Source organism: Paenibacillus tianjinensis (genome assembly GCF_017086365.1).
In the GTDB taxonomy this organism is placed as follows: Bacteria; Bacillota; Bacilli; order Paenibacillales; family Paenibacillaceae; genus Paenibacillus_AQ; species Paenibacillus_AQ tianjinensis.
In genome coordinates this window covers 3,916,590-4,031,932 of sequence record NZ_CP070969.1, presented here as the reverse complement: position 1 = coordinate 4,031,932, position 115,343 = coordinate 3,916,590, and the positions used below count along the sequence as shown (strand labels likewise).

At 50.6% G+C, this 115,343-nt stretch carries 120 protein-coding genes, 1 pseudogene, 1 riboswitch and 1 other annotated feature (2 of these 123 cut by a window edge); of the genes and pseudogenes, 103 read left to right on the top strand and 18 right to left on the bottom strand.

Annotation, left to right across the window (positions count from 1 at the left end):
- The 15 genes from scpB to glpK form a co-directional block, all read left to right on the top strand.
- Window positions 1-511 carry the 3' portion of an SMC-Scp complex subunit ScpB gene (gene scpB / locus JRJ22_RS18415; RefSeq protein ID WP_206100881.1) on the top strand. It extends 92 nt beyond the left edge of the window, so the window shows 511 of its 603 coding nt (coding positions 93-603); its start codon lies beyond the left edge, outside the window; it ends in the stop codon at window positions 509-511.
- 222 nt (window positions 512-733) lie between these two features.
- A complete protein-coding gene (locus JRJ22_RS18410; protein WP_206100880.1) occupies window positions 734-1,420 on the top strand; it encodes a DUF2953 domain-containing protein in 687 nt (228 codons plus the stop codon).
- A 118-nt stretch (window positions 1,421-1,538) separates the two neighbouring features.
- Complete coding sequence (ytfJ, locus tag JRJ22_RS18405) at window positions 1,539-2,027, top strand: GerW family sporulation protein (protein ID WP_206100879.1); 489 nt, start codon at window positions 1,539-1,541, stop codon at window positions 2,025-2,027.
- A 165-nt stretch (window positions 2,028-2,192) separates the two neighbouring features.
- Window positions 2,193-3,392: a D-alanyl-D-alanine carboxypeptidase family protein gene (locus tag JRJ22_RS18400; protein WP_206100878.1), complete on the top strand. Its 1,200-nt coding sequence runs from the start codon at window positions 2,193-2,195 to the stop codon at window positions 3,390-3,392.
- 33 nt (window positions 3,393-3,425) lie between these two features.
- Entirely contained in the window at window positions 3,426-4,091 is a 666-nt protein-coding gene (locus tag JRJ22_RS18395; protein WP_206100877.1) for a nucleoside recognition domain-containing protein, read from the top strand.
- Between the two features lie 52 nt (window positions 4,092-4,143).
- The gene (locus JRJ22_RS18390) at window positions 4,144-4,632 is read left to right on the top strand and encodes a spore maturation protein (RefSeq protein ID WP_054942137.1); all 489 of its coding nucleotides are present in this window, start codon (window positions 4,144-4,146) and stop codon (window positions 4,630-4,632) included.
- Window positions 4,633-4,883: 251 nt separating this feature from the next.
- The gene (locus tag JRJ22_RS18385; RefSeq protein WP_206100876.1) at window positions 4,884-5,375 is read left to right on the top strand and encodes a hypothetical protein; all 492 of its coding nucleotides are present in this window, start codon (window positions 4,884-4,886) and stop codon (window positions 5,373-5,375) included.
- A gap of 347 nt (window positions 5,376-5,722) precedes the next feature.
- Window positions 5,723-6,067 carry a peptidoglycan recognition protein family protein gene (locus JRJ22_RS18380; RefSeq protein ID WP_206100875.1) on the top strand — a complete coding sequence of 115 codons (345 nt, stop codon included), beginning with the start codon at window positions 5,723-5,725 and terminating at the stop codon, window positions 6,065-6,067.
- Between the two features lie 20 nt (window positions 6,068-6,087).
- Window positions 6,088-6,846: a pseudouridine synthase gene (locus JRJ22_RS18375; RefSeq protein ID WP_206100874.1), complete on the top strand. Its 759-nt coding sequence runs from the start codon at window positions 6,088-6,090 to the stop codon at window positions 6,844-6,846.
- A gap of 110 nt (window positions 6,847-6,956) precedes the next feature.
- A complete protein-coding gene (locus tag JRJ22_RS18370) occupies window positions 6,957-7,481 on the top strand; it encodes a redoxin domain-containing protein (RefSeq protein ID WP_206100873.1) in 525 nt (174 codons plus the stop codon).
- Window positions 7,478-9,166, top strand: a complete 1,689-nt coding sequence (gene resB / locus JRJ22_RS18365; protein ID WP_232380888.1) for a cytochrome c biogenesis protein ResB — start codon at window positions 7,478-7,480, stop codon at window positions 9,164-9,166. Before JRJ22_RS18370 ends, resB begins: the two co-directional genes overlap by 4 nt.
- Window positions 9,163-10,425 carry a cytochrome c biogenesis protein CcsA gene (gene ccsA, locus JRJ22_RS18360; protein ID WP_206100872.1) on the top strand — a complete coding sequence of 421 codons (1,263 nt, stop codon included), beginning with the start codon at window positions 9,163-9,165 and terminating at the stop codon, window positions 10,423-10,425. The genes resB and ccsA overlap by 4 nt, the downstream gene beginning before the upstream one ends.
- 85 nt (window positions 10,426-10,510) lie before the next feature.
- Window positions 10,511-11,227: a response regulator transcription factor gene (locus JRJ22_RS18355; protein ID WP_020427515.1), complete on the top strand. Its 717-nt coding sequence runs from the start codon at window positions 10,511-10,513 to the stop codon at window positions 11,225-11,227.
- Window positions 11,228-12,673 (top strand): ATP-binding protein, encoded by a 1,446-nt coding sequence (locus JRJ22_RS18350; RefSeq protein WP_206100871.1) that lies wholly within the window; start codon window positions 11,228-11,230, stop codon window positions 12,671-12,673. It abuts the gene before it with no gap.
- Between the two features lie 102 nt (window positions 12,674-12,775).
- Window positions 12,776-14,269, top strand: a complete 1,494-nt coding sequence (glpK, locus tag JRJ22_RS18345) for a glycerol kinase GlpK (protein ID WP_206100870.1) — start codon at window positions 12,776-12,778, stop codon at window positions 14,267-14,269.
- Window positions 14,270-14,388: 119 nt separating this feature from the next.
- Here the strand turns inward: glpK and JRJ22_RS18340 are convergent, their stop codons facing one another.
- From JRJ22_RS18340 to JRJ22_RS18315, 6 genes are all read right to left on the bottom strand, one after another.
- Complete coding sequence (locus tag JRJ22_RS18340; RefSeq protein ID WP_206100869.1) at window positions 14,389-15,381, bottom strand: 3-oxoacyl-[acyl-carrier-protein] synthase III C-terminal domain-containing protein; 993 nt, start codon at window positions 15,379-15,381, stop codon at window positions 14,389-14,391.
- A 35-nt stretch (window positions 15,382-15,416) separates the two neighbouring features.
- Complete coding sequence (locus JRJ22_RS18335) at window positions 15,417-15,761, bottom strand: hypothetical protein (protein WP_206100868.1); 345 nt, start codon at window positions 15,759-15,761, stop codon at window positions 15,417-15,419.
- A 215-nt stretch (window positions 15,762-15,976) separates the two neighbouring features.
- Complete coding sequence (locus tag JRJ22_RS18330; RefSeq protein ID WP_206100867.1) at window positions 15,977-16,345, bottom strand: carboxymuconolactone decarboxylase family protein; 369 nt, start codon at window positions 16,343-16,345, stop codon at window positions 15,977-15,979.
- Between the two features lie 72 nt (window positions 16,346-16,417).
- Window positions 16,418-18,061, bottom strand: a complete 1,644-nt coding sequence (locus JRJ22_RS18325) for a thiamine pyrophosphate-binding protein (RefSeq protein ID WP_206105201.1) — start codon at window positions 18,059-18,061, stop codon at window positions 16,418-16,420.
- Between the two features lie 110 nt (window positions 18,062-18,171).
- Window positions 18,172-18,265, bottom strand: a riboswitch (cyclic di-GMP riboswitch).
- Window positions 18,266-18,710: 445 nt separating this feature from the next.
- Complete coding sequence (locus JRJ22_RS18320; protein WP_206100866.1) at window positions 18,711-19,961, bottom strand: methyl-accepting chemotaxis protein; 1,251 nt, start codon at window positions 19,959-19,961, stop codon at window positions 18,711-18,713.
- A gap of 105 nt (window positions 19,962-20,066) precedes the next feature.
- Window positions 20,067-21,038 (bottom strand): helix-turn-helix transcriptional regulator, encoded by a 972-nt coding sequence (locus tag JRJ22_RS18315; protein WP_206100865.1) that lies wholly within the window; start codon window positions 21,036-21,038, stop codon window positions 20,067-20,069.
- A gap of 141 nt (window positions 21,039-21,179) precedes the next feature.
- Between JRJ22_RS18315 and JRJ22_RS18310 the strand changes: the two genes are divergently transcribed.
- Complete coding sequence (locus JRJ22_RS18310) at window positions 21,180-22,028, top strand: SDR family NAD(P)-dependent oxidoreductase (protein WP_232380887.1); 849 nt, start codon at window positions 21,180-21,182, stop codon at window positions 22,026-22,028.
- 76 nt (window positions 22,029-22,104) lie between these two features.
- On the opposite strand, the gene serA is transcribed toward JRJ22_RS18310, so the two are convergent.
- Complete coding sequence (gene serA / locus JRJ22_RS18305; RefSeq protein WP_206100864.1) at window positions 22,105-23,697, bottom strand: phosphoglycerate dehydrogenase; 1,593 nt, start codon at window positions 23,695-23,697, stop codon at window positions 22,105-22,107.
- 240 nt (window positions 23,698-23,937) lie between these two features.
- Window positions 23,938-24,164: a binding site (T-box leader), on the bottom strand.
- A gap of 110 nt (window positions 24,165-24,274) precedes the next feature.
- Window positions 24,275-25,183, bottom strand: coding sequence for a hypothetical protein (locus tag JRJ22_RS18300; protein WP_206100863.1), 909 nt, complete (start codon window positions 25,181-25,183; stop codon window positions 24,275-24,277).
- Between the two features lie 65 nt (window positions 25,184-25,248).
- Here JRJ22_RS18300 and JRJ22_RS18295 point away from each other — a divergent pair, with 65 nt between their 5' ends.
- From JRJ22_RS18295 to JRJ22_RS18285, 3 genes are read left to right on the top strand one after another with little or no spacing between them, the layout of a single operon-like run.
- A complete protein-coding gene (locus JRJ22_RS18295; protein ID WP_206100862.1) occupies window positions 25,249-25,842 on the top strand; it encodes a CPBP family intramembrane glutamic endopeptidase in 594 nt (197 codons plus the stop codon).
- The gene (locus tag JRJ22_RS18290) at window positions 25,839-26,210 is read left to right on the top strand and encodes a hypothetical protein (RefSeq protein ID WP_206100861.1); all 372 of its coding nucleotides are present in this window, start codon (window positions 25,839-25,841) and stop codon (window positions 26,208-26,210) included. The genes JRJ22_RS18295 and JRJ22_RS18290 overlap by 4 nt, the downstream gene beginning before the upstream one ends.
- Complete coding sequence (locus JRJ22_RS18285) at window positions 26,204-27,037, top strand: metallophosphoesterase (RefSeq protein ID WP_206100860.1); 834 nt, start codon at window positions 26,204-26,206, stop codon at window positions 27,035-27,037. The genes JRJ22_RS18290 and JRJ22_RS18285 overlap by 7 nt, the downstream gene beginning before the upstream one ends.
- A 66-nt stretch (window positions 27,038-27,103) precedes the next feature.
- Here the strand turns inward: JRJ22_RS18285 and JRJ22_RS18280 are convergent, their stop codons facing one another.
- The 3 genes from JRJ22_RS18280 to JRJ22_RS18270 all read right to left on the bottom strand — a co-directional run bounded on the left by JRJ22_RS18280 (window position 27,104) and on the right by JRJ22_RS18270 (window position 29,317).
- Window positions 27,104-27,970, bottom strand: a complete 867-nt coding sequence (locus tag JRJ22_RS18280; RefSeq protein WP_179088996.1) for an IS3 family transposase — start codon at window positions 27,968-27,970, stop codon at window positions 27,104-27,106.
- Window positions 27,967-28,269, bottom strand: a complete 303-nt coding sequence (locus JRJ22_RS18275) for a helix-turn-helix domain-containing protein (RefSeq protein ID WP_076139116.1) — start codon at window positions 28,267-28,269, stop codon at window positions 27,967-27,969. The genes JRJ22_RS18280 and JRJ22_RS18275 overlap by 4 nt, the downstream gene beginning before the upstream one ends.
- A gap of 118 nt (window positions 28,270-28,387) precedes the next feature.
- Entirely contained in the window at window positions 28,388-29,317 is a 930-nt protein-coding gene (locus JRJ22_RS18270) for a polysaccharide deacetylase family protein (RefSeq protein WP_408637840.1), read from the bottom strand.
- A gap of 85 nt (window positions 29,318-29,402) precedes the next feature.
- Between JRJ22_RS18270 and JRJ22_RS18265 the strand changes: the two genes are divergently transcribed.
- The 53 genes and pseudogenes from JRJ22_RS18265 to JRJ22_RS18010 all read left to right on the top strand — a co-directional run bounded on the left by JRJ22_RS18265 (window position 29,403) and on the right by JRJ22_RS18010 (window position 72,913).
- Complete coding sequence (locus JRJ22_RS18265) at window positions 29,403-29,771, top strand: hypothetical protein (RefSeq protein ID WP_054941381.1); 369 nt, start codon at window positions 29,403-29,405, stop codon at window positions 29,769-29,771.
- A 220-nt stretch (window positions 29,772-29,991) separates the two neighbouring features.
- Window positions 29,992-30,606, top strand: coding sequence for a genetic competence negative regulator (locus JRJ22_RS18260; protein WP_206100859.1), 615 nt, complete (start codon window positions 29,992-29,994; stop codon window positions 30,604-30,606).
- 123 nt (window positions 30,607-30,729) lie between these two features.
- Entirely contained in the window at window positions 30,730-31,425 is a 696-nt protein-coding gene (gene prsW / locus JRJ22_RS18255) for a glutamic-type intramembrane protease PrsW (RefSeq protein ID WP_206100858.1), read from the top strand.
- A 76-nt stretch (window positions 31,426-31,501) separates the two neighbouring features.
- A complete protein-coding gene (locus JRJ22_RS18250; protein WP_206100857.1) occupies window positions 31,502-31,648 on the top strand; it encodes a hypothetical protein in 147 nt (48 codons plus the stop codon).
- A gap of 112 nt (window positions 31,649-31,760) precedes the next feature.
- On the top strand, window positions 31,761-33,119 hold the full coding sequence (ypeB, locus tag JRJ22_RS18245; protein ID WP_206100856.1) for a germination protein YpeB: 1,359 nt from the start codon (window positions 31,761-31,763) through the stop codon (window positions 33,117-33,119).
- A gap of 148 nt (window positions 33,120-33,267) precedes the next feature.
- Complete coding sequence (locus JRJ22_RS18240) at window positions 33,268-33,921, top strand: flagellar brake protein (protein ID WP_187388791.1); 654 nt, start codon at window positions 33,268-33,270, stop codon at window positions 33,919-33,921.
- Window positions 33,922-34,107: 186 nt separating this feature from the next.
- Window positions 34,108-34,818, top strand: a complete 711-nt coding sequence (gene cmk / locus JRJ22_RS18235; RefSeq protein WP_206100855.1) for a (d)CMP kinase — start codon at window positions 34,108-34,110, stop codon at window positions 34,816-34,818.
- Window positions 34,815-35,402 (top strand): lysophospholipid acyltransferase family protein, encoded by a 588-nt coding sequence (locus JRJ22_RS18230; RefSeq protein WP_054941376.1) that lies wholly within the window; start codon window positions 34,815-34,817, stop codon window positions 35,400-35,402. The genes cmk and JRJ22_RS18230 overlap by 4 nt, the downstream gene beginning before the upstream one ends.
- A gap of 169 nt (window positions 35,403-35,571) precedes the next feature.
- Entirely contained in the window at window positions 35,572-36,885 is a 1,314-nt protein-coding gene (gene rpsA / locus JRJ22_RS18225) for a 30S ribosomal protein S1 (protein WP_232380886.1), read from the top strand.
- Window positions 36,886-37,069: 184 nt separating this feature from the next.
- Window positions 37,070-38,395 (top strand): ribosome biogenesis GTPase Der, encoded by a 1,326-nt coding sequence (der, locus tag JRJ22_RS18220; RefSeq protein WP_054941374.1) that lies wholly within the window; start codon window positions 37,070-37,072, stop codon window positions 38,393-38,395.
- A gap of 12 nt (window positions 38,396-38,407) precedes the next feature.
- Window positions 38,408-39,025 carry a glycerol-3-phosphate 1-O-acyltransferase PlsY gene (plsY, locus tag JRJ22_RS18215; protein WP_206100854.1) on the top strand — a complete coding sequence of 206 codons (618 nt, stop codon included), beginning with the start codon at window positions 38,408-38,410 and terminating at the stop codon, window positions 39,023-39,025.
- A complete protein-coding gene (locus JRJ22_RS18210; protein ID WP_206100853.1) occupies window positions 39,018-40,058 on the top strand; it encodes an NAD(P)H-dependent glycerol-3-phosphate dehydrogenase in 1,041 nt (346 codons plus the stop codon). The genes plsY and JRJ22_RS18210 overlap by 8 nt, the downstream gene beginning before the upstream one ends.
- 67 nt (window positions 40,059-40,125) lie before the next feature.
- Window positions 40,126-40,401, top strand: a complete 276-nt coding sequence (locus JRJ22_RS18205; RefSeq protein WP_206100852.1) for a stage VI sporulation protein F — start codon at window positions 40,126-40,128, stop codon at window positions 40,399-40,401.
- 161 nt (window positions 40,402-40,562) lie between these two features.
- Window positions 40,563-40,742 (top strand): DUF2768 family protein, encoded by a 180-nt coding sequence (locus tag JRJ22_RS18200; protein ID WP_054941370.1) that lies wholly within the window; start codon window positions 40,563-40,565, stop codon window positions 40,740-40,742.
- A gap of 54 nt (window positions 40,743-40,796) precedes the next feature.
- Window positions 40,797-41,165, top strand: coding sequence for a 2Fe-2S iron-sulfur cluster-binding protein (locus tag JRJ22_RS18195; protein WP_206105197.1), 369 nt, complete (start codon window positions 40,797-40,799; stop codon window positions 41,163-41,165).
- 78 nt (window positions 41,166-41,243) lie between these two features.
- Window positions 41,244-41,966: a DUF3939 domain-containing protein gene (locus JRJ22_RS18190; protein WP_232380885.1), complete on the top strand. Its 723-nt coding sequence runs from the start codon at window positions 41,244-41,246 to the stop codon at window positions 41,964-41,966.
- Between the two features lie 396 nt (window positions 41,967-42,362).
- Entirely contained in the window at window positions 42,363-43,841 is a 1,479-nt protein-coding gene (gene spoIVA, locus JRJ22_RS18185) for a stage IV sporulation protein A (RefSeq protein WP_206100850.1), read from the top strand.
- A 314-nt stretch (window positions 43,842-44,155) separates the two neighbouring features.
- Window positions 44,156-44,428, top strand: a complete 273-nt coding sequence (locus JRJ22_RS18180; RefSeq protein ID WP_019909963.1) for an HU family DNA-binding protein — start codon at window positions 44,156-44,158, stop codon at window positions 44,426-44,428.
- A 105-nt stretch (window positions 44,429-44,533) separates the two neighbouring features.
- Window positions 44,534-44,782, top strand: coding sequence for a trp RNA-binding attenuation protein MtrB (gene mtrB / locus JRJ22_RS18175; protein ID WP_206100849.1), 249 nt, complete (start codon window positions 44,534-44,536; stop codon window positions 44,780-44,782).
- Window positions 44,783-44,888: 106 nt separating this feature from the next.
- Complete coding sequence (locus JRJ22_RS18170; RefSeq protein ID WP_206100848.1) at window positions 44,889-45,425, top strand: hypothetical protein; 537 nt, start codon at window positions 44,889-44,891, stop codon at window positions 45,423-45,425.
- A gap of 114 nt (window positions 45,426-45,539) precedes the next feature.
- Window positions 45,540-46,406: a heptaprenyl diphosphate synthase component 1 gene (locus JRJ22_RS18165; RefSeq protein WP_206100847.1), complete on the top strand. Its 867-nt coding sequence runs from the start codon at window positions 45,540-45,542 to the stop codon at window positions 46,404-46,406.
- A 3-nt stretch (window positions 46,407-46,409) separates the two neighbouring features.
- Window positions 46,410-47,162 (top strand): demethylmenaquinone methyltransferase, encoded by a 753-nt coding sequence (locus JRJ22_RS18160; protein ID WP_206100846.1) that lies wholly within the window; start codon window positions 46,410-46,412, stop codon window positions 47,160-47,162.
- Complete coding sequence (locus JRJ22_RS18155) at window positions 47,155-48,027, top strand: UbiA-like polyprenyltransferase (protein WP_206100845.1); 873 nt, start codon at window positions 47,155-47,157, stop codon at window positions 48,025-48,027. The genes JRJ22_RS18160 and JRJ22_RS18155 overlap by 8 nt, the downstream gene beginning before the upstream one ends.
- Window positions 48,027-48,635, top strand: a complete 609-nt coding sequence (locus JRJ22_RS18150) for a UbiX family flavin prenyltransferase (RefSeq protein ID WP_206100844.1) — start codon at window positions 48,027-48,029, stop codon at window positions 48,633-48,635. The genes JRJ22_RS18155 and JRJ22_RS18150 overlap by 1 nt, the downstream gene beginning before the upstream one ends.
- Window positions 48,632-49,492, top strand: coding sequence for a menaquinone biosynthetic enzyme MqnA/MqnD family protein (locus JRJ22_RS18145; RefSeq protein WP_206100843.1), 861 nt, complete (start codon window positions 48,632-48,634; stop codon window positions 49,490-49,492). Before JRJ22_RS18150 ends, JRJ22_RS18145 begins: the two co-directional genes overlap by 4 nt.
- Window positions 49,489-50,457, top strand: coding sequence for a polyprenyl synthetase family protein (locus JRJ22_RS18140; RefSeq protein WP_206100842.1), 969 nt, complete (start codon window positions 49,489-49,491; stop codon window positions 50,455-50,457). Before JRJ22_RS18145 ends, JRJ22_RS18140 begins: the two co-directional genes overlap by 4 nt.
- A 141-nt stretch (window positions 50,458-50,598) precedes the next feature.
- Complete coding sequence (gene ndk, locus JRJ22_RS18135; RefSeq protein WP_054941360.1) at window positions 50,599-51,042, top strand: nucleoside-diphosphate kinase; 444 nt, start codon at window positions 50,599-50,601, stop codon at window positions 51,040-51,042.
- A 25-nt stretch (window positions 51,043-51,067) separates the two neighbouring features.
- Window positions 51,068-51,871, top strand: coding sequence for a CheR family methyltransferase (locus JRJ22_RS18130; protein ID WP_232380884.1), 804 nt, complete (start codon window positions 51,068-51,070; stop codon window positions 51,869-51,871).
- A 72-nt stretch (window positions 51,872-51,943) separates the two neighbouring features.
- Window positions 51,944-52,105 (top strand): hypothetical protein, encoded by a 162-nt coding sequence (locus JRJ22_RS18125; protein WP_206100841.1) that lies wholly within the window; start codon window positions 51,944-51,946, stop codon window positions 52,103-52,105.
- A 198-nt stretch (window positions 52,106-52,303) separates the two neighbouring features.
- On the top strand, window positions 52,304-53,473 hold the full coding sequence (aroC, locus tag JRJ22_RS18120) for a chorismate synthase (RefSeq protein ID WP_206100840.1): 1,170 nt from the start codon (window positions 52,304-52,306) through the stop codon (window positions 53,471-53,473).
- Between the two features lie 2 nt (window positions 53,474-53,475).
- On the top strand, window positions 53,476-54,579 hold the full coding sequence (aroB, locus tag JRJ22_RS18115) for a 3-dehydroquinate synthase (RefSeq protein WP_206100839.1): 1,104 nt from the start codon (window positions 53,476-53,478) through the stop codon (window positions 54,577-54,579).
- Complete coding sequence (gene aroH, locus JRJ22_RS18110) at window positions 54,573-54,944, top strand: chorismate mutase (RefSeq protein ID WP_206100838.1); 372 nt, start codon at window positions 54,573-54,575, stop codon at window positions 54,942-54,944. Before aroB ends, aroH begins: the two co-directional genes overlap by 7 nt.
- Before the next feature lie 343 nt (window positions 54,945-55,287).
- Complete coding sequence (trpE, locus tag JRJ22_RS18105; protein WP_206100837.1) at window positions 55,288-56,841, top strand: anthranilate synthase component I; 1,554 nt, start codon at window positions 55,288-55,290, stop codon at window positions 56,839-56,841.
- 129 nt (window positions 56,842-56,970) lie between these two features.
- Entirely contained in the window at window positions 56,971-58,011 is a 1,041-nt protein-coding gene (trpD, locus tag JRJ22_RS18100) for an anthranilate phosphoribosyltransferase (RefSeq protein WP_206100836.1), read from the top strand.
- Window positions 58,001-58,831, top strand: coding sequence for an indole-3-glycerol phosphate synthase TrpC (gene trpC, locus JRJ22_RS18095; protein ID WP_206100835.1), 831 nt, complete (start codon window positions 58,001-58,003; stop codon window positions 58,829-58,831). Before trpD ends, trpC begins: the two co-directional genes overlap by 11 nt.
- Window positions 58,824-59,504: a phosphoribosylanthranilate isomerase gene (locus JRJ22_RS18090; protein ID WP_206100834.1), complete on the top strand. Its 681-nt coding sequence runs from the start codon at window positions 58,824-58,826 to the stop codon at window positions 59,502-59,504. The genes trpC and JRJ22_RS18090 overlap by 8 nt, the downstream gene beginning before the upstream one ends.
- A complete protein-coding gene (gene trpB, locus JRJ22_RS18085) occupies window positions 59,501-60,697 on the top strand; it encodes a tryptophan synthase subunit beta (RefSeq protein WP_206100833.1) in 1,197 nt (398 codons plus the stop codon). The genes JRJ22_RS18090 and trpB overlap by 4 nt, the downstream gene beginning before the upstream one ends.
- Window positions 60,697-61,518 (top strand): tryptophan synthase subunit alpha, encoded by an 822-nt coding sequence (gene trpA / locus JRJ22_RS18080; RefSeq protein ID WP_206100832.1) that lies wholly within the window; start codon window positions 60,697-60,699, stop codon window positions 61,516-61,518. The genes trpB and trpA overlap by 1 nt, the downstream gene beginning before the upstream one ends.
- A gap of 54 nt (window positions 61,519-61,572) precedes the next feature.
- Window positions 61,573-62,670: a histidinol-phosphate transaminase gene (gene hisC, locus JRJ22_RS18075; RefSeq protein WP_206100831.1), complete on the top strand. Its 1,098-nt coding sequence runs from the start codon at window positions 61,573-61,575 to the stop codon at window positions 62,668-62,670.
- 48 nt (window positions 62,671-62,718) lie between these two features.
- Window positions 62,719-63,813 carry a prephenate dehydrogenase gene (locus JRJ22_RS18070; RefSeq protein WP_206100830.1) on the top strand — a complete coding sequence of 365 codons (1,095 nt, stop codon included), beginning with the start codon at window positions 62,719-62,721 and terminating at the stop codon, window positions 63,811-63,813.
- A 715-nt stretch (window positions 63,814-64,528) separates the two neighbouring features.
- Window positions 64,529-65,116 (top strand): RNA polymerase sigma factor, encoded by a 588-nt coding sequence (locus JRJ22_RS18065; protein ID WP_054941346.1) that lies wholly within the window; start codon window positions 64,529-64,531, stop codon window positions 65,114-65,116.
- 5 nt (window positions 65,117-65,121) lie between these two features.
- Window positions 65,122-65,217: pseudogene (locus JRJ22_RS29780) on the top strand (hypothetical protein); the annotation flags it as partial.
- Window positions 65,218-65,268: 51 nt separating this feature from the next.
- Window positions 65,269-65,715 (top strand): hypothetical protein, encoded by a 447-nt coding sequence (locus tag JRJ22_RS18060; RefSeq protein WP_232380883.1) that lies wholly within the window; start codon window positions 65,269-65,271, stop codon window positions 65,713-65,715.
- Window positions 65,716-65,869: 154 nt separating this feature from the next.
- On the top strand, window positions 65,870-66,457 hold the full coding sequence (locus JRJ22_RS18055; RefSeq protein ID WP_206100828.1) for a histidine phosphatase family protein: 588 nt from the start codon (window positions 65,870-65,872) through the stop codon (window positions 66,455-66,457).
- Window positions 66,458-66,548: 91 nt separating this feature from the next.
- Window positions 66,549-67,637 (top strand): hypothetical protein, encoded by a 1,089-nt coding sequence (locus tag JRJ22_RS18050; RefSeq protein ID WP_206105195.1) that lies wholly within the window; start codon window positions 66,549-66,551, stop codon window positions 67,635-67,637.
- Between the two features lie 11 nt (window positions 67,638-67,648).
- The gene (locus JRJ22_RS18045) at window positions 67,649-68,155 is read left to right on the top strand and encodes a gamma carbonic anhydrase family protein (RefSeq protein WP_206100827.1); all 507 of its coding nucleotides are present in this window, start codon (window positions 67,649-67,651) and stop codon (window positions 68,153-68,155) included.
- Window positions 68,156-68,173: 18 nt separating this feature from the next.
- Entirely contained in the window at window positions 68,174-68,353 is a 180-nt protein-coding gene (locus JRJ22_RS18040; protein ID WP_038594463.1) for an IDEAL domain-containing protein, read from the top strand.
- Window positions 68,354-68,444: 91 nt separating this feature from the next.
- Window positions 68,445-68,870 carry a DUF2487 family protein gene (locus JRJ22_RS18035; RefSeq protein ID WP_206100826.1) on the top strand — a complete coding sequence of 142 codons (426 nt, stop codon included), beginning with the start codon at window positions 68,445-68,447 and terminating at the stop codon, window positions 68,868-68,870.
- 217 nt (window positions 68,871-69,087) lie between these two features.
- A complete protein-coding gene (locus JRJ22_RS18030) occupies window positions 69,088-69,642 on the top strand; it encodes a QcrA and Rieske domain-containing protein (protein ID WP_206100825.1) in 555 nt (184 codons plus the stop codon).
- Window positions 69,643-69,647: 5 nt separating this feature from the next.
- Window positions 69,648-70,319 carry a menaquinol-cytochrome c reductase cytochrome b subunit gene (gene qcrB, locus JRJ22_RS18025; protein ID WP_020427667.1) on the top strand — a complete coding sequence of 224 codons (672 nt, stop codon included), beginning with the start codon at window positions 69,648-69,650 and terminating at the stop codon, window positions 70,317-70,319.
- A gap of 29 nt (window positions 70,320-70,348) precedes the next feature.
- A complete protein-coding gene (locus JRJ22_RS18020) occupies window positions 70,349-71,227 on the top strand; it encodes a menaquinol-cytochrome c reductase cytochrome b/c subunit (protein ID WP_206100824.1) in 879 nt (292 codons plus the stop codon).
- Window positions 71,228-71,318: 91 nt separating this feature from the next.
- A complete protein-coding gene (locus JRJ22_RS18015) occupies window positions 71,319-71,960 on the top strand; it encodes a DUF1405 domain-containing protein (RefSeq protein ID WP_206105194.1) in 642 nt (213 codons plus the stop codon).
- A gap of 77 nt (window positions 71,961-72,037) precedes the next feature.
- Window positions 72,038-72,913 (top strand): sporulation protein YpjB, encoded by an 876-nt coding sequence (locus JRJ22_RS18010; protein ID WP_206100823.1) that lies wholly within the window; start codon window positions 72,038-72,040, stop codon window positions 72,911-72,913.
- 722 nt (window positions 72,914-73,635) lie between these two features.
- On the opposite strand, the gene JRJ22_RS18005 is transcribed toward JRJ22_RS18010, so the two are convergent.
- Window positions 73,636-74,505 carry a YitT family protein gene (locus JRJ22_RS18005; protein ID WP_206100822.1) on the bottom strand — a complete coding sequence of 290 codons (870 nt, stop codon included), beginning with the start codon at window positions 74,503-74,505 and terminating at the stop codon, window positions 73,636-73,638.
- Between the two features lie 159 nt (window positions 74,506-74,664).
- Here JRJ22_RS18005 and JRJ22_RS18000 point away from each other — a divergent pair, with 159 nt between their 5' ends.
- The 22 genes from JRJ22_RS18000 to JRJ22_RS17895 all read left to right on the top strand — a co-directional run bounded on the left by JRJ22_RS18000 (window position 74,665) and on the right by JRJ22_RS17895 (window position 96,739).
- The gene (locus JRJ22_RS18000; protein WP_206100821.1) at window positions 74,665-74,994 is read left to right on the top strand and encodes a nucleotide pyrophosphohydrolase; all 330 of its coding nucleotides are present in this window, start codon (window positions 74,665-74,667) and stop codon (window positions 74,992-74,994) included.
- A 59-nt stretch (window positions 74,995-75,053) separates the two neighbouring features.
- Complete coding sequence (locus tag JRJ22_RS17995) at window positions 75,054-75,575, top strand: tetratricopeptide repeat protein (RefSeq protein ID WP_206100820.1); 522 nt, start codon at window positions 75,054-75,056, stop codon at window positions 75,573-75,575.
- 34 nt (window positions 75,576-75,609) lie between these two features.
- Entirely contained in the window at window positions 75,610-76,413 is an 804-nt protein-coding gene (gene dapB, locus JRJ22_RS17990) for a 4-hydroxy-tetrahydrodipicolinate reductase (protein WP_206100819.1), read from the top strand.
- A 17-nt stretch (window positions 76,414-76,430) separates the two neighbouring features.
- Window positions 76,431-76,853, top strand: coding sequence for a methylglyoxal synthase (gene mgsA / locus JRJ22_RS17985; RefSeq protein ID WP_054941333.1), 423 nt, complete (start codon window positions 76,431-76,433; stop codon window positions 76,851-76,853).
- Complete coding sequence (gene bshB1 / locus JRJ22_RS17980; protein ID WP_206100818.1) at window positions 76,853-77,557, top strand: bacillithiol biosynthesis deacetylase BshB1; 705 nt, start codon at window positions 76,853-76,855, stop codon at window positions 77,555-77,557. Before mgsA ends, bshB1 begins: the two co-directional genes overlap by 1 nt.
- A 90-nt stretch (window positions 77,558-77,647) precedes the next feature.
- Complete coding sequence (gene bshA / locus JRJ22_RS17975; protein ID WP_206100817.1) at window positions 77,648-78,805, top strand: N-acetyl-alpha-D-glucosaminyl L-malate synthase BshA; 1,158 nt, start codon at window positions 77,648-77,650, stop codon at window positions 78,803-78,805.
- 10 nt (window positions 78,806-78,815) lie between these two features.
- Window positions 78,816-80,282, top strand: a complete 1,467-nt coding sequence (locus JRJ22_RS17970) for a CCA tRNA nucleotidyltransferase (protein WP_206100816.1) — start codon at window positions 78,816-78,818, stop codon at window positions 80,280-80,282.
- A complete protein-coding gene (locus tag JRJ22_RS17965) occupies window positions 80,279-81,079 on the top strand; it encodes a biotin--[acetyl-CoA-carboxylase] ligase (protein WP_206100815.1) in 801 nt (266 codons plus the stop codon). Before JRJ22_RS17970 ends, JRJ22_RS17965 begins: the two co-directional genes overlap by 4 nt.
- Before the next feature lie 325 nt (window positions 81,080-81,404).
- Window positions 81,405-82,271, top strand: coding sequence for a 3-methyl-2-oxobutanoate hydroxymethyltransferase (gene panB, locus JRJ22_RS17960; RefSeq protein ID WP_206100814.1), 867 nt, complete (start codon window positions 81,405-81,407; stop codon window positions 82,269-82,271).
- 49 nt (window positions 82,272-82,320) lie between these two features.
- Window positions 82,321-83,163, top strand: coding sequence for a pantoate--beta-alanine ligase (panC, locus tag JRJ22_RS17955; RefSeq protein WP_408637905.1), 843 nt, complete (start codon window positions 82,321-82,323; stop codon window positions 83,161-83,163).
- On the top strand, window positions 83,156-83,539 hold the full coding sequence (panD, locus tag JRJ22_RS17950; protein ID WP_054941327.1) for an aspartate 1-decarboxylase: 384 nt from the start codon (window positions 83,156-83,158) through the stop codon (window positions 83,537-83,539). The genes panC and panD overlap by 8 nt, the downstream gene beginning before the upstream one ends.
- Window positions 83,540-83,653: 114 nt before the next feature.
- Complete coding sequence (locus JRJ22_RS17945; RefSeq protein WP_206100812.1) at window positions 83,654-84,292, top strand: tetratricopeptide repeat protein; 639 nt, start codon at window positions 83,654-83,656, stop codon at window positions 84,290-84,292.
- A 115-nt stretch (window positions 84,293-84,407) separates the two neighbouring features.
- On the top strand, window positions 84,408-87,278 hold the full coding sequence (gene dinG, locus JRJ22_RS17940) for an ATP-dependent DNA helicase DinG (protein WP_206100811.1): 2,871 nt from the start codon (window positions 84,408-84,410) through the stop codon (window positions 87,276-87,278).
- Window positions 87,279-87,446: 168 nt separating this feature from the next.
- Window positions 87,447-88,100, top strand: a complete 654-nt coding sequence (locus JRJ22_RS17935; protein WP_206100810.1) for a redox-sensing transcriptional repressor Rex — start codon at window positions 87,447-87,449, stop codon at window positions 88,098-88,100.
- Window positions 88,087-89,388, top strand: coding sequence for an amidohydrolase (locus JRJ22_RS17930; RefSeq protein ID WP_206100809.1), 1,302 nt, complete (start codon window positions 88,087-88,089; stop codon window positions 89,386-89,388). The genes JRJ22_RS17935 and JRJ22_RS17930 overlap by 14 nt, the downstream gene beginning before the upstream one ends.
- Before the next feature lie 36 nt (window positions 89,389-89,424).
- On the top strand, window positions 89,425-89,943 hold the full coding sequence (locus JRJ22_RS17925; RefSeq protein ID WP_206100808.1) for a cell wall elongation regulator TseB-like domain-containing protein: 519 nt from the start codon (window positions 89,425-89,427) through the stop codon (window positions 89,941-89,943).
- A 480-nt stretch (window positions 89,944-90,423) separates the two neighbouring features.
- Window positions 90,424-90,966 carry a hypothetical protein gene (locus JRJ22_RS17920; protein ID WP_206100807.1) on the top strand — a complete coding sequence of 181 codons (543 nt, stop codon included), beginning with the start codon at window positions 90,424-90,426 and terminating at the stop codon, window positions 90,964-90,966.
- A complete protein-coding gene (locus JRJ22_RS17915) occupies window positions 90,959-92,461 on the top strand; it encodes an AAA family ATPase (protein ID WP_206100806.1) in 1,503 nt (500 codons plus the stop codon). Before JRJ22_RS17920 ends, JRJ22_RS17915 begins: the two co-directional genes overlap by 8 nt.
- 132 nt (window positions 92,462-92,593) lie before the next feature.
- Window positions 92,594-93,466, top strand: coding sequence for a 3-hydroxyacyl-CoA dehydrogenase family protein (locus JRJ22_RS17910; protein ID WP_206100805.1), 873 nt, complete (start codon window positions 92,594-92,596; stop codon window positions 93,464-93,466).
- A complete protein-coding gene (locus tag JRJ22_RS17905) occupies window positions 93,463-94,671 on the top strand; it encodes an acetate/propionate family kinase (protein ID WP_206100804.1) in 1,209 nt (402 codons plus the stop codon). The genes JRJ22_RS17910 and JRJ22_RS17905 overlap by 4 nt, the downstream gene beginning before the upstream one ends.
- Before the next feature lie 21 nt (window positions 94,672-94,692).
- Window positions 94,693-95,988 (top strand): asparagine--tRNA ligase, encoded by a 1,296-nt coding sequence (asnS, locus tag JRJ22_RS17900; RefSeq protein ID WP_206100803.1) that lies wholly within the window; start codon window positions 94,693-94,695, stop codon window positions 95,986-95,988.
- Window positions 95,989-96,010: 22 nt separating this feature from the next.
- Window positions 96,011-96,739, top strand: coding sequence for a DnaD domain protein (locus tag JRJ22_RS17895; protein ID WP_206100802.1), 729 nt, complete (start codon window positions 96,011-96,013; stop codon window positions 96,737-96,739).
- 188 nt (window positions 96,740-96,927) lie between these two features.
- Here JRJ22_RS17895 and proC read toward each other — a convergent pair whose 3' ends face one another.
- The 4 genes from proC to JRJ22_RS17875 all read right to left on the bottom strand — a co-directional run bounded on the left by proC (window position 96,928) and on the right by JRJ22_RS17875 (window position 101,541).
- Complete coding sequence (gene proC, locus JRJ22_RS17890; protein WP_206100801.1) at window positions 96,928-97,794, bottom strand: pyrroline-5-carboxylate reductase; 867 nt, start codon at window positions 97,792-97,794, stop codon at window positions 96,928-96,930.
- A gap of 80 nt (window positions 97,795-97,874) precedes the next feature.
- Window positions 97,875-99,122, bottom strand: coding sequence for a glutamate-5-semialdehyde dehydrogenase (locus tag JRJ22_RS17885; RefSeq protein WP_206105193.1), 1,248 nt, complete (start codon window positions 99,120-99,122; stop codon window positions 97,875-97,877).
- A gap of 40 nt (window positions 99,123-99,162) precedes the next feature.
- Window positions 99,163-100,266 (bottom strand): glutamate 5-kinase, encoded by a 1,104-nt coding sequence (gene proB, locus JRJ22_RS17880; RefSeq protein WP_206100800.1) that lies wholly within the window; start codon window positions 100,264-100,266, stop codon window positions 99,163-99,165.
- 363 nt (window positions 100,267-100,629) lie between these two features.
- A complete protein-coding gene (locus JRJ22_RS17875) occupies window positions 100,630-101,541 on the bottom strand; it encodes a LysR family transcriptional regulator (protein WP_206100799.1) in 912 nt (303 codons plus the stop codon).
- Window positions 101,542-101,779: 238 nt separating this feature from the next.
- Here JRJ22_RS17875 and leuC point away from each other — a divergent pair, with 238 nt between their 5' ends.
- The 8 genes from leuC (at window position 101,780) to JRJ22_RS17835 (ending at window position 112,024) form a co-directional block, all read left to right on the top strand.
- Entirely contained in the window at window positions 101,780-103,204 is a 1,425-nt protein-coding gene (gene leuC / locus JRJ22_RS17870; RefSeq protein ID WP_206100798.1) for a 3-isopropylmalate dehydratase large subunit, read from the top strand.
- Between the two features lie 33 nt (window positions 103,205-103,237).
- Window positions 103,238-103,840 carry a 3-isopropylmalate dehydratase small subunit gene (gene leuD / locus JRJ22_RS17865; RefSeq protein ID WP_206100797.1) on the top strand — a complete coding sequence of 201 codons (603 nt, stop codon included), beginning with the start codon at window positions 103,238-103,240 and terminating at the stop codon, window positions 103,838-103,840.
- 190 nt (window positions 103,841-104,030) lie between these two features.
- The gene (locus JRJ22_RS17860; protein ID WP_206100796.1) at window positions 104,031-105,623 is read left to right on the top strand and encodes an N-acetylmuramoyl-L-alanine amidase family protein; all 1,593 of its coding nucleotides are present in this window, start codon (window positions 104,031-104,033) and stop codon (window positions 105,621-105,623) included.
- A gap of 165 nt (window positions 105,624-105,788) precedes the next feature.
- Window positions 105,789-107,231, top strand: coding sequence for an N-acetylmuramoyl-L-alanine amidase (locus JRJ22_RS17855; RefSeq protein ID WP_206100795.1), 1,443 nt, complete (start codon window positions 105,789-105,791; stop codon window positions 107,229-107,231).
- A gap of 107 nt (window positions 107,232-107,338) precedes the next feature.
- On the top strand, window positions 107,339-107,983 hold the full coding sequence (locus tag JRJ22_RS17850) for a GerMN domain-containing protein (protein ID WP_206100794.1): 645 nt from the start codon (window positions 107,339-107,341) through the stop codon (window positions 107,981-107,983).
- 80 nt (window positions 107,984-108,063) lie between these two features.
- Complete coding sequence (locus JRJ22_RS17845) at window positions 108,064-110,817, top strand: S-layer homology domain-containing protein (RefSeq protein ID WP_206100793.1); 2,754 nt, start codon at window positions 108,064-108,066, stop codon at window positions 110,815-110,817.
- 227 nt (window positions 110,818-111,044) lie between these two features.
- Window positions 111,045-111,755, top strand: a complete 711-nt coding sequence (nth, locus tag JRJ22_RS17840; protein WP_206100792.1) for an endonuclease III — start codon at window positions 111,045-111,047, stop codon at window positions 111,753-111,755.
- A gap of 2 nt (window positions 111,756-111,757) precedes the next feature.
- Complete coding sequence (locus tag JRJ22_RS17835; RefSeq protein WP_054941305.1) at window positions 111,758-112,024, top strand: hypothetical protein; 267 nt, start codon at window positions 111,758-111,760, stop codon at window positions 112,022-112,024.
- Between the two features lie 265 nt (window positions 112,025-112,289).
- Here JRJ22_RS17835 and JRJ22_RS29775 read toward each other — a convergent pair whose 3' ends face one another.
- The gene (locus tag JRJ22_RS29775; protein WP_206100791.1) at window positions 112,290-112,523 is read right to left on the bottom strand and encodes a DUF2812 domain-containing protein; all 234 of its coding nucleotides are present in this window, start codon (window positions 112,521-112,523) and stop codon (window positions 112,290-112,292) included.
- Window positions 112,474-112,767 (bottom strand): PadR family transcriptional regulator, encoded by a 294-nt coding sequence (locus JRJ22_RS17825; RefSeq protein ID WP_332461404.1) that lies wholly within the window; start codon window positions 112,765-112,767, stop codon window positions 112,474-112,476. The genes JRJ22_RS29775 and JRJ22_RS17825 overlap by 50 nt, the downstream gene beginning before the upstream one ends.
- A 250-nt stretch (window positions 112,768-113,017) precedes the next feature.
- Between JRJ22_RS17825 and JRJ22_RS17820 the strand changes: the two genes are divergently transcribed.
- Window positions 113,018-115,343: the 5' portion of a dynamin family protein gene (locus tag JRJ22_RS17820; protein WP_206100789.1), read on the top strand. It continues 1,334 nt past the right edge of the window; the window shows 2,326 of its 3,660 coding nt (coding positions 1-2,326); its start codon is at window positions 113,018-113,020; its stop codon lies beyond the right edge, outside the window.

Sequence of the window (115,343 nt, the reverse complement as noted above, 5' to 3'; positions counted from 1 at the left end):
CGAGCAGCGCCCGGATCTAGCAACGAGAGCGCTGGAAGAGCTGAAGGACGATTACATTTCACAGGAACGCGGCCTGCAGGTGGTGCAGATTGCCGGGAATTACCGGCTGGCTACATTGCCTGACCATGCGCCGTATTTTGAACGCCTGGCGTACTCACCTTCCAGATCTTCGTTGTCTCAAGCGGCACTGGAGACGCTGGCCATTGTGGCTTACCGTCAGCCGATTACCCGGGTGGAGATTGAGGAAATCCGCGGAGTGAAATCCGAACGGGCGATTCATACACTGAATAACAAGGATCTGATTCATGAGGTTGGACGGGCAGAGGCCGTTGGCCGCCCTATACTGTATGGTACAACCAAGTCATTCCTGGACAGCTTCGGCCTGGCCAGCCTGAAGGAACTGCCGGAGCCGTCGAGCTTCGATACTTCTGACAGCCTTGAGGAGGAGACACAGCTCCTGTTCAACAAGCTGGACAGCCAGTTAACCTTCGACGATGTCGAGCAGCCTTAGGCAGGCCAGCCGGAATACGAACTTATATATTATACTGCCGCTGTTCCTTTAGGGAGCAGCGTTTTTTTGTATTTGTTCCGGTTCCCGTAAAGTATCCGTATAACCTTTGAAGCCGGGGCTTCACTTTGTTTGGGAATTTTATGATCATCCCGAATTTTTTCCAGCCGACTTTGCCATACTAATCCAAGTGTTCCTATAAAAAGGCTGCTTGGAGGTTAATCCGTGACGTTATGGCTTGCTATACCCTTGGCCGTGCTGTTGTTTGTGATTGTACTCGCCCTGTCTTCCTCTATCCATTTTCACTTCCGCCTATGCAGACTTGGTAAGAATGATCGCGTGGAATTTGACATTAGAGCCTTGTTTGGGCTGGTTAAATTCCATTATGAGCTGCCAAAGCTAATTTTTGAAGGAATAGAACGCGGGGTGAAGGTGAAGCTCGAAAAGAGCGGGATTGCGCCAGTCCGTCAAGATTCCGACAAAGATGAACATATCAATAAAGAAACGGTGCTGAACTGGGCGGACGATGTGAAAGAGGCCATGCGGGCAACCCGGGGTTTAAAGAATTGGCTTAAGGGTCTCTTGTCCCATGTTAAGATTACCAAACTCGACTGGTCAACGGATTTTTCGCTGGGCGATGCAGCATACACGGCTACAGCAACGGGTGCACTCTGGGGGCTAAAGTGGAGTCTGGTGGGCTGGGTGTCACAGTTTGTCCGGCTGCAGCAGCGTCCGCGGATGTTTGTCGTGCCGGTTTTCCGGGATGAGCTGTGCTATTCTACAGAAGCCGTCTGTACCGGGAAGCTGTCAGTTGCGTATGTCTTATTTGCCGGGCTGCTGCTGCTGCGCCGTATCTCCGAGGTCAAGGGCGGTTTGTCCCATTGGATTAAGCTTTTGAAGCGTAACCACTGAACCCTCCGGCAGGACACTTCATCCGAAAGAATCCTCTTACATACAAATGGTGCCCATGGGGGATGATATCACCTGTGAAAGATTTAGAAGTCCCTAGAATTCAAAGGAGGCTAACAATATGAGTGACCATCCGATCCAAGGTCTGATGCAGACGGCGATGGAAAATATCAAAGGTATGGTGGATGTTAATACGATTGTCGGAGATCCTGTGGAAACACCGGATGGCAGTGTTATTCTGCCGATCAGTAAAGTGGCATTTGGATTTGCCGCAGGCGGCAGTGACTACCGGGTGGAAGATGATGCCCCTGGTGTGAACGGCAGCGGAAGCGGGGTCAAATTGCTTCCTTTCGGAGGAGGTAGCGGCGGCGGTGTTTCGATCCGTCCAATCGCGTTTCTCGTAGTGGGCAGAGAAGGGGTACATATTGTGCCTCTGGATAATCAGACCCATCTGTTCGAGAAAATTATTGACGCTACGCCAAACCTGATCGACAAAATCCAGAATATGTTTCAAAACGGTACACCTGTAGGGGCGGAAGTTGTGGGTGCTAAAGTAACCAAAACAGAGGTAAAAGCTGAACCGGTACCTTCGAATTCATCCACCCATTAGAAGTCCAAGCAGACATAAATCGGGATATCGCCTTTTGGGGCGGTGTCCCTTTTTGTATGTTAAGGTACAAGCGGAGGACATACCTTTTCCTCAAGCTGCATACACTTGTACAACATAGGATGATATTTCATTACGGAACCCAAAGATCTGATCAAAAGCCGGAGGATGAACATGAAGACATTAACCTTTAGGTCGTCGTTAATCTTGATATTGTGCACACTGCTGGCGGTTTGGGCTCCACCTTATCCGGTTCATGCGGAGAACATCTCTATCACAACTCATGCCAGGGCAGCGGCGCTGATTGATGTGGAATCCGGCAGGATTCTTTATAGCAGCCGGGGGGATGAACCCATGCTGATCGCCAGTCTGACCAAAATCATGACTGCCATAGTGGCTATAGAGAATGGCGATCTGGATTCCAAAGTTAAAGTTGGAAAGAATGCTTTTGCCAAAGAAGGCTCCTCATTGTATTTGAAGCAGGGGGAGGAAATGAAACTGGAGGATATGCTTTACGGTCTGATGCTTCGTTCAGGAAATGATGCGGCAACTGCGATTGCCGAACATGTCGGCGGATCAGAGGAGGGCTTCGTCTATTTGATGAATGCCAAGGCGGAGGAGCTTGGGCTCATCCATACGCATTTTGCCAATCCGCACGGGCTGGATGCTGAGGGCCATTATTCCAGTGCCAATGATCTGGCGGTGCTGACAGCATACGCGCTACATAATCCTGTTTTTAAGGAGATTGTAAAAACCCAGGAGAAGACAGCCGACAATCCGTATGAGAAATGGGATTACAAATGGGCTAACAAAAATAAAATGCTGCGCCTCTATGAGGGTGCAGATGGTGTGAAGACAGGCTATACCAAAAAGGCGCTGCGATGTCTGGTCAGCTCCGCCACCCGGAACGGGCAGCAGCTGGTGGCAGTGACGCTGAATGACGGCAATGACTGGAATGACCATGCTGCGCTGCTCAATTTCGGCTTTAACCATTATCCGCTGAAAACCTTAATAGAACGCGGGGAAAGCATCAGCGGATACAGCTTCGTAACGTCAAAGAAGTTTGCCTATCCGCTTGGACAAGGTGAAGAAGCCAGGATGATCACAAAGCTCGTATTGAATGGGCAGCCGGCCGCTTCTGGCGGGGCTGAAGCCCGCAGCAGCTTTGGACTGAAGGGGGCGCTGGTACTGCAGCTCGGCGGAAAGGAGATCGGCCGGGTGCCGGTTTATACACCGGAGCAGCTTCCGCCGGAGCAATCCTTATATATGAAGCGATACGCTCCGACAGGGGCCGCTGCATATCCTGCAGACACTTGGCTGCAGGCGCTGGGCAGTGCACTGCGCGCGCTGTTGCAAATGGGAAAATAGCAGGACGCGGATAGCGGAGGGGAGGGGAATGGCATGATTAATGGAATCTGGCTGGCGATGATCGTGATCGGCTTCGTCTTCGCTGCCGTAAACGGCCGGATGGATGAGTTCACGGCAGCTGTCTTTGACGGCGCCAAAAGCGGAGTTACCGTAAGCTTCGGGCTGATCAGCGTACTGGTATTCTGGATGGGGATGATGCGGGTGGCGGAGGATGCAGGACTGCTGCGTAAAATCGCCCGCCTGCTCGGCCCGGTCGTCGGCTTTTTGTTCCCGGATGTGCCGAAAGGCCATCCGGCTATCGGCTATATACTCTCAAACATGAGTGCAAATCTGCTTGGTCTAGGCAATGCAGCAACACCTATGGGCATCAAGGCGATGCAGGAGCTGCAGACGCTAAATCCTGATAAGGAGACTGCTACTCCGGCGATGTGCACCCTGCTTGCGCTGAACACAGCCAGCATTACCCTCATTCCGGCCACGCTGATTGCGATCAGGCTCAACTTCGGCTCGGCTGAACCGGCCGGTATCGTCGGCACAACGCTCGCTGCAACGGCGGTAGCAACGCTTGCAGCGATTGCTGCGGACAGGCTGTTCCGCCGCCTGACGCTGCTGCGCAGGCCTCCGAAGCCGCCAGCGATCAGGCCGGGGGATTCAGCCAGAGGGGGGCCGGCCCTCCCGCATTCCTCCATGAAAGGGTGAGCCGCGCTTGTTCCAGCTAATCAGCCTCATATCGGCCTGGGCAATTCCGGTCATGATCACATTCATTCCGCTTTATGCTTTTACCCGCAAGGTTCCTGTTTATGAGTCCTTCGTGGAAGGAGCCAAGGACGGCTTCGGGACCGCCATAGCCATTATTCCGCATCTTGTCGGCATGCTGGTGGCCATCAGCGTGTTCCGTGCATCCGGCGCACTGGATTTCCTGATGGGCTTCATCGCACCGGCGCTGCAGGGGCTTGGCGTGCCGCCTGAGGTGCTGCCGCTTGGCCTGCTCCGCCCGCTGACAGGCACTGGCTCGCTCGCCTATACGACAGATCTCATCCGCGTCCATGGGCCGGATTCGCTGATCGGCATGATTGCCTCCACCATCCAGGGCAGCACAGACACTACCCTGTACGTGCTAACCGTTTATTTCGGCGCCGTGGGCATCCGCAACGGGCGGTACGCGCTAAAGGTCGGCTTGTTCTCCGATATTGTCGGCTTTGTCGCAGCCATCGCCATATGCATGCTGGCGTTTGGGTAGAACATACAGCTGGCGTGTGAAAATAGTTACCGGCCGTGTCAGGTAAAACCTAAACTGATGGTAAATCATTTGACTTCTTCTTGTAGAGCTCGAATGGATTTCCCGACGGTTTGGGTTTTTCGTGTTTTTTTGGCCAGTTTATTGTGAAATACTTTATTTCCTTAAATTGGGGGATGTGTTAAGGTCATGGGGAATAAGTCATCATTAAATTACCTATTCCAGAGCACTGTTAAGAATAAGGGGATATAAGTATGCAGTTTATTCTTATCTTACTGGCCTGTTATGCAGGGGTCTTATATTATCTATTTAATTATGCTGCAGTTGTATTGCAGGAGGAATGGGATATTGACAGAAGATGGCTCCTCAAAAAAGCCGGCTGTATCCTAGGAGCATGGGTACTGCTTTCAGCACTGAATTATTTGTTACTATTATTGAACGCGGAATTTCTTGGCCGGAGTGAATTTATTTTCATAAATGTTTTTTGCGGAGCCGTGGGTTTCTCGGCAGGACTCGGCTTTTTCGCAGACAGACGGATATTCAGCGCGGTTATTTCTCTCCTTTACCTGTTTGACCTGTTTCAGTTCAATCGTTTTGCCGCAGCGGTGACTGGAGACTCTTTACAGGACAGCGGGATTGGCTGGGGCGGAATGTTCAGCCTGTTTATAAACTTTGCTGTGTTTGCTCTCACTTTGTTGGCTGATCATTTTATTAGCCTGGAAGAACCGGAGAATAAATTCTGGTAATTTCGTTTTTTTTGTTGCCCTCACCCTCACGGGGTGAGGGTTTGCTTTTGCCTTCAAGTGCAGCGGATGGGCGAAAGTAACGGAGGGAGTTTTGGAATTGGAGGAGCAATAGCGTCCGCCTGAAAGCTTTCCGTAGGAAAGCCCGCATCGTAAGCATGGGTTTAGGTTTGGATTTCCACCACTAACAGCGGTACAAATCAAGAAATCTGCAGACAACAGCGGCCGGAAATCCAAAAGTTCCCGCAGTTACGGCAGCAGCCCATCAGTTTGATTTTCAAGAAACACCCGTCACCCCGCCCTCTCCCTAATCATATGCTATTGCAGCAACACGGAGGGAGGCCCATGCGATGGAATATAAAGGGTTCATACTGCATCATTCCCGCTGTCCGTCTATTAATGGGAAAGGATTTGACTTTTGGGTGGCCAAGGATGGCGAAATCTACGCCGGCCCCCTGTTAACAGACCCGGATCATATCCATGTCTGTCTGGAGGGGAACTACGGGGAGCAAGAGGAAGCTTCGCAGCTGACTGGCCGTAAAAGACAGCTGTTTGCTGCAGGCAAGCTCATTTTGGAGCTGGCTGCACGTTATGAAATATCCCCTTTGCTCATCGAACCGCATAGCAATTCGTGCCCGGGAGGATTTTTTCCATGGAATGAACTTGTGATTTATCCCGCTGATGGTTATCATTAACCTGAGGTGAGTAGTCGAAAATGGAAAGATTACAGAAAATTTTGGCGCAAGCAGGTGTTGCGTCCAGACGCAAATGTGAAGAAATGATTTTGGCCGGTAAAGTGGAAGTCAACGGGGAACTCGTAACTACGCTTGGCACGAAGGTGGACCCCGAACAAGATATTATTAAAGTGGCCGGTAAGCTGATCCGGGGCGAGAATAAAATCTACATCATGTTCAACAAGCCCAAAGGCGTGATCACCAGCGCATCCGATGATAAGGGCCGCAAGGTAGTAACAGACTATCTGAAGGGCATCAAAGAGCGCGTATATCCTGTAGGCCGTTTGGATTATGACACGGAAGGGCTGCTGCTGCTGACGAATGACGGGGAGTTTGCTAATCTGCTTACCCATCCGAAGCATCACGTGCCGAAGACGTATCTGGCCACGGTCAAGGGTATACCGCACGGAACAGCCCTGGACAAGCTTAAGGCGGGCATCAAGCTGGAGGACGGTATGACCGCTCCGGCGGAAGTGGAATACAAGGATGTGGATGAAGTGAATAAGGAATCCGTCATCAGCATTACGATTCATGAAGGACGCAACCGTCAGGTACGCCGCATGTTCGAAGCGATTGCCCACCCTGTGATCCGTCTGAAACGGATTTCCTTCGGGGACATTTTGCTGCAGAATCTTAAGCGCGGCTCCTACCGCCATCTGACCAAGGATGAAATTAACCATCTGCAGCAAATTGCTAAGGCTGGTGCGCTAAAAGCAAATACGACACGCAAAGACACATAAAGTTCACAATTCCCTCTCCTAAAACTGTGACAATATTCGGTATAATGTTCATAGGATGTTCACACCTGACAACTAAAGTATGAGTTGCGTCACAGAAGGGGGCTTCGCGTGTGGGCAAAGCGAGAAAGCCGATTCAAATCGTAATTCTTTCAGTAATACTTTTGCTTGGAGGTTATGCAATCGGTTCCTCGGTGTTCGGGGGAGACGGAAAGCCCAGGGAAGGTGGTAAAGCGCCATCCTTTGAGCTGCTTGGCCTCGACGGCTTGACCCATACGCTTGAGGAGTACAAGGGCAAGTCGGTGGTGCTTAATTTCTGGGGTTCCTGGTGCGGCCCTTGCGTGAAGGAGATGCCTGCTCTGCAGGCACAATGGGAGAAGTGGAAGGATCAAGGAGTTGTAGTCATTGGAGTGAACGTCGGCGAAGACCAGATGACGGTGGAGAATTTCGTCAAGCTGGTTGACATCGATTTCCCGGTTGTCATGGACTCCGGGCGCAGCGCTGTCCGCAGTTATGGCGTTTCTCCTTTGCCTACTACTTTTTTCATTAATACTAAGGGCAAAGTGGACAGCATTCATATCGGGCAGCTCGATCTGGATTCACTTGACGGGCAAATCGGAAAGCTGGTGAACCCATGAACGGGCGGGAGCCGCTGATCAGCAATACCAAATGTGAATGCGGCCATCAGAATCCGGTAGGTACCGTACTCTGTGAAGCCTGCGGCAAGCCGCTGGACGAGAAGGACCGCGAGTCTGCGGACAATCTCGAAATGCGCTATGACGGTGTTGCCCGCCGTTCACAGCGTGTGAACCCGGGGATAATCGACCTGGTCTGGAACTTTTTCTCCTCTGTCAAAATAGCGATTTACCTGATTGTACTGACTCTGCTGGGTTCCATGCTGGGCACGATTTTTCCCCAGGAGAGCACCTTTCTTAATATTGATGCCTCAACCTATTACAAAGAAACGTACGGAACAGCCGGGAATATTTATTATAGACTCGGCCTTTCGCACACCTATGAATCCTGGTGGTTTGTAACACTGCTGGTGATGATTGGCGCTTCACTCGTCATCTGCAGTTTAGACCGTGTCCTTCCGCTGTATAAGGCGCTGACCCGGCAGAAGATCCGGAAGCACCGCCAATTCCTGACCCGCCAGAAGGTTGTGCTGGTAACGAAGGTGGAGGAGGAACCGGAAGTCTGGGTGGCCCGGCTAAGTGAACCGCTGAGGAAAAAGGGCTACCGCGTCAAGACGGACGGAGGCGCATTGCTGGCCGAGAAACACCGCTTTAGCCGCTGGGGACCGTATGTAATACATATTGGTCTAATTATATTTTTGCTCGCTGTATTGGCGAGAGGATTGCCGGGACTCAACATGGACCAGCATCTTGCCTTTCCGCAGGGTGAGGTTACGAAGATTCCGGATACGACGTATTATCTGAAAAACGAGAAGTTCACCGTTGAATTCTATACGGATGAGGAAATGCCTGAGGAGTTCCGCGGCAAAAAAGTTCTGCCCAAGCTGTACGAGACCAAGGCTGTGCTCTATGAATGTACTGCAGACTGTACCGACCCGTCCAAGGAGCCTAAGCTTTCAGAAGTTGCCGTTCATGACATCCAGGTGAACTCGCCGCTTAGCTACAAAGGTTTGAAAGCGTATCAGTTTGACTATGACCTGACCCCTGTGCTGCGTTCCGTGCAGCCGGAGCTCGTTAACAGCGCTACCGGAGAAGGGTATGGCAAATTCAAGCTTGATATGAAGAACCCGCAGCGCACATACCAGTCCGGGCCTTACACCCTTTCGCTCAAAGAAAAATATATGGATTTCGGCTTGAACGATGAGGGACAGCCGGTCTCCAAATCGCCTTATCCGAATGCGCCCGCATTCCTCTTCCTCATTACAGGGCCGGATCTGCCGGCGGAGGGGCAGCAATATTTTTATTTTCCGAAACAGGTGGATAAAGAGCAGTTCCAGCAGCAGGCCATCAATGACAAGCTGGGTGGCAGCGGACGTTTTCTGGAGCTTGAAGTGCAGGGCATGAGCGATGTTGATTTTGCTGAATCCACAACCTATCTCAACATCCGTGTAGACCGGGCGATGCCCTTTGTCTGGGTGGGTGCAGGGATCGTAATGCTTGGACTCGTGCTGGGCTTTTACTGGCAGCATAGACGCATTTGGTTAAATCTTGAGAACGGTGAGCTTGTCCTTGGAGGGCACACTAACAAGAATTGGTTCGGCTTCCGCCGTGAGATCGTTTCTATTCTGTACAAGGTAGACGTCATAGTCGATGAAAAATCATTGGACAACGGAGGAGGTCTGGCATGAGCCTGCTCGATTTCAGCAGTGATGTCTTTATAGCCGCATTCTTTTTATACAGCGGTGCATTTATGTTGTTCACGATCGCCATCATGGGCCGCCGGTGGTCCGGCAGAAAGCCCGAGGAGCATACCGCCCGCTGGGGAAGAATCGCTTTTATTGCCTCTTCCGTAGGGCTGCTCTGCCATATCGCTTATTTCATTACCCGCTGGATGGGCTCGGGGCATATTCCCGTCAGCAATATGTATGAATTCATGACCTTTTTATCGATGATGGTGATGGTGGCCTTTACGGTGATCTTTGCCATCTACCGCAAAATCATTCTAGGGGTATTCGCAGTTCCAATTTCTATTATAGTGATGGCGTATGCGGCGGTGTTTCCGCAGGAGGTTCAGCCGCTGATTCCATCATTGAAATCCATTTATCTGAATATCCACGTCACGCTTGCTGCGCTCGGGGAATCCTTTTTCGCCGTCGGTTTTGCCGCCGGACTGATGTACTTGCTGCGCACTGTTAATTTTGCGAGCAAGGAGCGGAGTGACCGCAAGCAGCAGAGGCTGGTTGAATTTACTCTCTTTTCAATCATTGTTATAATTGGATTTCTCGGGAGTGTATTTGCCTTCCGCAGTGCCGGATACGAATCTGTTTTTGTCCGCAGCAACGTTACGATTGACAGCTCCGGGCAGGAAGATAGTACAATAGAGAAAGTGAGTTATAAAATGCCGCCGATTGTGGCACCTTACCATAGCGAAACAGAGGTTTTCCAGTCGTTTCTTGGAATAAAACAGCCGCTGTTCGAAGCACCCTCATGGATGAATGGCGTTAATGCCGGACGAAAGTTCAATACCGTTATATGGTCGCTGCTTTCCGGTCTCATTTTATACGGAATTCTTCGTCTTGCTGTGCGCAAACCGCTGGGCAATGCAATTCATCCGGTACTGGACGGAATTGACGAGAATGATCTTGATGAAATTACGTACAGGGCGATTGCCATCGGCTTTCCGATTTTTACACTGGGGGCATTGATCTTTGCAATGATCTGGGCTCAGGTTGCCTGGGGCCGGTTTTGGGGCTGGGACCCCAAGGAGGTCTGGGCGCTTGTTACATGGCTGTTCTACAGTGCATATCTCCATTTGCGGCTGGCACGCGGGTGGCAGGGACGCAAGTCCGCATGGCTCGCCGTATTGGGTTTTTTGGTTGTAATGTTTACCCTTGTAGGTGTAAATCTGGTCATCGCCGGGCTTCATTCTTATGCGGGGACAGACTGAGTATACGGTATTCGCAGTTGCAGCACAGGAATCTAGTACGTACTAGGGTAACGTTCAACTGTATTTGATGAAGGGGTTGTTGTTAATGGCAGAGCATTTGAATAGAATTCTGGTGGTGGATGACGAAGAACGTATTCGCCGCCTGCTGAAAATGTATCTTGAAAAAGAAGGCTACGAAATTGACGAGGCGGAAGATGGCGAAATCGCTTTGCGCAAAGCAACGGCTAATGATTACGGCCTCATCCTGCTCGATGTTATGCTGCCGGGTATCGACGGGATCGAAGTGCTTACGAGACTCAGAGGCGTCAAATCGACTCCGGTCCTGATGCTGACTGCCAAGGGTGAAGAGATTAACCGGGTGCAGGGCTTTGAAATGGGTGCAGATGACTATGTCGTTAAGCCGTTCAGTCCGCGTGAAGTGATTTACCGGGTAAAGGCGATTATGCGCCGTTCTTCGGCAACAGCGTTTTTATCGAAAGAGAGCAATTCCAGCAACAACATTGTATTCCCTCATCTCATTATTGAGCATGATGCCCACCGCGTAACGGCAGGCGGGCAGGAAGTGAGTCTGACGCCGAAGGAATATGAGCTGCTTCATTATTTGGCAATCTCACCGGACAAAGTTTTCTCCCGTGAAGAACTGCTTAAGGATGTCTGGAATTATGAGTTTTTCGGAGATTTACGTACGGTGGACACGCATGTCAAACGGCTTCGTGAGAAACTGAATAAAGTATCACCGGAATCGGCAGCAATGATCACCACGGTATGGGGAGTAGGCTACAAGCTTGAGGTACCTAAATAGGTGAACTTCTGGAGAAGCCTTGTCGGCAAGCTGTGGGTCACGATCATCTGCCTTGTTGCCGTCGTACTCATTACGCTAGGGCTGTTCCTGCTGCCTTATATCGACAGCAATTTCGCCAATTCCGGGGCGATCAAACGTTTATTTATGTATACCTGTATGATTGGGTTTTCATTGACAACGTTTTTTGCGTTGTTCCTGTTTACGAAGATTACCCAGCCCATGCAGCAGGTGATTGAAGCGGCCAACAATATCCGCCGCGGCGAATACGGCACGAGGCTGAATCTCCGGACAAGCGACGAAATCGGCCAGCTCGCCACATCATTTAATCACATGGCTGAAGAGCTGGAGGAGAATATCCGCAGTCTAAATCACGAGAAGGGACATCTGTCCAGTGTTCTGCGCAGCATGACCGACGCCGTGATTACGTTTGATATTGATGGACAGATCATACTCACGAATCCGCATGGACAGAAGCTGCTGGAGGCCTGGGGGGATCTGGAGCCGGTCCTTGAGGAAGATAGCGATGCTGAGCAGGATCTGCATGGCGGAGCTGCTGGAGCAGTTCCTGTTCCGCTCCGGCCGGTCTTCTTCAGTACACTGAGCCAGGGAGGAGATCAGCGCTCCAATGTGCATGTCCGGCAAGGCGTGTGGTCTGTGCATATGGCTCCGCTGTATTCGGAGGGGAATCTCCGTGGTGCTGTAGCCGTGCTGCGCGATGTAACGGAAGAAGTAAGGCTTGAGAAAATGCTTCGTGATTTCGTAGCGAATGTCTCGCATGAAATCCGCACACCGCTTTCGATGATGCAGGGTTACAGTGAAGCACTCCTGGACGGTATGGCCTCCTCACCGGAAGAGAGCAGTGAGCTTGTGCAGGTTATTCATGATGAATCGCTACGGATGGGCCGGCTTGTTAAAGACCTGCTGGATCTTGCCCGGATGGAAGCGGGGCATACAGATATGAATAAAACACAGGTGGATATGGACGAACTGCTCGAGCGGATCTACCGCAAATTCTCCGTGCGGGCTAAGGAACGGGACATCATTCTTGAGCTCCATAAGACAGAAAGCGCTCTGCTGCTTAAATCGGCGGATGTAGATAAGCTGGAACAGGTTTTGACCAATCTGCTGGATAATGCCTTCAGGCATACCCCTGCTGATAAACATATCTCGATCATCACCGGCTCTGCGGTACTTGAAGGGCGCCGCTATCTGGAGATTGCGATCCGGGATGAAGGCGCAGGAATTCATCCGGAGGATTTGCCCTTTATCTTCGAACGTTTCTACAAAGCCGACAAGGCGCGGGTGCGCGGAGAATCCGGAGGCACCGGGCTGGGGCTGGCGATTGTTAAAAATATCGTCGAGTCGCATCACGGGCAGATTTTTGCCACAAGTAAACTTGGCGAAGGCACGACCTTTACGCTAAGACTTCCTGTCGAAAAACAGTAAATACAGACCAAGACTGACGGCGCCTCTGACTGCAGAGGTGCTTTTTGTTGAAAGGACAACTTTATTCTTGTTCATCGTGGAACGTATAGGAGGCATCTAGTCATGATTTTATCATTGGACCAAGGCACGACCAGCTCTCGGGCCATCCTTTTTAATCAGCAGGCGGGTATGGTTTCCCAGGGGCAATATGAGATTAAGCAGTCCTTTCCCCGCCCGGGGTGGGTGGAGCATGATCCCGAGCAGATCTGGGAGAGCCAGCTCTCAGCGGCCAGAGATGCGATTCAGGCCAGCGGAATAACGGCTGAGGAAATATCATGTATCGGCATCACAAATCAGCGCGAAACCGCACTGATTTGGGACAAAGCAACGGGAGAACCGATTTATCCGGCCATCGTGTGGCAGGACCGGCGTACGGCAGAACAGTGTGAGGAGATCAAACGTCAAGGCCTGGCTGCTGAAATCGCCCGCAAGACAGGTCTGGTGGTGGATGCCTATTTCTCGGCTACCAAGCTGGCCTGGATTCTAGATCATGTTACAGGTGCCAGGGAACGTGCTGAGCGGGGAGAGCTGCTTGCCGGGACAATTGACAGTTGGCTTATCTGGAAGCTCACAGGAGGCGCTGTGCACGCTACAGACGTGACGAATGCTTCACGGACCATGCTGTTCAATCTGCATGAACGCAGATGGGACGAGCAGCTCATCGAACAGCTGCGGATTCCCCGCCTCATGCTGCCTGAGGTACGGATGTCCGGCGGCGATTTCGGTACAGCTGAGGCCCGGTGGTTCGGTGCGGAGATTCCTATCTGTTCTGTGCTTGGTGATCAGCAGGCCGCATTATTCGGTCATACATGCCTTGAGGCAGGCAGTGCCAAAAACACATACGGAACAGGCTGCTTTATTCTGATGAACACAGGAACCGAGCCAGTTGCCTCCAAGCATGGTCTGCTGACGACTGTTGCCTGGGGGATGGGGGATGAACTGTATTATGCGCTGGAAGGCAGTGTGTTTGTAGCCGGAGCAGCCGTACAATGGCTTCATGAAGGCCTGGGATTAATCGAAGGGCCGTCTGATTCGGAGAACAAAGCTGCTGAAGTAGTGGACAGTGAAGGCGTTGTGGTCGTGCCTGCCTTTACCGGCCTTGGGGCCCCCTATTGGGATATGTATGCCCGCGGAGCTGTGTTTGGGCTAACCCGGGGCACAACGGCTGGACATCTGGTCCGGGCGACCCTGGAATCGCTGGCCTTCCAGTCACGCGATGTTATCGGCGCCATGGAGAAAGATGCCGGCATGCCGCTGACCGGACTGCGTGTAGACGGCGGTGCGGTACGCAACGACCTGCTGATGCAGTTTCAGGCCGATATTCTCGGCAGTGAGGTGACCCGCACGACCTACGCAGAGACGACAGCGCTCGGGGCTGCCCTGCTGGCAGGGCTAACCTCCGGGATATGGTCTAGGGAACAGCTGGAGAGCTTCAATAAGGCCGAGAAGGACTTCTTGCCCCAGATGGGTGAAGAGGAGCGGGAACGCCGCTATGACGCCTGGAAGGACGCTGTGTCACGGACGATGGGGTGGGAGAAGCATGAAAGCCGAGGTTAGCAGCATTGGATAGAAATACATTACGTTGGCTTTATAATCCTGACTTAATCAAAAAGCAACCTGAAGACTAGTATAGCTAGCCTTCAGGTTGCTTTTTGGTTAGTTCAATGAATAAGTGCTTAGTATTCCATCACAAAGGCTACGTTCTGCCAGCCGGCGCCGACCGTCCAGAAAAGAACCTTGTCGCCCCGCTCAATCTTGCCGGTAGTCACTGCTTTATGAAGAGCGACAAAGGGGCTGCTCGTCGAAGTATAGCCGAACTCATCGCCGATATAGACGGCAGCGTCGCTGCCGATACCGGTTTTGTCAGATACGGCACGAATGTTTGGCAGGGATAACTGGGAGAAGCATGCCGCTTTAATGGTTTCAGGAGCAATCCCGTTATCACTCAGAAGCGTATTGATAGACTCTGAGGCTGCATCCACACAAATGGAATCGTCAAAAGGAATAAACTTTACGTTGAACTCACCTTTGCCTACCCCGCGGCGGCCAAGGTTCGCCATCCCTTCTGCAGGGAACATCGAATTGCCATAGACGCAGGTGTCTGTCTGGTAAATGGAATCGATGAAGCCAACGGAATTCTCATCACGCTCGAGGATCACTGCCGCGGCAGCGTCTCCGAAGTTGGCATAGTAGACCGGATCATTCCTGTCGGCATGCGGCGCCACGTGGTCCGATCCGATAACCAGTGCCCGGCGGATTCTCGGGTTAGCCATCATCTGGCGGCTTACCTGTTCTACAGAAGCGGTCATACCGGCGCAGTTCGCATTGCTGTCGATGCAAATGGTATGGGAGGCACCGCCGATCAGCCGGTGAATCATCAGCGAGTTCGTAGGAAAGATGTATTCAGGAGTCTGACTGGCATAAGCGATAAGGTCAATGTCAGCACCGGTAAGGCCTGTCTTGTCCAGTACATTGCTTGCTGCCTCAAAGGCCATAGTCAGGGAATTCTCTTCCTCGTTGTCAATACTGTAGCGGCTCTCACGGCCCAGAGCTGTCAGGAGTCCGCGGATATCTATACCCTTTTCATCAAAATGCTGTATGAAAAAGTCATTATCAATCTTTTTACTTGGATGATAGATATCAATATCCTTAATACGTATTCCGGCCATGGTAGCCCTCCTGTAAAGTTAGTGGAGTAATGCTCTTAAACGATCGAAGTGATTTCCAGGTTTTCTAGTCCTGCTTTGCGGCCAAGACGGGCGAGCTGCATTTTGAGGATCGGATTGTTTTCAAGGGTCAGGCTTACTTTTTCGAAACCGTCTGCTTTGAACATGATGAAGCAGCCTTCCAGCAGCGGCACAACATCTGGAGCAGTAACATTTAGCTTTCTGCAGTCGATCTGCAGAGAATATTCAGATGGTGTGATCGGATTGACCGTCTGCTGATAGGCTTGAATCGATTTAAGGCCGTCCTCATTGGAGAAGGTACCTTCTAATTCGACATTAATGACCTTGTTAACAGAATCGGTTTTCAAAATAAATTTACCCATGTGCTCATCTCTCCCAAAATTGAATGTGTGTGTCTTCTGCAAAATATGCAGCCGGCCAGCATTGGTCGGCTATTATATATCCAAAAACTAGAAGTTTTAAGTCGGTTTTCGACAAGAAACTTTAGGTAATGGGATAATTTGCCTTAATATAACCATAATATTCTCATTTGTGCAAGAAAAAAGTCGAATCATGCATTAAAATGCCGCTAATCAATTTATTGGATTTCTTCGAGTGTGGCAAGCAGGACATTAAAGGCGGAAATGATTCTCGGAGCACCGACGCACGGTACTAGATGAAGCAAGATCCCTTTGATCTGATCCACGGTCATACCGACTCGCAGCGCCATCACATAATGAACCCCTAATTGCTCAAACTGTCCCATGGTGATCAGAGAGGAAATGACGGCAATTTCCTTCCAGTCAGAACCGATCGTAGTGCGCTGAAAAATGTCACCGTAAGCATTACCCATGATGTACTCAGCCAATTCCGGAAAATGCTCTTTAATTGGAGCCAGAGCTTTGGCGCCATAGTCACCGGACAGATTGGAGAAGTGCTTTAGACCGCTGTTAACCGTATTTTCCACTGAAGATACCTCCTGAAATTTGATAGCATTTCGAAAGAACATGACAGGTTTGAGTTGTGCCGGTGAATCCGGTTAGTTGAGATTTAAGGTGCGGTGGGCCGTTGGAGGCATTTCATCACGGTCGGTCAGCAGCTCAATAACAGCTACCCGGTTTGACGCTACAGCAGCATTTACGGCCGCAGAGAATTGGTCAGCTGTCTCGCATCTGTAGCCGGTCGCTCCGAGTGATTCGGCGAATTTCACTGCGTCCATCGGAACTTCGAAGATCGTGCCATCGATTCTGCCAGTTGTTTTTTCCATACCCTTTAGAGCCATATCCAGCTGCATGTTGTTGACCACGATAAAAATAACCGGAATGTTTTTGCACACTGCGGTGTTTATTTCCGCGCCAAGCATCATAAAGCAGCCGTCTCCGGTAATGCAGAATACCGTTTCTTCCGGCGCAGCAACTTTAGCGCCTATAGCCATACCGATGGCATTGCCCATGCAGGCAAAATAAGCATCGAAAATAAAGCTGCCGGGTTTCTTCACGTTGTACCATTTCACGGCATTGAAGCCATGGCTGCCATCATCCACAAAAACTGAACTGTTATATGGGATCAGGTCACTAAATGTACTCATTACCGAAGCAAGTGAAAGTTTAGGCAGTACTGGTAATTTTTCTGCATAATGAACATCGGCTTTTGTTTCATGTTTTTTAATAGTATCTCTATCGATATTCTGCAGGTAGTAAGCCAGATTGTCACGAACATCACCGCTAACCGGGATAGTCTGTGAGTTCAGAATTTTACCGACATAAGTAGGATCGACATCGAATTGGATCAGGGTAGCCGGATGATTCTCCGCCTTAAGATTACAGATGGTCATATCACTGAGGCGTGAACCAAGCACAATATACAGGTCGCTGCTATTCAGCAAATCATCACCATGACTGCATCCTCCCACACCGACCGGGCCATGATACAGCGGGTGATCCCAGGCAATGGCGCCTTTGCCCCCGGGAGAAGTAACCACAGGAATATTGAACGTTTCCGCCAGCTGCGCAAGCTCCTGGTGGGCACCGGATCGATTGACGCCCTTACCAGCGACAATAAGAGGATTAGAGGCCTTATTAATGGCGGAGACTACCCGCTCGAAATTAGCGATGCTGATGACGGGCTCGCGCTCAGGAATCACAATTCGGCATTCTTCGAGCCTTTCGGTCTGGACATCAAAGGGGAGGCATAAGTGGACCGGTCCACGCTGACCGCCTAAAGCAATAGAGACAGCATGATTAAAGAGGGTACTGAAATGATCGCCGCGCTCTACCAGCTTGCTGAATAGCGTAGCGGGTCTGAACATCTCTGCCAGATCCGCCAGATAGGATGAGGAATCCTGACACTGGGGAATCCCCAGCTCCTTTATGGACTGATGTCCGGTAATAAACAGGACAGGAAGGTTATTCGCCTTGGCATGGGCTGCAGCAGTGAGTAAATTCGTTCCGCCGGGTCCTGAGGTGCCGAAGGCTACCCCGAGATTACCGGTTTTAAGAGCATAGCCGGCGGCTTCGAATCCGGAGCTTGATTCATGTCTTCCTGGAATAAACTCAATGCCGTAATCAACCATTTTGAGAACAACAGGACAAATAGATTTGCCAATGATACCAAAGGAATGTGTTACACCGAGGTTTCGTAGTGCCTCAGCCATATAATCTGCGACTGTTTTCAAAAGCTCCACCCTATCCATTGTGTATTTATCTTACGAAAATAGAAAACCTGTACTCAGGGAGTACAGGCGGTTGCTTAAATAGTCATTTAGAACGTGAGAGGTCTCAAACGTTCCGGCTCTTAGGCAACCTGGCTGTCCTGGTCCCGATAAAATGAGACTGTAGATCCATGGCTTTGCGTCATTCCCTTTCGGAGAATTTTGCCAATAATTGTTTAAATTTTCATTGGATAATTTTACTTTACAATATATTTTTAACTCTATCTTTGTCAATATATTTTCTGCGGAAAAAATCAGAAATTGACGAATTGCAGAACTTTAATCGGGATATATGGAATGAAAAAAATGTCTTATAATGCAAATGCTAACCACTACTTGAACGGTTAGTGAAGATAGGGATAAGCTTCCAACACCAAAAAAGAAATGGGCTATATGTACTATTTATATAGAGTGATTGTAAATTCATGATGTGAATTAGATTAATTGGGGGAAAAGACCTAAACGGAGACGTACTGGTTATTATTAAGAAGTAAGGGAGCGGCAGAGGAGAAGTGCAAAGCATTATAGTCAGTTACTTCTATGAGTAAATCAAATTATGCGGAGGGTAAAGACACAAAAAAACTGCCGCTTAAGGTAAGCGGCAGCAATGGAATTAAGTAAATTAAAATTTGAAAATATGAATGGTTTTTTGCAGCTGGAAGACCGCTTGGGTCATTTTATCGGTCTCATCGGCTACGGACTGCAAGGCGTTAATCTGCTCATTCATGGCTGCGGATACTTCTTCAGTGCCGGCTGCAGTCTGCTGGGTGATCGCGGATATATTTTCAATGGCACTGGAGATCTTGAGCGCACTTTCCAGCATGAGGTCACTCTCCGCAGAGAAGGCAGAGATTTGTTCCGTTATGTATTGGACGCTTTGAACGATTTGCGAGAAAATATGTGCCGTTTCGACGATCATCTCATTCTGTACTTGAACCACTTCTTCATTGATTGCGATATTCTCCACAGCCTGCTTGATATCGGCTTCAATGCTGCGGACCAGACTGAAGACTTCTTTGGTGGAGGAAGTGGACTCTTCAGCGAGCTTTCGTACTTCCTGAGCGACAACGGCGAAACCGCGTCCATGCTCACCCGCACGTGCAGCCTCAATCGAGGCGTTCAGTGACAGCAGATTGGTCTGCTCGGCGATTTCAGTAATGCTCTTAGCAATCATCGAAATGCCGCGGGCATTTTGTGAGAGCGTCTCGATGGTGCTAGCCACCTTGTTCGTGGCTTCAATATTTTTGCGCATGCCTTCTGCCTGGGTATCAACGGACAGCCTGCCTTTTTCGACCAGTTCAAGCGTATGTATAGATCGTTTATTCATTTCTTTGGTAGAGCTTGTGTAGTTGGATACTTTCGTTTCAATATCTTTGATCGAATCCGTCATATCTGCAATGTCCACGGAAATTTCATTTGCCCCCTGGGCAAGTTCATTGGAGGAAGAAGCAACCTGTGCCATTACTATTTTTAGATTGTGGTTTTTGTCCTCAATGCCTCTGCTGGCATCCATTACATGGCGGGTGATCTGTGAAGCCTCTGTAAGAATTTTCTTCAGCTTGTCAATCATAGTGTTGAAGGAACGGCTGACCTCGCCCATAGATCCGTTTTCGTCTGCCCTCAGGGTGAAGTCACCTTTTGCAATCGTGTGAGTTACATTGGAAATATCGTCAAAAGAGGATGTAAGCGTTCTCTCTACATAGCGCGCAAGCGGATAAGTCAGACCGGCCAGTGCGGCAACGAGTACGATGCCGAGAATGATTTTGCCCATAATCACCATCGTGATTAAAACCGGGACAGCAAATAATGCAGCGACAAGATAACAACCGGCAACAATTCTCTGTTTTAACGGAAGCTTGGTCATCCAGTTCATAATAAAGTTCCCCCTAAAAAATATGGTGTGTATTGTAATATTATAGGTGATTAACGGGGGATCAGTCTATTGTAAGAACTGACATAAATCATCAATTAACCATGTCTAAAGAAAGGGTTGTTGCATTCTTTCTTCATATAAGGTGATGGTTTCCCGCAAGCTGGTCATCACAATGTCAATTAGTTCCTGAGGCCTGGTTACCAGAGTCTGTTGTCCTAAGGACAATATCATTTTGCAGGCAGATTCCAGTGTCTGGAAATCAGCATGGACTGTCAGCCAGCCGGCTCTGGAGGACGGCTCGATGCTTGTGACGGATACATACCGCTCCTGCTGAAGCGACGCTAATGCAGTTTCCTTGAGCAGCAAGGTGGCAGGGTAGCGGGGCAGTGTTGATTTGAAGGAGGATGTGGATTCCTCCCAATAGCGGGCCAGCTCAAATCCTGACGGACGGGTAAATGTATCGCAGGTGATTTCGGCATCGGTGATTCTGGAAACCCGGTAGGTCCTCATTCCATTGCTGCTTTCGGCAACGACATACCAGACACCGCGTTTGGCCACAAGTCCCAGCGGAGAAATCAGCCTAGCCTTGCATTCATCGCCATTACTGTAAGTGAGCGATACTTTTCGGTTCTCCCAGATAGCTTCCTGCAGCAGTGTAAGGAAAGGATAAGACTCACCAGAAGGATGCCATCCGGCACCGTCGATATGGATACGCGAACTCAGAAATTGGAGCGGAGAGTCTTGAGGTTTGGCTGCTGCTTCCAGTTTGCGGACAGCAGAAGAGAAATCATCCTGAATTCCCAGCGCTTCTAAGATAGAAGCATCTGCTGTCAGGAGCAAAGAGCCAATCTCATTCGGCTTCATTCCTGTCAAGGAAGTTCTGTAGCCTTCAGCAAGCATCCAGCCGCCATCACGGCCCCTTTCTGCCAGCACAGGGACTCCGGAGGCACTGAGCGCCTCCATGTCGCGTATAACGGTCCGCTCAGAGACCTCAAGCATACGTGCAAGCTCACGTGAGCTGAGTTTGCCTCGACTTTGCAGCAGAAGCATTATGGATAATAAGCGGTCTGCTCTCATTAAGTCACTAACTCCTCTTCTAAACTGTTTTTTTTTCAGTGTACCACATATATATGTCAATTGGTGTCATATATAAGCGTTACAATAATTACGAAAGTGGAGAAACAATACTAAGGACTGTAAATGGAGAGGAGCGAGATAATGTTGATAAATCTGCGGGGAAAAGTAGCACTGGTTACCGGAGCAAGCAGAGGAGCAGGAAGGGGGATCGCGATGGAACTGGCCAAAGCGGGTGCTTACGTCTATCTAACCGGCAGAAGTTCCGGTGCCCAGCAGGAAGGGCGACGGAAAGGGACAGTAGACAGTGTAATAAATGAGATTCGCCTTAGTGGAGGCGAGGGTGCGGCTATCCGCTGTGACCACACTCAGGATAGTCAGACAGAGAGTGTTGTCCGGCAGATCGCTAAAGAACAGGGCAGACTTGATATCCTGGTCAACAATGTATGGGGTGGTAATGAACTCCCGATTGACAGTAAACCGTTCTGGGAGCTACCGACAGAACACTGGGGAAATATGTTCGATGCTGGTGTCAAGGCGCAGCTGATGACTAATTATTATGCGATTCCGCTAATGCGCAGTAATCAGGACAGTAGAGGATTAATTATTCACACCACTTATTGGGACCGTTATAAATACATCGGTAATTTATATTATGATCTGGCCAAAAATGCGCTGGTCCGCATGGCTTACGGATTGTCTGTTGAACTCGCTGCGGACGGAATTGCCGTTATTCCGCTTTCACCCGGATGGATGCGGACCGAGCTGGTGTTGGAGAGCCTTGGTACAGATGAGGCACATTGGCAGGAGGTGGAGGAACTGAAGTCAAGTGAATCTACGGCGTATATAGGCCGGGCAGTAGTAGCCCTGGCCGCGGATGCTGATAAGATGGCTTTGACAGGAATTCCACTGCAGGTAGGGGAGCTGGCGGAGAAATACGGATTCACGGATATTGACGGACGTATAGTGCCCGTCTTTCACGTCCCCGAATAAAGATAAACGCCCGTTTGGAATGGACGGCAATCCAGCCGTATTCCAAACGGGCGTTTTTTATTGTTGCTTAAAGATTCTACAGCAGAATAACTTCTTCTGCAGTGTTAATTTCCTGCAAACCTGCCAGCTTAACCAGAACTTGCTGCGGTACTGCCTTGTCGACGGTCAGAAGCATAATTGCCGCACCGCCGACGATTTTGCGTCCCACCTGCATGGATGCGATATTGACGTCGTTTTCGCCCAGCAATGTGCCGACGAGGCCGATAATTCCCGGTTTATCGTTATGGGAGATCAGAATTTGGTGGCCTTCCGGAGCAATGTCAACCGGGAATTTATTCACCTGGACAATACGCTCGCCGTATCCCTGCAGCAGGGTGCCGGCTACCAGGCGTTCCTCGTCCGGATCGGCTTTCAGAGTAACGGTAATGAGGTTAGTGAACCCTTTGGTCTTAGGGGATTTCGTAACAATTACGTTAACATCCCGGGTTTTAGCCAAATGCATAGAGTTGACGATATTTACATCGCCCGCGAAGTGACGGGACAGCACGCCTTTGACAATATAACGGGTCAGTGGCTGGGTATCCACATCGGAGAGGTCTCCGGCATACTCAACGTTGATTTCACTGATAGCACCGTGGGTAAGCTGTGTTGCGAAGCTTCCCAGCTTCTCGCCGAGCGTGAAGTACGGCTGAAGCTTGTTCATTACGCTTGGAGCAACCGGCGGGATGTTGACGGCATTGATGAACGGCTCGTTGCGCAGGATATTCAGAACCTGCTCAGATACGTCGATGGCGACGTTCTCCTGGGCTTCAACGGTCGAAGCGCCGAGATGCGGAGTGACAATGATCTTCGGATGGGACAGGAACGGATGATCAGCCTGCGGCGGCTCCTTCTCGAAAACGTCAAAGGCTGCTCCGGCAACGATGCCGCTGTCGATTGCTTCAACCAGCGCCATTTCATCAATAACACCGCCGCGGGCACAGTTAACGATGCGCATGCCCTTTTTCATAACCTCGAATTGCGGGCGGGAAATCATGTGGCGTGTTTCAGGTGTCAGCGGAGTGTGTACAGTAATGAAATCAGCACCGCGTACAATGTCATCGACCGAGGCCAGCTTCACCTCTAGCTTCTCCGCACGGTCAGCCGTCAGGAATGGGTCATAGGCAAGAATGTTCATACCGAATGCTTTGGCGCGCTTGGCTACTTCGCTGCCGATCCGGCCCATACCAAGCACCCCGAGTGTCTTGCCGCGCAGCTCAACGCCAAGGAACGTTTTACGGTCCCATACACCGTTTATGGTTTTGGCGTAAGCCTGCGGAATGTGGCGGGCCAGCGCCATCATCATGGCAAAGGCATGCTCACAGGTAGTGATGGTGTTTCCGTCCGGAGCATTAATAACTACGACACCGCGCTGCGTAGCCGCCTCCAGATTGATGTTGTCAACTCCGACTCCGGCACGGCCGATAACTTTCAGGTTGGTGCCGGCAGCGATTATTTTCTCGGTAACCGTCGTTTGGCTGCGGACAAGCAGACCGTCATATTCGCCAATGATGGCAATCAGTTCATCTTCGCTCAGTCCTGTTTTCTTGTCCACAACTACATCGTTTGCGTCCATCAATTGCTGAATGCCCAAATCACTGATCGGATCCGATACTAATACTTTAAACATGGTTTCTTATCCCCCTTAAAAGTTAGAAAGCTTAATATGCCTAAGGATGCCCTCATGAGGCGTCCACAGTACCAGATTCCTCAATAACAGTTGTAAAGCATTGTCAAAATAACAGAGTAACGCGCTGTCGCATAAAAGAGAAAGCGTGCAGGAATACCAGAAACACGGACAGTGGGCCTTTTAGCCAAAAATCATGAATTTGGGTAACAAAAAAACCCCCAACCCCATACTACTGCCGTAGTAAGGGACGAGAGTTATCGTGGTACCACCCTAATTCACTGCAACTGTTAAGAAGCAGCCTCATTGGCCTGCAAAGGCCACACTGATAACGGAGATGATCCGATTGCACCTACTATTCGTTCGATACAATATCTCAGGAGCGCTAAAAAATTCTGTCCGCCACCGGTTTGCACCACCCACCGGCTCTCTGAAGACTACCAGAATCTTTGTTCCTTCATCGGTTTTGCGTGATTAATTTTTCATAATGTAACATGGTGATGCCAGATGTGTCAATAGGCTTATTCGCCGGGCCGCCTTGAAGTGAATTTCATTTTTCGTTATGATGCAATAGCTGGTTCTACTCGTAAAAGAAGGGCAGCTGCGGCATGATTTCCTTGCCATAGTACTGTTCCCGCCATTTCATGAAGTCCTGCTCCTGTATAGCGCCCGTTGAAATTAACAGGGTGACCGAAGACTGGACGTCCTTCAGTTTCAGTGAGCTGGCTGTGCCGGAATAGATCATGTCATCGATCTTCGCTGTAATATCCTGAGGATCGTATCCGCCATATATTTTTCGGTTCAGCATAATATTCGCGATAGTCGAATTCTTGAGCAGGAGAGGCATCTTTTTCCATGCAACGAAGGACAGCGTTTTGAGCTCCCCGGCCTCAGCAGGGATACTGCTGTTCGTTTTGGAACCCCATTTGAGCATGGAATCGTAGAAGTCTTTTTGACCGAGCAGCCCGAATTTAATAGCACTTGCAGTAAAAGTGTCGTTCTTCAGTATTTTGGCTGTTTCGGCGCCGGATGTCCCTGCGGTAACCTTGCTCGAAGCCTGGGAGAAGAGCGTCAGGCTTTTAAGTATGTTAAGCTGGGATTGGAACAAAAGCGGTGAACTGGTGAACAGCGAGTCCTTGCTGACCTTGTCATATTGCTTGTCCGCCAGGATACTGAGATTTTTCAGCGTTGCCGCGTTCTCACGTGCATCCGTGCTGCGTGCGAGATTTTCTACTTCATTGTTCCAATTCCGCTTGAATTCCCGGTAAGGCAAAAATACGTTATGATAGAAAGTAACAAGATCCTGCTGCTGGTATGAGCCTGAAAATTCCTCCACAGCCCCTTCAGCATCGTTAAGATGAGAATATTTTGCTTCTGTCTTGTCAGCTCCAACCTTCACTCCCGTGAAAAATGCGGCAAATGCGCAAATCAGGAAAAATAGAAAACTTAAGGTATACAACATTTGAGTGCGGGAGGTACGGCTATTCATAATTAGTGCTCCTTCTTCTAGGAAAATTATCTTATGTAAAAACAATTTAGAACAGGCAGGTTACCATGAAAAAATTTAAATTTGGCGATATCAAAATCAAAAAGGCCGACCCTCAGCATCTTACGGATAAGCTGCTTCTGCTCAATCTCTATATTACACAGGGGCTTACCTTATTTATCGGTTTGATATGGATATTATTGCAGAAAAGAAATCCGTTTGACATATTAATTTTTCCCGGCAGCGCCAAATTTGTGCTCTGGGGCCTTGGTTTAGCGGGAATTATGCTGATTGTGGATTTTTTGTTAACCCATATCGTACCGGAAGAAAGCATGGATGACGGAGGCATAAATGACCTTTTATTCGGGCGCAGGCCGCTCTGGCACATCATCATTATCGCGGCCATGGTGGCCGTATGCGAAGAGCTGTTGTTCAGGGGAGCTATCCAGCACGCATTCGGACCCTACTGGACAAGCATTCTGTTTGCAGTGATTCATGTGCGTTATTTGCGCCACTTTATTCCGACCGGCTGGGTGTTCCTCAGTAGCTATGGCCTGGGATATATTTACATCCACACAGGAACCCTGTGGGCGCCTATATTATGTCATTTCCTGATCGATCTGTTCTCAGGGCTAGTGATCCGCTACAGGAGGGAATCATGAGCGAGGAATTAAGCCGGGTGAAATCCCGCCGTAAACAAAATAATCGCAAAGACCAGCCTCAACTCAAGAGGGAAAAAGCAAGGAGTACAACCCTATCAGCCTCTTCGCAGAATGAACCGGTTGTACCGGTGCCTGGAACGCTGTCCAGAAAAGCGAAATATGCGGCAGCTTCACCGAAGGCTGCAGGGAACCGCCAGACAACTCAGGAGGCGGAAGATACGCCTTCCCGCTCCCGGAGCTATCCTTCTGAACGCATCCGCCTGAGTAAAATATTCGTCAACTCGCTGATTTTTATGTTTGTCCTGCTGCTTGCATCGCTTGTCTGGTGGGGAATTGAAGGCGCACCTGAGCTGAGGACGTTATGGTAACCGCCTGGATGACAGCCATAGCGGCAGCTGCTGTTCTTGCGCTCTGCATCTTTGGATCAATAATGTTAGCTGCCGCTTTCAAGCATAGAATTATTGCCGAGGAAATAGTCCTGGATGCTTTGCCTCCGGGATTTGACGGCTTCCGTATTTTGTTTATTACGGATATCCACCGCAGACGGCTTCCCAAAGCCTTACAAGCCTCCCTCGGCGGGGAGATCGATGCCGTATTCCTGGGCGGCGATATCACTGAGAAAGGGAATCCGCTAAGCCGTCTTTCTGATAATATGAAATTATTGTGTTCGATTGCTCCTGTATATGCCGTTCATGGAAATCATGACTACAAGGCAAAGGTGCTACTTGTAGATAATATTATCCGCGGCAGCGGAGCCAGACTGCTTATGGATGAGAACGTCTTTCTCGAACGGAAAGGGCACAAGCTGCTGCTGACAGGTGTGGATTTCCCTAGGCAGGGGGGCAGGAAAAAGTATGCCCCATTACCGCTTGCTCCTTTATCTGCTGTACCTTACTGCAGGATCATTCTCGTACACGACCCGCTGTGGCTCTCGAAGCAATCCTCCGTTCCTGCGGAGCTTGTCCTTGCCGGGCACACGCATGGCGGACAGGTTATTCTGCCGTTTGGCCTGCAAATGCATACCGATCCGTTCTATCGTACATATAATGCCGGCAAATACAGCATTCCCCGGGAAGACGGAACCGGAGCCGATGCCAAGCTGCTGATCAGCCGCGGTTTCGGTACAGCACATCTCCCGATCCGCTGGCGCAGTCCTGCCGAAATTCATGTGCTGACGCTGCGTACACTAAAGTAAACGTAAAAAAAAGGGATCCCGGGCAATAGTGGTCAAGACCCCATTTAGTAGACATTGAAAAAAGACCTAGGCTACAAGCTGATTCCTGTACTCAACAGGAGTCAGCTTGTTTAGTTTTCGTTGTGCTCTATCTTCATTGTAAAAACGTATATACTCCTCAATTCTTCTTTGTGCCTCAGCGATACTTCGTATATCATAAGGATAGAGTGCTTCGACTTTAAGATGAGAGAAGAAGCTCTCGATGGAGGCATTGTCATAACAATTTCCTCGGCGTGACATGCTGATTTGGGCGCCAACCTGTGGCAGCATGTCGTGGTATGCATGGGACGTGTACTGGCATCCCTGGTCGCTGTGAACGATCAGTCCAGTCACGTCTTTATGTGTTTCAAAGGCCTTTCTAAACGTCTCTAATACAAGTGGATTGTCGTTACATCTGCTAATGTGGTATCCGACGATCTCGTTATTCCACAAATCCTTGATGGCTGATAAGTAAATTTTCTCATCGAATACCCGATATTGTGTAACATCCGTTACCCATTTCTGGTTGGGTTTATCCGCTTTGAAATTTCTTTTCAGTAGATTCTCTGCGACTCTTCCATCCGAAACTGCTGCCTCATAGGTTGTTCTATGGACGTACTTACGGCGTATAATCGCCTTAATACGAAGCTCCTGCATGAGTCGTAAAACCTTCTTGTGATTCACGACAAGGTGATATTGGCGGTATAACTCATCCTGTATCCGACGGTATCCTACCGTCTTGTCCCGTTGCTCGTATATGGCTTTGATCTTACGTTTCAACTCTTGGTCTGGATCCTTTTCCTTGCGCTTCAGATAAGCATAGTAACCGCTTCTGTGGACCCCTAAATATCCACAGAGTTCCTTTACGGTCTGCTTATGCTTCAGTTCGTCGATGACAACATATCTATCCTTCAACCCTCCCGATTCAAGATTTGTAACCACTTTTTTAGAACGTCTACCTCCAACTGTAAACGACGTAGTTCTCGCTCTTGCTCTGTTTCAGACCTGTGCGGATCTCCACGTCTATCCTGAAAAGAGTCTTTTCCCTTTGCCCGATACTTCCTCACCCAGACACTGACACGCTTCCTGTCATTAATATCCAGGTGTTCTGTAATCTTTCTGCAGCACCATCCTTCCTCCATAAACAGTCGAACAGCTTCTACTTTCACAGACTCAGGATAATGCTTAAACTTCTGACCTTTCTTAGCTGGCATAAAAATGCACCCCCTAGAATTACATCGGATTTACCCTGGGGTTTTTCCAATGTCTATTCTAAGGGGTGCACTTCAATAGTGCCTCGGATCCCTTTTTTTGGGGGGGAGTACTTTATGCTTAGCGCATCTTTAGCTCAATGCTTCGCGGGTCGACAAAGGTGTATCCCTTGCCTTCCAGTGTGGTAAGCAGCTTATCAAGTGCCTCCACAGTCCATGGAAGCTCATGCATCAGAATATTGCTGCCGGAATGGAGCTGGTCTGTCACATTTTTGATCAGTGTATCGGTTTTCCCCTGTTCCTTCTCTTTCATTTCCCAATCCAGTGATCCGACAGACCAGGTCATATAAAGCAGGCCGTTCTCTGCAGCTACCTTTTTGCCGACATCCCCGCCTGCACCGTGCGGCGGACGGAAGAATACCGGGGATTCGCCGGTAACCTGCTTCACGATAGTCTGCACATTCTCAATCTGCTTCTTTACTTCGCTGTACGATTTATCTTTCAGGACAATATGATCCCAGCTGTGATTGCCTAGAATGCCGCCGCGGTCGTGGATCAGCTTCAGCAGTTCTGGATGCTCCTTCACGCGGTAGCCGTTCACGAAAAAGATTGCCTTCGCCTGATGTTTATCCAGCGTGTCGATCAGTGAATTAATCATATCCGCTTCCTTAGGACCGTCATCAAAGGTAAGCAGGACCACTTTTTTATTCGTACTTTCTTCATTTGGGACAATGTCGTAATTTTTGTTCATATGGTACAGCAGCGGGACTTCTGCTGCAGCCGGTTCTTCACTGGGCTGTGCCGTTGCTGTTCCGGAGGTAGCCGTTGCGGCTGCTGATTCACTTCCTCCTGTGCCTTCAGAGGTAGGAGAAGGACTTGGTGCTGCAGGGCTCTTACCCTGGTCAGCTGGTGCTGCTGAAGCTTCCTGGGTAGCGGTGGCAGATGGCATTACACTGCTCCCTGTAGTGTCCCCGTTGTTCCCGCTGCTGCAAGCAGACAGCAGTAGAGTTGCCAGCAGGAGCGCTGATATTGCTTTACCCACTTTTTTCATCTCGCTTTCTTGTTGTTTGGTTGTATGAGCCGGAATCTTTCCGCGAACACTAAGCATGATTTTACCATACAAGGAGGTTAGAGATATGAATACTTCGTCATTTCTATGCGGAGTGATGCTGGGTGCAGCCGCCAGTATGATGATGTCCAAAAAACGCAGTACCATGATGTCCTCGCTCCTGCAGCCGGGCGGCCAGATGCAGGGTGCAGGGGAGAAGGCACGGGACAAAATTATGGGTATGGCGATGACCGGATTCGGCAGCACCCAAACGGGCGGCGCCAATGACACTGCTGAGCATAAGGCTGCCGGCAATGCCGACCACAAGGAGTCTGCGATTAAATCCAAGGAATCCAATCTTAAAATGCTTAAGGATTTCATCCGCAGCAATCCTGATGTAAAACATGAGGTAGAGCAAATTCTTAAAGAAACTCATACAGCAATACCCGGTTTGTAACCGCAAAGCAACATTGCAGAATCATTTTGGGGATGATTCCATCCGCAAAATGATTCTTTTTTTATCAGAATGCCGGAATAAATGGGTCATAAAAATATTTATTTACGTGCATTTACAGCGCCAAAATGATAACATACATACATAGTAACCATTTTTGGCTCATTACTCGGGACTCATCATACATTAATATTAAATGAGCTTGCAAAAGGAGGATCCTGTCATGAGAATAGAGCGATTAGGTCAAGATAAGATACGGATTTTCCTCACTTTTGACGACCTGAGCGAGCGGGGCATCCAGAAGGAAGATATGTGGCAGGAAGTTCCCAAGGTGCATGACCTTTTTACGGAAATGATGGATCAGGCGTATAGTGAACTTGGTTTTGACGCTACAGGTCCGCTTGCCGTAGAAGTGTTCGCATTGCCCGCGCAAGGTATGGTCGTTATTGTGACCCGGGGGAAATATGATCACCATCAGTACGGTGGAGCCGGGGAAGAAGAAATGCCTGAAGAGATTTACGAAATGGAAGTTACTCTAGAACAAAGCGACTCCATTGTGTATGCATTCCGCGATTTTGAGGTTTTGATTGAAGCGGCTCATGTGCTCATCGGCAATATTACTTCCCAGGGAAAACTGTATTCTTATAATGATAAATGGTACCTCTACTTCGATCCGAAGGAATATGAAGAAAATGTCCTTACGGGAATTGTAGCCGTATTGTCGGAGTTCGGGGATTCGTCCCCTGTTACAGAAGCTGTTCTAGATGAATACGGAAAGACCGTAATGGCTGAGAATGCAATCCAGTTATTATGCACTCATTTTAAGCGCCAGGAATAAGCGGTTGAGGAGAGACCGGGCCTGAGGCCCGGCCCTTTCCTCTAGTTTTGAAATATGACTTTCCTGCATACCGCCGGGTTTTGCGGTAACAGATAGGAGAGATAAGCTCGGGGAGGTTATTCGGTGCTTTTGTTATCGGTCATTACGTCGGCAGTGGCACCGGGACTTGCGCTGCTGACTTTTTTCTATCTGAAAGATAAGTATGATCAAGAACCGCTGCATATGGTCATAAAGGTATTTTTGCTCGGCCTGTTGATTGTTTTTCCGGTTATGATCATCCAGAGGGGCCTGGTGCTGGGGCTGAGTGGAGGTCCCTATGTCGACTCGTTCCTCATCTCCTCAGGAGTAGAGGAATGCTTGAAGTGGTTTGTGCTGTACCATATGATTTACAATCATACCGAATTTGACGAGCCATATGATGGAATACTATATGCCGTAGCGATTTCGCTAGGCTTCGCAACAATTGAGAATATAATGTATGCCTGGTACAGCCATGCTTCTATCGGATCAATGTTTATAAGGGCATTGCTGCCGGTCTCGGGACATGCGATGTTCGGAGTTGTTATGGGATATCACATGGGCAGGGCCAAGTTCTCGAAGGGGAACAAAACGAGGGGGATCCTGCTTGTCTCGCTCCTGCTGCCTTGGCTGTGGCACGGAATCTATGACTTTATACTAAGTACTACAGCGAATTACTGGATTTGGTTTATCGTACCTTTGATGGCTTTATTATGGTATGGAGGCATGGGGAAGGTGGCGCTGGCCAACAGCCGCTCGCCGTTCCGTTTTTTGAAGCGTGAGGAAGAGGTTAACCTATAATTGAGATGGACACACTTAATCTTACCCGGAAAGTTCCGTAAGCAAGGAATTCCAGAGAGGAGAGAGGTGTCTTTTTTTGCGTGTAAAAGTGCGGATTGTCTGCAAGCAGTGTGGTGAAACCTACATATTAAGAGGGAACAAGGAGCACGGAGTGATACAGACCGGCTTCAAGCAGTGCCTGTGCAGCAGCAGCAGCGGTTTTGAGATTGAAGAACGGGCCTGAACCGGAGCTCTGGAAGTATTCTCTTTTTTTTGCGGGCCTGTAAGGTGCATAACTCTTCTCAGTTATTGTCAAACTAACGGCAATAAGCTACCGAAAGGAGTCTTGCAGCCCTATGTACAAAAGATTAAGTGCCATAATGTTCCCGCTTACCGCATTGTTGCTGGTGGGAGCGCTGGTCTGGGGATATCAGGAGAACCAGGAGAAAAACTCAATTCTAATCAAAGCAGAGAATCAGTATCAGCGAGCCTTCCATGATCTTTCTTTTCATGTGGAGCGGCTTCATGGTGAACTCGGAAACACCCTTGCAGTGAACGCTTCCTCGAACGGAATGCACCGCAAAGGCCTCGTTAATGTATGGCGGTTAACCAGTGAGGCACAGAATGAAATCAATCAGCTTCCGCTTACATTGCTGCCGTTCAGTGAGACGGAGGAATTTCTTTCGAAAATCGCAAACTTCTCTTATAAAGCCGCTGTCCGTGACTTCACGAAAAAGCCGCTGACAGAAGCCGAATTGGGGAACCTCAAGGCGCTCTATAAAAATTCCGGCGAAATATCCAAGGATTTGCAGGAAGTGCAGCAGAAGGTAATTGGCAATAAGCTGCGCTGGATGGATGTGGAGTCGGCGCTCGCGACTGAGGAAAAGGCTGAGGATAATACGATTATTGACGGTTTTAAAACAGTGGATAAACGGGTTGCAGCCTATCCCGAACTGGACTGGGGACCATCCGTGGCCAGCATTTATGACAAACGTTCCGTGAAGAAAATCGGGGGCAAGCCGGTTACTGCAGAGGAAATCAAGGCAAAAGCCGTGAAGTTTGCCGACATCGGCGGTAATGAGAAGGTGGATGTCCGTGAGAACGGAAAAGGCACCGAGTGGGCTTCATTTACGGCAATGGTATCCAGCCCCAATCATCAGCAGCCGATCAGCATGGACTTTACAAGAGAAGGCGGGCTGCTGATTTCGTATAATGATAACCGCGAGGTCGGTCCGGCCAAAGTCTCGATGGAACAGGCGGTAACTAAAGCAGGCGAATTCCTGAAGAAAAAGGGTTATCCGGGAATGACTGCAGTCAGTGCGGACCGTTACGATAATCTAGGGAACCTGACCTTTGTGAGCAGCCAGAACGGTGTGCTGATCTATCCCGAGAAAATGACGGTACGGGTTGCGCTGGATACAGGGGATCCTACCGGTTTCCAGGCGAGCGACTTTGTCAAAGAACATCAGGACAAACGCGAAATCCCTAAACCCGCCCTATCGCTTGCGGAGGCCAGAAAACACTTAAACCCGGAATTCAAAGAGCTATACCACCGTCTGGCCTGGATTGAAAATGAAGATGCTGTGGAGCTTCTTACGTATGAATTCGGGGGCAAAATCAACGGTTCACAATACCGGATTTATCTGAATGCTGCGGATGGAAATGAAGAGGCAGTGGAAGAGGTGCGGACTTCCTCAGGAGCACAGGATAAATAAGTTCTAATGAAGCAGGAGGGCATCCCTAGAGGACCCCTCCTATTTTGTTTAAAATTCTGAACTTTCATAATATTTGCTAACCCGGTGTCTAAAGGCCATGATATAATCAAAAACAGATCAACTTACTAACATTGTGGCGGTGACAGGTTTGTATCCCAAAATTAATGAACATCTATACATACAGGTAGCTTCCAGTGATCCGGCGGAAACGGAGATCGAATACCGATCCAGAATCGCGGATATGGAGGATGATGCTTTTCTGATTGAAATTCCGATGCAGGTGGATAAGGGTCGGCTGAAAAAGCTGTTTATGGGGGACGAGCTCTCCGCATACTTTATTACTGAAGGCGGGATTAAGAATTATTTCAGTACTCATGTTATCGGATTTAAAGAAGATGTGATTCGTATGGTAAGGATTCGCAAGCCGGAAGCGGAATCTATCTTCAAAATCCAGCGCCGCAGCTTTCTGCGCGTTAACGCTGAGCTTGAGCTGGCTGTGAAGGATGCTCTAGGCAGCCGCTTTCTCGTCCGGACCGATGATATCGGGGGCGGAGGAACTTCATTTCTCAGCGATGCCAAGGTTAAGCTTGCGGTTTCCGACAAGCTCAGCTGCTGGCTGCTCCTTCCTTACCGCAACGGCAGCACGGAGCATGCGAATTTTGAAGGGGAAATTGTGCGGATGAAGCCGCTCGAGAACGGACGCAGTCTTGTTATGCTGAAGTTCTCGTCCATTTCCGATGCAGAACGGCAAAAAATTATCCGCTATTGCTTTGAACGGCAGTTTGATTTCCGTAACCGCTGACTCTTTTTACGGATGTTTGTATGCGTTTAGGGGTATATGCTGTTTTGCACTGTGTTCCAAACTGTGGTATAATTTTATAAGTCGCAGGCAATGCCTGCTTTTTTCTTGATAATATCAGTAAGTCCCTGGAAATATGCGGCTTTGCCCTGTTTCTGGACGAAAGAGTGTTTGAGGAGGAATGCCCCGTTGGATAGGCAGGGGACACATACTAACGACAGAATTAACGTCGCCATCGACGGACCTGCCGGGGCAGGCAAGAGTACTGTAGCCCGATTGGTAGCACGCAAGCTGTCTTACATTTATGTTGATACGGGTGCTATGTACCGCGCAATTACCTGGTATATGCTCCGTCGAGGCATACCGCCGGAAGCCCATGAACAGGTGGATGATCTCGTCCGCGATATGGTAATTGAGCTTATTCCGGAGGAAGATGTACAGAAGGTGCTCATTAATGGGGAAGACGTAACCCCCCATATCCGCAGTCTTCAGGTCAGCGGTCAAGTATCGCAGTATTCGAAACTCGAAGGCGTAAGATCCAGACTCAGTCATCTGCAGCGTCAGATGGCACTCCGCAAAGGGGTTGTCATGGATGGCCGCGATATCGGTACGACCGTACTGCCGGATGCCGAAGTGAAGATTTTCATGACGGCAAGTGTGGAGGAACGTGCCCTCCGCCGTTACAAGGAGCTGAAAGATGCGGAAACAGTGACTCTCCAGCAGCTTGAACACGATATTGCAGCCCGTGACCGTCTTGATGAAGGACGGGAGATTTCACCGCTGCGCCGTGCAGAGGATGCTATTCTTCTTGACACGACCTATATGGATATCCATCAAGCCGTGGAAGCTATTGTCTCCCACTGCAGATCTCATGTTAACGGGGAGAGAAATCATTCATGATTTATGTTATTTGCCGTGGATTGCTTCGCTTGATTTATGCCATCCTGTTCCCGCTCAAGATTGTGGGAAAAGAAAATGTGCCAAAGGAGGGCGGGGTACTGCTCTGCGCGAACCATATCAGCCTGCTTGATCCGATGACCATCGGGATTAAGCTGAAACGTCAGGTCAAGTATATGGCCAAGGCCGAACTGTTCAAGGTTCCGGTGCTGGGCTGGCTCATAGACAAACTGGGCGCTTTTCCTGTCAAACGTGGCGGCGTAAGCAAAGAATCCATTAAAACGGCCCTTAATACGCTTCGCAGCGGACATGTTATGGGCATTTTTCCGGAAGGAACGCGTAACTCTGATTCTGGTGTTGCTAAGAAAGGCGCAGCAAGCTTTGCGCTTCGCAGCGGCGCAGCAGTTGTTCCGGCCGCTATTATCGGTTCTTATAAGCCATTCCGCCGAATGACCGTTATTTATGGGGAACCCATCGATCTCAGCTCATTTGCCGGAGCAGGCAGCGAATCTCTTGAAGAAGTTACCGACGTAATTATGGGACGGATCCATGAGATGAGTAAGACCGGCAAGCCCAGTACGAAATAGCTCCGTTAGCTTTGAGCTTTTTACGAATGCTGAGGAATAACGGCATAACCGCTATTTTTTGGAACATACTAACTTAAAAATACAAGTGGTATTACATGTAATGATTGTTTTGAACTCTGCGCTACGCGGGTTTAAATAAATGGGGTTTTGAATCGAGGAGGGTAATCACATGTCTGAAGAAACAAGAAATCAGGAAGCTGCGGCGAATGTTGAGAACAACGAAACCGTAGAAGCAACGGAAACTGTGGAATCCACTGTGCCTGTTGCCAGCAATGAAGAAGAAGTGACTAGCCAAGAAGGTTTGGAAATCATTTCTCTGAAAAAAGGCGATACCGTGAAAGGAACAATCGTCAAAATCGAAGATAACCAAGCTTATGTAAGCATTGGATATAAATACGACGGTGTGATTCCGATTCGCGAACTTTCTTCCGTACAGCTGGACAACGCTGCTGCAGCGGTTGAAGTTGGACAAGAAGTGGAATGCAAAGTAGTCAGCATCAACGACAATAAGGAAAGCCTTGTGCTCTCCAAACGTGCGATCGACAGCGAAAAATCATGGGAAGATCTTGAAAAGTATTTTGCTTCCCAAGAAGCATTCGAAGTTACTGTGGCTGATGTTGTCAAAGGCGGCCTTGTGGCTGACGTTGGCGCTCGCGGATTTATTCCTGCATCCATGGTTGAACGTCACTTCGTAGAAGATTTCAGTGACTACAAAGGCCGCACCTTGCGCGTGAAAGTGAAAGAACTCGACCGCGAGAACAGCAAGGTTATTCTGTCTGCCAAAGAAGTACTGGAAGAAGAATTCGAAGCCAACAAACAAAAAATTATGTCCGAGCTGTCCGAAGGACAAATCATCGAAGGTACAGTACAACGTCTGACTCAATTCGGCGCATTTGTTGATGTAGGCGGCGTTGACGGTCTGGTTCACGTATCCGAAATCGCTTGGAACCACGTGGAAAAACCATCTGATGTTGTATCTGAAGGCGACAAAGTTCGCGTTAAAGTCCTTAAAGTGGATCCGGAAAAAGGCAAGATCAGCCTCAGCATCAAAGCGGCTGCTCCAGGTCCTTGGGATTCCGCTGCCGGCAAAATCAACATTGGCGATGTAGTAACAGGCGAAGTTAAACGCCTTGTAAACTTCGGCGCATTTGTTGAGCTGCTTCCAGGCGTTGAAGGCCTTGTGCACATCTCGCAAATCTCCCACAAGCACATCGGCACTCCGCATGAAGTTCTTAAGGAAGGACAAGAAGTTCAAGTGAAGGTTCTGGACTTCAATCCATCCGAGAAGCGTGTTAGCCTCAGCATCAAGGAAACCGAAGAAGCTCCGGCTCCTACGGCTAGACCTGAACGCAGAGAGAGCAGAGACAGAGCGCCTAAGGAAGTGCTAAACAATCCTAACGTATCGCTCAGCAACGAAGGCCTCAGCTTCACTCTGGCTGAACGTTTCGGCGACAAGCTGGACAAATTCAAGGGCAATAACTAATCCCTTAATTTATGTTTACACAGAAATATAAGGATACCGCATAGGGTGACTTATGTGTCTTATATTTGGTGTCATACCGGGTAAAGTAATCGGCGGGCCCTCATTTGGGGGTTCGCCGATTGTGTTTTCCAATTGAATTGTTTTTTGCTATGATGAAATCGTAAGGAAGACAGGAGGAATGAATATGGCAAGACCCGTTGTGGCCATTGTAGGCAGGCCTAACGTCGGAAAATCGACGATATTTAACAGGCTGATTGGTGATAGACTGGCCATTGTAGAAGATAAACCGGGGATTACGCGTGACCGGATTTATGGCGTTTCCGATTGGAACGGTAAATCCTTCAGTGTCATTGATACCGGAGGAATTGAGATTGACGGTGAAGATGCGATTCTGAAATCGATCCGCGTTCAGGCGGAGCTGGCGATCGAGGAAGCGGATGTCATCGTCTTTATGTGTGAGGCGAAAAGCGGTCTTACGAATGCAGATGAAGAGGTAGCGCAGATTCTGTTCCGGTCCGGCAAGCCGATCGTGCTGGCGATCAACAAAGTGGATAATATGAAGCGTACGGAAGACATCTATGAATTCTACAGCCTCGGAATTGGCGATCCGATCGGTATTTCCGGCAGCCATGGTACCGGAATCGGCGATCTGCTGGATGCGGTTACTGAAAAGCTTCCGGAAAAGGAAGATGAAGAATATGATGAAGATGTGATTCGTGTAGCTTTGATTGGACGTCCAAACGTAGGGAAATCCTCGCTCGTGAACGCTATTCTCGGTGAAGAACGCGTTATAGTCAGTGATGTTGCCGGAACTACACGCGATGCGATAGATACTCCTTTTGAACGGGATGGACAGCGGTATGTCCTGATTGATACAGCGGGTATGCGTAAACGCGGCAAAGTATATGAAACTACAGAGAAATACAGTGTCATGCGTGCCATGCGTGCTATTGAGCGGGCAGATGTAGTTCTTGTTGTCATCAACGGCCAGGAAGGCATTATCGACCAGGACAAGCATATTGCCGGTTATGCCCATGATGCAGGGAAAGCCTCGATCTTCGTGGTGAATAAGTGGGATGCTGTCGAGAAGGATGACAAGACAATGCAGAACTTTGAGAACACCATCCGCGACCACTTCCTGTTTATGACCTATGCTCCGGTTGTTTTCTTGTCAGCACTTACGAAACAACGTCTTCAGAAGCTGCTCCCGGTTGTACAGCATGTTGCCCAGCAGCATGCATTGCGGATTACGACGCATCTGGTTAATGATGTGGTATCTGATGCTGTAGCGATTAACCCTCCGCCTACGGATAAAGGACGCCGTTTGCGCATCAACTACGTAACCCAGGTTGCGGTGAAGCCGCCGACGATTGTTGTGTTCGTAAATGATCCGTCACTGATGCATTTCTCCTATGAACGTTATTTGGAGAACAAAATCCGTGCAGCGTTCAATTTCGAAGGTACACCGATTCGTCTATTTACGCGGCGCAAATCCGAAAACGAAGGTTAGGGGAGAAGAGTAGTGGCGTTTGAACTTCTGGTTATCGTTGTAAGCTATTTGCTTGGCTCTGTCAGCTTTAGTGTATTACTTGCCCGGCTGCTCAAGGGGATCGACATCCGCCATTATGGAAGCGGGAATGCCGGAGCTACCAATACACTTAGAGTGATGGGGAAAGGACCGGCTATATTGGTGCTGGTTCTTGACGTACTGAAGGGAATTGCTGCCGTCTGGCTCGGAACCTGGGCCGGCGGCTGGGGAGGCTGGGTGGCCGTAGCCTGCGGTATTGCTGCCATTATCGGGCATAATTGGCCGCTTTATTTTCACTTCCGTGGAGGGAAGGGGATTGCGACAACGATTGGCGTGATGGCCACACTATGCTTTTGGCCTGCGCTGACTGCCGGTATTCTTGCAATCCTGGCTATTGTGTTCACCCGTTATGTGTCTCTTGGCTCACTTATTTTTGTGGCGCTTACTCCGGTCTTTCTCCTGTTTACCGGATTCACGGCTCCAGAGCTTTGGGGCAGCCTGATTATCGCTGTTTTTGCCTTCTGGCGGCACCGCAGCAATATTGTAAAAATCTCTCAGGGAAGAGAGAATAAAATCGGCTCCAAAGTCAAGGAGGGGAATCGCGTTGTCTGATAAAGTAACCGTGCTGGTCGCGGGCAGTTGGGGAACTGCGCTGGCATCTGTGCTGGCGGCTAACCACTCGGAAGTTTATCTATGGACACGTAGGCCTGAGCAAGCTGCCGAGATTAATGAGGCACATACGAACGAACACTTTTTACCCGGAGTGTCTTTACCCAAGAACATCATTGCCACTACAGACATGGAAAAAGCAGTGGATGGTTCGAAAGCAGTAGTCATTGTTGCACCGTCATCCGGTATGCGTCAAGTGGCGCGCAGCTTAAAGAGCTTTTGGAAGGAAGATATGCTCTGTATTCATGCTACGAAGGGTTTTGAGACGGAAACAAAGAAGCGGATGTCAACCGTGATTTCCGAAGAGCTGGGGTGCAGTGAAGGTCAGATTGTGGTTCTCTCCGGGCCCAGCCATGCCGAGGAAGTCGTCCGTCTCTGTCCGACAACGGTTGTTGTCGCTTCGGCTGATGAAGAGCGGGCTGCCATTGCACAGGGACTGTTCATTAACAACGATTTTCGTGTTTATACCAACCGCGATCAGCTGGGGGTAGAGCTGGCAGGAGCGCTAAAAAATATTATCGCCCTTGGCGCCGGTCTTTCGGATGGTCTTGGCTTCGGTGATAATGCCAAAGCAGCGCTGCTGACCCGCGGACTCGCTGAAATCTCCCGCGTTGGTGTCGAGCTGGGGGCGAATCCGCTGACCTTCTCCGGTCTGGCTGGACTCGGTGACCTGGTCGTGACGGCAACGAGCCAGCATAGCCGTAATTGGCGTGCAGGCTGGATGCTGGGACAAGGTAAAGCGCTTGCTGAAGTGCTGGATTCGATGGGCATGGTTGTAGAAGGAATTCGTACGACGGAGGCGGCCTATGCGATCTCACTGAATTTGGGCGTGCAGATGCCGATTACCGACCAGATCTATCACGTGCTGTTCAAGGGAAGAACACCCCGCAGCGCAGTAGAAGCCTTGATGGGCCGTGACCGCAAGACGGAAATGGAAGCTATCTCACAGGAAACCTGGGAGCAGTGGCATTCCTGAGGACTGTTCACCTTTTGCCGGCGATTCTCATATGTTGTAATGGGGATTGACGGAGGAGGGAAGAAGAGTGGACAGAGATTTTTCCAAAGATGCATTAAATGCCATCAACAAAAAGGCAGGCAAGAATATAACGCCTGGTGCGGTTAAAAAGCTGGCAAGTACGGTCAAGCCGGGAACCATGCAGAATGAAGCCCAGCTCCGCCAGTTAATCAAACAGGTATCAGCCATGGCGAAGGTGCCGGTCAGTGAGGCTACTGTGCAGGAGATTATCAGTGCTGTCAAAAAAGGCGGCGCAAATTCCGGCACCATGGAGTCTTTGATGAAAATGTTAATGAAAAAATAGTATTTCTCTTCATATTGCGGAGAGCAAACGACCCGGAATCCGATCAGATTCCGGGGTCTTTGCTCTTTTTTTGCTGGGGGATAGACTTTATAGGTTTCTTGATATAATGTTCATGCTATAATATTCGCAATTAAAGCTAAACGGCAGGAGGCGGCTCAGCTATGGATCCGATGACGAAGATGTGGTTATCTCTTATTGCGATACTAATCATGGGAGTATCTGTGTTTCTGATCACTTTTGCCCGCAGCAAGACGAAAGGTGTGCTTAGGGCTATTTTGTCCATAGTTGCCTTTGTTATTATGTTAATCGGCCTGCTCAGTGGAGCGGCTTCAATTATGTAAGCATTTACAAAAAAATGTAATGCCTGAAACATAGCTATGGAAGGAAGCTGTATGATGAAGCTGCAAAATGGATATAAGGTTACTTTTCTGCCCGAAGAGCGAATAGCGGTTGTTAAGCATGGAACATCGCTGCTGGAGGCTGCCCGCAAGGCCGGAGTGATATTGCCTACACGCTGCGGAGGAAAAGCCGCCTGTCTGATGTGTAAAGTGACTGTGGAACAGCAAGAATCCGGTGCACTGCGTCCACCCGGGGAGGCTGAACAGCGCAAGCTGGGCAGCCTGCTGGAGCAGGGCGTCCGTCTGGCCTGCCAGGCTGCCGTCTGCAGCGATGTGAACGTCAGTGTTCCTGAAGACCCGCTTAAAGCGGCTGTACGCCGCAGGCTGGAAGCTGCACGCCGTGGTGAAAGGGACGAGCTATGGTAGTAACTGATATGATGCTGAAGATCTGATCCTTCAGCGATTGAACGACGGGGGGCGGAAGCTGTGAAACTCGCCAGGAGAGTGAATAGACAAGGAGCAAGACTAGGGCTGCTTGCCGGAATCATCCTGCTGCTGTCTGCGCTGGCAGGCTGCATGTATCCCGAAGAGCAGATGCAGCCGGGAAGCAGCAGCAGGGAGAGTGTTAGGCGCGTTCAGGCGGCTGTTGATGAGTATCAGCAGGTGGAAGGGCTGCTGCCTATTCTTAATAGTGACGAGTCCACACCGCGTTATGAGAAGTTCGTAGTTGATCTTGAAAAACTGCGCAAGCAGGGGTATTTAGAGGAAATTCCGCCAGCTGCCTTCGAAAAGGGCGGGAATGCCTATTTTCTGATTCTGGATGAGGAAACCGCTCCTGTTGTGAAGCTGATGGATCTCGTCACTGTGCAGAGGGTCAATGATGTCCAGCGTCAGGTGAACCGATACAAGGCCGATCACGGGGGCAAGCTTCCGGCAGGGGAAGAACGATATCCGGGACTTTTTTCTATCAATTCCAAGCAGGCGCGGACGTCTGGGATTACACTGAAGAGTGTTTATTCCGGTGAGCCGCTGGAATTTATGATGGATAAGAACGGCAGGGTGTACGTTGATTATGTCCTTGATATTCTGTCTGCAATAGACAAAAACGGGAGTACCCCGGTGCCAGATAAGGACTTGAGAACCGAATTGGAGACGGCCTCTTTTTATGTGCCGGTGAAGTCCTTACCCTATCTGTGGGTCAGCGGCAAGCCTGTTCCCCAGCCATAAGTAAATAATCAGCAACGGTCCCCCTAACTCAGGGGGCTTATTTGTGTTGGCTGTGCTTTGGAAAAAGTGAATCAGTTCTATACGCTGCGTGTTTTTCATATGCTTGATGAGAAGGTTTCCGGGCAGCAGCTGGCTTTTGTGAAATTCGTGTATAAATTGCTCAGCTGCGGGTCATAAATCCGTTCCGGATACATATGATGATACTAGTCCAAATGCATGTCCGAGCATTCGGAGTTTAGCGCGGGGCAAAAATGTTCCGCTTAGGCAGGCTAGGCTCCCTGGCGGGCAATGCCAAAGTCCGGTGGATGTCCTGCAAGGGTCCGTTTACCGGCGGAACGCGAAGTCGATGCTCTTCAGGCATTTTTTCTTCGGAGTAATATGAGGAGGGGATCTCTTTTGGAAAAAGTGGATATTTTCAAGGACATTGCCGAGCGTACCGGCGGAGACATTTATCTTGGCGTCGTCGGCGCGGTTCGCACGGGGAAATCGACATTCATCAAACGCTTCATGGAGACGATTGTTCTGCCGAACATTACGAGCGAAGCAGACCGGGTAAGAGCTGTGGATGAACTGCCGCAGAGCGCAGCTGGCAAAACAATCATGACAACAGAGCCGAAATTTGTGCCAAACAACGCGGTGCAGATCAAAGTGGCGGAAGGCCTTGAAGTGAATGTCCGGCTGGTCGATTGTGTAGGGTATGCCGTTGAAGGCGCAAAGGGCTACGAGGATGAAAACGGGCCCCGTATGATTTCCACACCTTGGTTTGAGGAACCGATTCCTTTTCAGGAAGCGGCGGAGATTGGCACACGCAAAGTGATTCAGGAACACTCCACACTGGGTGTAGTAGTGACTACGGACGGCACAATTGCTGAAATCCCGCGCCACTCCTACATTGACTCGGAAGAGCGTGTCATTGCTGAACTGAAGGAGGTCGGCAAGCCGTTCGTGCTTGTAATCAACTCTACCCGGCCGCGCAGTGAGGAAGCACAGCAGCTCCGCAGTGAGCTGGCTCTGAAATACGACATTCCGGTGATGACGCTCAGCGCTGCCAATATGACGGAGGAGGATGTGACCGGTGTGCTGCGGGAAGTGCTCTATGAATTCCCGGTACATGAGGTTAATGTCAACCTGCCTAGCTGGGTCATGGTGCTTGGCGAGAACCACTGGCTGCGCAGCAGCTATGAGAATTCCGTACGGGATACGGTAAAAGATATCCGCCGTCTGCGGGATGTCGACCGTCTGGTTTCCCAGTTTACTGAATATGACTTCATTGACAGAGCCGGACTCAGCGGCATGAACATGGGTCAGGGAGTAGCTGAAATTGATCTGTATGCTCCAGAAGAGCTATACGATCAGGTGCTCATGGAAGTGGTCGGTGTTGAAATCCGCGGCAAAGATCACCTGCTGCAGCTGATGCAGGACTTCGCACATGCCAAGCGTGAATACGACCGGTTCTCAGAAGCGCTGGAAATGGTCAAAACAACAGGTTACGGTATTGCTGCACCGTCACTGGCTGAGATGGCGCTCGATGAACCGGAATTGATCCGCCAAGGATCACGCTTTGGAGTCCGCCTGAAGGCGACAGCCCCATCCATTCATATGATCCGGGTTGATGTGGAGTCGGAATTTTCCCCGATCATCGGCACTGAGAAGCAGAGTGAAGAGCTGGTGCGCTATCTGATGCAGGACTTTGAGAACGACCCGATTAAAATTTGGGAGTCAGATATTTTCGGCCGCTCGCTGCATTCCATCGTGCGTGAAGGCATACAGGGTAAAATCGCCATGATGCCGGACAATGCCCGGTATAAGCTGCAGGAAACGCTTGGACGAATCATTAATGAGGGCTCAGGCGGACTTATCGCCATTATTTTATAAATCAACAATACCTGATGAACCAATTATCAGAAAAGGGAGCGGAGGATAATCCGCTCTCTTTTTTGTACTTAAATTGAAGAATCTAACAGTATTAGTCTATCATTTCAGCAGATATTTTCTGCTCAAATGATACTTTCTGCTCCTTTTTTGAGTAACGCCTTGAAATTATGGGTGGGCTGTATTACTATAAGTTTGTTGCGCTTCTAGGAAGAAGGGCGCCAGTATCTAGTAATAAACGGGATTATCACGTATATTTTGCGTTGAAACGGAAACAGTGTATGATACCGGAAATTTGCCCAGGGAGGTGAGAAGACATGAATAAATCAGATTTGATCAACGTAGTTACAGAAGCAACTGAACTTCCCAAGAAAGATGCTACTAAAGCGGTAGATGCCGTTTTCGAAGCGATCACAGGAGCTCTGCAAAGCGGCGATAAAGTACAACTGGTTGGATTCGGAAACTTTGAAGTGCGCGAACGTTCCGCACGTAAAGGCCGCAACCCGCAAACTGGTGAAGAAATCGAAATTCCTTCAAGCAAAGTACCTGCTTTCAAACCAGGTAAAGCGCTTAAAGACGGAATCAAATAGAGATTTCTACATATCAATCCTATAGTCTCTTTCCGAGTATTAACGATGCCGCCCTCCAAGGCGGCATTTGTTGTTGAAGGACTACAACGTTAAGGAGGATTAAACATGACCGAGAAGAATAATGGCGTTAGCCCTGCACCGGCCGGCAGCGAATACATCGTGGTAAAGGCCAAGGAGAACGGCGTTCAGGTAATCGGACTTACCCGGGGCCTGGATACGCGGTTTCACCACACGGAGAAGCTGGATAAAGGAGAGGTGCTGATCGCTCAATTCACCGATCATACCTCAGCTATGAAAATCCGCGGTAAAGCAGAAATATGGAGCAAACACGGACAACTGGAGAGTGAAAGCTGAAAAGCAGGCATAGCCTGCTTTTTTTCAAAATATAACTAGATATAGGCAAGTCTGTATGATCGTATAATGTCACTGCCTGGCGGAAACTATGGATAGGGGGCAGGCTATGAACCGGAGCTGGCTGATCGGAATTGCAATGCTGCTAACCGCTGCGGTTGCTGTTATCTTGCCGGGTCTGGCGTCCCTCGAACCAGCTCTGCAGCAGTCTCGTGCGGTGGAGACTCTCGGCGGGGGCAGTACCACGCTTGCAAATGATAATCTCGTAGATGTGATAAGCAAGCTGCCCTTCACCCTGGACATTGACAGTGTCGGCTGGAAGAATCAGATCCTGTCGCTGGATCTAAAGGTAACTGGCAACGACCATGAGCCTCAGGAGTTATATCAGAATATGGCATTGGCGATCTCTTTTGCCTTTCAAGATACGGAGAATATTGACCAGCTGCTGCTGCGGATCGTAGCCGAGGATAAATGGCTGGACAGCCGGCGCCTATTGCTCGCCGGGGATATCCGCCGCACCGAATGGTCGCTCCAGCTGCAGCAGGAGCTGCAATCGGCCGGCAATGGGCCGTTGCCTGAACGGCTTAAGAACGGCTTCCGTATTAGTGAAAGCGAGCTATGGCGGAAGCAGTTCATTTATCCCTGATATGGGTAAAAGAAACTAGGACGTCCCATCGTGCGTGACAAAAAAACATGTGATATAATAGACAAGATTGTGAACAAAGATATTGTAATAACGTCAATGGCTCCGGAGGCTGAAATGAAACCGTACCGCATACCGCAATTAGTAAAACCCTACACAGACTACGACATGATTCAGCGGCATACGGAATTGCCGCCGTTTTCGGATGGGCGTAGTCATTTGTTATATATTTTTCTTAGTTACGGCACGGAAGCTGACCGTAACAGTGAACTCTATACGCTTGTTACAGGCCTAGTGCAGCTTGCTCTCGATACGCATGAGATCATCGACCGTACTCAGGATGATCCCGGTGGCGACCTTATGCGTTCCCGGCAGCTTAAAGTGCTGGCCGGCGACTATTTCAGCGGCTGGTTCTACCACTTGCTTGCGAAGCGCGGACAGATTGAGATGGTGGGCAGTTTAAGTTCGGCGATCGCTGACTTTAACGTGATGAAGGCCCGTTTATACGGCAAAATGAAGGAGATGCTGCTCTCCGCGGAACAATATTTGCGGCATTCGGTTCAGCTCAATATGCGGCTGTTCCTTTCTTTTACACCGATGATTGAAGGGGCGCTCACCGAACTTTGGGAGAAGCTGCTGGCCGAGTTCAGCCACTGCGAAACGGTATGCTACGAACTGCGGCGCGGAAATGATCCCGGCAATGCTCGGGAAGGGTACTGTTACTGGAAAATGCTGGAGAGTGCATCGGACGATGAGGCTGAACTGCTTCGCGACCAGAACATGGATCTTAAGGACTGGAAAAAACTGAAAATGAAATACAAATGTGATACTCTGCTGACCGATAAGCTTCACGAATCGATTCAGTCCATTCAAGGACTGCTGCAGGGTATCAAGGACGAGCATCTGATCAGTGAGCTCAGCACCCTGCTGGACCGCTTCCTCCTGCAGATGAAAATTTCTGGACAAGCAGCCGTGGAGGGGTAGAGTATGACGATAGAGAAAACTTCTGCTTTGGGCGATAAAGGTGTTAAGCCGAAGGAGCAATTTGTACATTCCGTATTTGAGAGCATCGCCGGTAAATATGACCTGATGAATGATATTTTGAGCTTCCGCCGCCATAAAGCCTGGCGTAAATTCACCATGCGCAAGATGGCGATGAAGCGGGGCGATTCTGCTGTAGACCTCTGCTGCGGCACCTGTGACTGGAGTATCGCACTCGCAGAAGCAAGCCAGACCGGTTCCGTGATGGGACTGGATTTCAGTGCAGGAATGCTTGAAGTGGGCCGGCGCAAAGTGGAAGCGCAAGGCCTGCAGGACCGTATCTCCCTCATCCAGGGCAATGCGATGGATCTTCCGTTTGGTGACAACTCCTTTGACTATGCAACAATAGGCTTCGGGCTTCGCAACGTGCCTGATCTCGTTCAAGTGTTGAATGAAATGAAGCGTGTGGTGAAACCGGGAGGAATGGTTGTCTGTCTGGAGCTTTCTAAACCGATGAAGCAGCCGTTCAAGGGCATTTATTATTTTTATTTTGAGCGGATGCTTCCGCTCCTCGGCAAACTGTTTGCCAAAAGATACGAGCAATATAAATGGCTGCCGGAATCACTGGCCCTCTTCCCGGACAGAGAGCAGCTTTCGGTGATTTTTCGTGAAACCGGGCTGCAGAAAGTGGAATCCTTCCCCTTGACCGGAGGCATCGCTGCATTACATATTGGGTTCAAGGAGAATTGTAATGTTTAAAAAAGTCGGCGTTTTTCTGCAAATGATTAAGTTTGAACATACTGTATTTGCTTTACCGTTCGCCTTTATGGGGGCGCTGTTGGGATCCGTTGTAATGTTCGGCCAGTTGCCATCCTGGTCACAGATTGGCTGGATCATTATCGCCATGTTCGGTGCACGAAGCGCGGCTATGGGGCTGAACCGGCTGATAGACCGGATTAGTGATGCGAAGAATCCCCGGACAGCCGGAAGGGCAATTCCCGCAGGGCTTTTGAAGGTTGGAGAAGTATCAGTGTTCATCGCAATTTCGTTCTTTTTATTATTCTGGGCTGCCTTTAAGCTGAATCCCTTATCTGCTCAGCTTCTGCCCATTGCTGTTTTTCTGCTGGTGTTCTATTCCTTCACTAAGCGTTTTACCTGGGCCTGCCATCTGATCCTCGGACTAACCATTGCGCTCGCTCCTCTGGGGGGCTGGGTTGCGGTTACGGGCAATGTAGACTGGACCGCCATGATTTTTTATTTCACAATTGTGTTCTGGACCGCCGGTTTTGATATTATCTATTCCTGCCAGGATGTTGATTTTGATGCAAAAGAAGGCTTGTATTCCATCCCGGTGCGCTTTGGAGTGGCCCGTGCACTGGATATTGCCAAGGTATTTCATATTCTAACGGGTATCGGATTTGTTTCACTGCTCTTTATCACTGATTTAAGCTGGTGGTATGTGGCTGGAATGCTGATTGCCTATATTATCCTGTTTTATGAACATCATATTGTGTCTCCAAGCGATTTAAGCCGTTTGCAGACAGCATTCTTTACGATGAACGGTGTGCTGAGCATCGTTGTGTTTTCCTTTACTCTGATTGACTTGGTGGTGCAGTTTTACTGATGACAGAGCTGAAACCGAAACACTTCATCGTAGGAATCACCGGGGCGAGCGGCGGAATTTACGGCGTCCGTCTGACGGAAACCCTGCTTGCACTGGGGTATACGGTCCATCTTGTGGTCAGCAATGCAGGCTGGCGGGTGTTCAAAGAAGAACTGGGTTTTACCGCCACAGACCGGGAAGGCTTTTTGAACGAACAGTTCAAAGGCTATCCCGGTTCTCTGCTTTATCACCCTATCGCGGATATCGGGGCATCCATTGCCAGCGGCTCCTTCCGTACAGAAGGAATGATTATTATGCCTTGCTCGATGGGGACGCTGTCTGCTGTAGCACATGGAAGCTCGGACAACCTGATGACGCGGGCTGCTGATGTAATGCTGAAGGAAGGCAGGCCCCTGGTGCTTGTACCGCGTGAGACACCGCTTCATGCCATTCATCTGGAAAATATGCTGAAGCTTTCGCGGCTAGGGGTCAAGCTGATACCGGCCATGCCAGCCTTTTATTTTGGCCCGACCAGCATGGATGATTTGGTTAATTTCATGGTTGGGAAAGTGCTGGACAGCTTTAACATTGAGCACCATTTATTCCGCAGATGGGGGGAGAACGAATGAGTAATCCTCAGCATACCATTATCGGTAAAATCAGCTATACCAACTCATGGCCGGTATTTCACAATTTCCATCCCTCTTCGTTAAGGTATCCGGCAGAGATGGTGAGTGAAGTGCCTGCCATTCTTAATCAGGGGATGGCCCGGGGAACGATTCATGTAGGCGCCTTATCTTCATTTGCTTATGCGGCGTTAAGCGACCGGCTGCTGCTGCTGCCGGATTTGTCTGTCAGTGCGGACGGTCCGGTAAAATCCATCATGCTGTTCTCCCGTGTGCCTTTCACGCAGATTGGAAATGGAAAAATTGCGGTGACCAACACCTCAGCGACTTCGGTGAATCTGCTGAAGATTCTGCTGGAGAAGGCGGCCGGGTGTAAGCCGGAATATGTGACGGCGGAACCCGATCTGGATAGGATGATGGAAGTGGCGGATGCCTGCCTGCTGATTGGCGACAATGCGATCAAAGCTACCTGGCAGGATCAGGGCTACATCGTTACGGATCTTGGCGAGGTCTGGAAAGAGTGGACCGGACATAGCATGACCTTCGCAGTCTGGGCGGTTAACCGTGAGGCTGCGAGAGACAAGCCGGAGGCGATCGCCGAAATTGCCGAGGCTTTGGTGGAGAGTAAAGTACGCGGGGTAAATAAGCTTGCTCCGATTATCCGGGAGGCCTGCTCGTCGGTTGGAGGCACACCTGAATATTGGCACGGGTACTTCAGTAATTTATGTTATGACTTTGGGGAAAGGCAGCAGGAAGGTCTGAACCTCTATTTCCGCTATGCCTATGAATTGGGCCTGCTGCCGCAGGAAGTGAAGATGGAGCTTTGGAGCCACAATCTGCTGACACGGGTGAAAGAATGAAGCGAATGCAAATATTCGGATTGCTGAATAAGGATATGGATCAGATTGAAAAAGAGCTGTACCGCAGTGTTCAAGGAGACGACGAGCTGCTGACAGAGACCTCCCTTCACCTGCTGAAGGCAGGCGGCAAACGGCTGCGGCCGGTATTTGTGCTCATGGGCGGCAAATTCGGACAATATGATCTGGAGAAACTGAAGCGTGTCGCAATTCCGCTGGAGCTGATACATAGCGCTTCACTTGTGCACGACGATGTCATTGATGATGCCGAGCTTCGCCGGGGAGAGCTTACCGTCAAGGCCAAATGGGGGGATAAGATCGCCATGTATACCGGTGATTATATCTATGCCAAGGCACTTGTCATCACCTCTGAACTCAAAAATCCGCGGATTCATCAGATCCTGTCGAAAGCAATGGTGGAGATGTCCATAGGAGAAATGGAACAGATCCGCGATTTCTTCAACAGTGAGCAAAGTGTACGCCATTATCTGCGGCGGATCCGCCGCAAAACAGCGCTGCTAATCGCTATCAGCTGCGAGCTTGGTGCACTGGCTGCGGATGCAGAGCCACAAACTGCCCGCCTGCTCTATAATTACGGTTATAATGTCGGGATGGCGTTTCAGATCCGCGATGATTTATTGGATCTCTCAGGAACAGAGAAGCAGATCGGCAAACCGCCGGGCAGTGATATGAGGCAGGGCAATATTACGCTTCCGGTGATTTACAGCCTGGAGGACACGCGCCTGCGTGCGCCGCTGTTGGAGGAATTGGCCTCTATCCGTGCAGAGCAAGCCGGTGTTGGCCGAGCCATTGATCTGATCCTGTCCGGAGACGGAATTACCCGTGCAGAAGCGCTGGCTTCACGCTACATCGACAAAGCGCTGGCGGCACTGGATCAGCTTCCGACTAACAAGACCAAACGGAATCTGCGGGATATTGCTTTTTTTGTGACCGGACGTGCTTACTAAGCCTCCTATTCCCCAAAAATATTAAACGTTCACAGATGGCAGGGTTTCTGATAATATCAGAAAATATAACCATAATATAAAAGCTGGGACTTGTCTCAAACCGGTTATTTATTGGACTAAGCGAAAATGGAGAGTGACTCTATGGAAAAAACGTATCTGATGATCAAGCCCGATGGTGTACAGCGCGGATTGATCGGGCGTATTGTTGCCCGCCTGGAGGATAAGGGATTCAAGCTGATTGCCGCGAAGCTGATTACCGTTACGGAAGAGCAAGCCAAAAAGCATTACGCAGAACATGAAGGCAAAGACTTTTTCCCTGGACTGGTAAGCTTTATCACTTCCGGTCCCGTATTCGCTATGGTATGGGAAGGCGATGATGTAGTCGCGTTGTCCCGTCTGATGATCGGCAAAACAAAAGTTGGCGAAGCATTGCCGGGCACGATCCGCGGTGATTTTGCCAGCCATACTCCGCTTAACCTGATCCATGGATCGGATTCGCCGGAAAGCGCAGAGCGCGAAATAGCTAATTTCTTTGCTCCTGAAGAACTGGCAGACTACAGCAAAGACATCGCAGTCTGGATGTAATTCCAGGCGGGAGGCAGGGATTATAATGGCTGATCATGACGAGAATTCAACAGCACCAGACCCGGATTACACCGGGTTTATTCATAATGTTAAGCAGAGCACCGGTATAGATCTGGCCCAATATAAGGAAGCACAGATGAAGCGCCGTCTGACGACGCTCCGGACGAAGAACGGGTATCATACTTTTACAGAATTTTTTGCTGCAATGATGAAGGATAAATCTTTATTCTATGAATTTCTGGACCGGATGACGATCAACGTATCAGAATTCTGGCGCAACCCGAACCGCTGGGAAGTACTGCGGGATGTTATACTGCCGGAACTGCAGCGCTCAGGCCGCAGGATGAAATTGTGGAGCGCTGCCTGTTCAACAGGGGAAGAGCCATATACGCTGGCCATGATCCTGGCTGATAAAAACATCCTGTCACAGACCGGCATTCTGGCTACCGATATTGATGACGGGGCACTGGCGAAGGCGAAGCAGGGACTCTATCTGGAACGCTCCTTGAAAGATGTGCCAAAGGATGTGGCAAACCGTTACTTTACACCGGAGGGCCCAGTTTTCAAGGTTAGTGAATCGCTGAAGAAGAATATTGATTTCCGTAAGCAAAATCTGCTGCTCGACAAATTCGATGAAGGGTTTGACCTGATCATCTGCCGCAATGTAATGATCTATTTCACAGAGGAAGCGAAGAACAAGCTCTATCATAAGTTCTCGGCCAGCCTGCGTCCGGGCGGTTATCTGTTTGTAGGCAGCACGGAACAGATCTTCACTCCTGCACAATACGGATTTGAGTCGACGGAAACATTCTTCTACCGGAAGAAGTAGGTATACTTTCGCAATCTTTCAGTGATACTGAATAGCAGGTACTTTACGCCATGCGAAAGGTCGTTAATCCAGATGGACAAAAGTAAGGTCATTGCCGCCTACAGACGCGGGTTTCTGACCGTCCGTGAATGCGGGCAAATTCTTGGTGTCGAAGAGCTGCAGCTGCAAAGCCTGCTTAAGCTTGAGGAGAGCAAGCAGACTGTTGCTCCTGCACAGCGAAAGATCGGAAGCTGATTCAGGGCTCTGAACCGGGACGTTTAGCAGCGCCGCCTTTGCTCGAAAGAGTAAGGCGGCGCTGTTCTTATATGGACGCAAATCTGACTTTTACTGATGATCCCTTTCTTGTCAAAGCGGGAAGGCTATACTATAATGAGGCAAGAGTTTTAATATTTTAGCGGTTTACAGTTTAAAAGTGTGAAAGGGGAACGCAGCATGAGTTTACGCTATTTAACAGCGGGGGAAACGCACGGCCCCCAGCTTACAGCAATTATTGAGGGACTGCCCAGCAATTTGACACTTAACTTCGAAGAGCTTAATTTTCAGCTGCTGCGGCGGCAGAAGGGCTACGGCCGCGGACGCCGGATGCAGATCGAGAAGGATACCGCACAGATCGTCGGTGGTGTGCGCCATGGCTATACCACAGGTGCTCCGGTAGCTTTGGTAGTAGAGAACAAAGACTGGACACACTGGAAGAATATTATGAATATTGAGCCGATTCCCGGCAGTGATGAAGAGAAGCGGCGGGTCAACCGGCCGCGTCCCGGACATGCCGACTTAAACGGCGGATTGAAATATAACCATACCGATCTGCGGAATGTACTGGAGCGCTCCAGCGCACGTGAAACGGCCGCAAGAGTGGCGGTAGGCGCTGTTGCCCGCCAGCTGCTGGCAGAGTTCGGTGTTAAGATTGCCGGACAGGTGATCCGGATCGGTGAGATCGAAGCGCCTGCGAATAATCTGCCTATCGACGAATTAATTGCCCGGACAGAAGAATCCTCTGTGAGAGTCGTGGACAAAGAGACGGAACAGAAGATGGAGGCATACATAGACAAGATCAAGGAGGAAGGCGACTCCATCGGCGGAATTGTGGAATGCATCGTTGAAGGCTTGCCTGTCGGACTCGGAAGCTATGTACAATATGACCGTAAGCTTGATGCAGCTATTGCCGGAGCCGTCATGTCGATCAATGCCTTCAAAGGTGTGGAGATCGGGATCGGCTTCGAAGCCGGTATCCTGCGCGGTTCACAGGTCCATGATGAGATTATGTATGAAGCCTCCCGGGGATATTACCGGGCAAGCAACCGGCTCGGCGGCTTTGAAGGCGGCATGACTAACGGAATGCCGGTCGTAGTCCGCGGTGTCATGAAGCCGATTCCTACCCTGTACAAACCGCTGCAAAGTGTGGATATCGACACCAAGGAGCCATTCACCGCACAGGTGGAACGCTCGGATGCCTGCGCTGTTCCGGCAGCTTGTGTAGTGCTGGAGAACGTGGTTGCCTGGGAGATTGCCAAAGCATTCCTGGAGAAGTTCGGCGGCGATTCGCTTGAGGAGATTAGAACGAACTACAATAATTACCTGGCGCAGCTGGAGAGCTACTGATTATGCGCAGTATTACTGTAGATTTAGGCGAGCGCTCTTATCCCATTCATATCGGCAGCGGATTGCTGCGCAAGATCGGGGAACGTTGCCGGGAAGCCGGCATTCCGCTCCGCAGCCCGCTGCTGGTCGTCAGCGACAGCGAAGTAGCCCCGCGCTATCTGGCTGAGGTCGAAGCTTCGCTGCACGAACAAGGCTATTCGGTCGTAAGTCACGTTATTCCAGCCGGAGAAGCCTCTAAGTCACTTACCGTCTACGAGGAAGTGATTACAACTGCGATTCAGGCTGGTCTGGACCGCAGCTCGGCGGTGCTGGCGCTTGGGGGGGGTGTCGTAGGAGATCTGGCGGGTTTTGTGGCTGCATCCTACATGAGGGGGATCGGATTCATTCAGATCCCAACTACGATTCTGGCACACGATAGCAGTGTAGGCGGCAAAGTGGCCGTTAATCACCCGCTGGCGAAGAATATGGTCGGGGCTTTTTACCAGCCCATGATGGTGCTGTATGATCTGGATACCTTGAGCACGCTGCCACCGCGCCAAGTCTCATCCGGCCTGGCTGAAGTGGTGAAGCATGGTCTGATTCTGGACCGTGAATTTGCCTACTGGTGCCGTGAGCATGCAGAAGACCTGCTTGCTCTGGATGCAGAGGCGCTGGGCTATGCCCTGGAGCGCGGATGCGCCATTAAGGCCGTAGTCGTCGGCAATGATGAACGCGAGCAAGGCCAGCGGGCGATTCTGAACCTGGGACATACGATCGGACATGCCATCGAAGCGGTAGGCGGTTACGGTAAATTCCTGCACGGTGAGGCGATTGCCATCGGGATGGCTGGTTCGGCACTCTTGGCAGCCAAGCTGGGCCGCGATCAGGCGATTTATGAGGACACTGTTTCTATGCTGTCGGCGTTATCGCTGCCGGTGAGGCTGCCTGCAGAGTACAACGAAGATGAGCTGATGGATGCGATGATGCATGACAAGAAATTCAAGGAAGGCAAGATGACCTTTATCGTGCCGGATTCTATTGGTGCTGTCAGCATTGTAAATGATGTGCAGCAGAGTGATGTGCGTGAGGTTATCGCACAGCTTAAGAAGGAGGGAAGCCCATGGTGAACCGGGGGATACGCGGTGCAACAACCGTAACCAAAAACGAGGAAAATGAGATTTTACGTGAAACCGTTGTGCTCCTTCGGGAAATTGTCGAGCGCAATGATGTTATTGCCGAAGATATCTGCAGTGTATGGATTACTGTGACTGGTGATCTGGATGCTACTTTTCCGGCACGGGCCATCCGTGAAATTGAGGGTTGGGATTTAGTGCCACTAATGTGCTCCGTCGAGATTCCTGTCAAAGGCGGTCTGCCGATGTGCATCCGGCTGATGGTACAGGTCAACACGGATAAGTCGCAGCGGGATATCCGCCATGTCTATCTGAATGAGGCGCAGAAGCTTCGCCCGGATCTCTCACAGAGCAAGTAATTTATTCTCGTTTGCGGGTTGTCAATGAACACCGTCATCATGTATAGTGTAATTAGCCGAGTAAAGCCTAGTTGAGTTTAGCCTAGTTGAGTATAGCTGAGACGAGTGCAGGATGTTAAATCTGAGGCATTCCATTGAATTGCATATGTCTTTTTGGATAGTATTTACGATTGGTTTATTTACGCTACCCGTATATCCTTAATCAGACATTTCATGCATAGTTTGGAATAATGCCCGGTCCTGAGCGCTTTTTCATATACTTACCTACAACAACCTCTACTTCGGTAGAGGTTTTTCTGTATTTCGGATAATATATTCATACATTTCAAGGAGGTATCCCTAAATGACCAATCCTAGTGTTGAAGAAGTGGTATCACTGTCGCGGGAATATAACCTGATTCCGGTAGTGAAAAGGCTGCTTGCTGATATGGAGACACCGATCCGCCTGTTTCAGCGGTTTGCCGGTGAGTCCCACGCATTTTTGCTGGAAAGTGTAGAAGGCGGCATTCAATGGGCCCGGTATTCTTTTATCGGCAGTGATCCGTTTCTGATGATATCCGGGAAAAAGAATGTCATCCACGTGAAGGTCGGCGGGGAGCAGAAGCGGCTGACAGGCAAACCGATCGAGGAACTAAAAGCACTGCTCCGCTCCTACCGCAGTCCAAAGTTGGACGGGATGCCTCCGTTTACCGGCGGTGCGATCGGATTCTTCGGATATGATCTGCTGCAATATTATGAGAAGCTCTCGCCGCATGCGGTAGATGATCTGGGTACGGATGATATACGCTTCATGTTCTGCGACCGGATCATTGTCTTCGACCATGTGAAACAGCAGATCCTGCTCGTAGGCAACCTGCACATCAAAGAAGGGGATACGGACTCCGACATCCGTGCAGCCTATGAGGCTCTAAACCGCAAGCTGGAGGACTTCGCCGAGGAGCTGCAGAAGGAAGGACCAAAGGAAAATGTTAACCGCCGCAGCATTCCCCAGGATATCGAGCTGGGCGAGATTCATTCCAACCTTACTAAAGAACAATACATTTCTAATGTTGAGCAGGCCAAGGAATATATCCGGGCCGGAGATATTTTTCAAGTGGTGCTGTCGCAGCGCCTGCATATTGAGACGGAAGTATCCCCGCTTCATGTATACCGGATGCTGCGTACACTGAATCCTTCGCCGTATATGTATTATCTCAAAATGGATGAAGAGATCATCGTCGGCACCTCTCCGGAGGCGCTGGTGAAGGTGGACGGCAGCCGTGTGGCCACCCGCCCGATCGCCGGAACCAGGCCGCGGGGGGCGAATGAGGCAGAAGACCGGGCCCTCGCGGCTGAACTTCTGGAGGATGAAAAAGAGCGGGCAGAGCATCTGATGCTGGTTGACCTCGGTCGCAACGATCTGGGAAGGGTTTCCAAATTCGGCTCGGTGAAATGCGACTCCTTTATGGAAATTGAAAAGTACTCCCATGTCATGCACATGGTTTCAAATGTGTCAGGGACCTTGGACGACAATAAAGATTTCTTCGATGCCTTCCTGTCATGTCTGCCGGCCGGTACCGTCTCAGGCGCACCGAAGCTGCGGGCGATGGAGATCATTTCCGAGCTGGAGCGTGAAGCCAGAGGCGCCTACGCAGGAGCTATCGGCTATCTAGGGTTCTCCGGGAATATGGATTCCTGTATCACCATCCGCACCATCATTTTCCGTAAAGGCCGGGCCTATGTGCAGGCTGGAGCAGGGATTGTGTGGGATTCGGTACCGGAGAAGGAATATGAAGAGACCCTTAACAAAGCGAAGGCAATGCTCAAAGCCATCCGGATGGCGGAAGCCATGTTCCCGGTAGAGATCAAAGAAAAGCAGGTAATCAATCAGGATTACATGTACGAATATACGCCTTAATCAGAGACAGGACAGAAGAGCTGAGCAGAGAATGCTCCATAAAACTTTTAGCGTATGCTTTTGAAACCAGATTTGCCGTAGCGGTTTCAAGTAGTAGATGCTCACAAAACTTTTAGGAGGAAAAAGACTATGGATGCAAGTCAAATGATACAATCAGGAATTGCCGGGCTGATCGAGGGCAAAGATCTTAGCCGGACCCAGGCCCGTGAGATTATGGGGACCATTATGGAAGGAGTGGCCACCCCAGCGCAAATCGGTGCGCTGCTGACGGCGCTGCGGATTAAAGGGGAGACTGTGGAAGAAATCACCGGCTTCGCGGAAGCGATGCGCGGATTCGGGACACCGGTGCTCACAGAGCGTACCCGTCTGCTGGATACTTGCGGTACCGGAGGCTCCGGCATTCATAAATTCAATATTTCGACCGCTTCGGCAATTATTTCTTCAGCGGCTTCCGTACGCGTAGCTAAGCACGGCAACCGTTCCGCCTCCGGCAGAGCCGGCAGTGCGGATGTGCTGGAAGCCCTGGGTGTCAACATTCATTTGAACGCAGAGCAGGCCCGGCAATGCCTGGATCATATCGGTATCTGCTTCCTCTTTGCCCAGATCTATCATCCGTCCATGAAATATGCCGCCGCACCGCGCCGCGAGTTGGGCTTCCGGACAGTGTTCAACATGCTGGGGCCGCTAACCAACCCGGCAGGAGCCGATCGGCAGCTTATGGGCATCTACGACCGTGATAAGACTGAGATTGTGGCCAATGTGCTGAAGGAGCTGGGCTCCAAGCGGGCGATGATTGTCAGTAGTCTGGACGGTCTAGACGAAATCAGCATATCGGCACCTACCCAGGTATCCGAACTGAAAGACGGTATTGTCACCACTTATGAAATTACCCCTGAGGCCATGGGCCTGCAGCGGCATCCGCTGGAGGATGTGCTGGGCGGAGATGCAGCTGAGAACGCTGCAATCATCACTGCAGTCCTGGAGGGAGCCTTAACCCCATACCGTGATATCGTACTGGCTAATGCCGGTGCCTGCATCTATGTTGCCGGTTTGGCGGACAGCTTGAGTGCAGGTGTCCAGGAGGCGCGCCGTATGATCGATTCCGGCAGTGCGCTGTTGAAGCTGGAACAGCTAAAAGCCATGACGAAGGAGCTTGATTATGTATCTTGATAAAATAGTCGCTACCAAAATCAAAGAAGTCGAAGCTTTAAGCAAAATCTTTTCCTTGAAGGACGCAGAAGAGACAATCTCCGGGCTTACGGCTACAAAGGGTTTCCGGGAGGCGCTTGTAAGCAGGAGGAACCGGGAGATCGGCCTTATCGCAGAGGTGAAGAAGGCTTCACCTTCTAAAGGATTGATCCGTGCGGACTTTGATCCGGTATCCATCGCACAGGGATATGAAGCAGGTGGAGCCGACTGCTTGTCGGTGCTAACGGATACAGACTATTTTCAAGGCAGCGGTTTGTATTTGCAGCAGGTTAGGGCAGCGGTAAACCTTCCTTTACTGCGCAAGGATTTTATTATCGATGAGCGTCAGATTTATGAGGCCCGTATATTGGGGGCGGATGCTGTCCTGCTGATCGCGGCTATACTAACTGCCGGGCAGTTAGCTGCTTTTACAGATTTATCTGCTTCACTTGGCCTAGATGTACTGATCGAGGTCCATGACCGCAGCGAACTTGAGCTTGTAGCCGGCACAGGGAAAATAGAGCAGCCCCACGTGCTGCTAGGTATTAATAACCGCAATCTGCGCACGTTTGAGACGAAACTGGAAACGACAGCAGAGCTGGCGGCTCTGGTGCCGTGTGGAGTTCCTGTCATCAGCGAGAGCGGGATTGCCGGACCGGATGACATTAAGTATTTACGCCAGACCAGTACCACAGGTGTGCTGGTGGGAGAATATCTGATGAGGCAGCAGAACGTCGAAGACGCGGTGTATGAACTGCTCGGACCGGTATCCGCCGGAAAGGATCGTGCCGTTCATGGCTGATACATTGGTAAAAATCTGTGGACTTCAGGACGTTGAAGTGCTAAAATCTATGAAGCGATTGCCGCTTGATTATATCGGATTTGTGTTTGCACCCAGCCGCCGCAGAGTAACACCTGTACAGGCAGCGGAGCTTGTTGCCGAGCTGTCGGCATGGGAGGCAGGAAAAGCCCCTGGAGCAGCAGGGGTATTCGTCAACCCCGGACTTGAGGAGCTGCGAGAGCTGCTTGCAACCGTACCTCTGGATGTGATCCAGCTGCATGGATCGGAGAGCGCGGCGTTCTGCCGGGAGGTCAAGCAGGCTTTTCCGCAGGTTAAGGTCTGGAAGGCCATTTCCGTGGCGGGCACAAGTCAGGCTGGCGATTCCGATGGTAATGACAATGTGGTAAGCTATGCCGGCTCTGTTGATGCCCTGCTGCTCGACACATATGATCCGCAGGGAAGCGGCGGCTCGGGGCGCACCTTTGACTGGGGGCAGATCCCGGTCTTCCAGGCTGCTGCGGAAGCGCATGGACTGCCTTTATTTGTTGCAGGCGGGCTTCATCCCGACAATGTTACTGAACTGCTGGAGGTCTACAGTCCTGATGGCGTAGATGTCTCCAGCGGTGTGGAAAGCGGCGGGATCAAGGATCTCGACAAAATGACTTCTTTCGTGGAAAGGGTGAAGCAATCATGATACAAGTACCGGACAAGTACGGACGTTTTGGTTCTTTTGGAGGCCGCTTCGTTCCTGAAACCTTAATGAATGCACTGATTGAGCTGGAGGAAGCCTACGCAAAATATTCGGCAGAGCCGGCATTTCAGGAAGAAATAGATTATTTGCTGAAACAGTATTCCGGACGTGAAACCCCGCTGTATTATGCCGAGCGGCTCAGCAAGCAGCTTGGAGAAGCCAAGATCTACCTGAAGCGTGAAGACCTTAATCATACCGGAGCGCACAAGATCAACAACGCGATTGGTCAAGGGATCTTAGCTAAAAGAATGGGCAAAACCAAGGTTATCGCCGAGACAGGCGCCGGCCAGCACGGGGTGGCTACAGCAACGGTGGCAGCACTGCTGGGTATGGAATGCAAAGTGTTCATGGGTGAAGAGGATACACGCCGCCAGGCGCTGAACGTCTTCCGCATGAAGCTGCTTGGCGCCGAAGTGATTCCGGTGACTTCCGGTTCACGGACCCTTAAGGATGCAGGTAACGAAGCACTCCGCTACTGGGTCAGCAATGTGGAAGATACCTTTTATATCTTGGGTTCAGCAGTCGGTCCTCACCCGTACCCGATGATGGTCCGCAATTTCCAGCGGATTATCGGTGATGAGACCCGCCGCCAGATCCTGGAGGCCGAAGGCCGTCTGCCGGATCTTCTGGTGGCTGCAGTCGGCGGCGGCAGCAATGCCATCGGTATGTTCTATCCTTTCATGGAGGATGAGCAGGTCGGCATGATCGGCGTAGAGGCAGCCGGGAAGGGCATTGATACCCCGTTCCATGCTGCAACAATGAGCAAGGGCAGCCAGGGTGTATTCCAAGGGTCTTTGAGCTATCTGCTGCAGGATGAATACGGTCAGGTTACAGAGGCTCACTCCATTTCCGCAGGCCTCGATTATCCGGGAGTCGGACCGGAGCATTCCTATCTCAAAGATATTGAACGTGCCAAGTATGTCCCGGTTACCGATGCAGAAGCTCTTGATGCGCTTAAGCTGCTGTGCGTCACTGAGGGAATCATTCCGGCACTGGAATCGGCCCACGCCATAGCTCATGTAGCGAAGATTGCTCCAAGTCTTACTAAGGATGACGTTGTGGTCATTTGCCTATCGGGACGCGGAGACAAAGATGTGGAATCGATCATGGCTTATACGGAAGGGGCGGATAAGTAATGACAACAGAAACAACCAACCGGATGGATGTGACCTTCCGCAAGCTCAAAGCCGAAGGAAAGGCTGCGCTGATTCCCTTTCTTACGGTAGGGGACCCCGATCTGGACACGACGCTCGATATTATTGCCGAATTGGAAGCGGCTGGTGCAGATATTCTGGAGCTGGGGGTTCCTTATTCCGATCCGCTGGCTGACGGACCTGTTATCCAGCGGGCATCGTCCAGAGCGCTGCGCGGCAATATTCATCTGCGCACCTGTATGGAGACTGCACTCAAAGCCCGCCAGGCGGGCAGTAAGCTGCCGTTTATTCTGTTCACTTATTATAATCCGGTAATGCAAATGGGACTGGATACGTTTTTCGCCGAGCTGGATACTCATGAGATCAGCGGACTGATTATCCCCGATCTGCCGGTGGAAGAGTCGGAGGAGATGCGTAAGCGCAGCCGCGAAGCTGGAGTGAACCTCATTCCGCTGGTTGCACCGACCTCCAGTGAGCGGATTGAGCGGATTGTTTCGGGAGCCAGCGGCTTTGTTTATTGCGTTTCCTCACTGGGTGTGACGGGGGAAAGATCTTCTTTTCATACCGGTGTCGATGATTTCATTGCTTCCGTACGCCGGGCGACAAACCTTCCGGTAGCTGTTGGCTTCGGGATTTCCACCAGTGAGCAGGTCGCGCGTTTTGCTCAGATTTGTGACGGTGTTGTCGTGGGCAGCGCCATAGTCCGCAAGGTGGAGGATGTTATTCCGCTGCTGGATAATCCAGCCACACGAAGTGAAGGGTTGTTGCAAATTCGTGAATTTGTGGCACAATTAAAGCCATAATGGTCTGACAGACCTTAAAAAGCTGTAATTATCACTGGAGAGCGAGGACCACAGATGAATCCGAAACCGAATATTGTTAACCTCCCTGTCTATAAGCCGGGAAAACCAATTGAAGAGGTAAAAAAAGAGCTTGGCTTAGACGAGGTTATTAAGCTGGCTTCTAACGAGAATCCTTATGGAGCGTCGCCGAGTGCAAAAGCTGCAATCATCGCAGATCTGGACAATCTGTTTCTGTACCCTGACGGATCAGCTGCTGATTTAACGGCTGCGTTGGCCAGTCATCTTGGTGTGCAGAGTGACAATATCATTTTCGGCTGCGGCTCAGATGAGATTATCGCCCTGATTGCCCGGGCCTTTTTCCTGCCGGGGGATGAGACGATTATGGCTGATCAGACCTTTTCCGTATATAAAAGCAATGCGGATATCGAAAGCGCAGTTACCATTGAGGTGCCGCTTGTAGACGGAACGCATGATCTTGACGGTATGCTGGCCCGGGTTACCGAACGGACCAAGGTCATCTGGATTTGCAATCCCAATAACCCGACCGGAACGATTGTGCCGGAAGAGGCGCTTGTGAAGTTCCTGAATGCGGTGCCTGCCGGTGTATTGGTTGTGCTGGATGAAGCTTATTTTGAATATGTGACTGACCCGTCTTATTCGGATGGAATCAAGCTACTGGACCAATACCCGAATCTGGTTGTGCTGCGGACCTTCTCCAAAATTTATGGTCTGGCTGCACTTCGGATCGGTTATGGGGTAGCGAGCCCGCAAATTATTAATCTAATCAACAAGGTACGGGAACCGTTTAATACCTCCCGACTGGCCCAGGCTGGTGCACTGGCTGCTCTGGCCGATCAGGCTTATGTGGAAGAGTGCCGCCGACTCAACAGTGAAGGCATCGTACAGCTCGAGGGAGAATTCAAGCGTCTGGGTCTCAAATCCTTCCCTGCGCACGGTAATTTCATCATGGTGGATGTGCGTAAGCCGGCTACTGAAGTCTTTGATGCCTTGCTGCGCCTCGGGATTATTGTGAGAGCCGGACACCGGTTATACCCGACCTGCATCCGCGTTACTGTAGGCTCGGCCGAGCAGAATAAGTCATTTATTACCGCTCTGGAACAGACGCTCAAGGAGCAGGAAGTAAGGGCGTAAGAGGGAAACGCTCAAGACGATACCATAGAAGGCAGGTAGTACAAAGATATGACGACAAAAATAGCAATCTTCGGTGTCGGTCTGATCGGAGGCTCACTGGCCCTTTGTTTCAAAGGCAAGCCGGGCCTGACCGTCATCGGCCATGCCCACCGCCCTGAATCCGCGATTAAATATGTCAGCAGAGGCGTAGTCGATCAGGCTACCCTTTCTGTTGAGGAAGCAGCGCTGGACGCCGATTACATCTTTCTGTGTGTGCCTGTGGGCATGCTTGAGAATTATCTGCAGCAATTAAGCAAGCTTCCGCTTAAGCCGGGCTGCATCATCACAGATGTCGGCAGCACCAAAGCCAGTATCGCAGCCTGTGCGGTTTCGCTGGATATTCCCGGTGTTCATTTCATAGGCGGACATCCAATGGCAGGTTCGGAACGCTCAGGGGTGGAAGCTGCCTCGTCGCTGCTGTTCGAGAATGCCTATTATGTGCTTACCCCTCCGCCAGGAGTGCCGGAGGAGGCTTATGAGGCACTTCAAACCTTGCTCCTACATACGAAAGCACAGATTGTCAGACTTGATCCGGAGCGCCATGATGAGATTGTCGGGGCGATCAGCCATTTGCCGCATATTATTGCAGTTGCGCTAGTGAATCAGATTCACGCGTATGATTCTGAGGATTCGCTGTACAGCACCCTAGCTGCCGGCGGTTTCCGTGACATTACCCGGATTGCGTCCAGCGATCCGATCATCTGGCGCGATATTTTACTGAATAACCGCTCGGTGATGCTGCGTCTGCTGAAGGACTGGAATGAAGAGGTATCATCATTTATTCAATTGCTTGAGGATTCGGACGGAGACGGAATAGAGGAGGCCTTCCATGAAGCGAACGGTTTCCGCAGCCAATTGCCGGAACGGCGTAAAGGGATGATTACTCCGCTCTTCGATCTTCATATTGACGTTCCCGATCATCCGGGGATCATTGGCCGTATCGCAACCGAGCTGGGGGATCAGGGCATCAACCTCAGTAACGTGCAGATCATTGAGAGCCGTGAGGATGTGCCAGGCATTATGCGGCTGTCTTTCCGCCAGGAGAACGATATGGAGCGGGCCAAAATTCTGCTGCAGCATAACGATTATACAGTATACGTATAGGAGCCGGCACAACCGGGCCCGCAAGCATCATGTAATAGACAGATATACAAAATTTGTGCGTACAGCGTGTGCCGATCTTTTTCGGTGCGCGCTGTTTTTGTTATTGCGTAGTGCCAAATATTTTATTCACAATAATTAAAACAGAGTGAGTTAAAACCAAAAAAAAGAACCGCTTACAAAGTAAGCGGCTACAATTCACAATTGATATTGGAATCGTACAGTGTTTGGATAGGAGTGGAGAGAAACCATACTGTACTTTTATTATATGTATCCGTTTACATTTTGTCAACCGTTTCTATAAACTTATTTTTCCAAGCTGCTTATTGAAGCTGGCTATGCTATTCAGCAGATACCGGGTGCGATTCTCCAGCTTTCGACGCCATATAGATAATTAGGCTAACCTGATGTTGGCTTAAGTCTATTAATGTCATCCTGTTAGAATGTATGATATACTAGGTTAAGTATGTTTATAGATTTCTTCCTGGTATTTCCAGCATGGGATTACCGGAGCTTTGGAATCTGTGAAGATGCATTTTCTGCCTGTATTTACGTGCAGCATATCTTTTTTCAAAGGACTCGGAATATACATAGGAAGTATTGCCTTATTTATTGCAAATGTAGAGGATTCAACGCAACTTTTTCAAACCTGCCCGGTATAATTAGGTACGGACCGGACGGGATTAATCGTGCTAGGGCGAGGAGGGCCGAACTCACCATGACGGATTCCCAGTTGATCCAGCTAATCAAGCAAGGAAACACAGAACTATATTCGGAACTGATGCGAAGATACCAACGTAAAATACTGGCTTTTGTCTATCATATGCTTAAGAACTCCCATATGGAGCTGATTGCCGAAGATCTCTGTTCGGAGACGTTTTACAAAGCATTCCGGAGCCTGCATTCCTTTCGCGAGGTAGATGCTTCATTCTCGACATGGCTGTACACGATCGCCCGCAACACAGTGCTCAGTGAGCTCCGCAAGAACCGTGCAGGCAATGTCTCTCTCGAAGAGAGCGGGTACACACCGGTAGCACCGGCTGAAGTGGCTCCTGAACAGGCTGCACTACGTAAGGAGCGGATGAACCTGGTCCGCGAAGCCATCAATAATCTTCCGGAGAAACAGCGTTCGGCGCTGATTCTGCGTGAATACGATCAAATGGATTATCAGGAAATTGCCATCATTTTGGATCAGAGTGTCAGCTCCGTGAAATCACTGTTGTTCCGTGCAAGGAGCAGTGTGAAGCTCCAACTCGAATCCTATTTTTATGAGCCTGAAGCAGAAGAGCAGGCTGAGAGGGTGTAAGGCCAATGAACTGTAGGGAAGCGCAAGATTCCATTCCGCTTTTGTGGGACGCTCCCCCCACTGACCCTAAGCGGATTGAGCTGGAGAGGCATATCGCAGGTTGTTCTTACTGTACTGCTGAATGGGCTTTATGGCAGGAGAGCAGCGAGCTTATGCAAGATACAAGGGTGGAGATCAGCGCGGAACGCGCTGAAGCCATTAATCTCAAGGTTATGGAGCGTATTTATCTGGAAAGCCCTTGGCTGATGCCGGGGGACGGGAAATCTGCAGGCAGTACTGCCGTTTTCCGCAAACGCTTGAGCCTTTGGATTGCCTGCTTTCTGGCAGTGTTTTTATCAAGTTTCCTGTACTTTACAATGTTCAAAACGCCGGATAACACGAGTTCGGCACAGAGCGGCATTATTGAAACTGGGGTAGCCGGTCTTACACTGGAGTGGTCATCTTCTTATCCGGTGTCAGAATCCCAGGGAGGCATTATCGAGCCGCTTGTGGTGAGCATGGGGCCGACACATCCGCAGTATTGGATGGTGCTGTCCATGCTGGGCGTGGCGTTGTCTATCTTCCTGCTAACCCGGCTCAACCGTTACCGCCGACAATGATGAAGTCCCTTTACTCAGGTAAAGCGGACTTTTTTGTTGCAGTTAAGCCTTTATTTTTATTCCGAAGGCAGCATTATAGTTCAAAAAGAAGACATTTGTTTTCATTCATGATACATTATTAAGCAAACATATTGGATGGAAAGGGTGATATGCGATGCTGATCGGCTTAATACGCCATGGACTGACAGATTGGAACGCGGAAGGGAAAATACAGGGACAAAGTGACATTCCGCTTAACGACGAGGGGCGCAAGCAGGCTGAGATGCTGGGTGAGCGGCTATTGCATGAACCCTACCATTGGGACTACTGTATCACAAGCGGTTTGTCCCGTGCAGAAGAGACAGGGAAGATCATTGCCGCCAAGCTCGGTATCCCGTTACTCGAGCCTGATCAGCGTATACGGGAACGCGCTTATGGACAGGTTGAGGGAATGACCGCCCTGGAGCGCGAAGCGAAATGGGGCAAGGAATGGAATCTGCTGGAGCTTGGGCAGGAAAAAGACGAGCAGCTGCAGCTGCGCGGACTTGCCTTTATGGAGGATCTCTCCACCCGTTACCAAGGCAGCAATGTGCTGGTCATCTCCCATGGAGGTTTCCTGGCCCAGCTGTACACTGCGCTCTATAAAGACAAGTACACGGAGCGTCTCGGCAATTTGTCCTTGACCATTATCGAAAAGAACGAGCAGGAGTGGAAGCCGCTTCTGTATAATTGCACCCGTCATATTTTGCAAAATCAGCGGTGACCCGAATCTTCGGGTTATTTTTTTTTGAGAAATAAGGAATAAAAAGGGCTGTATTTCCCATAATGGTAGTAAAACAGTGAGGCGATGAATGATGAATCTGGCGGATATGCTCACTTACGCAGACATTGGTCAGCTTACCGCCATAGCGGGACGCTATCAATGCGATTGCAAACGGAATTCGAAACATGATTTGATCCAGAGCATTCTCATCACACTTGGAAGCCGGGATTTCATGGAATCCCATATCCGGAGCTGTACACCGGAGGAATTACGGTTCCTGAACACCCTGCTGTTTGACGAACGCAGCCATTTCAGTCTTGAAGATTTGCTGGCTGCGGCGAGACAGGCGTCCTTCGATGCTCCTGCCGGCAAAACAGGGGGATACCGTGAGATGGTCAGCCGGTTCAAAAGCGGCGGCTGGCTGTTCAGCGGAGCCTCACAGCAAAGCAAGTATCTGTTCCAGGTTCCGGAGGATTTAAAGAACCGTTTCCGTGAGCGGATGGGCGAATACATCAAAGAAAAGGTATCCGGTGGTTGTGAACCGGCAATGTACCGTGGAGAAGGGGATTTACTGGCAGAAGATCTGCTGCTGTTCCTGCGTTATGTGAAGGAGAATAATCCTGAGCTGAATCAGGAGGGGGCTCTCTATAAACGGTATCAGCAGGGGCTGATGAATGCACTTCAAATTCCGGAACCGCTGCTCGGTAAAGGGGGCTGGAGATTTGGTTACGGCAGAGCCTGCGAGCATTACCCGCCCAGATTTGCCCTTCTGTATGATTATGCCAGGCACCGCCGCTTTATTGCTGAAGAAGGCCACCGTTTAAAGGTGACTTTGGCAGGGGAGGCATTACTGGCCGAAGGAAAATCGGAAAGACTGATGCAGATATTCCTCTTTTGGTTAAAACTTTATAAAGGTGCTGTTCCCAATCTTGCGTCAATCGTATACTGGATTAGTAGGAGTGCCGGTGAGTGGGTGACCGTTTCTTCTTTGGTAGAAGGAATAGGCTGGCTCATTAAACCGTTCTACTATGATGATGCCGCTTCAATCCTGGAACAGCGTATCTTACGGATGATGCTGCATTTGGGGATGATCCGGCTAGGTGAGACACCGGGTGGGCCGGTAGTCATGATGACCCCATGGGGAATGGAAGCGGCTACTCCGAGGCGGCTGCCTAAGTAAGGGGGAGGACAATGCGGATTGCTTATGGGAAGTACATACCGCGTATTGACGAATCTGTTTACGTGGCAGAAGGTGCAAAGCTGGTAGGTGACGTAACGGTGGGGCAGCATTCAAGTATCTGGTTTAATGCCGTGCTTAGGGGAGATCTTGCTCCGGTGATTATCGGGCAGCGCTGCAATATTCAGGACGGTACTGTAGGACATGTAGCCGAGGGATTGCCGCTTATGCTGGGTGATGATATATCGGTCGGACATTCCGCGATTATCCATGGCTGCAGGATAGGCAATGGCACATTAATCGGAATGGGAGCAATTGTTTTGAACGGAGCAGAGATTGGTGAATATGCTTTAATAGGAGCCGGTTCTATTGTAACCGAAAACAAAATGATTCCGCCCTACACTCTTTCCTTGGGTTCTCCTGCTAAAGTGGTCCGGGAATTGACCGAACAAGACCTGCTAAGAATGAAGCGCACCAGCGAAAGTTATGTGAACAAAGCAAAGGAATATGGAATCTTCTAAACAGCGGAGGTGTATCGAATGGACAAAATGAAGGCTACCTATGAAGTGATGCTAGGGCTTGCGGCAGAAATGGTGTGGGATGAAGCGCTTAGAAAGCGACGTACCGACATCTTGTACCGGGAGATCGACACAGCGCTGGCGGCCGGAGATAAAGCGGCTTTCCGGTATCTGACTGAAGAACTGAAGAGTTTGGCATAACGAAATGCGCTTAGCGCATTTCTTTTTTTCGTTTCACGGGGGGAGAAGTAGCTTAATATTAAAGGGAATTCATGTGAGGGGATGATTCAAAATGAAATTTAGCAGTTTTACCGCAGAGAGCTGGGAAGAGAACAACAAGTACTATGATACCTGTCTGCTTCCGTTTACGGGACTGCATGGGGGAGAGAGTCCGACCGAAGCGGCCGCGATGCTGGAGCAGCTCCGTGATCTGCTGGATCTTGTGGAGCAGCCGTTTCAGGGACGTATAGTAACCTATCCGGCAGTGCAGTATGCTACGGAGCATACTGTAGCCACACTGAATGATGTCTGCAGGAAAGTCAAATCCAATCAATTCCAGTATGTGATTGTGGCAACAGCAGCCGCGGAGCTATCTTCCGGCGAGCTTTATGAAAGCGATTTAGTCCTTTCCCTGTCCGGATTTGAGTCCATGCAGAGAGGACTGGTTAAGTCTGAAATAAGCGATAAAATTCAAGCGATGTGGAAAGGTGGTAAATGAGTTAAATGTGACAGAAAATCAACAATTTCAGTAAAAAACCTTTGTTCAGCCTGTCACAATTTAGACAATATTCTTGACGGGTAATAGGGGCTAAGCTATGATAAGGGTGAACTGATGTGACATGTGACTTATGTCATTGTAAACGTATTATTAACAGATAATTCCTTTGGAACACTGCAGGTGCCTTCTCAATTTTGAAAAGGGGGTTACACACCGTATGAGCAGCTACAATGAAGAGCATGAATTGAATCCGCAAGAACCGCCCAGCCGAAAAGAGATGTCACGCAGACAGTTTCTGACCTATACGCTTGGTGGTGCAACCGCATTTATGGGAGCCGGCGCCATGCTGCCTATGGTGCGGTTCGCTGTAGACCCGATATTACATAAGAAGGGTGAAGGAGAGTTCATCAAGGTTGCGGAAGTCTCCAAAATAACCGATCAGCCGCAGGAGTTTAACTTTGAGCTCAAACAGCAGGACGGGTGGTATGCCAGTACAGCGACGCTGACAGCATGGATCCGGAAAGATGAGAGCGGAGAAATTTATGCGCTTTCACCCATCTGCAAGCATCTGGGCTGTACGGTCGGCTGGAACAATGATAAAGCTTTTCCTGACGAATATCATTGCCCCTGCCATGGAGCCAGGTACACAAAGCTTGGCAAGAATCTTGCGGTCGCCCCGAAGCCGCTGGACCAGTACAAGACCAAGATCGACGGCGGCTGGGTATATCTTGGCGATATCATCCCCAATACCGAAGCTAAGAAGGAGGCGTGATCCTGATGTTTAAAAATGTCTACAACTGGATTGATGAGCGTCTGGATATTACGCCGATCTGGAGAGATGTTGCCGATCACGAGGTTCCCGAGCACGTCAATCCGGCGCATCACTTCTCGGCGTTCGTGTATTGCTTTGGCGGACTTACCTTTTTTATAACCGTGATTCAGATTTTATCGGGCATGTTTTTGACCATGTATTATGTACCGGATATTATAAATGCTTATGCCAGTGTGGAATATTTACAAACTAAGGTTGCTTTTGGGCAAATCGTACGCGGCATGCACCACTGGGGTGCAAGTCTGGTAATTGTGATGATGTTCCTGCATACGATGCGGGTTTTCTTTACAGGTTCCTACAAGGCCCCGCGCGAGATGAACTGGGTGGTGGGCATGCTGATCTTTTTTGTCATGCTGGGTCTGGGACTTACCGGATATCTGCTGCCCTGGGACAACAAAGCTTATTTCGCCACTAAGGTTACGCTTGAGATCGCCAATTCCGTTCCGGTCATGGGACCAGTACTTAAGGAACTGATGCAGGGCGGTACGATTGTCGGAGCCGAGACGCTGACCCGGTTCTTCGCTCTTCACGTATTCTTCCTCCCGGCGGTCCTGCTTATACTGCTCGTCGGACACTTTATTATGATCCGCAGACAGGGTATATCCGGTCCGTTGTAAGTCAATTGACGAAAAGGAGGGACTCTTGAATGGCACATAAGGGCAAGAACGGCTCTGAAGAAAAAGTTGTATTTGTCGGTGATTCCCGTGTCAAGAAGGGCAACGGGTTTATTACACCGCCTGATTATACGGCGTATCCCGGTAAATCGGAGGCCTTCATTCCAAACTTTCTTTTGAAGGAGTGGATGGTTGGGGTAGTGGTCTTGGTTGGTATTCTTGTGCTTACCATTTCAGAGCCTGCACCGCTGGGGTTCCCTGCCGATGCCGGAGCTACAGTTATCCCCATCCCTGACTGGTACTTTCTGTTTCTGTATCAATATCTGAAGCTGCCATATGCCTCGGGAGATTATATTGTACTTGGAACTTTGGGGGTAACCGGGGTGGCATTTGGGGCACTGCTGCTTGCCCCGTTCCTGGATACGGGCCGCGAGCGGCGCTTCTACCGGCGGCCGATCGCGTCCTCGCTGATGTTTCTGTCGCTTGTGGCGATCATTTATCTAACCAATACCGCCTGGACGGAATATCAGCATGAGATGGCTGAAACGGGCCAGATCCCCGAAGATGTGCAGCGTGAGGAGAAGGCGGCGGAGAACAGGGCCAAGGGCTTGCCCACGACAAGCGCCGTGCAGGCCAAGGATATCGCGATCGTGGACAAGGATGATCCGGCCATGGCGCTCTTCAAGCAGGCTACATGCGTCACCTGCCATGCGGTGGATTTGAAGGGTGGAGGCGGTCCGTCACTGCGCGGAGTCGGGGATACCCACGACAAGGAAGCGATTCTGACCATCATCAAAAATGGTCAGGGCCAGATGCCGCCGATGTATGAAACAGCCATGGGAGCAGGGCTCACCGAACAGGATATTGACTCGCTTGCCGGCTGGCTTGCCAAACAAAAAAGCGAACAGTAAAATAATATTAGCGCAGCCTGATCGTATATGCGGTCAGGTTTTTTGTATGTATGAAGAAGAGTCTGTCATGATGTGGAGGGTGGAATCGTTTATGCCGGTTATAGACAAGCTGTTCAAGCACCGGGGAGTCATATGGCTGCTGATTATTGTGAACTTCCTTGGGACGATTTACGGATACATATGGTATGGCAATCAATTAGCGTTTACCGCAGAGAACTATCCGGCTTGGCTGCTCCCGTTCGTTCCGGACAGTCCGACGGCAAGCCTGTTCTTTACCGTTTCACTGCTCCTAATGCTATATCCCCCGAAAGGGCTTAAAGGAACACTGGTGCGGGAGCTCATCGAAGCGCTCGCCGTTGTCACTTCTGTGAAGTATGGAATTTGGGCGGTCAGTATGATTTTTGCCGGCGGCTATCAGGGGGATACCGTGAGCTGGCAGGACTGGATGCTGGTAGTGTCGCATTCCGGAATGGCGGTCGAGGCCCTGATCTATGCACGGTTCTTCTCATTCCGGCGGATGCTTCCGCTGGCAGTGCTCTGGACACTGGCGAATGATATGGTGGATTATTCTGTTGGCATTTATCCTTGGCTGCCGTCGGAACTTGATGATGATATCCTCAAAGTACAGAATTTCACAATCCTTCTAACTTTATTGAGCGCAGCGGCGGCCTGGGTTTTCGGGTCAAAAGCCAGGGCAGCACATCCGCTGCAGCGGGCTGGAATGAGACGCTGACAGGCTGTTCTATCTCTTGTCCTTCCCCCATACATTTAGAGTAGGGGGGATGTCTCATGCGGCGCAGGAGATGTATTGTGCTGACAGGATTAATGTTGTGCTGGCTGCTTACCGGGTTGAACGGCGGGGAAGTATCGGCCTACGGGGTGTATGGACCCGGAGAAGCCGGCAATAAGACCGGGCATGCGTCTGTAGCAGCCGGAAGCGGTTCGCCGGTGCAGACCGGCGGAAGCGGTGCACAGCGTCTGGAACAAGCGGCTGAAGCTTTATATAATTATGTCCTCAAAGGCGATATCGCCAAGGCAAGGCAGGAGAGTGAAGAGATCTCGAAGATCTTTGTATCCTCCTCATTTGAGGGTCAGACTTCGGTTGAAGGGGTTAATGCATTGTCAGGGGTCATTGTGGACCTTAAGGCTGCCTTTGCAGCTGCGCAGATTGTTCCGGAGAAAATAGAAGCTGCGGCTGCCAGGGTCCGGCTTGCTGCCAACAGCCTGAATCATCCCCGTCAGCCGATGTGGCAGCAGTATTACAAGCTGTTCCGTGAGGATCTGAACGATATGGAGAAAAGCGCTGCGGCCGGTGATCTGGAAGGCTGGAAGACAGCCGTTACCCGGCTGCAGAGCAGATATGACACCATCCGGCCTGCGGTCGTCATTTCCAGCCGCCCGGAAGTCGTAAATGCCTTTGATTCCTGGCTGTCCTATGCAGCAGGAGTGACAGCTTCCGCCCAGCCCCCTGAGCGTTCGCGGCTGCTTGAGATTATCTCTTACGGTCAGGATGCTGTAAGGGTAATGTTCGGCAAGGAGCGGGATGAGCCCGTATTGTCCCTTCCGCTGTCGCCTCAGAAATACGGAGCCTGGGGGTTGCTTGCCGGAGCCTTTATCCTATCCGCGCTGGCTTACGCCGGATACCGCAAGTACCGAGGAGAGCAGGAGGATTTGAAGCCGGTCTAGCGGTGAAGGTGGTCATTCAGGAGTAATTGGATGAACTCAAGTGGATTGTAATTGTAGTGGGTGGACATAAACGAACTATCTTATAAAGCATGAGAAAAGGCTCCTTTCTACGTGGTCGCGTCACGGGAAGGGAGCCTTTTTTTTACAATATGATTCGAACTCGAATAGTTAAGAAGGGTCCAGCAAGAGGCATATGGTGACAGAAACTCATTCACAAGAAGGCGCGCGCGTGTTCTATTGCACTTTCTGCAGCAGATCTTCACGAATTTGACCCAAAAACAAAAGCTGGTGCATTTGTACAGCAGAATTTCGAGTGCGGGGTGTTTTTGTAACCTACTCCCGAAATCTGTTGTACCAAATACAGCTGGATGCGGTTTGTTGCTGATTATTGGAGACTGCAATTGGATTAGGATCAAAAGGTTATAAATTTCCACGGATTCAAGCCCAATCTATATAATGAAAAAGTATCAATTTGGAGATTCATCCGGTAATGTTTCAATCTACCAGAAACGCAGCCTGCGTAACTGTATTTGCTGCAGTTAAATGGAGCCCTGAAGTGATTTTTTAAGAAATAGCTGCACTCTGTACAGTTAAAATTGGCGGATCGTACGATTTTATTCAGATGGCTGTTATCAAACTGTACAAAATGCAATTAGGCGACTGAAAGCCCTGGAGATCCGGGATTTAGCTGTATGAAATACAGTTAAAGTTAAATTATGTAGTCATGATTCCCGGAAGCCTTCGCCCATGACATCGTGAACATCGCTGATAATTACAAATGCCGTAGGATCAATAGACTTCACTAATTGGCTGAGCCGGCGGATTTCCTGGCGGGAAACAACACAGTAGACCATATGCTTGGCTTGCTTCGAATACGCGCCGATGGCCGGGATCAGCGTCACACCGCGCTCCATTTCGGCAGTGATCAGGTCCGCGATTTGTGGAGCATCGTCGCTGATGATTGTGAAAGCCTTGGCGGCATAAGCGCCTTCTTGGATGAAATCAATCACACGTGAAGAGATGAATACGGCTACAAGGGTATACAATATTTTTTCACGGGGTATGTAGAGCAATGATGCGCCGATAATGATAACGTCGACAGCTAAGATAATCTGGCCCATGCTCCAGCCGAATTTGCGCCCGAGAATCCGGGCCACGATGTCAACGCCGCCAGTGGTCCCGCCGTACCGGAAGACGATACCGAGTCCAAGGCCAAGTGTGACCCCGGCATATAATGAAGCGAGAATAAAATCGTGCTCGGTGCTGAAGGGCACCAGCCAGCCTGCGGCAATCAGCCGTTCAAAAACCCACAGGAAAAAAGACAATGCCCCAATACCGACACCGGTATAGACAATCTGATGTGAACCAAGCACTTTCCAGCCCAGAAGGAACAGCGGAAGATTCAGCAGCAGCGTAGTCAGGAAGATCGGAATATCAAAGGCATAGTTCAGCAGGATGGTAATCCCAGTTACTCCTCCCTCCATCAGCTGATTGGGGACGATAAAGTACAGGAGCCCGAACGCATATATTGCCGCACCCAGCATGATAGGCGCTACTGTTTTGCCGATATTCATTGCATTTAATGATTTCATATAATCCCTCGCCTAAGCCCTCTGACGGGCATTTTATACAAGCATTTTTCTCATGGTGTAGAGCTGCAAATGTAAAAAAGATTTGTCTTCAAAACGTCTTTACGATAACATAGGGGCAAACAGAAGGCAAGAATTTATAGGGGGGCGAAGCAACAAATTATGGATAAAAGTCTTAGTGAGATACAGCGCGAAGTCGATGCTTATATCTCACAGTTTAAGGAAGGTTACTTCAGCCCGTTGTCAATGCTGGCCCGTATGTCGGAAGAAGTGGGTGAGCTGGCCCGCGAAGTGAACCATCAGTTCGGCGAAAAGCCTAAAAAGGCAGACGAGGCGGACAATTCTATTGAACTTGAACTCGGTGATATTCTGTTCATAACCGTATGCTTCGCCAATTCTCTGGGCATTGACCTGACGGAAGCCCATAATAAAGTGATGCACAAGTTCAATACCCGTGACGCCGGACGGTGGACACTTAAAAACACCGATTAGGCCTCTATAACATATGCTGTACCAAACGAACGGGATTTAGCCGTCAGGATGGTGAGTATATGAATCATAACGATTATGTCAATGCGGCATACCGGTCTATTTTACGCAGCGACTTTGAAGAGGCAATTCAATATTTTGAAGCTGCGATATCAGCCAGCCCGGACGACGCCGAGGTAAGATACCGGTGTTCGATTACCTATGCACGCAGCGGGATGATGGATAAGGCGCTGGAGCATGCGCTCGCAGCGGTGAAGCTGGATAGCGGCAAGCCGGAATACCATTTGCATCTCCAGCATTTGCAGGCCCTTAAGCTTGTTCAGGAGGCTAAACGTCTGCTGGAGGATGAAGCAGGAGGGACGCTTAATCCATATCGGCCGGTCACACTCCTGAAAGAAGCGATTTCACTAGATCCTCTGTATGGGGACGCCTATGTCTGGCTTGCGATTGCGCATAGCCGGATGAATGAGCATGTACAGGCGATTGCCGCGATGAAAGAGGTTATTGCCCTCCACCCGGATGACTCCGGTCTCCGGCAGCTTATGAAAGACCTGCAAAGATCATTGCAAAAATATATCCACTAATGATGGAACCAGTGAAAGCGAGGAGGAAATAAAGGTGAGCGACAAGATCAGAGTGATTGTCTCCGGAGCAGGAGGCAGAATGGGTAAAGAGGTTGTTAAGCTGGTACTGCAGGATGAAGAACTGGAACTTGCGGCGGCGGTAGACCGTTCAGCAGGCGAAACAGATGCAGGCCGCATGGTAGGATTAGAGGAGTGCGGAATAACAGTTACTTCGGATCTGGAAGCTGCCTTGGCAGGAAGCCGCGGAGATGTGCTTGTTGATTTTACAATTCCGCAATCGGCTTATGCCAACACTTCGCTTGCAATCAAATACGGGGTGCGTCCGGTCATAGGGACGACCGGGTTCACCCCGGAGCAGATTGCCGAGCTGGACAAGCAATGTCAGGAGCAGGGAATCGGCGGGCTCATTGCCCCGAACTTCTCCATTGGTGCGATTCTGCTGATGAAATTCGCCGCACAAGCGGCTAAGTATTTCCCGCATCTGGAAATTATCGAGTATCATGGTGATCAGAAGCTGGATGCCCCGTCAGGTACAGCGATCAAAACGGCTGAGATGATCTCTGAAGCCCGGCAGGAGCTCCGCCAGGGTAATCCGCAGGAAGAGGAGATTATCGAGGGGGCGCGCGGGGGTTTATATAACGGCTTCCGGATTCACAGCGTCCGTCTTCCCGGCGTATTTGCCCAGGAGGAAGTAGTATTCGGCGGTTTTGGACAATCGCTAAAAATCCGCCATGATTCATACGAGCGGGCAGGTTACATGCCAGGGGTCAAAATGGGTATCCAGAAAGTGATGGAATACACAGGCTTGATCTATGGCTTTGAGCATTTTATTGAATAGACAGGGGAGAACTCATCATGTTGAAGATTGCCTTTATTGCACATGACCGGAAAAAAGAAGAGATGGTCAATTTCGTTACCGCTTATGAGAATGTTTTTACCGGGCTGGAATTGTATTCAACAGGAACTACGGGCCAGCGGATTATGGATGTAACCCAGCTTAAAATTCACCGTTTCATGTCTGGACCGCTCGGCGGAGACCAGCAGATCGGTTCGCTGGTGGCTCAGGATGAGCTGGATCTGATTATCTTCCTGCGTGATCCGCTAATGGCACAGCCGCATGAGCCGGATATCACGGCACTGCTCCGTTTGTGCGATGTGTACGGTATTCCGGTAGCGACCAATATCGCTACAGCTGAAATTCTGGTAAAGGCGATCGACCGCGGCGATTTCGGATGGCGGGAGCTGGTACATAAATACAAGCCGGGTGTGGATGAATAATGAAACTGGACATTCTTGTATTCGGGGCTCATGCAGATGATGCTGAGATCGGGATGGCGGGAACCATTGCCAAGCATACTGCTGCCGGTCTGAAGGTAGGCCTGTGCGATTTGACTGCAGCGGAAATGTCCTCGAACGGAACCGTGGAACGCCGCAAGCAGGAGGCTCAGCAGGCCGCTGAAGTGCTAGGGGCATCCGTACGTACCAATCTCGGATTGCCGGACCGCGGCCTGTACCTGACAGAGGAGCATCTGGCTGCAGTGACTGCAGAAATCCGGGAATTTGCCCCGGCCATTGTGTTTGCCCCTTACTGGGAAGACCGTCATCCTGACCATATCGCCTGCAGTAAGCTGGTGGAGGAAGCTGTATTCAATTCGAAGCTGCGCAAATATATGCCGGACAAGCCGGCCATACCTGCACCGCTGCTCTATTTTTACTTTATTAATGACCTGGGCCGTACCGACCTTATAGTAGATGTAACTCAGCAATATGGTTTAAAGGAGCAGGCGTTGTCCTGCTACCGTTCCCAATTCGAGAAGATCCCGGGTGAAGATGTGGTATCGACACCGCTCAACGAAGGCTATATCGAACGTGTCCGCTCAAGGGATATGCTGCTCGGACAGCGGAGGCTGATTCCCTTTGCTGAAGGGTTCGCAGCGAAGGTTCCCCATGCCGTTGATCTATTTATAAGCGGGGGCCATTAGAAACAAACTTTATTTCCTCCTGAGAAGCAACTATAATAAACTCATATCATTACTTGAAGTAAGAGATAAGTTAACGAAGGGGACGGAGCTATGGACCGGCTAAAAATAGGCATCACCTGTTATCCGTCTCTTGGCGGCTCGGGGGTAGTGGCAACTGAACTGGGGAAGCTTCTGGCTGAAAAGGGCCATGAAGTCCATTTTATTACACACAGTATCCCGTTCCGGCTTGGAACGTTTCAGAAAAATATATTCTACCACGAGGTTGAGGTTAACGATTACTATGTCTTCCGATACCCTCCTTATGATCTGGCGCTTGCAACCAAGATGGCACAGGTAGCCAAGATGCAGGGGCTCGATTTGTTCCATGTTCATTATGCGGTGCCTCATGCCGTGTGCGCGTTCCTGGCCAAGCAGATGCTTGGCAATGACATCAAGGTAGTCACAACCCTGCACGGGACGGATATTACCGTACTGGGCCAGGATGAATCGCTTAAGGACCTGATCCGCCTCGGCATCAATGAAAGTGATGCGGTTACGGCTGTCTCTCAGGATCTGATCAAGGAAACCCGGCGCGTGCTGGATATTACCCGTGATATTGATCTGACCTATAACTTTGTCGACAAGCGTGTGTATTACCCTCGTGACGTTACCGATCTCCGCGGCGATTTTGCCAATCCGGATGAGAAGATACTGATGCATATCAGCAATTTCCGTCCGGTCAAACGGGTTAGTGATGTTGTTGATGTTTTTGCCAAGGTGAGCAAGGAGATTCCTGCGAAGCTGCTGCTTGTAGGTGAAGGTCCTGAGCTGCCGAAGATTCAAGCTAAAATCAATGAAATGGGTCTGGAGCACAAAGTCCGCTTCCTGGGTAAGCAGGATGAAATTGCCCAGGTCATCTCCCTGGCGGATCTGCTCCTGCTGCCTTCGGAGAAAGAGAGCTTCGGTCTGGTAGCGCTGGAAGCGATGGCTTGCGGCGTTCCGACAATCGGTTCCCAGGCTGGCGGTATACCGGAGCTGATTCAGCACGGCAAAACCGGCTTCCTGGCGCCGATCGGAGACACAACCGCTATGGCAAAATATGCGGTGAAGCTGCTGTCGGACGAGTGGATGACCGAACAGTTCAGAAAGGCGTGTCTGGAGAGATCATGCAATGATTTCAGCCGAGACAGCATTACAAATCAGTATGAGGATATTTACTACCGTGTGCTAGGGCGCAAGGTGCTCGGAATGGATACCATCCGGGGGTAAGGAGAGCTTCATGGAATGGACAATGGCACCATCCGGTATGGCGGAAGCAGCCGGCAAGGTGATAGCAGGCCTGCTTCAGAGCGGCCGTGAAGCCTATTATGTCGGGGGCTGCATCCGTGATGAGCTCCTGGGCCGGCCGGTGCATGATATGGATCTGACGACCTCCGCGCTGCCGGAGGAGGTTATGGCCCTATTCACCCGCTGTATCCCAACGGGACTAGCGCACGGGACGGTTACGGTATTACAGGATGGCTACAGCTTTGAAGTGACGACGTACCGGACGGAAAGCGGCTATGCCGATCACCGCCGTCCGGAGCACGTCTTTTTTGTAAGCGATGTTAAAGAGGATCTGCGGCGGCGCGATTTCACGATCAATGCCATTTGCTGCGGGCTTGACGGTGTGCTCGTAGACCCTTTTGGGGGGGCGCGTGATTTAAGCGCCCAGTTGATCCGCTGCGTAGGCCTAGCGGAAGAGCGCTTCGACGAGGACGCGCTGCGCATGCTGCGCTGCATCCGCTTCGCGTCGGTGCTGGACTTTGCCGTCGCCAAGAACACCTGGCGGGGGCTGCTGCGCCAGCGGGACAAGCTGGCGCATATTGCCGTGGAGCGCGTCCGCAGTGAGACGGAGCGCATCATCGAGGGGCCGCATCCCTGGCGCGGCCTCGGCTTGCTCGCGCGCAGCGGCCTGCTGCCGCGCGGCAAAGCCCCGTTCCCCTGGACCGGCAGCGAATTGACGGCAGCCGCCGCCATCCTGCCCGGGATCGGGGAACTGCAGAGCGCCCGCCTGCGGTGGGCGCTGCTGCTCCATGCCCTGGGGCAGTCGGCCGCTTCGGCCGATGAGCTGCTGCGGGCATGGACGTTCCCGGGGGCGACGCGCAGCGCCGTCGCCCGGGTACTGCGCGTCCGCGAAGCATGGGACGCGGCACTGGCCTCTGCGCCGGTGGGAACCGGCGCGGAAGAGGCACTGCGGCGGCGCTGGATCGCCGCTGTGCTGGCCCTTGGCACGGAAGCCGCCGAAGGGTGGCTGACGCTGCTGGAGGCGGTGCCGCAGGCCGCCTGCGTTACGCTGGGCGGCGCGCAGCCGCCGGGCAGTCAGTCCGGCTCGGGCACAGCCGGTGAGCCCGATGTGCTTTTCCGGCAGCCGACCCCGGATTCAATCGTGCAGCGGCATGATAAGTCCGCATCAGTCGCGTCTGCTTCACAATGGACACAAGCGCCTGTCCCGGACGCACCCGGTGCGGCTGCGCCGCTACACATCCCGCCTAGCCGCCTGCGCTCCTGGATGGCAGGCATGCCGCTCAGCTCGCTGGCGGAGCTGGCAGTGACAGGAAAAGAGCTGTCTGCAGCCCTGGACAAACGTCCCGGGCCATGGCTGGGGGAGCTGCTGCAGCGGCTGCTGCATGCTGTAGCAGCCGGAGATATTCCTAACGACAAACAATTATTGCTGCAGGAAGCAAAAAAGGATGGATATAAATGAAAAGCGATGACACCCAGCACCTGACGCGGCTGAACCGTGAGCATTTCGTTTCCGGCTGGAAAGACAATATTCAGCTGCTGGAGACAGTGGTGTCTACCCAGGAGGAAGCGAAGAAGTTGGCCGAGAAGGGGGCGCCCGAAGGAACGGCGATCCGGGCTGAAGAACAGACTGGCGGCCGCGGGCGGATGGGCAGGAAATGGCACTCGCCAGCCGGAAAAGGCATCTGGATGAGCGTCGTGCTCCGCCCTGACCTGCCGCTGTCCCTGACGCCGCAGCTTACGCTGCTTGCCGGAGTAGCAGTGTGCAGGGCCATTCGTGAAGTTACCGGTGTGCCAGCCGGAATCAAATGGCCGAACGATTTGCTGGCCGGCGGGCGCAAACTCTGCGGGATTTTACTGGAATCATCTCTAAGGGAAGGCGGCTTGCATTATGCTATCGCGGGCATCGGTATTTCTGCTAACCTGACCAAGGAAGATTATCCGGACTACCTGCAGGGAGTCGGCACCTCGCTGCTGATCGAAGGAGGGGGGATTCCTGTTGACCGAACCCGGCTTACAGAAGCTGTGCTGACAGAGCTGGAATATTTATATACGCTTTACATAGAGCAGGGCTTTAAGCCGGTTAAGGATCTCTGGGAAGCCATGTCGGTGACGCTGGGCCGCCAAATCTCGTTCAGCACGCCTCAGGGGCGCAGCGAAGGAACTGCGATCGGTCTGGATGAGAACGGCGGTTTACTGCTGCAGGACGCCTCCGGGAAGATCATCAGCATATTGTCCGGTGAAATAGAAATGATCTGAAGTGACAAGGGTTCCATCCCTTGTCACATTTTTGTGGTGTAATTGACGGCTGAATTTGCTATACTATGGACAGAGACGGTATCGTTATGACGAACTGTACTCCGGAATTTTTTTTGGTACTTCAGAAATTGCTATGGGATACACCTTCATAACTGTACTAGACGGTTACGTTGGATTCTGCTCTGAGCCGTAAGGACCGAGACAGAAGGGACGATCGCGAGTGACTCTTTTTTGCCCATCGGACCTTTTTAGCGGACTATGCTAAAGGGTTTTTTTGTTTGCGCGTTTACGCGTAATTTAACTGCGAAAAGGGGAACGGGAGCGAATGGCTGAAAAACACGCTACTAATATTGTGAAAATGAAAAAAATGAAAGCGGACGGTGTGCCCCTGAGCATGCTGACCGCTTATGACTATCCGTCGGCACGTTTAGCTGAAGAGGCAGGGATTGATCTGATCCTGGTCGGAGATTCTTTAGGGAATGTGGTCCTTGGCTACGATACTACCCTGCCGGTAACGATAGACGATATGGTGTACCATACACGTTCAGTCGTCCGGGGGGCACCGGATACCTTTATTGTAACGGATATGCCTTTTATGACTTACCACGGCAGCGTTGATGAGACCCTGCGCGGTGTGCGCCGGCTGATGCAGGAAGGCCGGGCGCAAGCCGTCAAGATGGAAGGCGGGCTGGAAATTTGTGATACGGTCTCTGCTGTGGTGAAGGCCGGTGTGCCTGTGCTTGGACATATTGGTCTTACTCCGCAGTCTGTCAACATGATCGGCGGCTACCGGATCCAAGGTAAAGATCCGGAGGATGCCCGGAGGCTGATAAACGAGGCCAAAGCGCTTGAAGCGGCCGGGGCATTCGGGATTGTGCTGGAGCTGGTAACCGAAGAGGTGGCGGAAGCCATTACGAAGGCGCTCAGCATTCCGACGATCGGCATCGGTGCAGGCCGGTATTGCGACGGTCAGGTGCTGGTATTCCATGATATACTCCGGTATACCTCACCCTACCGGGAGAAACGGTTCGTCAAAACCTATGCCGATGTGGGAAGCCTAATCCGTGAAGGAATCAGCACCTACGTTAAAGAAGTGAAGGAGCGTTCCTTCCCTGCCGAGAATCATATTTTTAATGCGGATGAGCATGTATTGGAGTCTTTATACGGCGCCTCCGGAAAAGGAGCGAAATAAGATGAGAGTAGTCAGAACAGTAGCACAATTGCGTGAAGCGCTTGAATATATGCGTCAAGGAGGGCATACTCCCATCGGTTTTGTGCCAACCATGGGATATCTTCATGAAGGACATGCCAGTCTGCTGAGGCGGGCAGGGGAAATGAGCAGCACGGTTGTAATGAGCATTTTTGTCAATCCGCTGCAATTTGGACCCAATGAGGATTTTGCCTCTTATCCGCGCGATGAAGCCCGGGATTTGGAGCTTGCGGAACGCGAAGGGGCGGATATTGTATTTATTCCAAGTGTGGAAGAAATGTATCCGCAGCCGATCCGCACGAAGGTGTCGGTATCCTCGCTGACTACCCAGCTCTGCGGTGCTTCCCGTCCGGGCCATTTCGACGGCGTAACCACGGTTGTCAGCAAGCTGTTCAACATCGTGCAGCCGGACTATGCTTTCTTCGGTCTTAAGGATGCCCAGCAGGTGGCTGTACTGCGCCGGATGGTTTCTGACCTGAATATGAATGTGGAAATTATCGCCTGTCCGATTGTCCGGGAGAATGACGGTCTCGCGCTCAGCTCGCGCAACGTCTACCTGTCGGCGCAAGAGCGCAGTCAGGCACTAGTGCTGTCCCGCTCACTCCAGAGCGTCCGCAAGGCCATGGAGGAAGGCGAAGTCCGTACCGTAGACGAAGCGCGGAACCTGCTTGTCTCGGTGATCTCCTCTTCTCCGCTTGCCGTGATCGATTATGCGGAAATCCTGACCTTCCCGGATCTGGAGCCACTGGACGGTAGCTCACTCTTAACGGATGCGGACGGTGAGGTCATCATGGCACTCGCTGTGAAGTTCGGCAGAACCCGCCTGATTGATAACAATGTATTTATCCCTAAGGAGGCTCACGCTCTTGTTTAGACATATGATGAAATCCAAAATTCACCGTGCCACGGTAACCGAAGCTAATCTGAATTATGTGGGCAGCATTACCATTGATGAGGACCTGATGGAAGCCGCCGACCTGCTTGAGAACGAAAAGGTGCAAATTGTGGACAACAACAACGGCTCGCGTCTGGAAACCTACGTCATTCCGGGACCGCGGGGCAGCGGAGTGATTTGTCTCAACGGGGCGGCCGCCCGTCTTGTGCAGCCCGGAGATACTGTCATTATTATTTCCTACGCCATGTTGTCATCCGAGGAGCTGGCCGGACATAAGCCGACTGTAGTGTTTGTGGATGCCGGCAACAAGCCGGTGAAGCTGGTAGATCATGAAGTGCACGCAACCATCGCTTAACCAGCTGTTTTTGAGCCATGTAATCAATGGCAGGGATGAAGTCCCCGTACTTTGCGAAAAATGAAGGCAGGCAAGCTTAGGCTGATTTCATTTTCAGTAAAGGGGGATGTCCCGATGTTTCAACATTTATTTGCTGAGATGAACAAGATGCTCCAGGAGATTGTCACGGACTATCCTTCTGCGGAAGGCGCGCACCGGAATGATCTGTTATGCAAGTACAATATGCTTCACAGGCTTAGCGATGAAGTGATGGACGAATGGCTGGCCTTTGCCGAGAAATTAAGCCAATTCCGGGAGCAGTCCGATTTTCCGGTTCAGCCGGAGGAAGTGGTGCCGCACGAAGCTCCCGAGCTTGCCATGGACTCTTTTGTCCGGGGACAGGGGTATTATAAGCTGCTGATGTACGGCAAATGTATTGAGCAGTTCAAGGAAGTGATTCAGCAGCATCCGGACAGTCTGGCAGCTCGCCTGTATCTGGCCATGGCCTACTTGCAGGAGGGTGACGGAGAGACGGCCTGGGGCCATCTGAACCATATGCTGGCGCTGATCCGCGAGAGCAAGCTGAAAGCAATGATCTATAATGCTCTAGGCTGCATCAGAGCCTCGCAGGAGCGCTTCAAGGAAGCAAGTGAATTGTTTAGTCTTTCTTTGCTGCATGATCCCGCTTTACCGGAGCCGAGTGTCAATCTGGAGGTTTGCCGCAAACGGGGCGGGAAGCTTCATTTTGGGAATCAGCTTGTTTCGCTGTTGTAATTATAGCCATTCATTTAGGCGATGCACCCACTTGAACAAGCGGCTTGCATCGCCTTTTTACGTAACTTCTGTTATGCTGATAAGGAGTCTCAAGTGAAAGGGAATAGAACTTATAATGAAATTTGCCGTGCTTGATTTTGAAACTACGGGAACCCAATCCGTGGGTGAGATCATCCAGGTTGGCCTTGCCATTATAGAAGAAGACCGGTCCATCTCCCGGGTGTATGGTTCCTATGTCAAGCCCGGAACGCCGATTCCACCTTTTATTACGGGCTTGACCGGCATAACCGATGAGGATGTAGCGAATGCCCCGGAGCTGGACGAAATGATGATGGAGCTTGTCCCGCTTTTGGATGATGTTGTGCTTGTTGGACATAATGTCGCTTTTGATTTTCATTTTTTACAGAGTGCTTTGGACCGCTGCGGCTATTTGCCGTTTCAGGGAAGAATTCTCGATACGATTGATTTTCTCAAAATTTGCTTTCCGTCACTGACGACCTACCAGCTTGGAGCGGTAAGCGCTCATTTCGGGCTTACTCATGAACGTCCGCATCAGGCGGACAGTGATGCGCTGGCAACAGCCCTGGTGCTGCTTCAATGTCTGGAAGAGCTATACAGCCTGCCTCTGCTGACTATCCAGCGGCTGACTGAGCTGTTTGCTGAAGAAGACAGTGATCTCGCCTGGTATTTTGACGGCCTTTTGCGGGAACGGGAAATGGAGACCTTTCAGCCGGAAGGCGAGCTGACCTTTCACCGTCAGCTGGCACTGGCTGTAGGGGACTGGACTGAGCTTGTCCCGCCGCGGGAAGAAGGTACCAGCAATCCTTTGGAGAATATATCCTTTGAAGACTATATGGCTGAAGTAACCAAACGCCTTAAAGATACCTTGCCGCAATATGAAAGCCGGGAAGCCCAAGAGATTATGATCGGCGAGGTGAAGACCGCTCTTCAGGAGGAGAAGCATCTGCTGATTGAGGCGGGCACCGGTACCGGTAAATCGCTGGGCTACCTTTTGCCGGCAATCTATCAGAGCGTGCGCACTGACCAGAAGGTAATGGTCAGCACCCATACCATCAATCTTCAGGATCAGCTGCGGGAGCGCGACATCCCCCTGCTCACGAGCGTAGTGCCGTTTCCGTTCAAAGCTGCGATCTTTAAGGGAAGAGGGCATTATTTATGCCTGCGCAAGTTTGAACACAGAATTAATAAAAAAGACTTTGTTAGTCCCAGAGAAGAAGCCCTCACCGCGGCACAAATGATTGTGTGGCTGACCCAGACCCAATCTGGTGATGACGAGGAGCTGAACTTGAACGGCCGGGGCGGCGACTTTTGGGAGACTGTGGCGAGTGATACTGACTCCTGTCTGGGCCGCGCCTGCCCATGGTTCCGCAAATGCTATTATCACCGGGCCAAGCATGAGGCCGGCATTGCTGATGTGGTCGTTACTAATCATTCCAAACTGTTCGCCGATGTGAAGGCCGGGCATCAGCTGCTTCCTGCTTACGAACATCTTGTGATTGATGAAGCTCATCATCTGGAGGATGTGGCCGGCAAGCATCTTGGCATGCAGATGAAGTATTTCACGGTAGCCCACACCCTGACGCGGCTGTATAAAGACAGCCGTAACGGACAGCTGCCGGCGCTGCGCCAGACTCTCCAATCCTCCGGCAGCGAAGAGGCTTCCGAGTGGAGCGGTGTGATCGACAGGATCTATCCCGATCTGCTGACGGTTAAGGAAACCTGGGATGCACTCAGCGACAAGCTGTTTGGCCTCCTGCCTGAACGAAGTGACGCAGCAGCGGGTGAGGCCGGGCAGCTGGTGACACGCCTTCATCCCGGTAAGAAGCCGAAGGACTGGGATGAGCTGGCTGCATTAGAAAATACGCTGAATTTAAGCCTTAGCGATATTATCCGCAGAGGCGACAAAATGCTCAGCGAGATGCGTGATACAGAAAGCCAGTCCTCATCGGACAGTCTGGTGACTGATATTGGCGGCTTGTTTAAGGATCTAGCCTCAATCCGTGAACAGATCCGTTTCTTCATGGGTTTAAATGACGAGAACATCGTTTATTGGATGGAGGGTAGCGGCAACTACCGCGGCAAATCGCTGCAGCTGTATGCCGTTCCGGTTGATGTCAGCACACAGCTTAAGGAGCTGTTCTTCGACAAGAAGAAGAGTATTGTGCTGACATCAGCGACACTTTCCGTGGATAAATCCTTCCAGTTCATGATCGATAATCTTGGACTTAGCGAGGCCGCCGAACAGGACCGTCTGATGACAGCACTGCTGCCTTCACCGTTCAAATACCGCGAACAGGCGCTGCTTGTTATTCCGCGTGATTTCCCCAGCGTCAAGGGCAGTGTGGGGGATGCCCGCTTTGTGGATAAGCTGGTGCATTCACTGGCGGAAACGGCGGTCGCAACCAAAGGCCGTATGCTTGTGCTGTTCACCTCTTATAAGATGCTGCGTCAGGTATATGACCCGCTTAAGGAAGCACTGGCATCTGAGGATATTACGGTCCTTGGCCAAGGGGTGGAGGGAGGCAGCCGCAGCAAGCTGATCCGGCGGTTCCAGGACAGCTCGGCTTCGGTGCTGCTCGGGACCAGCAGCTTCTGGGAAGGTGTTGATATACCCGGAGAGGCACTGACTTGCCTGGCGATCGTCAGACTTCCGTTTCAGCCGCCCAACCATCCGCTCGCAGAGGCGAAGTCCGAGCTGCTACAGGCTCAGAAGAAGAATCCTTTCATGAAGCTGTCTGTTCCGCAGGCGGTTATCCGCTTCAAGCAGGGGTTTGGCCGGCTGGTTCGGACGGCTCAGGATCGGGGAATTGTCATTGTATATGATACCAGGGTCATCGAAGCCTATTACGGGAAGTATTTCCTGTATTCTCTTCCCGGTCCCAAAATGGAGCATATGCTGACAGATCAGATGGTTCCGAGAATTGAAGAATGGCTTGAAGGCGGCAATGAGTCCAACATTCAGTGACCTCCTTCAGCAACCGGAAATTGCAATTATCTTGTACTGTTTTGTTCTGATAGTTTGACCATAAATGTTCTAAACTCCGCATGCGCGTTCCCGGTTATGCTGCTGGAACGCGCCTCGCGGATTCATAAGCTATGCATTAGTGTGATTTTTATTTTAGGAGGAGAAAACATGAAATCGGATAAAATATCGGAGGCTGTTGTCCGCAGGCTCCCTGTGTACCTGCGTTTTCTGAACGATCTCCAGAAACGTGAAATCGCCACAGTTTCCTCTCAGGAGCTAGGGCAGAAGCTGGATCTCAACCCGGCTCAGATCCGTAAGGATCTGGCCTATTTCGGTGATTTTGGCAGAAAGGGCATTGGATATGATGTATCCTACCTGATCGAGAAAATCCGCCACATCCTCAAGCTTGACCAGCAGATCAACGTGGCTCTGGTCGGTGCCGGTAACCTCGGTCACGCCTTGTCCAACTATAACGCCTATTTGAAGGATACGATGAAAATTACGGCTGTCTTTGATTCTTATGCGCCTAAAGTGGGACAGAAGATCAACTCCCTGACTGTTCAGCCGATGGAAGAGCTGGGCCAGACGATTCGTGATCAGGGGATCCGGATTGGGATCATCACCGTTCCGGACAACGAAGCTCAGAATGTAGCTGATATTCTGGTGGAATCAGGGATCGAAGCGATCCTGAATTTTGCACCGGTAATTTTAAAAACCCCGCCAACAATTCGCATTCATGCAGCCGATTTTACAACCGACCTCCAGAGTCTGGCCTATTATTTGCATGATGGAAAGGAAGAACATTCGGATGAGCAGGAATAAGACAGTAATCGAAAATGGACGCTTCCTCGTACCTGGTTCGGTGCAACCCGTCCTGAGCGGTTATATGACCATAGAAAATGACCTGATCACATACATAGGGGAAGACAAGCCCGCCTTTGAAGAGGGTGTCCTGACCGTTGACGGCAGCCGCCTGCTGTTTATGCCGGGTCTGATTAATACTCATGGCCATGCAGCGATGTCGCTTCTGCGCGGCTATGGTGATGATATGGTGCTTCAGAGCTGGCTGCAGGAAAAAATGTGGCCGATGGAAGCGAAATTCACCGGAGACGATGTATACTGGGGGACTGCCTTGTCTGTTCTCGAGATGCTGAAGGGCGGCACAACGACCTTCCTGGATATGTACGATCATATGGACCGTGTTGCAGAGGTGACAGAGCAGTCCGGCATCCGTGCGGTGCTCATGCGCGGTGCGATCGGTCTATGCCCGGAGGATGTGCAGAACCAGAAGCTTGCCGAAGCCGTAGAGTTCGCCCGGAACTGGCACGGCAAGGCAGACGGCCGGATTACGGCAATGCTCTCGCCTCACGCTCCGTACACTTGTCCGCCCGAATTTTTCATGAAATTTGTGCAGGCAGCCCATGATCTGGATTTGCCGATGCACACGCATATGTCCGAAACGCGCCATGAGGTAGAGCAAAATGTGGCCGATTACGGCCTGCGCCCGGTGGCTCATCTGGAGAAGCTCGGTATGTTCACCAGACCGTCCCTGATTGCCCATGGTGTACATTTGAATGATGAAGAAATTGAGATTCTGGCCCGTTATAAGGTTGGCGTATCCCATAATCCGGGCAGTAACCTGAAGCTCGCGAGCGGAGTTGCCCGTGTACCTGAATTGCTGAGAGCCGGAGTGAAGGTCTCGCTCGGAACTGACGGAGCAGCCAGTAATAACAACCTGGATATGTTCGAGGAAATGCGGCTTGCAGCGCTGATCCATAAGGGTGTAAGCGGAGATCCGACTGCAGTACCGGCTCCGGAAGCACTGCTGATGGCGACAGAATACGGCGCTGCCTCGATCTATCTGAACAATGTCGGGCGCCTTGCCGCAGGTATGAAGGCTGATTTTATTGCTATTGATATTGACCAGCCTCATTTGCTGCCGCATTCTGATCTGCTCTCCCACGCCGTATATTCGGCAAGTGCCAAGGATGTTGAGCATGTCTGGATTAACGGCCGGCAGGTTGTAAAGCACGGCCGGTGTCTGACGCTGGATGAGGAAGAAATCCGCCGTAAGGCGCAGGAAACCTTTGAAAGCCTGCTCAAACGGTAATTTCAGGTTGTTATTTTAAGGAAAGGGAGCTGCACTTTGAGGAAAAGGAAAAAATGGCTTCCGCTGGGGATTGGCGTGGTGCTGCTCCTTTTGTTCGGACTCGGGCAGTTCTATGCCTATATCATGAAGGACCAGTGGAATGAGCGGAACGCAGCCAAGGAAGTTGCTAAGTCCCGTGCCGGACTGACGGAGATCACTAAAGCGCAGAAATCGGTGTGGGATGAAAATTCAGTCTACTGGGTGCTTACAGGGAAAAACAGTGCCGGGACGAAGCTTATGGTCTGGGTCCGTTTTACAGTTGACGGTAAACCTGCTGGCGGCGCCAACGATATCTATGCGGAAGAGCTGTCAAAAGGGACATCGGAGCAGCAAATCCGCGCTATTATAGCCGCTCAGCTACCGGGTGCAGCAATTAAGAGGCTTCTTCCGGGTGTGTTTAACGGTGAATACGCATGGCAGGTTTTTTACAAACTGGACAACAGGTATTATTACCAGTTCTACCGGTTCGCGGATGGTACGGCGATCGGTGAGGGCTATAGTCTTCCAAACAAATGAGATAGTGTAGGAGAAGCAGGCGGCGGGTGGACAGGTAACTGTTTACCTGCCGTTTTCTTTTTTTGATGAAGCGTATTGATGATGCATGATATAGACAATGATGTATATGATTGATATATACGATGATGAGGAACAGCACAGACTGCCGGAACTTCGCCGTTTATGTGACTAGTAAAATTAATATCTTGCTAGAATAATATTTTCGCAAATTTGCAAACAATCCGGCAAAAAGACCTGAATGAACTAATCATTCAGGTCTTTTTTGTCGATATAGGGGCAAAGAGCAATAAAACACCCAGAAATTAGTATCGAAAATTTTAAATATATTCACAATTTTATTCGGAATCGTATATACACATATGATATACTACTATTTGTATTAAGACATGCCAAAGAGCATGTCAGAATCGGAAACCTGTTTGACACGCTATCTATTGCATTCATATAGTTATAGCCCCACATCTGAGAGGAGGACGTTTCTTGAAATTACGTCTTGTGCCTGTGCTTTTAACGTCTTTGTTGTCTGCTGCGCTGCTCTTTGGAGGCTGGTATTCCTATCGCCAGTTCGCTGTGCAGGAGCCGCTCCAAAAGATTGTATCATCCTACGAAGGAGTCAACGATTCACATATTACTATTAACCGTAAAGAGGTCACTTTGAAACTGGATCTTGCACCCGGCACGAAATTGCGTGAGCTGGTGCAGTATGTGAACACGGAGGGCAGTTCCGCCATTGACGGACGCACCCTGAAGCTTGATGTAAATCAGCACTCCAGCGCCCTGCTTGACGAATATTGGGACAAGGCGATGTTCTCTGTCGCTGAAGCGATGGAGAGCCGTAAATATACACTTATCCCTGCCAAGCTGGATGGACTTATCGCGGAATATTCGCAATATAAAGATGTGACTGCAACGACAGAAATTGATGACAGTAACGTATATGTAAGCCTTACAAACGGTAAAGAGAGCAAATTTATCATTTTACCCCGGGTTCCAGGAGCGATAGGAGTGTGGAACAATGCCTAAGTATTGGAAAGAGGTTCTGACCGGATTTGTTCCGGTGCTGCTGATTTTTATGGCGTTTGTCGGTATCAATATTTTTCCGGTGATTATTGCCGCAGGCATGATTGGTGCACTGCTGCTGATTGCCCACCTGCGCGGCGGATTGACCGTAAATGCGGGCGGGGATAAGAAGCGTAAGAAGAGCGGCCCTTCCAAGCTTACCTTTGAAGAAATCGGCGGACAGGACAATGCGAAGCAGGAGCTGCGCGAAGCACTGGATTTTCTGATCCGGCATGAGGAAATCAGCAAGTTCGGGATTCGCCCGTTGAAGGGTATCCTGCTTACCGGCCCTCCGGGAACAGGGAAGACGCTGATGGCCAAAGCGGCGGCGCATTACACCAATTCCGTGTTTGTAGCGGCATCAGGCAGTGAGTTCGTGGAAATGTACGTGGGTGTCGGAGCCGGACGTATCCGTGATTTGTTTAAGGATGCCCGCAACCGCGCCTTAAAAGAAAACAAGCAAAGCGCAATTATTTTTATCGATGAAATTGATGTAATCGGCGGTAAGCGTGAAGGCGGACAGCAGCGGGAGTATGATCAGACGCTGAATCAGCTGCTGACTGAAATGGACGGGATCTACAACAACGACACCCCGCGTATCTTGTTGGTTGCTGCGACGAACCGTAAGGAGATGCTTGACTCCGCGCTGCTGCGTCCAGGCCGTTTTGACCGTCATATCCAGGTCGATATGCCTGACAAGAAGGGGCGCAGATCGATTCTCGATCTTCATGCCAAGAATAAGCCGCTGCATGCAGATGTTAATCTGGACAAGGTTGCTGAGGAAGCCTACGGGTTCTCCGGTGCCCAGCTGGAAAGCGTGATGAATGAGGCCGCGATTTACATGATGCGTGAGAACCTGAGCGAAGTGGAGCAGCGGCATCTCTCACTGGCCATCGACAAGGTGATGATGGGCGAAAAGACAGACCGTGAGACGAATCAGGAAGAAAAGCAGCGGGTGGCGATCCACGAGCTTGGCCATGCGATTATGGCAGAGTTGCTGCGTCCGGGAAGTGTCAGCCAGGTTACCCTGACTCCGCGCGGACAGGCATTGGGTTATGTGCGTCATAATCCACAGACCGAGCAGTACCTTTACACCAAGGATTATTTGGAGCATCAGATTATGATTGCCCTTGGAGGGGCAGCCTCGGAGGAAATGTATTACGGCGGACGCAGTACCGGCTCACGCGGCGATTTCGACCAGGCGCTCAACATTGTTGAGACGATGATGAAATCCGGGCTTACCTCGCTTGGCATTGCCAACCTGGAAATGGTTACCACGGAAGAATTAATGAAGGAAAATAGTAAAATATTAGATGAGCTCATGATTCGCACCCGTGACCTGCTGGAGAAACAGCGAAATGTGTTTGACTACTCTTTGGATATATTAATGAAGGAGGAAGTCCTCTCCGGAGAGCAATTTCGTTGTCAATTTCGTGACAGTGTGAGATTACCGGCATAATTATTTATGCCGGTTATTTTTTTTTACTTTTCAGACATGCTAAGATATTATTATATGTCGGGCTACATATTTTTTACGACAGACAAGGTACAATACAAAAGTATAGATACCTGAAAGGATGGAGACTTTTACATGAATTTTAAAAAAATCGGCGTCATCGGCGGTGGCACCATGGGTCAAGGGATTGCTGAAATGCTGGCAGCCAAGGGCCTGGATGTTTTGCTGGTGGAGAAAACTGCGGAAAGACTGGATTACTCTTACGGAATGATCGAGACAAGTCTCGACAAACAGTTGGAGAAATGGGCAATTACCCAGGCTGAGAAGAAACTGATTCTGAGCCGTATTCAAAAAGTGACACATTTCGCGGAACTCAGCTCTTGTGATATGGTTATTGAGACCATTACCGAAGACCTGGATGCGAAGCAAAAAGTATTCAATCAGCTGGATGCAGTGTGTCCGAGCAACATTATTCTGGCCAGCAACACGTCGACACTCAGCTTGACAGAGCTTGCCAGCTCTACAATGTATCCGGAACGCGTAATCGGCATGCACTTTATACATCCTGTAGCTAAGGTGGACCTTGTTGAAATCGTGCGCGGTCTGAAAACTTCTGACAGCACCTTTGAAGATACCAAAGCCTTTGTTGATGAAATCGTTGATAAAAAGGGCGTAATGATTTACGAATCCCCGGGATTTGTATCCTCACGCCTCATTTGCTTGTTCATTAACGAAGCTATGCATGTGCTTCAAGAAGGGGTTGCTTCTCCTGAGGATATCGATGATGCAATGCGCATTGGTTACCAATTCCAGCATGGACCGCTTGAAATGGCTGACCGTTTCGGATTGGATTCCGTGCTTGCCGCACTTGAAAACATGTTCCGCGAATACGGTGAACTGAAATATCGTCCATCGACTATTCTGAAGAAGATGGTGCGTGCAGGACAATTGGGTGCAAAATCGGGCGAAGGCTTCTTCAAGTATGACAAGGATGGTGACCGGATATGAACGTTCTAGTAATCAACTCGGGTAGTTCTTCTTTAAAATATCAGCTGTACAATATGACGGATGAATCCGTACTGGCAAAAGGTCTGGTAGAACGTATCGGGATGGATTCGTCCATTCTGACCCACAAACCGACCGGTAAACCGGATGTGACGGAAGTCAGTGAAATCCTGGAGCATAATACAGCGATCCGTAAAGTACTGGCGTGTCTGACCGACAGTGAGCATGGTGTAATCAGCTCCATCGATGAAATCAATGCTGTAGGCCACCGTGTTGTACACGGGGGGGAATTCTTCAAGGAATCCGCTTTGGTGAACGGAGATGCCAAATCGAAGATCCGCCAGCTGTTTGACCTTGCACCGCTGCACAATCCTGCTGCAGTAATGGGGATTACAGCTACTGAAATCAATATGCCGGGTGTTCCGCAGGCTGTTATTTTTGATACTGCGTTCCACCAGACTATGCCTGAAAAAGCTTATATGTACGCTATTCCAAGAGTGCTATACAACAAATACAAAGTCCGCCGCTACGGCGCACACGGCACATCCCATGATTTCGTCAGCAAAGCTGCAGCCGAATATCTGGACCGTCCGCTCGAGGACTTGAAGATCATTACCTGTCATATCGGTAACGGCGCCAGTGTAACAGCAGTTCAAGGCGGAGTATCCATTGATACCTCGATGGGGATGACCCCGCTTGAAGGTTTGATGATGGGTACACGCAGCGGTGACCTCGATCCGGCTATCGTGCCTTATGTAATGAACAAGGAAGAGCTGTCGGTTGGCGAAGTGAATTCCATGCTTAATAAGCACAGCGGTCTCTTGGCTATTTCCGGTGTGAGCAGTGACATGCGTGATATTATTGACGGTGCGGAAAAGGGCGAGCCTAACTCCACGCTTGCTTTTGAAATGTATGAATACCGTCTGCGCAAATATATCGGTTCTTATGCAGCCGCTATGAACGGTGTGGATATCATCGTCTTCACAGCAGGTGTCGGCGAGAACGCATCGCTGCTGCGCGAAAAAGTACTGAATAATCTTACTTTCCTTGGCATTGAGCTTGATGCTGAGGCCAACAAGGTTCGTTCCGGCGATCCGCGCCGCATCTCTACAGCTGATTCCAAGGTACAGGTGCTAGTGGTTCCGACAAACGAAGAGCTTGTCATTGCACGCGATACCTATCGCCTTGTGCAAGGAGTTAACGGCTAAATTAGAGGAGAGATCTTAGGCATGGCTAACAAGAGTGTTATCAAGAATGTGAATGAGCATGTCGGAGAAAGTGTTGTTATCGGCTGTTGGGTAAACAACAAACGCTCCAGCGGTAAAATTCAATTCCTGCAGCTTCGGGATGGTACAGGCTATATCCAGGGTGTTGTGGTGAAATCGGAAGTGCCTGAGCAGGTCTGGGACGATGCGAAAAGCCTCACCCAGGAAAGCTCGTTATATGTTACCGGCATTATCCGTGAGGAACCGCGCAGCCAATCCGGGTATGAAATGACTGTTACCGGAATAGAAGTTTTGCATCTCACCGAAAATTATCCGATTACCCCGAAAGAGCATGGCGTGGACTTCCTAATGGATCACCGTCATCTCTGGCTGCGTTCCGCGAAGCAGCGTGCGGTACTCGTTATCCGTGCGGAGATCATCCGTGCGATTCAGCAGTTCTTCAATCAGAATGACTTTACGAAGGTGGATCCTCCGATCTTGACTCCAACCTCGGCTGAAGGAACCACGAATCTGTTCCATACGAAGTATTTTGATGAGGATGCCTACCTGACGCAGAGCGGCCAGCTGTACATGGAAGCTGCTGCGATGGCACTGGGCAAGGTGTATTCTTTCGGGCCGACTTTCCGTGCGGAAAAATCGAAGACCCGCCGTCACTTGATTGAGTTCTGGATGATCGAGCCAGAAATGGCCTTCACGGATCACGAAGAAAGCCTCAAGGTGCAGGAAGACTTCATCAGCTTTATCGTGCAATCCGTATTAACCAACTGCCGCGCTGAGCTTGAAGCGGTGGGCCGCGATATCTCCAAACTGGAGAACATCAAAGCACCGTTCCCGCGGATTACTTATGATGATGCGATTAAGTTCCTGAATGAGAATGGCCATGAAATTGCCTGGGGCGATGATTTCGGCGCACCGCATGAAACTGCAATTGCCGAAGCTAATGACAAACCGGTGTTCATTACGCATTATCCGGCTTCCTTCAAGGCATTCTATATGAAGCCGCATCCTGAGCGCCCAGAGGTTGTACTCTGCGCAGACATGATTGCACCTGAAGGTTATGGTGAGATTATCGGCGGCTCGCAGCGTATCGACGATCCTGCGCTGCTGGAGCAACGTTTCAAAGAACATAACCTATCAATGGATACCTATAAATGGTACATGGATTTGCGGACTTACGGTTCTGTGCCTCACTCCGGCTTCGGTCTTGGACTGGAGCGTACAGTAGCCTGGATTTGCGGCTTGGATCATGTGCGTGAAACGATACCGTTCCCGCGTACCTTGTACCGCCTCTACCCGTAAATAACGCAAAGGGGGCTGGAGTATGGACGGCAAAGGATGGAATACCTGGGGTGAAGGCGCAGCTTTCGGTCTTCAGAACGGGATGGCCGTCATTCCTTATGCACTCTTAAAATATTACCGGAAGCTGAATCTTAGCGGCAGTGAAGCGATGCTGCTTATCCACCTGCTGTCTTTCCGGCAGGTGGAAGGCATCGAATTCCCGTCGCTGGAGGAACTGCAAACTGTGACCGGACGGAGCATATCTGTAATCGCCGGGGAGCTGCAGAAGCTGATGAAGGAAGGTTTTATCAGCATCGACGGAGATAATGACGAGCTGAGGGATATTCATTATGAGCAGTACAATTTCACAGGATTGTACAGCAAGCTTGGAGCTTATCTTGCGGAGGCTGCACAGGAAGCTGCTCAAGGCAAGACTGCCGGTCATGCGCAGACAAGCAGGACAGCTGGACGTTATGCCGGCAATCCCGCTGCTGCAGCGCCCGGAGAAGCCGAGGAGAGCCGCAACCTGTTCAGTATTTTCGAGAAGGAATTTGGCCGTCCGCTGTCACCGATGGAATGTGAGACGATATCCGGCTGGGTAGATCAGGACCGTTATCCGGAGGAGCTCATTCTGCTTGCGCTCAAAGAATCCGTATTTGCAGGAAAGGTACACTTCCGTTACATCGACCGGATTTTGCTCGAATGGGCACGCAACCGGGTAAAGAATGCCCAGGACGTGAAGAACTACTCACAGAATTTCCGCGGAAGATAAGAATAGCTGATGTGCAGTAACCCTATTGCCTTGGGTTGATCCAAGTGCAATAGGGTTATTTTTTCGGTGGAGGATTAATAACCAGATGTATGTTTATGTGATTCGGATTGAATAGGAAACACCATGAAAAACCCGCAGGCGCATCCTTTTGAGGAGCACGTGCGGGTTATACATCGTTAAGGGCAGGATTATAGCAGTTCTTTCTCAACAGCAGCGCCCATTTCACGGGAGCGCTCAGCGCAGCTGTTCACTGCTGCAATGACTGTCTCGAAAAAATCACCTTTTTCGAGGGTTTCAATCGCGGCTTGCGTTGCACCGTTTGGAGAGGTAACCTTTTTCCGCAGGGCAGCCGGTTCTTCACCTGTCTGCTGTACCATACGGGCTGCTCCCAGCACGCTCTGCACGGTTAGCTCTGCGCTCTGCTCCGGTGTCAGTCCGCCCCGGATGCCTGCGGCGGTCATTGCTTCCATCATGTAATAGATATATGCTGGTCCGCTGCCGGAGATCCCGGTCAGGATTTCCATCCGTTCCTCTTCAATCACGGAAGTGATGCCGACGGATTCAAAAATATTGAGTGCCAGACGGCGGCCAGAGTCGTCCACCTCCTTGGAGAAGGCAATACCGGTCGCTCCAAGTCCAATGGTACTCGAGGTGTTGGGCATCGTGCGTACCACTGGCTGTGTTGTGCCGAGCAGGGCTTGAATTGTACGGATCGTCAGGCCTGCGATAACAGAGACAATGAGCTGACCAGGTGAGAGCAGCGGAGCGAGGCCGCGAAGTGCCTCAGCAGCATCCTTTGGTTTCATCGCCAGGACAATCACATTAGCATTTGCCAGGATTTCCGCTTTATGTCCGGGATCATTGCTGCCCTTTACGCCGTAACGGCTTCGCAGCTCAGCCAGCCGTTCGCTGCTGCTGCGGTTAAGCATGGTGATGTTCTCAGAAGAAATTACGCTGCGGGCAATCATACCCCGCACAATCGCTTCGGCCATCGACCCGGCGCCATAGAAGACGATTTTATCATTAATAAGTGGAATAGTCGGTTGCTGACACATGCAATAAGTTCCCCCTAAATGTATTGTTCAGCATACTGCCGCGGATTGACATCGGCAAATTAACTGCGGAAGTATGCCTGTTATCCCCGAATTTGACCGTTGCCGCGGATTATATATTTGCAGGAGGTGAGTGCGGGCAGACCCATCGGACCGCGGGCATGCAGCTTCTGGGTGCTGATCCCGATTTCGGCGCCGAAGCCGAATTCAAAGCCGTCCGTGAAACGTGTAGAGGCATTATGATAAACGGCAGCAGCGTCTACTTCCTGCAGGAAACGTGCAGCATGTTCAGCATTTTCAGTTACGATGCATTCGGAATGTTTGGTGCTGAACTCGGCAATATGGCGTAAGGCTTCATCTAGCCCGCTAACAATCCGGATATTTAGAATATAGTCATTATACTCAGTTGCATAATCTTCCGCGGTTACCGGTACTGCCCAGGGAACTAGGGCTATAGTTTCCGGACAGCCGCGTAATTCAACATTTACCCTGCGAAAGGCTTCGGCAAGCGAAAGCATATGTTCAGCAGCATAGTCGCGGTGAATAAGCAGCGTTTCCATTGAATTACAGACAGAAGGGCGCTGGGCTTTGGCGTTAAGGCTGATCCGTTCAGCCATTTCAGGGTCACTGCCCGCATCCAGATAACTATGGCATATGCCTGCTCCTGTTTCAATCACCGGTACGGTAGCATTGAGGACAACATTCTGGATCAGAGAGCTGCCCCCACGCGGGATAATGACATCGAGGAGGCCGTTCAGCTTGAGCATCTCATCCACAGAGGAACGGCTCGGATCTTCAATCAGCTGCAAGGCTGCGGAAGGGATTGACGTTTCAGCCAAAGCGTTATGCAGTACTTCGACAATTTTACGGTTAGACGAGAGGGCAGAAGATCCGCCGCGCAGGACCACGGCATTCCCGGTCTTGAGACACAGCCCGGCTGCATCGACTGTTACATTAGGACGGGCTTCATAGATGATGCCGATAACACCAAGCGGGACTCGGATTTTCTCGATCGATAGACCGTTCGGACGTTCAATCGTTTCTAGGGTGTCGCCGATAGGGTCAGGCAAGACAGCGATTTGCTGCAGTCCCTCCGAAATTGCGTCTATCCGGCTGACATCCAGTGCCAGACGGTCCAGCATAGATTCCGGAGTGCCTGCGAGACGCCCGCGCTCCAGGTCTTCCAGATTGGCGGCAATAATAGCGGAGGCTTCGCGCCGTAATGCTGCAGCCATGACAAGCAGTGCTTCATTTTTCTGGCCTGTGGTTAGGCTTGCAAGTATCCCCGTGGTCTCTTTCGCCAATGAGGCTTTAGTAACGACTTCACTCATATTAACGACTTCACTCATATCTTTCCCTCCTGTAAGTTGTTTATCGTAGCGTAATCCATTCATCGCGGTGAATAACCTCTAGCCGGTGGACTTCACCGAGCTTCGGGACGATCTCGCGGCTGGGCAGACCCTGAATGCTGCGCAGCTGGGTGTCATCATAGTTTACGATACCCCGGCCCAGCAAGGTAGCATCGGGGCCAAGCACTTCAACCACATCCCCGGAGTGAAAGCTGCCTTCAATCCGTCTAACACCGACTGGAAGAAGACTATGTCCGCCGTGGAGCAGCGCTTCGACGGCTCCTTCATCCACATATAAAGAGCCGAGCGGAGTCGACATGAACCCGAGCCACTGCTTTTTGACCGGCAATGAGGAGAGCGTGGTATCAAAATACGTACCCTTACCTGTTCCTGCCGCAGCCAGCCGCAGATCTCCAGGTTCAGTGGCTCTGCCGATAAACACAGGTACTCCGCCTCTGGTAGCAATTTTGGCAGCGTCAATCTTGGAACGCATCCCGCCTGTCCCTACACTGGAGCCTGCTCCGCCTGCGAAGGCATAGATTTCAGGAGTGATTTCCTTCACGTGACTGTAGCGGACGGCATCGGGATTCTTACGGGGGTCGCCGCTGTATAATCCGTCCATGTCCGTCAGCACCAGGAGGCGGGAGGCTTTCAGCAGGTTCGCGACCAGCGCAGACAATGTATCATTGTCCCCGAACTTCAGCTCATCGACCGATACGGTGTCGTTCTCATTGAAAACGGGAACAGCGCCTTGCCGGAGCAGCTCCTCCACCGTCATCATAGCGTTGTTCATCGCCCGCCGGCTGCAGAAGTCGGTGCGGGTCAACAGAATCTGGGCGGTCGGCAGGCCATGCTGTCCGAAAGCCTCCTGATAGGCCTGCATCAGCATAACCTGTCCGACTGCGGCTGCGGCCTGCTTCTCATGCAGCAGCTTCGGACGGGACGGATAGCCGATGCCGCGGAAGCCGGCGGCTACTGCTCCGGAGGTTACCAGCAGCACCTCACAGCCGTCCTTCCTTAGTGCAGCAATCTCGGCGGCGAAGAAGGCCACTGCTTCGCGGTTTAATCCGCCTTCAGGGCCGGTGAGCGAACTGCTGCCTATTTTGACTACAATACGTGTCGTCAATTGTTTTCACTTCCCTTTCAGAATAAAGAACATAAACCTGAAAACGACAAAAAGCCCCCATCCTAAGACTTAGCAAAGGACGAAAGCATGATTAACTTCCGCGGTACCACCTTCATTGATGAGGGATCATCCGACTTCATTCTCATAACGGGAGTTTCCGTCCTGCAGAAGGCAGGCCGCTCGGGGGTAGGATTCAGAAATAACAACCGTGGTAAATTCTCTCAGCCTTCCGGAATTTACTCTCTGCTCACGGATAGAGACATTTCTTACTGGTCCCGTCTGCACGTTTCACTATTTGACATTTAGAATACCATGGCAGTGTGCCGTTTGCAAAGGGTGTATACTGGAATATTTTTGGGCTCGTTACACGTCCGTCAGGCTGGCTACTGTTGTTTTGAAGGTTTGAATAAAAACCTCAGCGGCCTTGGACAAATAGCGGCCACGGCGGTAGGCGATAACCAGTGTACGGCTGGGTACAGGCTCGGCCAGCGGCAAGTAGACAGGCACGAATTCACTGCGTGGTGCACGGGCGATGAAATGGGGCACGAGTGTAACTCCCATACCTGTGGCGACGAGCGACTGCACTGTCTCCATATTATTGCTCTCGAAGACGATTCGCGGTTCGAACCCGGCTTCACGGCATAGCTCTACCGTCATTTTGCGGAAGCCTTGCCCTTCTTTCAGCACGATAAACGGCTCGTTCTTCAGTTCCTCCAGAGCTGTACGGATCCCTTGCGCACTGCGTGATGCCAGAGGGTGTTCTGGAGGCACCGCCAGGTCGATCCGTTCCTCTCCAAGCACTTCATAGGCCAGCGTGGGAATCTCCAGAGGGAGGGAGAGCAAGCTTAAATCCGTCTGACCGCTGGCGGTCAGCTTTTCCAGATTCATAGAAGAGTCCTCAAGCAGTGAAATCTCAAGCTCCGAATATTCCCGTTTGAACACAGGCAATACATGGGGCAGCAGATGTGCTCCGGTAATCGGCATGCTTCCGACCACTACACGTCCGGTGCGTAGCTGTGAAATATCAGACATTTCCTGGCGCAGCAGTTCTACAGCATCGATTATTGCTTGAGCCTGCTCAACAAATTTCTCTCCGGCGTGGGTCAGCTCTACGGAGCTCGTATTGCGCTGAAACAGCATAACGCCAAGCTCCTTCTCCAGCTTGGACAGCTGCTGGCTGAGTGACGGCTGGGCTACATGCAGCTTGTCCGCAGCACGTGAGAAATTCCGCTCCGCTGCAATTTGCAGCGCATACTGTAATTGTCTAAGTTCCATAGTGTACTCCTCGAGTATATAGATTACTTATAAGTATAGCCTATAGAAACCTGTTTTAATATAGTCTGCTATGTGACGTCTGCTCTTTCATATTAAGAGTTGTCTTATAGGTTAAACCTATTGCTTTTATAGAAATCATATCTTGGAATTATAAACAACACAATGTTATATTTAGATCATTCAAGAGAGACTCCACGCTCTCTTCCAAATGAACGATTCTACTATATGAGGTGAAACCATGGGCAACAAGACAATGTTTGAGAAAATTTGGGATAATCACGTAATTCATCAAGAGGAAGGCAAACCTAGCATCATTTATATTGACCTGCATTTGGTGCATGAGGTTACATCTCCGCAGGCTTTTGAAGGACTCCGCTTAAGCGGCCGCAAGGTCCGCCGTCCTGAGCTGACTTTCGCTACCATGGACCACAATGTTCCTACTAAGGACCGTTTCAATATTACGGACCCGATCTCCAAGCAACAGATTGACACCTTGTCGCAGAACTGCCGTGATTTCGGAGTCAGACTGTTTGACCTAAACGATATCGACCAGGGTGTCGTACACGTTATGGGACCGGAAATCGGCTTGACCCATCCCGGCAAAACGATTGTCTGCGGCGACAGCCACACCTCCACACACGGGGCATTCGGTGCACTGGCCTTCGGCATTGGAACAAGTGAAGTTGAGCATGTACTGGCTACCCAGTGTCTGCAGCAGTCCAAAGCCAAAACAATGGAAGTCCGCTTTACCGGCAAACGCAATAAGGGAGTAACTGCCAAGGATATGATTCTCGGTGTTATTGCTAAATACGGCACTGATTTTGCTACCGGTTATGTTATCGAATATACCGGCGAAGCGATCCGTGAGCTGTCGATGGAAGAACGGATGACCGTCTGCAACATGTCGATTGAAGGCGGAGCGAGAGCCGGCCTGATTGCACCGGATGAGACAACTTTTGAATATCTGCGCGGCCGTGAGTATGTTCCGCAAGGTGAGGCCTACGATGCTGCTGTTGCTTCCTGGAGAAGCCTGGTTAGCGATGAAGGTGCCCAGTACGATACTGTTGTTGAATTCGACGTGGAAACACTGATTCCGCAGGTAACCTGGGGTACTAGTCCTGGCATGGGAACGGACATCACTTCGAGTGTGCCTAACCCTGCAGATTTCACTACCGAAAATGAACGTAAAGCTGCTGAAAAAGCGCTTGAATATATGGATTTGACACCAGGTACGCCGATCTCTGAAATCGGCATCGATTATGTCTTTATCGGCTCCTGCACCAACGGACGGATCGAAGACCTGCGGGCTGCCGCTCAGGTAGCTAGAGGCCACAAGGTGTCTGATAAAGTTACGGCAATTGTTGTTCCCGGCTCCGGACGTGTGAAGATGCAGGCAGAGAAAGAAGGCCTCGACAAAGTATTCACCGAAGCGGGCTTTGAATGGCGTGAAGCAGGCTGCAGTATGTGTCTGGCAATGAACCCTGATGTTCTCCAGCCTGGACAGCGCTGTGCTTCGACTTCGAACCGCAACTTTGAAGGTCGCCAGGGACGCGGCGGACGGACGCACCTTGTTTCTCCGGCGATGGCGGCTGCGGCGGCAATCAAAGGACGGTTCACTGACGTACGTGACTGGAATTACAAGACGGAAGCCGTCAACGCATAGAAACTTTGAGAGAGAGCGGGAGGAAATAACAATATGGAAGCTTTCAAAAAATTAACGGGAATCGTTGCCCCGGTCGACCGGGTAAATGTGGATACAGACGCTATTATTCCAAAACAGTTTTTGAAACGGATTGAACGGACCGGATTCGGACAGTTCCTGTTCTACGAATGGCGTTTTGACGAGGCCGGCAATGACAATGCCGCATTTGAAATGAACAAACCACGCTATCAGGGGGCGTCCGTACTGATCTCGCGGGCTAACTTTGGCTGCGGATCCTCCCGGGAGCATGCGCCATGGGCAATTATGGACTATGGCTTCAGAGTGGTGATTGCACCATCCTATGCCGATATTTTTTATAACAACTGCTTTAAGAACGGCATCCTGCCGATCAAACTGTCGGAGTCACAGGTGGATGAACTGTTCAACCGTACAGCTGAGCATGAAGGTTACAGCTTGACAGTGGATCTGGAGAACAATAAGCTCAGTGATGAGTATGGACTCTCCATTAGCTTTGAGCTGGATGAGCACCGCCGTCAGTTCCTGCTGCAGGGGCTTGATGATATCGGCCTTACATTACAGCATGCGGATGAAATCGCAGCTTATGAAGAGCGTCATGCGGCGAAGCTGTTCTCTTAATTAAGACACAGATATCCGCAAACTTTACAAATTTTACACAAAACTTCTATTTCCGGGTGTCGGAAATAGAAGTTTTTTTGCTATAATCGATATATTCATTGCCTATAGAGGCAACTTTTGGAGTGTTCTGTCGTCTAAACCTTATCTGTGTATTATTTGTATCTATTATTTGCCAAAAGGAGAGTAAGGGATGAGAAGAGCCGGACAACGGGTGTTATTTCTATTGCTGCTGCCACTGCTATTGCTATCATTCGCCGGCCGTGAAGCCGCCGCAGCCGGAAACGGCGCAGGCAGAATTATTATGGACAACCAGGAGCTGGCATTACCACAGGGAATCAAGCTTGAAAACGTAAATGGAAGCGTTATGATTCCTATCCGCGTAGTTGTGGAGAACTTGGGATTTCAGGTGCAATGGGAGCAGAAATCGAAAAAGGTAACCGTTCAGCAGGATGGCAAAACGGTTCAGCTTGCGGTTGGCAGCAAAACAGCTGAAGCTGATGGAGTTACGCTGGCACTGAATGCGGCTCCCAAACAGAACGGCGGAACAGTGCTGGTGCCGATCCGCTTTGTCAGTGAGCAATTCGGCCTCAAGGTCGGCTGGGACAATAATGACAAAACGGTTTATCTCAGCGGCGGCCAGACCGGCGGTTCTGGAACCTCCGTGGATCCGTTGCCGTCACTCACTCCGACTCCGCAGCCTGCGGTGGCAACACCAAGTCCTGTTCCTAGTGCGACATTAGCTCCAGTAATAACGCCAGGGGCTGACGATGATCTGGGAACAGGAACTCTGGGGCCAACCGCCACGCCGATTCCGGGCAGTGCCGGTACAGCGGTGACTACACCGCAGGTTATGGGTGCCGTATTCAGTGAGAATCGTCTCATCGTTGCGGTAGCAGGAGGCGCTAAGCCAACGGTTACGAAGATTAGCAATCCGGAGCGGATTGTGATCGATTTTCCCGGAGCTGCCTTTGCACCGAATTTCGTTGGCAGTTTGCCAAGTGTTGCTGCGAACGGTACTCCGCAAGGCAAGCTGGACGTTGCCGGATACCCGCTTGTATCTGAAGTGCGGTATGCGCTGTTTAGTACAAGCCCCTCAACCGTCAGATTTGTCATTCAAACGGTCGGGAGCCAGCCTTATCAGCTGAGTACCGATAACAGCACAGGACTTGTCACCATTGATTTAAATGCAATAAGCAACAGCGGAAGTGATGGTGGAGGTGCAGCTTCTTCAGGGAAACCAGTTGTAGTACTCGATGCCGGTCACGGCGGCAAGCAATCCGGGGCTGTCAGTCTCACAGGCAAGCTGGAGAAGGACATTAATTTAGCAATCGTCAATAAAGTGGGAGCGCTGCTAATACAGGATAGCCGGGTTGACGTTGTGTTCACCCGAACGAGTGATATAACGCTAGGCTTGCAGGATCGTGTAAATATCGCCGAGGCAGCCAATGCGAATCTGTTCATTTCAGTACACGGCAATTCTCTTCCGGAAGCTTATCCTAACCGGGAGAAAGTTAACGGCAGTGAAACCTATTACTCGCGGACGGAGAGTCTGCCGCTGGCCCAAATTATGCATAAGCATCTGGTAGCGGGTACCAGCTTTAAGGATAACGGAGTCAGAACTAAAAGCCTGCATGTTACAAGAGAGACCAGCATGCCAGCAGTACTGCTGGAAGTAGGATATATGAGCTCTGCAGCGAACGAATCCGCCATGCTCAGCGAACAGCTGCAAAATAATCTGGCGAGGGAAATTGTTGCCGGAATATATGAATATCTTGGGCTGTAAATGCGGCAGAATGCTGATAGATTATGAGGAAACATAGACGCCGTTTGGAATTAATTCGCAACTTTTAAACTGTAGCGGCGTCTAAACAATGTCGAAGGTTGTCTATGGCCAGGTCATCATGAACGCCGGTTTTCTGGCGGAATACTAGATTCTTAGAGGTGAAGAATGAAGAAATTTGCTTTTATGCTGTTGCTAATGCTCTTTGTATTGATTTTACCGGAGCATGGACAGGCTGCTGCCGGAAACAACCAGATTTTTCTCGATGGAAAGGAACTGACAGCAGGTCAAGAGGTTCCTGTTGAGAATGTGAACAGCTCCATTATGGTACCGCTAAGAATGATTGCTGAGAACCTTGGCTACAAGGTCGGCTGGAATCAGACAAGCAAGACAGTTACGATTGAACAGCAGGGCAAGACCGTAAAGCTGATCGTGGATCAGACGACAGCTTCTGTAGATGACAAAACGGTCATACTTACCAATGCTCCTCTTAACAGGAGCGGCACTACCCTGGTACCAATCCGCTTCGTCAGCGAGCAGTTCGGGCTGACTGTCAGCTGGGACAACACACAAAAGGTTGTAAACCTTATTACCCCCGAAACCGGCGGTAATAACACTGGTTCAGACAGTGGAGCTAGTGACGGTGGAACAAGCGTTGTCGTACCTCCGGCTGAAACGACGAATAACCTGACCATGGTAAATGGCATCAGCTTTAGTGAGAACCGGCTGACCATCGCGATGGAAGGCAATGCCGTTCCGAAGGTATCGAAGATGAGCGGTCCGGACCGGATTGTGGTCGATCTGCCAAACGCTACTTTCTCCGATTTGTTCGGAACCGGACAGGTGCTGGATCCTAACCTTAACGGCAGTCTTAGTGTAACGGATTATCCCGATGTATCCGGAGTGCGCTACTCCCTGTATAGCACTAATCCGTATACCGTCCGTTTTGTCATCGATTTAAAAACTCCGAAGAACTATAGCGTTGATATTTCTGGAGATACCTCCAAGCTGGTTGTCATTGATCTGAATGCCGTTAGTACAGGTGATACAGCAACCCAGCCCGGCAACAGCGGGCGGAAGCTGATTGTGCTGGATGCCGGACACGGAGCCAAGGACTCAGGAGCAATAGGTGTTACGAAGAAATATGAAAAGAACTTTAATTTAGCCGTTGTTCTAAAAGCAGCTGAACTGCTGAAAAAAGAAAGTAACATTGACGTGGTGCTGACCCGCAGTGATGATACCTTCCTTGAACTGAAGGATCGTGCCGCAATGGCTAACAATCTGCATGCGGATCTCTTTATTTCCGTTCATGCGAATAGCAGTGCTTCATCGGCTGCTACAGGGTCAGAAACTTACTACCAGCGAGCTTCTAGCAAGGCTCTTGCAAGTGTGATGCATAAGTATCTTGTGCAGGCAACCGGACTCAGCGACCGCGGCGTACGGTACGGGAATTTCCATGTTATCCGTGAAACGACTATGCCTGCCGTTCTTCTTGAAGTGGGTTATTTAAGTAATAAAGGCGATGAATCACTGCTGTTCTCAGAAGCGCTGCAGAATAGAGTCGCAGCTGGGATGGTAAGCGGGATCAAAGAATATCTCGGTTTAAAATAACAGCCAAGCGGCAGATAAGAGCCGCAAAGCGTGGTACGGCCAGCATAGCAGGCTGAACAGGCTTTGCAGTTCTGTCTGCCCGTATTCATCTAGAGGGGGTAATGTTGATGAACAAGAAATTAACGTATACAGCGGTCTCAGCAGTTCTTCTGATGGTAATTGCCGGATGCGGAGAGAAGCCGGCAGCCTCTCCGGATGCAAATGCAGATCAAGGTAATAATTCGGTTGTAAGCGCGGCTGGAGGAAATTCGGAGAACAGCGGAGGCGAGGTGGTTACACCTTCTATTGCTCCGCCTGCAGAGGCAACCCCTGCTCCTACAGCGACCGCTAAGCCAACTGAACCGGCCAAGCAGTCTCAGGATATTGAAGTTTATTATACGGATCCGCAGCAGATGGATTTGATTGCAGCGGCAGGAACGATCAGCTTTACGAGTGAAACCGAGAAATACAGCGAGGCGTTCAAAACGCTTCAGAGCAGTAGCAATACGGAGCAAGTGCCACTCTGGAGCGGCATTGAGCTTAAATCGCTGGATTTCAAAGACGGGCAGATTGTGATGGACATTCACAAACCGGATGAAGCCCAGCTTGGCGCAGGCGGTGAGTCACTGGCGATAAGTGCGCTGGCCAAGACCCTCTTCCAGTTTGAAGAAGTGAAATCGGTCGAGCTTCTGGTCGATGGTGAGCAGGTGGAAAGTCTGATGGGGCATGTAGATCTGGAGCATCCGCTGACCAGAGAGAACAGCGGCCTCTAAATGCTGTGCAGGATTCGGAGCATGAATCCGCGAATAATGAATTGAACATTTACATGGATCATTGAGAGGGGAATAACCTATTGTCCGGTCAAAAAAGATCAAAACATTCGATTAAGGCCTATTCAACCAAAGCGGCATCAGCTGTCCTGGCCGGTGCTATGGCATTCGGCGGAGCAGGGGCTGCTTTTGCGGATACTGCAGTTACTCCGGCTACTACTTCTGCAGCTGCAACGACTCAAGCTGCTGTGGTATCTGCGGGTATTTTCAGCGATGTGAAAACAGGCTTCTGGGCCGAGAAACATATCTACAAGCTAGCTTCGCAGGGAATCGTAGTCGGCAATAACGGCTTGTTCCGTCCAGGGGATTCGGTCACTCAGCAGGAAGCTGTACTGATGGCTCTCCGCTTCATGAAGCTGCAAGGCAATATAAGCAGTACAACGGATGTAGTGCTTCCAACCAATTTCCAGGTTTCGAATTATTATAAGCCGTATGTTGTGCTAGCTTTCCAGTCAGGACTGCTGGATAAGACCGTAGAGATGGCAGCGGATAATCTCAAAACCTCCTGGGGTGAGCGCAAAGCTTCCCGTGAGTGGATTGCTGAATTGCTGATTAGAGCTTTGGGCAAAAGCTCGCAGGCAGCATCAGTGGCTAATGAGCCAACCGGTTTTGCCGATGATGCTAAGGTCTCGGCGAATAAACGCGGCTATATCAATACTGCGGTAGATCTGGGATTGGCTAACGGTTTGGACGGCAACCGGTTTGATCCGCAAGGTGCGGTAACCCGTGCTCAGCTGGCGACTTTTTTCAGCCGGGCAGAAGCGCATAATACCCTGCAGTACGACAATACGGTATCGGGCACCATCAGCGCATTAAAAGACGGGAAAATGACGGTTTACAGCAACGGCGCTTCCTCTGTCTATAATCTGAGTCCGAACACAGCTTACTTCAACAGCTCTTCCGATACAAGAATCAGTCTGAATGAAATTCAGCCCTATACGAAGGTTACTGTCATCGGAGCCACTTATAATGCGGCCTATGTAGAGTTGACGGATGCTACTCCGCAGATAGAGGCTGTTGAAGGTACCTTCGCCAAAATTACGCAAGGAATTATCTGGGTGGATTCGGCAACGGGATATGACCAGTATAGCTATGATGCCAATACAGTCTTTGTGGATGTCAACGACGCTGCCATCACGGCTTCGTCTATTACAGCAGGCAGTAAGATTAAGCTTGTGCGTGAAACATACAGCGGCTTACACAAAGTGGTTAAGCTCCAGGTAACCTCGGGGATTGTAAACAAGACAGCCACGGGAACACTTCAAAGCATTAACCTGGCGGCCAAAAGCATAACCTTCAAAAATGCAGCCGGAACAGTGGAGACCTTCAACTGGGAAGAGGGGGCGACACTGTTCAGTTCGCAAAACGCTGTACTGCAGCCAGCCGATCTGAAGGCTAATGCAGCCGTGAAATATACGATTAAAAATAATGTTATTGCTGCTGTTGAAGTGACATCCGGAACGGAACGAACAGTGCAGGGTTCGATTGTTGAAATGACAGGCTCAACTATAGTGTATAAAAAAGCAGATGGTACACGTGAAGTTAGGCTGCTCGCAACCTCCCCAACCATTATAATTCCTAATGTGACAACTCCGGTTGCCGGGGATCTTATCGCCGACGCTACCGGGGGGGACAATGTTCAGCTTACACTGAACAGCAGCGATCAGGTTACTAAAATTGAAGTGACCAGCCGGCAGATTGAGCAATATAGCGGATCAACGGTTATTGCCTATAATACGAAATCACAGCTGCTTACCTTTATGGACAATAATAACAAGGCACATGTGGTTCAGATTGATGCCAATACGAAGCTTGCCTATGATGGTGCGCCGACTACTTCGCTGATCAACATGGCGACAAGATTGACTGAAAACCGTAAAGTTGATGTAATATCGATAAATGAGCGTGCGCTGTCTGTAGAAAGTACAACCAAATATAGCGGAACGCTGGCTTCAGTGAGTACCTCAACCAAAACGATAGTGCTTAAGCTAAGCAATGGTCAGCTGCTGACACTGCCTTATCCATTATCTGTTGATTACTTTGGCAAGACATCTGCTGCCATTACTGATGTCTCACTAAACAGTCAAGTCACAGCGGTGCTCTCCGGAAGCCAGGATGTCATCTCGGTACTTCGGGTTCAATCATCGGCCCAGCTTGAAGTAACCTCAGTAAACAGCACTACGAATAAGCTGGGTGTGAAATGGTCGGGCGGTACGAGTGAGCTGTACACGTTAACTATTCCGATGACAAACGAAGCCGGACAGAAAATTACTGTAAGTGATTTGAAAGCCGGAGATTTTGTGAATGTGAAGTTCGAAGGAAGTGCGGCGCTCTCCATCCAGGCAGTGAAGGTTAGCCTTGGGCAAGTGGCTGCTTTGGATACTACAGCAAGCACTCTAACGGTGAAGGATTATACTGGAGCAACCCAGACGTATTCGACCGCCGGAGGGGTAAAGATCATCCGGGACGGAGTAACGACAACAGCGCTTGGAAATATTACAACTGCAGACCGTGTGGAAGTGCGCAAGGATGCTGATGGAGCAATCATTATCCGCGTATTGACCCAGCTAAGCCGGGCATTCTCACGTGCGGATAGCAGTAGCAATGAGCTGCAGGTCAAACGCTCTAATCTGAACGATCCATACCGCTACACATTTGCATCCAATGTATATATTCATCAAGGTGACACGACTTTATCCGTGCAATCTCTCAAAGAAAATGATAATATTATAATGTATTTCAATAATGATGTTATCGTTGAAATTGTGAAACAATAATGTTATGGTGGATTTCCGGGTGAAACACCGTCTTGACGCAGAGGAAATACTGCGTCAAGACGTTTTTTTTGAAATATAAGAATAGATAGAATGCTCACAATTATGTATCCTTATATTTCGGTAAACAATGAGAAGATACGCTCGCAATTGAAACGGATCCCTTCTTTTGAGGACAGGCCCTCCGTTTCTCCTTCGTTCGAGTGTAAATACTCCGTGGAGGGGACGCTATGAAAGCTGCAGAGGTCCGCCACATTCTGGATAGTATTGGAGACTTGTTTCCTGATGCGCATTGTGAACTGAACCACAAGAACGCCTTCGAGTTAACGATCGCGGTATTGCTGTCAGCCCAATGTACGGACGCAACAGTAAACAAAGTGACCGAGGACCTGTTTCAAAAGTACAAAACTCCACTGGATTATGTTTCTGTCCCCTTGGAGGAGCTGGAGAATGACATCCGGCGCATCGGGTTGTTTCGCAACAAAGCCAAGCATATTCACAACCTCTGTTTGATTCTGATTGAACAATACGGCGGTGAAGTCCCGCAGGCGCATGACTTACTGGTAACCTTACCGGGTGTCGGGCGCAAAACGGCTAATGTTGTAGTTTCCAACGCATTTGGTGTCCCGGCCATAGCCGTAGACACTCATGTGGAACGTGTAGCAAAACGGCTCGCACTAGCAGGCTGGAAGGATTCTGTGCTGGAAGTGGAGAAGAAGCTCATGAAGGTGATACCCCGTGAGGAATGGACGCTCACGCATCACCGGCTGATCTTTTTTGGACGATATCACTGCAAGGCACAGAATCCCGCATGCCAGATTTGTCCGTTGCTCGATGTGTGCCGTGAAGGCAAGAAGCGTATGAAAACCGCCGTAATCAGGAAAGATAAGATTACAGCGGGAGCAAGCAAAAAGTTAGAGATGAAGAAGAGGATGGGATAGAGATGAAGTGCATTTCTGTGTATACTGATAATTTTGAGGCGTTTTCCGATATTTTTGACCGTGTAGTTGAAAGTCCGCTTGAAGAAAACGAAGAGCAGGAAGTAGAAGGCATCACAATCAGCCACTCCGGTGATGTGCCTGAGCATTACCTGGAGCGTATGTCCCAGAAGCCCGAGGTTGTCGTAATGAAGGACAAGTCCCGCGGCTTGACGATTCTTCAGCATGGCAAAGTATTCGAAATTCTGCTTCCAGTATTGGAAACAGCATAATATTATTCTACTCAAAGAGCCGTCCCGTTTGGGCCGGCTCTTTTTTGCGGTGCAAAATACTAGTGTAAAGGATGATTTTTCTCACTAACTTGAGTACTTTACGAGAATGATCTTAGCCTTAATGAATAAGCAATATAGACCATTAGGGACGGTACCAGTATCATGACGCACAGCATAATGGCCACAAAAGAAAAATTCTGCAGCAGCATTTGCTTCCAGATTGTAGTTGAAGCATATCTTAAAACGAAGCTTGCAACGGTCAGCATCAGTGTAACGAGAGCCATAGTCCTGCTATTCGGACAACTCTGGAGTATTTCACGTATGAGGTTTCGCGGTCGGTATGCAGGGGAACTGTTCCCGGTTCCGCTGAGAAGATATGCAGATCCCCGGAAGAACACACATAATGCCAGCCGCTGTCAGCGAAAATATCCTTGTACTCCTGTTCTTCCTCATTTTGCAGCTGACGGATATCGAGACAATAAATCAGCTTGTGCGGCATGCCCGTGCCGTGCCATTCTTAATCTCCGCTCAATCTCAGCAGCAATGATCTGCTCTCCCTTAGCTGTCAGCTGGTAGGTTTTTCTCCGCTCATCCTCGTCCTCATTCAGTAATATATAATAGGTTTTCTGCATCTTCTTGATTAAGGTATAAAGCGTTGCCGGTCCGATCCTGACCTCTCCGTCTGTAAGCTCTTCGATATACTTCATTATCGCGTAACCGTGCTTAGGAGTATATAAGGCCAGCAGGATGTAGTATGCCGAGAATTTTGTAAGGGATTATAGCTGTTTTTGTAATCTGTGATTATTTGATTTATGACAAACTGGTGATAGAATGAAGATAATCTTGTACACTTTAAATTTAAAGATAGCGTTTTTTAAATATTAATGAGGAATAAAATGTAAAATCAGGCGCCGGATTTATTGGCCCTATCAGCGGAGCAGTACATAGACATAGGTGTATAGACATTATGGGAGACGGCGGAGGTGGACGTTTGTGCGAGCAGAACCAGCGAAGCTGGAGCAGATAAAGGAATCAGGGCTGTCATCGCTTCAATCACTGATGGATCAGTGGGGCGAACGGGAAACGGCCCGGGTGATTGCTGATTTGCAGGTTAAGGAACAAAGGCATGAGCTGACGCTTGCTTTTTGCGGCCATTTCTCTGCGGGAAAATCAAGTATGATCAACAGGCTGTGCGGCAGTGAAGTGCTTCCTTCCGGACCTATACCCACAAGCGCCAATGTGGTATCCATCCGCAGCGGAGCGCCGCGCGTATTGCTGTATCCTGTCACAGATAAGCAGGTTCCTTGGGAGACAACTCCTGACCGGCTGCAGGAATATTGCCGCAGCGGCAATGAGTATTCGGCCATTGAGGTATGGGAAACGGTTCCATTGCTTGGAGCTCATGGCGTGCTGATGGATACTCCGGGTGTCGATTCCACGGATGACGGGCATCAGGCGGCGACACGTTCGGCGCTGCATCTGGCAGATGTGGTGTTCTATGTGATGGACTACAATCATGTACAGTCGGAAAATAATTTGGCTTTCGCCAAAAATCTCAGTGATTGGGGAAAACCGCTGTATCTTATTGTCAATCAGATCGACAAGCACCGTGAGCAGGAAATTACAATCGAAGCCTACCGGCAGCAATTAGAAAGCGCTTTCGAATCTTGGGGAATTGAGGCAGCGGGATTGCTGTTCACTTCGCTCAAGGTGCAGGCGCATCCGCTGAACCAGTGGGATGAATTATTAAGCCTGATTACCCGGCTGCTGGAGCAGCGGGAGGAACTGCTGCAATACAGCTTGTCCCGATCTGCACATCATATCGCAGATACGCTGATGGCTGCTTATCACGAAGAACAGCGCGAAGAACGGGAACCGCTGCTAGAAGAAGCAGAGGGGGCCAATGAAGCTTCGGTGCAGCGGGAAATCGCTGCCTGCGCCACAGAAAGGGATGAACTGGCCGAGCTGCCCGACCAGGCCAGGGGAAGCCTGCGCAGCGGACTTGACTCCCTGCTGGGCAACAGCAATCTTATGCCTGCAGATGTTAGAGAGGCTGCCGGGGCTTATATTGAGAGCTGTGCGCCCGGCTTCCGGCGTGGTTTCCTGTTCACTGCCGCCAAGCGGGAGAAGGAGCAGGCGAACCGGCTTGCCTCCTGGCACGCGCTGCAGAGCCGGGAGATTTCGGGCCAGCTAGACTGGCATATTCTGCAGCTGGTCAGGGAATGGGCAGAAGCCCTCGGCCTGTGGGAAGAGGGGGCGGAAGCCCGGCTGAAGGACAGCTTCCCGGCGGTGAGCCGGGAGTGGCTGGCGGCTGCAGTGAAGCCGGGAACGGGGACTGGCGGCGAGGCGCTGCTTAATTTCTGCCGCACCCTGGCGGCTGAAATCAAAGCACAGTACCGCCGCGCCGCATTGGCTCTTGGCGATGAGCTGCTGGCGAAGCTGCCGCCGCTGCTCGAGGAGCGGCGCGCCGGGCTCGCGCGCCGCGAAGCAGCCCTGCAGCGGCAGGCGGGCGCCCTCGCCGCGCTGGCTGCGCTTAGCCGCGCGGCGGACGCCCGCGCGGCTAAGCTAGCGGCGCTGCTGCCGCCGCGCCGGACCCTCACCCCCGGCACGCTGCCGGAGGTGAGGGCAACCGCGGCCGCGCCTAGCGCAGCGCCGCGCGAAGCCCAGCCGCAGCAAGGCGCAGCGGCTGGCACCCAAGGCCCCGCCGCCGCAGGCTGGGCGGCGGGGCCAACGCCTGCGGGCGGACGACGCAGGCTGGGTGAGGCCGCAGCGGTGCTGAACGCTGCGGCAGAGCTGCTGCGCGGCGAGCCGGCGATGGCTTCGGCGGCGCGCAGCCTGGCGGCGCGGGCGGCGGATCTCGCCGGCGGCCGCTTTACGATGGCGCTGTTCGGAGCGTTCAGCGCCGGCAAATCCTCGTTCGCCAATGCGCTGCTTGGCGAAGACGTGCTGCCCGTGTCTCCGCATCCAGCCACGGCCGCAGTGGGGCGGATTCTTGCGCCGGAAGGCGAGTTTCACCATGCTACCGCAGTGGTGACGATGAAATCGGCTGAGGAATTCTGGGAAGATATTCTTCATTCCTTTAGTGTGCTGCAGCTGCCGCCGCCGCAGCGGCAATCCTGGACTGCGGCTGCCGCAGGCCTGCAGGTCAGCGGACTGCATCCATCGGCTCTGCCGCATGTCGGATTCCTGCGGGCTGCAGCGGCAGGGTGGAAGAAGGCGGAGGGCCTGCTGGGTACGGTGCGCACAGTCGATCTGCAGGAGTACCGCAGTCTGGTCGCAGATGAGACACAAGCCTGCTTTATCCAGGGGACGGACCTGT

Bases quoted from the DNA above. Each gene is read 5' to 3' on its own strand.
- trpB (WP_206100833.1), top strand. From the start codon at position 59,501: ATGATACAAGTACCGGACAAGTACGGACGTTTTGGTTCTTTTGGAGGC.
- JRJ22_RS18130 (WP_232380884.1), top strand. From the start codon at position 51,068: ATGGCTGATCATGACGAGAATTCAACAGCACCAGACCCGGATTACACC.
- JRJ22_RS17965 (WP_206100815.1), top strand. From the start codon at position 80,279: ATGAAAAGCGATGACACCCAGCACCTGACGCGGCTGAACCGTGAGCAT.
- JRJ22_RS18005 (WP_206100822.1), bottom strand. From the start codon at position 74,505: ATGAAATCATTAAATGCAATGAATATCGGCAAAACAGTAGCGCCTATC.
- JRJ22_RS18300 (WP_206100863.1), bottom strand. From the start codon at position 25,183: ATGAATAGCCGTACCTCCCGCACTCAAATGTTGTATACCTTAAGTTTT.
- JRJ22_RS18125 (WP_206100841.1), top strand. From the start codon at position 51,944: ATGGACAAAAGTAAGGTCATTGCCGCCTACAGACGCGGGTTTCTGACC.
- JRJ22_RS17895 (WP_206100802.1), top strand. From the start codon at position 96,011: ATGGACGGCAAAGGATGGAATACCTGGGGTGAAGGCGCAGCTTTCGGT.
- JRJ22_RS17905 (WP_206100804.1), top strand. From the start codon at position 93,463: ATGAACGTTCTAGTAATCAACTCGGGTAGTTCTTCTTTAAAATATCAG.
- JRJ22_RS18295 (WP_206100862.1), top strand. From the start codon at position 25,249: ATGAAAAAATTTAAATTTGGCGATATCAAAATCAAAAAGGCCGACCCT.
- JRJ22_RS18375 (WP_206100874.1), top strand. From the start codon at position 6,088: ATGGAAAGATTACAGAAAATTTTGGCGCAAGCAGGTGTTGCGTCCAGA.
- glpK (WP_206100870.1), top strand. From the start codon at position 12,776: ATGATTTTATCATTGGACCAAGGCACGACCAGCTCTCGGGCCATCCTT.
- serA (WP_206100864.1), bottom strand. From the start codon at position 23,697: ATGTTTAAAGTATTAGTATCGGATCCGATCAGTGATTTGGGCATTCAG.
- JRJ22_RS18200 (WP_054941370.1), top strand. From the start codon at position 40,563: ATGGATCCGATGACGAAGATGTGGTTATCTCTTATTGCGATACTAATC.
- JRJ22_RS17860 (WP_206100796.1), top strand. From the start codon at position 104,031: ATGAGAAGAGCCGGACAACGGGTGTTATTTCTATTGCTGCTGCCACTG.
- panB (WP_206100814.1), top strand. From the start codon at position 81,405: ATGGCTGAAAAACACGCTACTAATATTGTGAAAATGAAAAAAATGAAA.
- JRJ22_RS17995 (WP_206100820.1), top strand. From the start codon at position 75,054: ATGAATCATAACGATTATGTCAATGCGGCATACCGGTCTATTTTACGC.
- JRJ22_RS18165 (WP_206100847.1), top strand. From the start codon at position 45,540: ATGAAACCGTACCGCATACCGCAATTAGTAAAACCCTACACAGACTAC.
- JRJ22_RS18050 (WP_206105195.1), top strand. From the start codon at position 66,549: ATGAATCTGGCGGATATGCTCACTTACGCAGACATTGGTCAGCTTACC.
- JRJ22_RS18020 (WP_206100824.1), top strand. From the start codon at position 70,349: ATGGCACATAAGGGCAAGAACGGCTCTGAAGAAAAAGTTGTATTTGTC.
- JRJ22_RS17930 (WP_206100809.1), top strand. From the start codon at position 88,087: ATGAGCAGGAATAAGACAGTAATCGAAAATGGACGCTTCCTCGTACCT.
- JRJ22_RS18395 (WP_206100877.1), top strand. From the start codon at position 3,426: ATGATTAATGGAATCTGGCTGGCGATGATCGTGATCGGCTTCGTCTTC.
- aroC (WP_206100840.1), top strand. From the start codon at position 52,304: ATGAGTTTACGCTATTTAACAGCGGGGGAAACGCACGGCCCCCAGCTT.
- JRJ22_RS18400 (WP_206100878.1), top strand. From the start codon at position 2,193: ATGAACATGAAGACATTAACCTTTAGGTCGTCGTTAATCTTGATATTG.
- JRJ22_RS18310 (WP_232380887.1), top strand. From the start codon at position 21,180: ATGTTGATAAATCTGCGGGGAAAAGTAGCACTGGTTACCGGAGCAAGC.
- aroH (WP_206100838.1), top strand. From the start codon at position 54,573: ATGGTGAACCGGGGGATACGCGGTGCAACAACCGTAACCAAAAACGAG.
- JRJ22_RS18070 (WP_206100830.1), top strand. From the start codon at position 62,719: ATGACGACAAAAATAGCAATCTTCGGTGTCGGTCTGATCGGAGGCTCA.
- JRJ22_RS18315 (WP_206100865.1), bottom strand. From the start codon at position 21,038: ATGAGAGCAGACCGCTTATTATCCATAATGCTTCTGCTGCAAAGTCGA.
- JRJ22_RS18150 (WP_206100844.1), top strand. From the start codon at position 48,027: ATGACAGAGCTGAAACCGAAACACTTCATCGTAGGAATCACCGGGGCG.
- nth (WP_206100792.1), top strand. From the start codon at position 111,045: ATGAAAGCTGCAGAGGTCCGCCACATTCTGGATAGTATTGGAGACTTG.
- JRJ22_RS18145 (WP_206100843.1), top strand. From the start codon at position 48,632: ATGAGTAATCCTCAGCATACCATTATCGGTAAAATCAGCTATACCAAC.
- leuD (WP_206100797.1), top strand. From the start codon at position 103,238: ATGGAAGCTTTCAAAAAATTAACGGGAATCGTTGCCCCGGTCGACCGG.
- dinG (WP_206100811.1), top strand. From the start codon at position 84,408: ATGAAATTTGCCGTGCTTGATTTTGAAACTACGGGAACCCAATCCGTG.
- ndk (WP_054941360.1), top strand. From the start codon at position 50,599: ATGGAAAAAACGTATCTGATGATCAAGCCCGATGGTGTACAGCGCGGA.
- JRJ22_RS18265 (WP_054941381.1), top strand. From the start codon at position 29,403: ATGAATACTTCGTCATTTCTATGCGGAGTGATGCTGGGTGCAGCCGCC.
- JRJ22_RS18055 (WP_206100828.1), top strand. From the start codon at position 65,870: ATGCTGATCGGCTTAATACGCCATGGACTGACAGATTGGAACGCGGAA.
- asnS (WP_206100803.1), top strand. From the start codon at position 94,693: ATGGCTAACAAGAGTGTTATCAAGAATGTGAATGAGCATGTCGGAGAA.
- ccsA (WP_206100872.1), top strand. From the start codon at position 9,163: ATGAGCCTGCTCGATTTCAGCAGTGATGTCTTTATAGCCGCATTCTTT.
- JRJ22_RS29775 (WP_206100791.1), bottom strand. From the start codon at position 112,523: ATGCCGCACAAGCTGATTTATTGTCTCGATATCCGTCAGCTGCAAAAT.
- JRJ22_RS18000 (WP_206100821.1), top strand. From the start codon at position 74,665: ATGGATAAAAGTCTTAGTGAGATACAGCGCGAAGTCGATGCTTATATC.
- JRJ22_RS18090 (WP_206100834.1), top strand. From the start codon at position 58,824: ATGGCTGATACATTGGTAAAAATCTGTGGACTTCAGGACGTTGAAGTG.
- ytfJ (WP_206100879.1), top strand. From the start codon at position 1,539: ATGAGTGACCATCCGATCCAAGGTCTGATGCAGACGGCGATGGAAAAT.
- trpD (WP_206100836.1), top strand. From the start codon at position 56,971: ATGGATGCAAGTCAAATGATACAATCAGGAATTGCCGGGCTGATCGAG.
- JRJ22_RS18390 (WP_054942137.1), top strand. From the start codon at position 4,144: ATGATCACATTCATTCCGCTTTATGCTTTTACCCGCAAGGTTCCTGTT.
- JRJ22_RS17850 (WP_206100794.1), top strand. From the start codon at position 107,339: ATGAACAAGAAATTAACGTATACAGCGGTCTCAGCAGTTCTTCTGATG.
- JRJ22_RS18160 (WP_206100846.1), top strand. From the start codon at position 46,410: ATGACGATAGAGAAAACTTCTGCTTTGGGCGATAAAGGTGTTAAGCCG.
- JRJ22_RS18015 (WP_206105194.1), top strand. From the start codon at position 71,319: ATGCCGGTTATAGACAAGCTGTTCAAGCACCGGGGAGTCATATGGCTG.
- JRJ22_RS18275 (WP_076139116.1), bottom strand. From the start codon at position 28,269: ATGCCAGCTAAGAAAGGTCAGAAGTTTAAGCATTATCCTGAGTCTGTG.
- JRJ22_RS18340 (WP_206100869.1), bottom strand. From the start codon at position 15,381: ATGGCCGGAATACGTATTAAGGATATTGATATCTATCATCCAAGTAAA.
- proC (WP_206100801.1), bottom strand. From the start codon at position 97,794: ATGTGTCAGCAACCGACTATTCCACTTATTAATGATAAAATCGTCTTC.
- JRJ22_RS18060 (WP_232380883.1), top strand. From the start codon at position 65,269: ATGCAAGATACAAGGGTGGAGATCAGCGCGGAACGCGCTGAAGCCATT.
- JRJ22_RS18195 (WP_206105197.1), top strand. From the start codon at position 40,797: ATGAAGCTGCAAAATGGATATAAGGTTACTTTTCTGCCCGAAGAGCGA.
- mgsA (WP_054941333.1), top strand. From the start codon at position 76,431: ATGTTGAAGATTGCCTTTATTGCACATGACCGGAAAAAAGAAGAGATG.
- JRJ22_RS18140 (WP_206100842.1), top strand. From the start codon at position 49,489: ATGAAGCGAATGCAAATATTCGGATTGCTGAATAAGGATATGGATCAG.
- trpE (WP_206100837.1), top strand. From the start codon at position 55,288: ATGACCAATCCTAGTGTTGAAGAAGTGGTATCACTGTCGCGGGAATAT.
- JRJ22_RS18040 (WP_038594463.1), top strand. From the start codon at position 68,174: ATGGACAAAATGAAGGCTACCTATGAAGTGATGCTAGGGCTTGCGGCA.
- JRJ22_RS17935 (WP_206100810.1), top strand. From the start codon at position 87,447: ATGAAATCGGATAAAATATCGGAGGCTGTTGTCCGCAGGCTCCCTGTG.
- bshB1 (WP_206100818.1), top strand. From the start codon at position 76,853: ATGAAACTGGACATTCTTGTATTCGGGGCTCATGCAGATGATGCTGAG.
- mtrB (WP_206100849.1), top strand. From the start codon at position 44,534: ATGACCGAGAAGAATAATGGCGTTAGCCCTGCACCGGCCGGCAGCGAA.
- JRJ22_RS17835 (WP_054941305.1), top strand. From the start codon at position 111,758: ATGAAGTGCATTTCTGTGTATACTGATAATTTTGAGGCGTTTTCCGAT.
- JRJ22_RS17970 (WP_206100816.1), top strand. From the start codon at position 78,816: ATGGAATGGACAATGGCACCATCCGGTATGGCGGAAGCAGCCGGCAAG.
- JRJ22_RS18290 (WP_206100861.1), top strand. From the start codon at position 25,839: ATGAGCGAGGAATTAAGCCGGGTGAAATCCCGCCGTAAACAAAATAAT.
- trpC (WP_206100835.1), top strand. From the start codon at position 58,001: ATGTATCTTGATAAAATAGTCGCTACCAAAATCAAAGAAGTCGAAGCT.
- trpA (WP_206100832.1), top strand. From the start codon at position 60,697: ATGACAACAGAAACAACCAACCGGATGGATGTGACCTTCCGCAAGCTC.
- leuC (WP_206100798.1), top strand. From the start codon at position 101,780: ATGGGCAACAAGACAATGTTTGAGAAAATTTGGGATAATCACGTAATT.
- JRJ22_RS18230 (WP_054941376.1), top strand. From the start codon at position 34,815: ATGATTTATGTTATTTGCCGTGGATTGCTTCGCTTGATTTATGCCATC.
- ypeB (WP_206100856.1), top strand. From the start codon at position 31,761: ATGTACAAAAGATTAAGTGCCATAATGTTCCCGCTTACCGCATTGTTG.
- JRJ22_RS17855 (WP_206100795.1), top strand. From the start codon at position 105,789: ATGAAGAAATTTGCTTTTATGCTGTTGCTAATGCTCTTTGTATTGATT.
- JRJ22_RS18260 (WP_206100859.1), top strand. From the start codon at position 29,992: ATGAGAATAGAGCGATTAGGTCAAGATAAGATACGGATTTTCCTCACT.
- resB (WP_232380888.1), top strand. From the start codon at position 7,478: ATGAACGGGCGGGAGCCGCTGATCAGCAATACCAAATGTGAATGCGGC.
- hisC (WP_206100831.1), top strand. From the start codon at position 61,573: ATGAATCCGAAACCGAATATTGTTAACCTCCCTGTCTATAAGCCGGGA.
- JRJ22_RS18045 (WP_206100827.1), top strand. From the start codon at position 67,649: ATGCGGATTGCTTATGGGAAGTACATACCGCGTATTGACGAATCTGTT.
- JRJ22_RS17945 (WP_206100812.1), top strand. From the start codon at position 83,654: ATGTTTCAACATTTATTTGCTGAGATGAACAAGATGCTCCAGGAGATT.
- JRJ22_RS18355 (WP_020427515.1), top strand. From the start codon at position 10,511: ATGGCAGAGCATTTGAATAGAATTCTGGTGGTGGATGACGAAGAACGT.
- JRJ22_RS17885 (WP_206105193.1), bottom strand. From the start codon at position 99,122: ATGAGTGAAGTCGTTACTAAAGCCTCATTGGCGAAAGAGACCACGGGG.
- JRJ22_RS18065 (WP_054941346.1), top strand. From the start codon at position 64,529: ATGACGGATTCCCAGTTGATCCAGCTAATCAAGCAAGGAAACACAGAA.
- JRJ22_RS18170 (WP_206100848.1), top strand. From the start codon at position 44,889: ATGAACCGGAGCTGGCTGATCGGAATTGCAATGCTGCTAACCGCTGCG.
- bshA (WP_206100817.1), top strand. From the start codon at position 77,648: ATGGACCGGCTAAAAATAGGCATCACCTGTTATCCGTCTCTTGGCGGC.
- JRJ22_RS18380 (WP_206100875.1), top strand. From the start codon at position 5,723: ATGGAATATAAAGGGTTCATACTGCATCATTCCCGCTGTCCGTCTATT.
- rpsA (WP_232380886.1), top strand. From the start codon at position 35,572: ATGTCTGAAGAAACAAGAAATCAGGAAGCTGCGGCGAATGTTGAGAAC.
- qcrB (WP_020427667.1), top strand. From the start codon at position 69,648: ATGTTTAAAAATGTCTACAACTGGATTGATGAGCGTCTGGATATTACG.
- JRJ22_RS18385 (WP_206100876.1), top strand. From the start codon at position 4,884: ATGCAGTTTATTCTTATCTTACTGGCCTGTTATGCAGGGGTCTTATAT.
- JRJ22_RS17915 (WP_206100806.1), top strand. From the start codon at position 90,959: ATGCCTAAGTATTGGAAAGAGGTTCTGACCGGATTTGTTCCGGTGCTG.
- JRJ22_RS18180 (WP_019909963.1), top strand. From the start codon at position 44,156: ATGAATAAATCAGATTTGATCAACGTAGTTACAGAAGCAACTGAACTT.
- JRJ22_RS17875 (WP_206100799.1), bottom strand. From the start codon at position 101,541: ATGGAACTTAGACAATTACAGTATGCGCTGCAAATTGCAGCGGAGCGG.
- JRJ22_RS18030 (WP_206100825.1), top strand. From the start codon at position 69,088: ATGAGCAGCTACAATGAAGAGCATGAATTGAATCCGCAAGAACCGCCC.
- aroB (WP_206100839.1), top strand. From the start codon at position 53,476: ATGCGCAGTATTACTGTAGATTTAGGCGAGCGCTCTTATCCCATTCAT.
- der (WP_054941374.1), top strand. From the start codon at position 37,070: ATGGCAAGACCCGTTGTGGCCATTGTAGGCAGGCCTAACGTCGGAAAA.
- JRJ22_RS18270 (WP_408637840.1), bottom strand. From the start codon at position 29,317: ATGAAAAAAGTGGGTAAAGCAATATCAGCGCTCCTGCTGGCAACTCTA.
- JRJ22_RS18285 (WP_206100860.1), top strand. From the start codon at position 26,204: ATGGTAACCGCCTGGATGACAGCCATAGCGGCAGCTGCTGTTCTTGCG.
- JRJ22_RS18155 (WP_206100845.1), top strand. From the start codon at position 47,155: ATGTTTAAAAAAGTCGGCGTTTTTCTGCAAATGATTAAGTTTGAACAT.
- JRJ22_RS18320 (WP_206100866.1), bottom strand. From the start codon at position 19,961: ATGAACTGGATGACCAAGCTTCCGTTAAAACAGAGAATTGTTGCCGGT.
- JRJ22_RS17910 (WP_206100805.1), top strand. From the start codon at position 92,594: ATGAATTTTAAAAAAATCGGCGTCATCGGCGGTGGCACCATGGGTCAA.
- JRJ22_RS18035 (WP_206100826.1), top strand. From the start codon at position 68,445: ATGAAATTTAGCAGTTTTACCGCAGAGAGCTGGGAAGAGAACAACAAG.
- panC (WP_408637905.1), top strand. From the start codon at position 82,321: ATGCGTCAAGGAGGGCATACTCCCATCGGTTTTGTGCCAACCATGGGA.
- JRJ22_RS18335 (WP_206100868.1), bottom strand. From the start codon at position 15,761: ATGGGTAAATTTATTTTGAAAACCGATTCTGTTAACAAGGTCATTAAT.